The 113,831-nt window shown below is 66.1% G+C and carries 106 protein-coding genes and 1 tRNA gene (2 of these 107 only partly in view); 57 read left to right on the forward strand and 50 right to left on the reverse strand.

The genetic code is table 11. The annotated features are described in order from the left end of the window. Positions 1-2,100, forward strand: the 3' portion of a protein-coding gene (locus BN984_RS17785) for a dipeptide ABC transporter ATP-binding protein (protein ID WP_049968907.1). It extends 54 nt beyond the left edge of the window; only the last 2,100 of its 2,154 coding nucleotides appear in the window; its start codon lies off the left edge, out of view; its stop codon occupies positions 2,098-2,100. Positions 2,101-2,145: 45 nt separating this feature from the next. Here the strand turns inward: BN984_RS17785 and BN984_RS17790 are convergent, their stop codons facing one another. Next, positions 2,146-2,835: a DUF1028 domain-containing protein gene (locus tag BN984_RS17790; protein ID WP_049968908.1), complete on the reverse strand. Its 690-nt coding sequence runs from the start codon at positions 2,833-2,835 to the stop codon at positions 2,146-2,148. A 403-nt stretch (positions 2,836-3,238) separates the two neighbouring features. On the opposite strand from BN984_RS17790, the gene BN984_RS17795 reads away from it, so the two are divergent. Then, positions 3,239-3,433 (forward strand): hypothetical protein, encoded by a 195-nt coding sequence (locus tag BN984_RS17795; RefSeq protein ID WP_042664366.1) that lies wholly within the window; start codon positions 3,239-3,241, stop codon positions 3,431-3,433. Between the two features lie 32 nt (positions 3,434-3,465). Here the strand turns inward: BN984_RS17795 and BN984_RS17800 are convergent, their stop codons facing one another. The 4 genes from BN984_RS17800 to BN984_RS17815 all read right to left on the reverse strand — a co-directional run bounded on the left by BN984_RS17800 (position 3,466) and on the right by BN984_RS17815 (position 8,584). Beyond that, the gene (locus BN984_RS17800; protein ID WP_008094227.1) at positions 3,466-4,062 is read right to left on the reverse strand and encodes a SprT-like domain-containing protein; all 597 of its coding nucleotides are present in this window, start codon (positions 4,060-4,062) and stop codon (positions 3,466-3,468) included. A 92-nt stretch (positions 4,063-4,154) separates the two neighbouring features. Beyond that, a complete protein-coding gene (locus BN984_RS17805) occupies positions 4,155-5,489 on the reverse strand; it encodes a phosphohexomutase domain-containing protein (protein ID WP_081909263.1) in 1,335 nt (444 codons plus the stop codon). A gap of 28 nt (positions 5,490-5,517) precedes the next feature. Beyond that, positions 5,518-7,221: an ArnT family glycosyltransferase gene (locus BN984_RS17810; protein ID WP_049968909.1), complete on the reverse strand. Its 1,704-nt coding sequence runs from the start codon at positions 7,219-7,221 to the stop codon at positions 5,518-5,520. A gap of 10 nt (positions 7,222-7,231) precedes the next feature. Beyond that, entirely contained in the window at positions 7,232-8,584 is a 1,353-nt protein-coding gene (locus BN984_RS17815) for an aryl-sulfate sulfotransferase (protein WP_049968910.1), read from the reverse strand. A 139-nt stretch (positions 8,585-8,723) separates the two neighbouring features. On the opposite strand from BN984_RS17815, the gene BN984_RS17820 reads away from it, so the two are divergent. From BN984_RS17820 to BN984_RS20020, 5 genes are all read left to right on the forward strand, one after another. Continuing rightward, positions 8,724-10,193 carry a hypothetical protein gene (locus tag BN984_RS17820; protein WP_008094236.1) on the forward strand — a complete coding sequence of 490 codons (1,470 nt, stop codon included), beginning with the start codon at positions 8,724-8,726 and terminating at the stop codon, positions 10,191-10,193. 61 nt (positions 10,194-10,254) lie between these two features. After that, entirely contained in the window at positions 10,255-12,111 is a 1,857-nt protein-coding gene (locus BN984_RS17825) for an ABC transporter substrate-binding protein (RefSeq protein ID WP_244877487.1), read from the forward strand. Further along, positions 12,108-12,941, forward strand: coding sequence for a phosphatase PAP2 family protein (locus BN984_RS17830; protein WP_049968912.1), 834 nt, complete (start codon positions 12,108-12,110; stop codon positions 12,939-12,941). The genes BN984_RS17825 and BN984_RS17830 overlap by 4 nt, the downstream gene beginning before the upstream one ends. A 146-nt stretch (positions 12,942-13,087) precedes the next feature. Beyond that, positions 13,088-13,657 (forward strand): helix-turn-helix domain-containing protein, encoded by a 570-nt coding sequence (locus BN984_RS17835; RefSeq protein WP_004977928.1) that lies wholly within the window; start codon positions 13,088-13,090, stop codon positions 13,655-13,657. A gap of 373 nt (positions 13,658-14,030) precedes the next feature. After that, positions 14,031-14,510 carry a helix-turn-helix transcriptional regulator gene (locus BN984_RS20020; protein ID WP_233517303.1) on the forward strand — a complete coding sequence of 160 codons (480 nt, stop codon included), beginning with the start codon at positions 14,031-14,033 and terminating at the stop codon, positions 14,508-14,510. Between the two features lie 125 nt (positions 14,511-14,635). On the opposite strand, the gene BN984_RS19515 is transcribed toward BN984_RS20020, so the two are convergent. Next, entirely contained in the window at positions 14,636-14,797 is a 162-nt protein-coding gene (locus BN984_RS19515) for a hypothetical protein (protein ID WP_156037901.1), read from the reverse strand. Positions 14,798-15,065: 268 nt separating this feature from the next. After that, positions 15,066-15,674, reverse strand: coding sequence for a hypothetical protein (locus BN984_RS17845; protein ID WP_049968913.1), 609 nt, complete (start codon positions 15,672-15,674; stop codon positions 15,066-15,068). A 248-nt stretch (positions 15,675-15,922) separates the two neighbouring features. Here BN984_RS17845 and BN984_RS17850 point away from each other — a divergent pair, with 248 nt between their 5' ends. The 4 genes from BN984_RS17850 (at position 15,923) to BN984_RS17865 (ending at position 20,574) form a co-directional block, all read left to right on the forward strand. Beyond that, positions 15,923-17,065, forward strand: a complete 1,143-nt coding sequence (locus BN984_RS17850; RefSeq protein ID WP_049968914.1) for a DegT/DnrJ/EryC1/StrS family aminotransferase — start codon at positions 15,923-15,925, stop codon at positions 17,063-17,065. Further along, positions 17,058-18,047 carry a Gfo/Idh/MocA family protein gene (locus tag BN984_RS17855; RefSeq protein WP_008094247.1) on the forward strand — a complete coding sequence of 330 codons (990 nt, stop codon included), beginning with the start codon at positions 17,058-17,060 and terminating at the stop codon, positions 18,045-18,047. The genes BN984_RS17850 and BN984_RS17855 overlap by 8 nt, the downstream gene beginning before the upstream one ends. 262 nt (positions 18,048-18,309) lie before the next feature. Then, positions 18,310-18,912: a DUF7344 domain-containing protein gene (locus BN984_RS17860; protein ID WP_049905289.1), complete on the forward strand. Its 603-nt coding sequence runs from the start codon at positions 18,310-18,312 to the stop codon at positions 18,910-18,912. 324 nt (positions 18,913-19,236) lie between these two features. Then, positions 19,237-20,574 (forward strand): helix-turn-helix transcriptional regulator, encoded by a 1,338-nt coding sequence (locus BN984_RS17865; RefSeq protein WP_004977915.1) that lies wholly within the window; start codon positions 19,237-19,239, stop codon positions 20,572-20,574. A gap of 55 nt (positions 20,575-20,629) precedes the next feature. On the opposite strand, the gene BN984_RS17870 is transcribed toward BN984_RS17865, so the two are convergent. Continuing rightward, entirely contained in the window at positions 20,630-21,544 is a 915-nt protein-coding gene (locus BN984_RS17870) for a glycosyltransferase family 2 protein (protein ID WP_049913484.1), read from the reverse strand. Between the two features lie 115 nt (positions 21,545-21,659). On the opposite strand from BN984_RS17870, the gene BN984_RS17875 reads away from it, so the two are divergent. After that, a complete protein-coding gene (locus tag BN984_RS17875) occupies positions 21,660-22,628 on the forward strand; it encodes an AAA family ATPase (protein ID WP_008094252.1) in 969 nt (322 codons plus the stop codon). Here the strand turns inward: BN984_RS17875 and BN984_RS17880 are convergent. Genes BN984_RS17880 through BN984_RS17895 form a run of 4 tightly spaced genes read right to left on the reverse strand, consistent with a single transcriptional unit; the run spans position 22,606 to position 25,950 of the window. Next, positions 22,606-23,289 carry a DUF7519 family protein gene (locus BN984_RS17880; protein ID WP_049968915.1) on the reverse strand — a complete coding sequence of 228 codons (684 nt, stop codon included), beginning with the start codon at positions 23,287-23,289 and terminating at the stop codon, positions 22,606-22,608. The two genes, BN984_RS17875 and BN984_RS17880, sit on opposite strands and share 23 nt — an antisense overlap. After that, positions 23,286-24,548 (reverse strand): DUF58 domain-containing protein, encoded by a 1,263-nt coding sequence (locus BN984_RS17885; protein ID WP_049968916.1) that lies wholly within the window; start codon positions 24,546-24,548, stop codon positions 23,286-23,288. Before BN984_RS17885 ends, BN984_RS17880 begins: the two co-directional genes overlap by 4 nt. After that, on the reverse strand, positions 24,545-25,126 hold the full coding sequence (locus tag BN984_RS17890) for a DUF7269 family protein (RefSeq protein ID WP_049968917.1): 582 nt from the start codon (positions 25,124-25,126) through the stop codon (positions 24,545-24,547). The genes BN984_RS17885 and BN984_RS17890 overlap by 4 nt, the downstream gene beginning before the upstream one ends. Next, a complete protein-coding gene (locus BN984_RS17895) occupies positions 25,123-25,950 on the reverse strand; it encodes a DUF4129 domain-containing protein (RefSeq protein WP_008094260.1) in 828 nt (275 codons plus the stop codon). Before BN984_RS17895 ends, BN984_RS17890 begins: the two co-directional genes overlap by 4 nt. 141 nt (positions 25,951-26,091) lie before the next feature. On the opposite strand from BN984_RS17895, the gene BN984_RS17900 reads away from it, so the two are divergent. The 3 genes from BN984_RS17900 to BN984_RS17910 all read left to right on the forward strand — a co-directional run bounded on the left by BN984_RS17900 (position 26,092) and on the right by BN984_RS17910 (position 30,402). Beyond that, positions 26,092-27,120, forward strand: coding sequence for a hypothetical protein (locus BN984_RS17900; protein ID WP_008094262.1), 1,029 nt, complete (start codon positions 26,092-26,094; stop codon positions 27,118-27,120). Positions 27,121-27,250: 130 nt separating this feature from the next. Next, a complete protein-coding gene (locus tag BN984_RS17905) occupies positions 27,251-29,791 on the forward strand; it encodes an oligosaccharide flippase family protein (RefSeq protein ID WP_181950724.1) in 2,541 nt (846 codons plus the stop codon). Between the two features lie 149 nt (positions 29,792-29,940). Then, entirely contained in the window at positions 29,941-30,402 is a 462-nt protein-coding gene (locus BN984_RS17910; RefSeq protein ID WP_115828319.1) for a hypothetical protein, read from the forward strand. Between the two features lie 136 nt (positions 30,403-30,538). Here BN984_RS17910 and BN984_RS17915 read toward each other — a convergent pair whose 3' ends face one another. The 3 genes from BN984_RS17915 to BN984_RS17925 all read right to left on the reverse strand — a co-directional run bounded on the left by BN984_RS17915 (position 30,539) and on the right by BN984_RS17925 (position 34,588). After that, positions 30,539-31,759, reverse strand: coding sequence for a glycosyltransferase (locus BN984_RS17915; protein ID WP_049968919.1), 1,221 nt, complete (start codon positions 31,757-31,759; stop codon positions 30,539-30,541). A 60-nt stretch (positions 31,760-31,819) separates the two neighbouring features. Then, the gene (locus tag BN984_RS17920; protein WP_049968920.1) at positions 31,820-33,448 is read right to left on the reverse strand and encodes a right-handed parallel beta-helix repeat-containing protein; all 1,629 of its coding nucleotides are present in this window, start codon (positions 33,446-33,448) and stop codon (positions 31,820-31,822) included. A gap of 105 nt (positions 33,449-33,553) precedes the next feature. Beyond that, a complete protein-coding gene (locus BN984_RS17925) occupies positions 33,554-34,588 on the reverse strand; it encodes a glycosyltransferase family 2 protein (protein ID WP_049968921.1) in 1,035 nt (344 codons plus the stop codon). Positions 34,589-34,751: 163 nt separating this feature from the next. On the opposite strand from BN984_RS17925, the gene BN984_RS17930 reads away from it, so the two are divergent. Continuing rightward, the gene (locus tag BN984_RS17930) at positions 34,752-35,423 is read left to right on the forward strand and encodes a helix-turn-helix domain-containing protein (protein ID WP_008094272.1); all 672 of its coding nucleotides are present in this window, start codon (positions 34,752-34,754) and stop codon (positions 35,421-35,423) included. Between the two features lie 76 nt (positions 35,424-35,499). On the opposite strand, the gene BN984_RS17935 is transcribed toward BN984_RS17930, so the two are convergent. From BN984_RS17935 to BN984_RS17945, 3 genes are all read right to left on the reverse strand, one after another. Beyond that, positions 35,500-37,017, reverse strand: coding sequence for a twin-arginine translocation signal domain-containing protein (locus tag BN984_RS17935; protein ID WP_049968922.1), 1,518 nt, complete (start codon positions 37,015-37,017; stop codon positions 35,500-35,502). A 160-nt stretch (positions 37,018-37,177) separates the two neighbouring features. After that, a complete protein-coding gene (locus BN984_RS17940; protein WP_008094276.1) occupies positions 37,178-37,747 on the reverse strand; it encodes a metal-dependent hydrolase in 570 nt (189 codons plus the stop codon). Further along, positions 37,747-38,832: a DUF1616 domain-containing protein gene (locus BN984_RS17945; RefSeq protein ID WP_008094277.1), complete on the reverse strand. Its 1,086-nt coding sequence runs from the start codon at positions 38,830-38,832 to the stop codon at positions 37,747-37,749. The genes BN984_RS17940 and BN984_RS17945 overlap by 1 nt, the downstream gene beginning before the upstream one ends. A gap of 306 nt (positions 38,833-39,138) precedes the next feature. On the opposite strand from BN984_RS17945, the gene BN984_RS20095 reads away from it, so the two are divergent. From BN984_RS20095 to BN984_RS17980, 8 genes are all read left to right on the forward strand, one after another. Next, complete coding sequence (locus BN984_RS20095; protein ID WP_255409935.1) at positions 39,139-39,267, forward strand: hypothetical protein; 129 nt, start codon at positions 39,139-39,141, stop codon at positions 39,265-39,267. Continuing rightward, on the forward strand, positions 39,264-39,845 hold the full coding sequence (locus BN984_RS17950; RefSeq protein WP_008094279.1) for an acyltransferase: 582 nt from the start codon (positions 39,264-39,266) through the stop codon (positions 39,843-39,845). Before BN984_RS20095 ends, BN984_RS17950 begins: the two co-directional genes overlap by 4 nt. Then, positions 39,842-41,230 (forward strand): nucleotide sugar dehydrogenase, encoded by a 1,389-nt coding sequence (locus tag BN984_RS17955; protein WP_008094280.1) that lies wholly within the window; start codon positions 39,842-39,844, stop codon positions 41,228-41,230. Before BN984_RS17950 ends, BN984_RS17955 begins: the two co-directional genes overlap by 4 nt. After that, complete coding sequence (locus BN984_RS17960) at positions 41,223-42,509, forward strand: nucleotide sugar dehydrogenase (protein WP_008094281.1); 1,287 nt, start codon at positions 41,223-41,225, stop codon at positions 42,507-42,509. The genes BN984_RS17955 and BN984_RS17960 overlap by 8 nt, the downstream gene beginning before the upstream one ends. A 10-nt stretch (positions 42,510-42,519) precedes the next feature. Then, on the forward strand, positions 42,520-43,545 hold the full coding sequence (locus BN984_RS17965; RefSeq protein ID WP_049968923.1) for a DUF354 domain-containing protein: 1,026 nt from the start codon (positions 42,520-42,522) through the stop codon (positions 43,543-43,545). Between the two features lie 186 nt (positions 43,546-43,731). Further along, the gene (locus tag BN984_RS17970; protein WP_008094283.1) at positions 43,732-44,790 is read left to right on the forward strand and encodes an ATP-grasp domain-containing protein; all 1,059 of its coding nucleotides are present in this window, start codon (positions 43,732-43,734) and stop codon (positions 44,788-44,790) included. Between the two features lie 35 nt (positions 44,791-44,825). Continuing rightward, positions 44,826-46,793: a glycosyltransferase family protein gene (locus tag BN984_RS17975; protein ID WP_049968924.1), complete on the forward strand. Its 1,968-nt coding sequence runs from the start codon at positions 44,826-44,828 to the stop codon at positions 46,791-46,793. Between the two features lie 420 nt (positions 46,794-47,213). Further along, positions 47,214-47,492: a hypothetical protein gene (locus BN984_RS17980; RefSeq protein WP_008094285.1), complete on the forward strand. Its 279-nt coding sequence runs from the start codon at positions 47,214-47,216 to the stop codon at positions 47,490-47,492. 123 nt (positions 47,493-47,615) lie between these two features. Here the strand turns inward: BN984_RS17980 and BN984_RS17985 are convergent, their stop codons facing one another. Beyond that, entirely contained in the window at positions 47,616-48,614 is a 999-nt protein-coding gene (locus BN984_RS17985) for a DsbA family protein (protein ID WP_049968925.1), read from the reverse strand. Positions 48,615-48,980: 366 nt separating this feature from the next. On the opposite strand from BN984_RS17985, the gene glmS reads away from it, so the two are divergent. Further along, positions 48,981-50,789 carry a glutamine--fructose-6-phosphate transaminase (isomerizing) gene (gene glmS, locus BN984_RS17990; protein WP_049968926.1) on the forward strand — a complete coding sequence of 603 codons (1,809 nt, stop codon included), beginning with the start codon at positions 48,981-48,983 and terminating at the stop codon, positions 50,787-50,789. A gap of 24 nt (positions 50,790-50,813) precedes the next feature. Further along, positions 50,814-52,523, forward strand: a complete 1,710-nt coding sequence (locus BN984_RS17995; RefSeq protein ID WP_049968927.1) for an asparagine synthase-related protein — start codon at positions 50,814-50,816, stop codon at positions 52,521-52,523. A gap of 159 nt (positions 52,524-52,682) precedes the next feature. On the opposite strand, the gene glmU is transcribed toward BN984_RS17995, so the two are convergent. The 3 genes from glmU to glmM form a co-directional block, all read right to left on the reverse strand. After that, complete coding sequence (glmU, locus tag BN984_RS18000; protein WP_049968928.1) at positions 52,683-53,864, reverse strand: bifunctional sugar-1-phosphate nucleotidylyltransferase/acetyltransferase; 1,182 nt, start codon at positions 53,862-53,864, stop codon at positions 52,683-52,685. A gap of 100 nt (positions 53,865-53,964) precedes the next feature. Further along, a complete protein-coding gene (locus BN984_RS18005) occupies positions 53,965-55,332 on the reverse strand; it encodes a M14 family metallopeptidase (RefSeq protein WP_049968929.1) in 1,368 nt (455 codons plus the stop codon). Between the two features lie 246 nt (positions 55,333-55,578). After that, the gene (gene glmM / locus BN984_RS18010; RefSeq protein ID WP_049968991.1) at positions 55,579-56,904 is read right to left on the reverse strand and encodes a phosphoglucosamine mutase; all 1,326 of its coding nucleotides are present in this window, start codon (positions 56,902-56,904) and stop codon (positions 55,579-55,581) included. Between the two features lie 391 nt (positions 56,905-57,295). On the opposite strand from glmM, the gene BN984_RS18015 reads away from it, so the two are divergent. The 3 genes from BN984_RS18015 (at position 57,296) to BN984_RS18025 (ending at position 60,026) form a co-directional block, all read left to right on the forward strand. Next, positions 57,296-57,526, forward strand: a complete 231-nt coding sequence (locus BN984_RS18015; protein WP_008094296.1) for a helix-turn-helix transcriptional regulator — start codon at positions 57,296-57,298, stop codon at positions 57,524-57,526. Positions 57,527-57,643: 117 nt separating this feature from the next. After that, positions 57,644-58,669, forward strand: a complete 1,026-nt coding sequence (locus BN984_RS18020; protein ID WP_049968930.1) for a rhodanese-like domain-containing protein — start codon at positions 57,644-57,646, stop codon at positions 58,667-58,669. A 634-nt stretch (positions 58,670-59,303) separates the two neighbouring features. After that, positions 59,304-60,026: a hypothetical protein gene (locus BN984_RS18025; RefSeq protein WP_049968931.1), complete on the forward strand. Its 723-nt coding sequence runs from the start codon at positions 59,304-59,306 to the stop codon at positions 60,024-60,026. A gap of 172 nt (positions 60,027-60,198) precedes the next feature. Here the strand turns inward: BN984_RS18025 and BN984_RS18030 are convergent. Beyond that, positions 60,199-60,273 (reverse strand) — tRNA-Met (locus BN984_RS18030). A gap of 251 nt (positions 60,274-60,524) precedes the next feature. Here BN984_RS18030 and BN984_RS18035 point away from each other — a divergent pair. Beyond that, entirely contained in the window at positions 60,525-61,166 is a 642-nt protein-coding gene (locus tag BN984_RS18035; protein WP_008093821.1) for a hypothetical protein, read from the forward strand. Positions 61,167-61,206: 40 nt separating this feature from the next. On the opposite strand, the gene BN984_RS18040 is transcribed toward BN984_RS18035, so the two are convergent. Next, on the reverse strand, positions 61,207-61,428 hold the full coding sequence (locus BN984_RS18040) for a hypothetical protein (protein WP_008093823.1): 222 nt from the start codon (positions 61,426-61,428) through the stop codon (positions 61,207-61,209). A gap of 136 nt (positions 61,429-61,564) precedes the next feature. Here BN984_RS18040 and BN984_RS18045 point away from each other — a divergent pair, with 136 nt between their 5' ends. The 3 genes from BN984_RS18045 to BN984_RS18055 all read left to right on the forward strand — a co-directional run bounded on the left by BN984_RS18045 (position 61,565) and on the right by BN984_RS18055 (position 64,053). Further along, a complete protein-coding gene (locus BN984_RS18045) occupies positions 61,565-62,317 on the forward strand; it encodes a pirin family protein (RefSeq protein ID WP_049968932.1) in 753 nt (250 codons plus the stop codon). Positions 62,318-62,398: 81 nt separating this feature from the next. Further along, positions 62,399-63,361, forward strand: coding sequence for a ring-cleaving dioxygenase (locus BN984_RS18050; protein WP_008093826.1), 963 nt, complete (start codon positions 62,399-62,401; stop codon positions 63,359-63,361). Continuing rightward, positions 63,361-64,053: an alpha/beta hydrolase gene (locus BN984_RS18055; RefSeq protein WP_049968933.1), complete on the forward strand. Its 693-nt coding sequence runs from the start codon at positions 63,361-63,363 to the stop codon at positions 64,051-64,053. The genes BN984_RS18050 and BN984_RS18055 overlap by 1 nt, the downstream gene beginning before the upstream one ends. 87 nt (positions 64,054-64,140) lie before the next feature. On the opposite strand, the gene BN984_RS18060 is transcribed toward BN984_RS18055, so the two are convergent. The 3 genes from BN984_RS18060 to sod form a co-directional block, all read right to left on the reverse strand. Next, on the reverse strand, positions 64,141-64,725 hold the full coding sequence (locus BN984_RS18060; RefSeq protein WP_008093830.1) for an NAD(P)/FAD-dependent oxidoreductase: 585 nt from the start codon (positions 64,723-64,725) through the stop codon (positions 64,141-64,143). 81 nt (positions 64,726-64,806) lie between these two features. Continuing rightward, complete coding sequence (locus BN984_RS18065) at positions 64,807-64,995, reverse strand: hypothetical protein (RefSeq protein ID WP_049913461.1); 189 nt, start codon at positions 64,993-64,995, stop codon at positions 64,807-64,809. 222 nt (positions 64,996-65,217) lie between these two features. Further along, complete coding sequence (gene sod, locus BN984_RS18070) at positions 65,218-65,820, reverse strand: superoxide dismutase (protein ID WP_049968934.1); 603 nt, start codon at positions 65,818-65,820, stop codon at positions 65,218-65,220. 377 nt (positions 65,821-66,197) lie between these two features. Between sod and BN984_RS18075 the strand changes: the two genes are divergently transcribed. The 4 genes from BN984_RS18075 to BN984_RS18090 all read left to right on the forward strand — a co-directional run bounded on the left by BN984_RS18075 (position 66,198) and on the right by BN984_RS18090 (position 71,567). Then, complete coding sequence (locus tag BN984_RS18075; RefSeq protein ID WP_008093835.1) at positions 66,198-67,178, forward strand: ABC transporter ATP-binding protein; 981 nt, start codon at positions 66,198-66,200, stop codon at positions 67,176-67,178. Beyond that, positions 67,175-68,014: a hypothetical protein gene (locus tag BN984_RS18080; RefSeq protein WP_008093836.1), complete on the forward strand. Its 840-nt coding sequence runs from the start codon at positions 67,175-67,177 to the stop codon at positions 68,012-68,014. Before BN984_RS18075 ends, BN984_RS18080 begins: the two co-directional genes overlap by 4 nt. Positions 68,015-68,124: 110 nt before the next feature. Further along, on the forward strand, positions 68,125-68,304 hold the full coding sequence (locus BN984_RS18085; RefSeq protein WP_049968935.1) for a hypothetical protein: 180 nt from the start codon (positions 68,125-68,127) through the stop codon (positions 68,302-68,304). A 113-nt stretch (positions 68,305-68,417) separates the two neighbouring features. Continuing rightward, a complete protein-coding gene (locus BN984_RS18090) occupies positions 68,418-71,567 on the forward strand; it encodes a type 2 lanthipeptide synthetase LanM family protein (protein ID WP_049968936.1) in 3,150 nt (1,049 codons plus the stop codon). A gap of 33 nt (positions 71,568-71,600) precedes the next feature. Here BN984_RS18090 and BN984_RS18095 read toward each other — a convergent pair whose 3' ends face one another. After that, entirely contained in the window at positions 71,601-72,584 is a 984-nt protein-coding gene (locus tag BN984_RS18095; RefSeq protein ID WP_008093841.1) for a hypothetical protein, read from the reverse strand. Positions 72,585-72,769: 185 nt separating this feature from the next. Between BN984_RS18095 and BN984_RS18100 the strand changes: the two genes are divergently transcribed. From BN984_RS18100 to BN984_RS18120, 5 genes are all read left to right on the forward strand, one after another. Next, positions 72,770-73,963, forward strand: coding sequence for a substrate-binding domain-containing protein (locus BN984_RS18100; RefSeq protein ID WP_008093842.1), 1,194 nt, complete (start codon positions 72,770-72,772; stop codon positions 73,961-73,963). A 62-nt stretch (positions 73,964-74,025) separates the two neighbouring features. Further along, positions 74,026-75,159, forward strand: coding sequence for a phosphate ABC transporter permease subunit PstC (gene pstC, locus BN984_RS18105; protein WP_008093844.1), 1,134 nt, complete (start codon positions 74,026-74,028; stop codon positions 75,157-75,159). After that, positions 75,159-76,781 carry a phosphate ABC transporter permease PstA gene (pstA, locus tag BN984_RS18110; protein ID WP_049968937.1) on the forward strand — a complete coding sequence of 541 codons (1,623 nt, stop codon included), beginning with the start codon at positions 75,159-75,161 and terminating at the stop codon, positions 76,779-76,781. Before pstC ends, pstA begins: the two co-directional genes overlap by 1 nt. Positions 76,782-76,783: 2 nt before the next feature. Beyond that, complete coding sequence (gene pstB / locus BN984_RS18115; RefSeq protein WP_049968938.1) at positions 76,784-77,734, forward strand: phosphate ABC transporter ATP-binding protein PstB; 951 nt, start codon at positions 76,784-76,786, stop codon at positions 77,732-77,734. A 245-nt stretch (positions 77,735-77,979) separates the two neighbouring features. Beyond that, positions 77,980-79,068, forward strand: coding sequence for a phosphate uptake regulator PhoU (locus BN984_RS18120; protein ID WP_049968939.1), 1,089 nt, complete (start codon positions 77,980-77,982; stop codon positions 79,066-79,068). A 27-nt stretch (positions 79,069-79,095) separates the two neighbouring features. On the opposite strand, the gene BN984_RS18125 is transcribed toward BN984_RS18120, so the two are convergent. From BN984_RS18125 to BN984_RS18145, 5 genes are all read right to left on the reverse strand, one after another. Next, the gene (locus BN984_RS18125; protein ID WP_008093852.1) at positions 79,096-79,998 is read right to left on the reverse strand and encodes a pyridoxamine 5'-phosphate oxidase family protein; all 903 of its coding nucleotides are present in this window, start codon (positions 79,996-79,998) and stop codon (positions 79,096-79,098) included. A gap of 72 nt (positions 79,999-80,070) precedes the next feature. Further along, on the reverse strand, positions 80,071-81,744 hold the full coding sequence (locus tag BN984_RS18130; protein ID WP_049968940.1) for a hydroxysqualene dehydroxylase: 1,674 nt from the start codon (positions 81,742-81,744) through the stop codon (positions 80,071-80,073). 128 nt (positions 81,745-81,872) lie between these two features. Further along, a complete protein-coding gene (locus BN984_RS18135) occupies positions 81,873-82,367 on the reverse strand; it encodes a hypothetical protein (RefSeq protein WP_233517298.1) in 495 nt (164 codons plus the stop codon). Between the two features lie 37 nt (positions 82,368-82,404). After that, positions 82,405-82,989 (reverse strand): hypothetical protein, encoded by a 585-nt coding sequence (locus BN984_RS18140; protein ID WP_049968941.1) that lies wholly within the window; start codon positions 82,987-82,989, stop codon positions 82,405-82,407. 72 nt (positions 82,990-83,061) lie between these two features. Then, positions 83,062-84,108, reverse strand: coding sequence for a pyridoxal-phosphate-dependent aminotransferase family protein (locus tag BN984_RS18145; protein ID WP_049968942.1), 1,047 nt, complete (start codon positions 84,106-84,108; stop codon positions 83,062-83,064). 169 nt (positions 84,109-84,277) lie between these two features. Here BN984_RS18145 and BN984_RS18150 point away from each other — a divergent pair, with 169 nt between their 5' ends. From BN984_RS18150 to BN984_RS18160, 3 genes are all read left to right on the forward strand, one after another. Further along, on the forward strand, positions 84,278-85,285 hold the full coding sequence (locus BN984_RS18150) for an AIR synthase family protein (RefSeq protein WP_049968943.1): 1,008 nt from the start codon (positions 84,278-84,280) through the stop codon (positions 85,283-85,285). 158 nt (positions 85,286-85,443) lie between these two features. Continuing rightward, positions 85,444-86,772, forward strand: coding sequence for a cobyrinic acid a,c-diamide synthase (locus BN984_RS18155; protein ID WP_008093861.1), 1,329 nt, complete (start codon positions 85,444-85,446; stop codon positions 86,770-86,772). Positions 86,773-86,937: 165 nt separating this feature from the next. Then, positions 86,938-87,657 (forward strand): cob(I)yrinic acid a,c-diamide adenosyltransferase, encoded by a 720-nt coding sequence (locus tag BN984_RS18160; RefSeq protein ID WP_008093862.1) that lies wholly within the window; start codon positions 86,938-86,940, stop codon positions 87,655-87,657. A gap of 33 nt (positions 87,658-87,690) precedes the next feature. On the opposite strand, the gene BN984_RS18165 is transcribed toward BN984_RS18160, so the two are convergent. The 10 genes from BN984_RS18165 to BN984_RS18210 all read right to left on the reverse strand — a co-directional run bounded on the left by BN984_RS18165 (position 87,691) and on the right by BN984_RS18210 (position 98,540). Next, complete coding sequence (locus tag BN984_RS18165; RefSeq protein WP_049968944.1) at positions 87,691-88,779, reverse strand: LeuA family protein; 1,089 nt, start codon at positions 88,777-88,779, stop codon at positions 87,691-87,693. Beyond that, entirely contained in the window at positions 88,780-90,027 is a 1,248-nt protein-coding gene (locus BN984_RS18170) for a CaiB/BaiF CoA transferase family protein (protein WP_049968945.1), read from the reverse strand. Next, the gene (locus BN984_RS18175; protein WP_049968946.1) at positions 90,024-91,175 is read right to left on the reverse strand and encodes an ABC transporter ATP-binding protein; all 1,152 of its coding nucleotides are present in this window, start codon (positions 91,173-91,175) and stop codon (positions 90,024-90,026) included. The genes BN984_RS18170 and BN984_RS18175 overlap by 4 nt, the downstream gene beginning before the upstream one ends. Continuing rightward, positions 91,175-92,041, reverse strand: coding sequence for a carbohydrate ABC transporter permease (locus tag BN984_RS18180; protein ID WP_008093868.1), 867 nt, complete (start codon positions 92,039-92,041; stop codon positions 91,175-91,177). Before BN984_RS18180 ends, BN984_RS18175 begins: the two co-directional genes overlap by 1 nt. 1 nt (position 92,042) lies before the next feature. Further along, the gene (locus BN984_RS18185; RefSeq protein ID WP_004978357.1) at positions 92,043-92,972 is read right to left on the reverse strand and encodes a carbohydrate ABC transporter permease; all 930 of its coding nucleotides are present in this window, start codon (positions 92,970-92,972) and stop codon (positions 92,043-92,045) included. Continuing rightward, complete coding sequence (locus tag BN984_RS18190) at positions 92,969-94,207, reverse strand: ABC transporter substrate-binding protein (RefSeq protein ID WP_049913470.1); 1,239 nt, start codon at positions 94,205-94,207, stop codon at positions 92,969-92,971. Before BN984_RS18190 ends, BN984_RS18185 begins: the two co-directional genes overlap by 4 nt. Before the next feature lie 348 nt (positions 94,208-94,555). Continuing rightward, complete coding sequence (locus BN984_RS18195; RefSeq protein WP_049968947.1) at positions 94,556-95,599, reverse strand: outer membrane protein assembly factor BamB family protein; 1,044 nt, start codon at positions 95,597-95,599, stop codon at positions 94,556-94,558. Between the two features lie 315 nt (positions 95,600-95,914). After that, complete coding sequence (locus tag BN984_RS18200; RefSeq protein WP_049968948.1) at positions 95,915-96,736, reverse strand: IS5 family transposase; 822 nt, start codon at positions 96,734-96,736, stop codon at positions 95,915-95,917. A 130-nt stretch (positions 96,737-96,866) separates the two neighbouring features. Continuing rightward, positions 96,867-97,505: a helix-turn-helix domain-containing protein gene (locus BN984_RS18205; protein ID WP_004978354.1), complete on the reverse strand. Its 639-nt coding sequence runs from the start codon at positions 97,503-97,505 to the stop codon at positions 96,867-96,869. 162 nt (positions 97,506-97,667) lie between these two features. Further along, a complete protein-coding gene (locus BN984_RS18210) occupies positions 97,668-98,540 on the reverse strand; it encodes a universal stress protein (RefSeq protein ID WP_008093872.1) in 873 nt (290 codons plus the stop codon). Positions 98,541-98,667: 127 nt separating this feature from the next. On the opposite strand from BN984_RS18210, the gene BN984_RS18215 reads away from it, so the two are divergent. The 3 genes from BN984_RS18215 (at position 98,668) to BN984_RS18225 (ending at position 101,469) form a co-directional block, all read left to right on the forward strand. Then, positions 98,668-99,339, forward strand: a complete 672-nt coding sequence (locus BN984_RS18215) for a hypothetical protein (RefSeq protein WP_049968949.1) — start codon at positions 98,668-98,670, stop codon at positions 99,337-99,339. 124 nt (positions 99,340-99,463) lie between these two features. Next, positions 99,464-100,603, forward strand: a complete 1,140-nt coding sequence (locus BN984_RS18220) for a DUF7118 family protein (RefSeq protein ID WP_049968950.1) — start codon at positions 99,464-99,466, stop codon at positions 100,601-100,603. Between the two features lie 89 nt (positions 100,604-100,692). Further along, complete coding sequence (locus BN984_RS18225) at positions 100,693-101,469, forward strand: hypothetical protein (RefSeq protein WP_049968951.1); 777 nt, start codon at positions 100,693-100,695, stop codon at positions 101,467-101,469. 44 nt (positions 101,470-101,513) lie between these two features. Here the strand turns inward: BN984_RS18225 and BN984_RS18230 are convergent, their stop codons facing one another. After that, a complete protein-coding gene (locus BN984_RS18230) occupies positions 101,514-101,981 on the reverse strand; it encodes an FKBP-type peptidyl-prolyl cis-trans isomerase (RefSeq protein ID WP_008093880.1) in 468 nt (155 codons plus the stop codon). Between the two features lie 110 nt (positions 101,982-102,091). Here BN984_RS18230 and BN984_RS18235 point away from each other — a divergent pair, with 110 nt between their 5' ends. Next, a complete protein-coding gene (locus BN984_RS18235; protein ID WP_049968952.1) occupies positions 102,092-102,922 on the forward strand; it encodes an alpha/beta fold hydrolase in 831 nt (276 codons plus the stop codon). Here BN984_RS18235 and BN984_RS18240 read toward each other — a convergent pair. After that, positions 102,903-103,337: a rhodanese-like domain-containing protein gene (locus BN984_RS18240; RefSeq protein WP_049968953.1), complete on the reverse strand. Its 435-nt coding sequence runs from the start codon at positions 103,335-103,337 to the stop codon at positions 102,903-102,905. The two genes, BN984_RS18235 and BN984_RS18240, sit on opposite strands and share 20 nt — an antisense overlap. A 146-nt stretch (positions 103,338-103,483) precedes the next feature. On the opposite strand from BN984_RS18240, the gene BN984_RS18245 reads away from it, so the two are divergent. The 3 genes from BN984_RS18245 (at position 103,484) to BN984_RS18255 (ending at position 106,431) form a co-directional block, all read left to right on the forward strand. Continuing rightward, on the forward strand, positions 103,484-104,086 hold the full coding sequence (locus tag BN984_RS18245; RefSeq protein WP_049968954.1) for a class I SAM-dependent methyltransferase: 603 nt from the start codon (positions 103,484-103,486) through the stop codon (positions 104,084-104,086). A 798-nt stretch (positions 104,087-104,884) separates the two neighbouring features. Further along, positions 104,885-105,412, forward strand: coding sequence for a hypothetical protein (locus tag BN984_RS20025; RefSeq protein WP_244877488.1), 528 nt, complete (start codon positions 104,885-104,887; stop codon positions 105,410-105,412). A 143-nt stretch (positions 105,413-105,555) separates the two neighbouring features. Next, positions 105,556-106,431 carry an amidohydrolase family protein gene (locus tag BN984_RS18255; protein WP_049968955.1) on the forward strand — a complete coding sequence of 292 codons (876 nt, stop codon included), beginning with the start codon at positions 105,556-105,558 and terminating at the stop codon, positions 106,429-106,431. Between the two features lie 83 nt (positions 106,432-106,514). On the opposite strand, the gene BN984_RS18260 is transcribed toward BN984_RS18255, so the two are convergent. After that, entirely contained in the window at positions 106,515-107,279 is a 765-nt protein-coding gene (locus BN984_RS18260) for an enoyl-CoA hydratase/isomerase family protein (RefSeq protein ID WP_049968956.1), read from the reverse strand. 81 nt (positions 107,280-107,360) lie between these two features. After that, positions 107,361-107,999, reverse strand: coding sequence for a helix-turn-helix domain-containing protein (locus tag BN984_RS18265; protein WP_008093891.1), 639 nt, complete (start codon positions 107,997-107,999; stop codon positions 107,361-107,363). Positions 108,000-108,090: 91 nt separating this feature from the next. Between BN984_RS18265 and paaA the strand changes: the two genes are divergently transcribed. The 5 genes from paaA to paaE are packed head-to-tail and all read left to right on the forward strand — an operon-like array spanning position 108,091 to position 110,789. Then, entirely contained in the window at positions 108,091-109,035 is a 945-nt protein-coding gene (gene paaA / locus BN984_RS18270) for a 1,2-phenylacetyl-CoA epoxidase subunit PaaA (protein ID WP_008093892.1), read from the forward strand. Positions 109,036-109,040: 5 nt separating this feature from the next. After that, positions 109,041-109,361 carry a 1,2-phenylacetyl-CoA epoxidase subunit PaaB gene (paaB, locus tag BN984_RS18275; protein WP_004040859.1) on the forward strand — a complete coding sequence of 107 codons (321 nt, stop codon included), beginning with the start codon at positions 109,041-109,043 and terminating at the stop codon, positions 109,359-109,361. A 2-nt stretch (positions 109,362-109,363) separates the two neighbouring features. Then, positions 109,364-110,182, forward strand: coding sequence for a 1,2-phenylacetyl-CoA epoxidase subunit PaaC (gene paaC / locus BN984_RS18280; protein ID WP_049968957.1), 819 nt, complete (start codon positions 109,364-109,366; stop codon positions 110,180-110,182). Continuing rightward, on the forward strand, positions 110,175-110,618 hold the full coding sequence (gene paaD, locus BN984_RS18285; RefSeq protein WP_081909267.1) for a 1,2-phenylacetyl-CoA epoxidase subunit PaaD: 444 nt from the start codon (positions 110,175-110,177) through the stop codon (positions 110,616-110,618). The genes paaC and paaD overlap by 8 nt, the downstream gene beginning before the upstream one ends. Positions 110,619-110,621: 3 nt before the next feature. Beyond that, positions 110,622-110,789: a 1,2-phenylacetyl-CoA epoxidase subunit PaaE gene (gene paaE / locus BN984_RS19855; RefSeq protein WP_004978321.1), complete on the forward strand. Its 168-nt coding sequence runs from the start codon at positions 110,622-110,624 to the stop codon at positions 110,787-110,789. A 132-nt stretch (positions 110,790-110,921) separates the two neighbouring features. Here paaE and BN984_RS18290 read toward each other — a convergent pair whose 3' ends face one another. From BN984_RS18290 to BN984_RS18300, 3 genes are all read right to left on the reverse strand, one after another. After that, on the reverse strand, positions 110,922-112,373 hold the full coding sequence (locus BN984_RS18290) for an aldehyde dehydrogenase family protein (protein ID WP_049968959.1): 1,452 nt from the start codon (positions 112,371-112,373) through the stop codon (positions 110,922-110,924). A gap of 65 nt (positions 112,374-112,438) precedes the next feature. Further along, complete coding sequence (locus BN984_RS18295; RefSeq protein WP_004978316.1) at positions 112,439-112,822, reverse strand: PaaI family thioesterase; 384 nt, start codon at positions 112,820-112,822, stop codon at positions 112,439-112,441. 40 nt (positions 112,823-112,862) lie between these two features. After that, positions 112,863-113,831, reverse strand: partial view of an LLM class flavin-dependent oxidoreductase gene (locus BN984_RS18300; RefSeq protein WP_004978307.1) — the 3' portion only. 36 nt of this gene lie beyond the right edge of the window; the window shows 969 of its 1,005 coding nt (coding positions 37-1,005); its start codon lies beyond the right edge, outside the window; it ends in the stop codon at positions 112,863-112,865.

Below are 113,831 nucleotides of genomic sequence, written 5' to 3' on the forward strand. Positions count from 1 at the left end.
GACGTGCGCGGACTCAGAACCGAGTTCCGCACCGATAGCGGCCCCATCGTCGCCTCCAACGAGGTGTCGTTCTCGCTCGACCGCGGCGAGACCATGGGTCTCGTCGGCGAGTCGGGCGCGGGCAAGTCCGTGACGGCGCGGTCGCTCATGCGCCTCATCGACTCGCCCGGCGAAATCACCGGCGGGCAGGTCGTCTTCAACGGGGAAGACCTCCTGCAGAAGACGGAAGCCGAGATGCGCGACATCCGCGGCAACCGCATCGCGATGATTCCGCAGGACCCGATGTCGTCGCTCAACCCGGTGATGACCGTCGGCGAGCAGATCACGGAGACGATTCGCCGCCATCAGGACGTCTCCAAGTCAGAGGCACGCCAGCTCGCCATCGAATCGATGGACGACGTCGGCATCCCCGACGCGGAAGAACGCATCGACGACTACCCCCACGAGTTCTCCGGCGGGATGCGCCAGCGCGTCCTCGTCGCCATCGGCTTCTCCTGCGAGCCGGACCTCATCATCGCCGACGAGCCGACCACCGCGCTCGACGTGACGACGCAGGCGAAGATTCTCGACCTGCTCAACGAGATGCAGGAGCGCGAAGGAACGGCCGTGCTGATGATCACCCACAACCTCGGCGTCGTCGCCCAGACGTGCGACCACGTCGGCGTGATGTACGCGGGGAACCTCGTGGAGACGGCCGAACTCGGCGACCTGTTCGACCGCCCGCGACACCCCTACACCCGCGCGCTCATCGACTCCATCCCGGAGGTCGACACCGACTACGACGAACTGCCGACGCTCGACGGCGCGATGCCCGACCTCGGGAACCTCCCGAGCGGCTGTAACTTCGCGCCGCGGTGTCCGCACGCCACCGAGGCGTGCCGGACCGGTGGCGACCCGTCGCTCGACTCCGTCGGCGACGACTCGTCGCGCGCGGCGTGTCTCCACGCCGCCGACCTCGACCTCTCGGAGAGCACGGTCCCCGAATCCGGGGCCGGCCGCCGCGACGTCGACCGCAGCGGCGAACCGCTGTTCGAGGTGCGGAACCTGAAGAAGTACTTCAACGCCGGCGAGGGCGTCTTCGGCAACGTCCACCTCTCGTGGGAGGGCGGCGGCCTGCCGACCGTCGAACGGCGGCACGTCAAGGCCGTCGACGACGTGAGCTTCGACGTCTATCCCGGCGAGACCGTCGGGCTCGTCGGCGAGTCCGGCTGCGGGAAGTCCACGGTCGCTCGCACCGCGCTCCGGCTCCTCGACCCGACCGACGGCGAGGTGTACTTCGAGGGACAGCCGCTCCACGAGCTCGGCTCCTCGGAGATTCGGAGTCTGCGCCGCGAGATGCAGATGATATTCCAGGACCCCCAGAGCTCGCTCAACCCGCGGAAGACCGTCGGCCAAATCGTCGGGCGCGCGATGGAGAAACACGGCATCGCCACCGGCGAGGAAAAGCGCGAGCGAGTGGGCGACCTGCTCGAACGCGTCGGCCTGTCGCGGGCCGCCGCGAGCAAGTACCCCCACGAGTTCTCCGGGGGACAACAACAGCGCGTCGCCATCGCGCACGCGCTCGCGGTCGAACCGAAGCTCATCGTCTGCGACGAGCCCGTCTCGGCGCTCGACGTGAGCGTGCAGGCGCAGATTCTCAACCTCCTGAACGAGATTCAGGAAGACGAGAACATCTCGTTCCTGTTTATCTCGCACAACATCGGTGTCATCCGGCACATCTGCGACCGCGTGGCCGTGATGTACCTCGGCAAGATAGCGGAGTTCGGGAGCATCGAGCAGGTGTTCTCGCCGCCGTTCCACCCCTACACGGAGAGCCTCCTGTCGGCGGTCCCCCACGCGAACCCGGACCGCGAGACGGACCGCATCTTGCTTGAGGGGAGCGTTCCGAGTCCCATCAACCCACCGTCGGGCTGTCCGTTCCAGACGCGCTGTCCGAAGAAAATCGGCGACGTCTGCGAGCAGGAGCTCCCGGAGCTCGAATCGGTCGGGGGCGCGGACCACTACATCTCCTGTCACCTCTCGGAGGAGGAGATGAGCCAGCGTGACTCGTTCATCACGCCGTCGAAGCGCGCGGAGACCAGTCCGGCCGACTCGGACTGAATCCGCCCGCGCGGTCTCTTCTCAGTATTTAGCGCCGAAGCCGGTTCAGTACTTGACGCCGAAGTCGAGAATCTCGTCGGGGTAGTCGCCGAACTGCGCGTCCGTCTCGCGGCGAATCTGGTCTTTCGCGCGCCGCGCCTCCGCGAGCAGGTCGCGGAGGTCGGACACCGGTTCGTCGGAGAGGTCGACCCGGAGGTTGTGGTAGAACTCCGGCGTCGGCGCGTGGACGAGCACCGCGGCGCTCATCTCGCCGCGGCCGTCGCCGCCGGCCGCCTCGCCGGCTTCGAGCGCCGAGACGAGTCGGTCGGCCATGTCGCCGTCGGCGGACTCGTACGCTTCGGCGGTCGCCTCGACGACCGCCTCGCCGGCGAGCATGTTGCCCGCGACGGTGTAGTCGTCGCCGACGCGGTGGCCGGCCCACGAGACGCACTCGCCGCCGGTGAAGGCGAACTCGCCGGCCGCGCCGACGCCGTGGACCTGCCGGTAGGCGGCGTGGTCGTCGGCGTCGAGGAGGGTTTCGAAGGCGTCGTCGATGCGCTCGCCGGCTTCCGCGCGGGCGACCGCGTCGCGGCCGTGTTCGGTCTTCGTGTACGACTGCGTGACCGCCGCGCCGCCGGCGCTCACGTAGGGGCAGGTCGCGCCGACAGCGACCGTGCCGGTCGTTACCGCCGCGCCGAAAACGTTCGCGTCCGGGTCGCGCGCCGCTATCGAGAAGGTTCCTGGGACGTGTCGCATAGTACGGTACTGCGTTTCGGTCACGCTCGCACGGTAAATACTCTCCCTCTCGCGGAGCGGAACGGAGACGCGGGTAGTGTCCGAGCGCGACGTAACAGTTCGGACTCTGTGGAGTCCCGCACCGGATTCAGCGTCCTCCCCGTTCGCAACTACCGAGATAGTATTGTAAATGAGAGACATCATTGATGAGCACTATTTCTTATTTATCGTACTTTCCTATCCGGATGTTTTTGAATCAGTCGTGAATGATTGCATTATCACCCCAGCTTCTGATTGAGCGAAAAAGCTCATTCGGGAGACGCTCTACTGCGGTGCAGTATTTGTCTCGGAGAGCAATACCGACCGTCTCGCGGGCCGGCAGTCGAATCCAAGGCTTATGTTGTCGCGGTGGCAAGACGAACGTATGAGACTCGGCATCGGTCGAACCGGCGTGGTGATTCTCCTCGGACTGTTCGTCATCCTCGGTGCGGAGGACGTGTACGTCTGGGCCGTCGCCGGAACCGTTCCCGGCGTCGAGTTCTTCCTGGCGCTCGTGTTCGTCCTCGCCGTCGCGTTCGTGGCGATTCGGGAGGCGCGGGCGCACCCGCCGAGTCGGTAGTCGTTCGCCGCTCGGAACGTGGTTTTCGCCCGCTATTCTTCGCGCTCTCTGCAGTCGAGCGGCGCTTCGCAGCACGCCGAACGATAAGCCGACGACTCGCGGACCAGTTTGCACTCGCGGTAGCGGTAGGCGACGTCCGCGCCGCAGGCTTCGCAGGTGAGGGTGTACTTCGGCTCCGCGAACCGGCGGACGCGGACCGGCGCGTCGACCGCCTCGGCGCGGCGCTTGAACGCCGGACCGTGGTCGGTCGTGCCGAACGCCTGAAACTGCTCGACGTGGACGAGTTCGTGCCGGAGCGTCGCCGTCCACTCCCCGCGGTCGAACGACTCGAACGCCCGCCACGACAGCGACATGGTACACGTGGGCGCGGCGTCGAGTTCGGCCGATTGCGACGACGTGCCGGTCCACCGTCTCGGCTCACCGACCGTCGCGTCGTCGACGTTCGGGGTCTTCACGGCCGCCGCCCGCCGCTTCGCGCGGGTGGACACTTCCCACCGGACGCGGTGTAAGTCCACGGCGAAGTCGTATTGACCCGCCGCGTGGCGGCAGTACGTCCGCGACCAGCTCACCAGCTCGTCGCCGGTCTCGATAGCGTCGTACCCGCCGAGGCTCCCGTCTTCGTGTCCCACGATTTCGAGCCGTGGTTCGGAGCGCGCCGATATGTGTGTTGTGCCACCCGCGCGGTCGCCGTCGAGCGGTGTTGGTGCGGGTGTGGATGCGGTCAGGCTGTGAGCGTCGCTTTCTCGTCGGACACGAGCTCCCGAACCGCGTCGAACAGCCGCTTCGCGCTGTTCCGGGACGTCCCTTCGACGGTCACGCGAAGGACGCGCTCGGTTCGGCTCGCCCTGACGACGAACCACGCGTCGCCGCGCTCGACGAAGATGCCGTCGTCGGTCCGAACGTCGTCGAAGCGCGCCTGACACTCAGTCGCGAGCCGCGTCATCTCGCGGGCGCAGTTGTCGACCGCGAACGAGTCGAAAAACAGCGGGTACGCCGCCACTTCACCCGCCTGTTCGGAGAGCGCCGCCCCCTCGTCGACGAGCCGCGCGAGGCGAATCGCCGAGAGCGCCGCGTCCGGGCAGGGAGACTCGGCCGGCCACTGGTAGACGCCGCTCGGCTCGCCGCCGAAGACGACGTCCGCGTTCGCCGCCGGTCCGGACCCCGGAATCCCGTCCATCTCGACCCGGACGATGCTTCCCCCCGCGTCGGAGACGACCTCTCCGATGCGACGACTCGCCTCCAGCGGCACGGCGACGCAGGCGTCCCCGTCCGCATCGCGAACCGTCTCTCGCGCGAACAGCGCGAGGAGCGCGTCTCCGCCGACGACCTCACCGGTCTCGTCGACGGCCACGAGGCGGTCCGCGTCGGCGTCGTGAGCCAGACCGATATCGGCGTCCGAGGCCGCGACTGCTCGGCGGAGCGTCCCGCACGCGTCGTCGCCCGCGGCGACCCGACGGCGCGGAAACGAGTCGTCCGTGGTTCCGTCGAGGCGCTCGACGTCACAGCCGAGTCGGTCGAGCGCGTCGGCCATGATGTCGTCGTCCCGCTCGCCGACGGCGACCACGACGCGCGTGTCGGAAACCGAAGTTCGCCCCTCGCAGAGGTGGTCGAGGTGATGTGCCGTGGCGCCGTCCCAGCGACGCTCCTCGCCGATTTCGTCCCACGGGGCGACCTCGGCCGACGAGCCGTTGACCCGGCGGACGACCCTGCTCTGTCGCTCCCACGAGAGGCGCGAGCCGTCGTCGTCGAACAGTTTCAGCCCGGTGTCCTCGGCGGGGTCGCTGACGGTCGTCACCGCCACGCCGGCGTCGCCGCCGAGTCGCCGCACGCCGTGAGAGACGGTCGGACTCGCCACCGGCCCGAGTCGGTGGACGGTGCCGCCGCACTCGCAGACCCCGGTCGCGACCGCGTCAGCGAGGAGACGAGCGCTGTCGCTCGGGTCGTGGCCCACGACGATTTCGTCGCCCGTTCCGGCGAGGGCGCGACCGGCTTTGAGGGCGAGTTTCGCGGTCACCTGCGTCCCGTACGAACCGCGGATTCGTGATGGTGCGAACATACCCCACTGTCCGCCCGAGGTGTGTTTACTATCGGCCGGATAATCCCGGTCGGCGTCGCTTAGCGTCCGACAAAACGGCGGGTTCGGTCGCCGAGGCGTCGGTATCGTCCGACACGACCTCGTACACCACGACCCCGTCGTTTCCGTAGACTCGTCGATACCGGGGACTGTCCGCGAGCGAGGCGCGAAGCCGTTCGGTCCCGTCTTCTTCGAGCCCCCGGACGGTGTACGTCCCGCGGGGGACGTACAGGTAGTCGGGCGAGGCGTCGACGGAGGCCATCGATTCGGTGACGCAGGTCGCGTTCTCGCAGGTACTCGCCGTTTTGAACGCCGAAATCTGGTCGTAGTACCTGTCGGGGCTCTTCCATTCGACGCCCCACGGCCCCACGAGCATCGTCCGCTTCGCGTAGTGCGGGAACCACTCGGCCGCGTCTGACAGTACGACGAACGACGCGTTCGCGTCGGTGTCGTTTCTCGCCCATTCCATGGCCTCTCGGTCGTCGTCGTCCATGAACGAGGGGAGACTCGGGCTGCCGTGGTGCGCCGCGCCGAGGCCGCTCGCGGCGTAGAACCCGCCGAGACTCGTCCCGACGACGAGAACCACGACCAACGACGAGGCCATCAGCTGCCGGTTGTCGAGCGACCCGCGAGCCCTGTCGGTCAGCCGCGGCACGACGACGCCGAAAAGCACCGTCGAAATCATCATCGCGCCGGCGACGAACTGGAAGCGCTCCTTTCCGATGACGTACGCGCAGACGAAGAGCCACAGCGGCAGCGTGAATTTCCTCCGAGAGACGAGCACGCCCGCGGCGGCGAAATTCGCGAGGAAGAACACCGTGACGACGGTCGGGTCCAGCGGGTAGACGAACTGGTCGAGGAGCCGCCCGACGCCGCCGGCGATACCGCTGTGACTGCCCGCCGCACCCACGAAGGCCCCGACGCCGTGAGTGGTGACGACGTTGGCCCACCACGGCGCGGCGAGGACGAGTCCCCCGAGAGCCACCGCGGCACCGCTGACGAGCCCGGGCAGCGTTCGGTCGAGCATCGCGTAGAGGACGAGCCAACTGACCCCGAAAAACACGGTGTACGTCGGATGGGAGAGGACCGTCAGCCCGAAGCAGATGACGCCGGAGCCGACCCACAGCGGCCGCCGAGTGCCGCGGCGGAACAGTCTCGCTCCGACGTAGACTCCGCAGAGAGACAGGAAGAACGCGGACGCGCGGACGATGCCGCCGGCCGAGAGGTGCCACTGCAGGACCGGTGGAGCGACCGCGAGAATCGCCGTCGCGACTCCCGCCTGCCGCGGCGTCGGGAGGAGTTCGAGCGCGATTCCGTAGTACGGCACGAGGTAGAGCACCGTGACGACGGCCGGGAGGACGAGGCTGAGCGTCGTCCCCGAGACGCCGAGGTCGGTCAGGAACGCGACCACGTAGAACTGGAGCGGCGGGTACGCGAACGGAATCCCGTCGTCGTAGTACGGAATCGAAGCCGGGAGCGCGTAGCCGCCGGTCCGAATCTGCTCGGCGATTTCGAGGTACAGCCCGGACCCGTAGGCCGGGTAGTCGTGGGTCGCCACGTACGTCACCGAGACGACGAGTCCGGCGACGAGGGCGAGTGCGAACCACGCGTGGCTCTCGCGGCCGAGGCCGGGAACGCCGTCGGTGAACGCGTTCGCGCGGCCCGGTGCCGCGGGGTCGAGGCCGTTCGCCGTTTCGTCGGTCGTTGAATTCATGGAGTAACTCTCACTTGCGCTTTCGAAGCGAGACGGGGTTCGTGAGCGAGACGCGGTACGGGAGCCACCGCAGCTCGGCGATGGCCCACAGGACTCCGACAGCGAGCCCGAGACAGGACACCAACAGTTCGGCGACGCCCATCCACCGTGGGAGGACGTAGTAGACGGCGTTCACGACCGGTCCGGGGAGTACCGACGACTGAGACGGGCCGCCGTCTCCGACCGTCGAGCCGCCGGCCGCCTGATTCCGGAGACCGAGTTCGTGCGCGGGTGGTCCACCCGCGCTCTCGTCGCCGGTCCCGAGCCGTTCGGCCTCGTAGGGGAACGCGATAGGCACGCTCCAGACGACCTCGCCGGTCTCGTCCAGTTCGAAGACGCGGTTTCCGTTCGAGTCCGTCACGAGCGTATGGCCGTTCGGAAGCCTGTCGGCGTCTCGCGGCCACTGTAACTGCGCGTCCCGCCAGTGCCACGAGCGAACCCACCGACCGTCGTCGTCGCGGTATTCGACGAGGCGGTTGTTCTCAGAGTCGGCGACGAGGACGGCGTCGTCGCCGGTGGGATTCTCGATGTAATCGGGGTTGTGTTGCTCGTAGAGGACGCCGTGAGACCCGTTTCCGAGCGTTCGGTTCTCGACGAGGCCGGTCTCGCGGTCGAGATACACCACTCTGTCGTGGTTGCGGAGACTGACCTGAATGTGCCCGCTTTCGAGCACCTCCACGTCGTTGAGGTGGGTCCAATCGGAGGGATACGGCCCGCCGGTCGTCGCGGGGTCGAACGCCGCCTGCGCGTCCCACGACCACTCGACGATGCCCGTCGTCGTGTTCACGACGAACACGCGGTCCGCGGCGATGTCGGCGACGACGTACGTCGAATCGCTCAGCCGGTCGCCGTCGTGCCACCGCGTCGAGTGCTTCCCGGCGGTCACGCGGCTGTAAATCCCCTCGACGCTCCCGGTGGTGAGGTTCACGCGCTCGATGCCGTTTCGCGTGCACTCGCCCTCGCCGCCGCACTCTTCGGGTGTCAGATGGTCCGCGTAGAGGTACTCGACCGTCGCGTTCGTCCCCTCGACGGGGTCGACGTCCCAGTAGCGGGTGTGGGAATCGTCGTAGTATCGCCGCTCTCCGTCGGCACCGAACGCGACGAGTTCGGCGTTCGCTCGTGGGCCGTCGCTCTCTCGTCCGAGCCACGTGTTCGAGTCGGTCGCGATGACCGTCGTCCCGTTCGCGGGCGCGACCCGTGCACTCTCGCCGGTCGCGTCCGTCACCGCCGAGGTCGGTCGGCTCAGGTACGCGCCCCCGACGATACCCGCGCAGACGAGGAGGGCGACTGCCGCGGCGACTCGCAGATGCGTCCGCTTGACCATTTCGTAGTCGTCGATCGGTAGACGGTCTTACTATCCGGATGCTAAACTGCGGGTGCGTCCGTGCCCATCGACGTGGAACGTGCTCGACCGGACCTTACGCACGGAATAATTAGGGTCCCGAGGGCGGGTAGACGACACAATGGCGTCTCGTCTCGGGGCGGCCGAGAGCCTCGTCGTCCTCGGTCTCGTTCTCCTCTTGGTGGCGACAGCGGTGCCGACCGCGAGCGTCGTCGATTTCGGCGCGAACGGGGGCGCTTCGACGGCCGCGACGGTCGAGTCGGCACCGAACGGTCCGAAATCTGCCGACGACGTTCGGCTGGTCCCGGTCGGCGACCGGGGGGACAGGCTCTGGCCGTTCACCAGCCGAGACCGGTCGTTTGAAACGCTGACACTGCCGGTGAACGTCGTCGTCGAGGGGAACCCCGCGCGGGTCCGCTCGCTGCTCCTGTACTCGCGCGACGCGACGTGGGACGAGACGAACGAGTCGTGGCAACAGGCGTCCACCGAACAGCCCCCCGCCGCCGAGGCGGGCTCCCCGTGGGGGTCGGCCACGGGCGCGGACCGGTTTACCTTCGTCGACACCGCGGACTCGAGCGGGCTGTGGATTGCGGAGTCGATGCAGCTCCACGACGGGACGTACTTCGGGAGCCGTACTCACCTCCGACTGTACGGCGGCGGGACCCCGGACGACTCGTGGACGGCGATTCAGGCCCACCGAGACTACTGGGACTGGTTCCGGCTTCGACACACGGTGACGAGCCTTGCCGGCCCGCAACACGTCGTCGAACGCGACCTGATGCGCCGCCCGACCGTCGTCGACGTTCGTCGCGAGCGGTTCGCCAACGGCGGCATCATCGACGCGGACGGCTGGGTGTCGGTCGTCGAACTCGGGCCGCCGCAACTCTCGACGCTCCCGAGAGACGACGTGTCTCGCCCGACCACCGCCGGGTCGGCGACAACCAGGGACGAGGCCGCAGAGCGCGCCGGCTCCGAACGCGACGACACCTCTTCGGCACTCGATACGCCGCCGACGGGGCCGGAGAGCGTCGGAACCGTCCTGTCCGTGCTCGCCGTCGGCTTCGTCGGTGTCGGTGGACTCGCCGCGCTCGCCACTCGCCGAGACGAACTCGGCGCGCTCGTCGAGCGCCTCCGCTGGTCGCGCCTCGCCGACGACCGGTTCCAGCGCGTCGTCGCGCTCGCGGTCGCACTCGTCGCGCTCCCGGTTTTGGTCCGCTCGGCCGCCCTCGGGCTCGAACGCGTCGTTCCGAACCACCCGAAGGTCGTCGCCGGACTGCTCTTTCCGGTGTTCGCGTTCGCGCCGGCCGTTCTGGCCGCTCGCCTGCCGCGGGGGTACTCCTCGGAACTGTGGTTCGGCACCGCGTTCGTCGGCTACGGAGTGGGTCTCGTCGCCGACTTCGCGATGATAGGTGTCGCCGTCGTCCCGGTCGAAGTCGTCCTCCACCGGTTCGCCGTGCTCGTCGCGCTCGGCGTGCTCGCCGTCGCCGGCCACCGTCGCTTCGACTCGTCTGAGCCCCGGCGAGCGGCGCTTTCGGCGGCCGTCTGCCTGTGGCTGTTCCTGTTCGCGTGGCCGCTTTTCTTGGGTATCTAGGCGCTTAGCCCCCGGATAATAACGACACCGCGCTCCAAGACAGTTACCTGCCCTCCCGTACATGTCATCAACACGACTCTCTAGACGGTCGGTTTTGGCGCTCGCAGGCGCGGGCCTGACCAGCGGGTGCGTCCGGCAGCTCGAATCGACGGTCTCGCGCGACGAGCGGACGCCGTTTTCGCTCTCTATCAAGACCGTTCCCGCGGACACCGACGCGACGGCGACGAGGCTCGCCCGCTACCTCGCCACCCGCCTCCAGACGGTCGGCGTCGCGGCCACCGTGGTCCCGATGAGCCGGGAGGAGCTCCTCCGCGACGTGCTCTCGAACCACGACTTCGATATCTACGTCTCCCGGCTGCTGCTCCGGCGCGACCCGGACTTCCTCCGTCCCCTGCTCCACTCTCGCTACGGCCCGGGACGCGGCTGGCAAAACCCGTTCGGATACGGCGACCTGTCGTTGGACTCGCTTCTGGAGCGACAGCGGACCGAGACGGGTTCCGTCCGCGCCGCGACGCTCGCGGAGATTCAACGGCGCGTCGTGGAGGCCCAACCGTTCACGCCCGTCGCGGCCCCGCGCCCGGCTCAGGCGACTCGGCCGGTGCGGGTCGACTGGCCGGACGGCGTTGGAATCCACAGCCTCACGGGATATCTCGGTGCCAGGGCTGTCACCACCACGGCGACCGCCTCGCGAACCGAGTCGGCGGTCACGTCGTCGTCGACGCCCGCACCGACCTCGACGTCCGCGACGACGACCGACGAACCGGCCCCGGAAAACGAACTCCGCATGACGATCGGCGACTCGCGTCCGACGGAGAACCTCAACCCGCTTTCGACGCCGTTTCGGTCGGACGGGACGCTCCTCGACCTCGTCTACGACTCGTTGGGTCGTCCGGTCTACGACCGGATGCGGCCGTGGATGGCCGCGTCGTGGGTGTGGGCCGACGGGGACGAGACGACGCTTTCGGTCCGGCTCCGCGACGACCTCGCGTGGCACGACGGCGAGCCGATAACGGCGGCGGACGTGGCGTTCACCTTCCGGTTCATCTCCGACACGGCGCTCGGCTCGCTCGACCAGCCGGTCCCGTCGCCGCGATACCGCGGTCGCGCCTCGCTCGTCGAGTCGGTCGACGCCGCGTCCGACCGCGAGGTGACGATTCGATTCGGCGACGTGAGCGAACCGGCCGCGGCGCGGGCGCTGACGATTCCGGTGCTCCCTGCGCACGTCTGGGAACCGTTCGCCCGCCCGACGAGCGTCTCGTGGCTCGACGGGGGCACCGTCACCGAGGCGCTCGTCCGGAACAACCTCGAACCGGTCGGAAGCGGACCGCTTCGCGTGACGGGAACGACGGCCAGAGAGTCGGTTTCGATGGAACCGTTCGAGGACCACTTCCTCGCCGACGACGCGCTCGACGGCCGACTGTCCCGGTTCGACGGCGGCTTCTCGTTCGACTCGCTTCGGTTCGACGTCGTTCCCTCCGACGGCGCCGCCGTCGAACTGCTCGCGACCGACGCCGTCGACGCGACGGCGAACTCGCTGTCGGCCGATTCGAGGGCGGCCGCGGCGGACGAACCCGGAATCTCCGTTCGCACCAGCCGGCCCGAGTGGTGCTATCACGTCGGCTACAACCACCGACGGCCGCCGTTCATGAACCCCCGGTTCCGACGGGCGGTCGCCCGGCTCGTCGACCGCGAGTTCCTCGTGGATTCGGTGTTCGACGGCGAGACCGAACCGGCGTCGTCACCGCTGGTCGCGACGACGTACGTCCCAGCGGGTGATGCGTGGGACGAGGCCGTGTCCGAACTCGAGTTCGTCGGCGACTCGGGGACCGGCACGCTCGACGCGGAGCGAGCGCGGTCGGTGTTCGAAGACGCGGGATACGCCTACTCGGGCGACGGCGACCTCCTCATTCAAGAATGATTTCCGCTCAATCCTCGATAGGCTTCTCACCGCTCGTCGCGGTTCTCGCTCGCGTGCTCGGCGGTGCAGCTGTCGCGTTGGCGCTCGCAACGCTCGCTATCGTCGGACCGTCGCGTCTCGCGGCGGCGTACGGGTCGGGGAGCGACCGCTTGCGCGAGGCCGCGCCGTACCTCGGCCTGCTGGCGGTCGTTCTCCTCGTGAACAAGGTCGCCCGCGGCGTCGGCCCGGAAGTGTCGTGGGCGTTGGGATGGAACGCCACCGGCGTCATCTATGCTATCGAGGGGAACTTCGTCCAGCACGTTCAGTCGCTCGCGACGCCGGCGCTCACCGCCGTCCTCTCGACCGTGTACCTCTCGGGATACGTCTTCCTTCTCATGTTCCCGTTCGTCGCGTACTTCGTGGCGGCCGACGAGCGACCGCTGAAACTCACCGCGGTCACGTACGCGGCGAACTACGCCATCGGACTGACATGCTACGTCCTGTTTATCTCCTACGGTCCCCGTAACCTCCTGCCGGGACAGGTCGAGTCGCTTCTGTACAGCACCTACCCGCAGACGCAGATACTCACCGGCGAGGTGAACGTGAACACGAACGTGTTCCCGTCGCTTCACACGTCGCTTTCGGTCTCGGCGGCGGCGATTGCGATTCGGACGCGGGAGACGTACCCCGCGTGGGCCGTCGTCGCGTCGGTGCTCGCCGCCGCGGTCGCGTTCTCGACGATGTACCTCGGGATTCACTGGGGGACCGACGTCGTCGCCGGCGTCGTCCTCGGAGTCGGAAGCGTCGCGTTCGGCGATTGGCTCGTCGGCCGCCAGTCCGCCGACGCGTAACCCTTACCGCCCGGATAATAAGGTCCGGCCGGTTCCTGTGGTCGGTCGTGAGCGCCATCATTACACTTCGAATCCCGGCGTCAGCGTTCGTTCTCGATGATGTCCTCTCACGCAGTTCCATCACCGAGGCGCGTCTGGTTCGCTCCGTGCAACTCGATGGGCCCACGCTCTCGCCGCTGCTGTGGGTCCGGAGTGACGACCCAGCGCAGATTGCGTCGTCGCTTCGAGACGACCCGAGCGTCGGGTCGGTCGCACCGTTCGCCCCGTCGTCCCACGGCGGCGTCTACCGTCTGAGCCTCAGGCCGCTCGCAGACGAGTTCATGCAACTGTTCGTCGACGGCGGCCTCAGCGTTCTCGACGCCCACGGCCGAGACGGTGAGTGGGTGGTCCGCGTCTTCGCCCACGACCGCGATTCGATCGGGTCGCTTGGCGACGGATGGCGACGCACCGGAACGGAGTTCGACGTCGAACGGCTTCGGTCGCCCGAGAACCTCGAGGACCCGACGCGGTTCGGGCTGACCGACCGGCAGTACCGCACCCTCGTCACCGCGTTCCGACAGGGGTACTACAGCGTCCCCCGCGATTCGGGTATAAGGGAGCTCTCGAACGCGTTCGGTGTCACCCACCAGGCGACCTCGCAGCGACTCCGACGCGGTCACGAGAGGTTGATTCGGAGGGCGCTCGTCGAGCGGCCGCCACCGAGCCTCCCTTATTAGGCGCTTGCACTTGCAACCGATAAGACGAGGGGTCTAGCCGAGATAGCAACTGTTGGAACGAGTACTCGGTGCGAACGACAGAGCCGGACGCTGTGACCCCTCGCTGCGCAGTCGGTCCCTCGGTCCGACCGCGCCGCTGTTCTGTCGGTTCCGGGACCCTGCACGTCCCATCGGTTGCGTCCCCCGTCCCGGCGCTTCCACCGCCGTCGAACGCTCGGTACGACGGATACTCGTTCCCGCCCTCGACATCGACGAGCCGCCGGCTATCCGGCGACCGAACCATCCGGGTACCGTTACCGCAATCTATGACACAGAACGCATCCCTAACCACGTTGGTAACACGTACAAAAAGATGAGGCACAGATAGTGAGCTATGGCGGACCGCAGTAACGATGACACCTACTTGGCCGGGACCGCGGCGGGCACCGCCGGAGCGGGAGGTGGTGCGCTCGGGTATCGACGAGCCATCGCCTCGCGTTTCGCGGCCTGCTGGCACGCGTTCGTCCGTCTCGTTGTGTCCCTCTCGACCCGCTCCGGCCGCAGAAACGGTGGGCAACCGACCACTGATTCGGTGGACGCGTCCCCGTATTCAGAGAGACACGCGTCGTCCGACTCCGAGGCGAATCACGGGCTTCTCGGCGTCGACCCCGAACTGCTCAACTCCGAGCGCCGAATCCTTCAACTGCTCATCGTCGCGGGTGGGCGACTGCCGCAGTCGCAGCTGGTCGAGCGGACGCGGTGGTCCGACTCGACTATCAGCCGAACGCTGTGTCGGATGGAGACGCAGGGGCGAATCGAGCGCTTCCAACTCGGGTCGGGGAAGTGCGTCGTCCTCCCGCAGGACGACGAGTAGCCGATTCGACCGCTCGGTCGACTCGCCGTGGAGCGTGCCGTGAGGACACGTCCCCGCGCACAGACGCGACGAGGACGCCGACGTGAGACTCGATGGCGGACCGGGCGAAGTCCCACCGTCGCGATTCACAGCGCGAGCGTGACCGTCCCGAACAGCATGAACAGGAACACGAGCTGGCGCGCTCGGGCGTACGACGGTCCGACGCGGTTCACGTGCCCCAGACCCGACGTGACGACCGCGAGGCCGACGAACAGTGCGCTCACCGCGGCGAACTCTCCCGTGAGCATCGGCTACCGGACCTCCTCTGGGGTCGCGGTTGGCGTCTCTGTCCCGCTTGTTACGTGTCCACGAGGCATGGTCGTGGATTGTGCGCATCGGCATATCCTTATTCAGGCTGTAACTGACACGGAAAAGACCGCAAACTCATAATATTTTGTTGTCATTTACTCGGGTTTTCTGCGGTCGACTCGGCGTCGGCCGGCGTTACAGCCCCGGTAAACCGAGCGAAATAGTGCCGCGAGACGAACCGTTCGACTTCCCAAGGATTCGCTGGCGTCACTCTTCGGTGAGGGTGCGGTAGCCGAAGAAGAGGACGACGAACACGGCGGGGACGAGGGCGAAAGACGTGTCTAGTGGGCTCACGCTCGATGCGGTGACGGCGACGCCGGCGACGCCAACCAAGATGACACCGAAGTTCACTAACCGTTTTCGCGAGACCGTCACTCGGTCGCCAGTCGACTCGGGCGCGACCGAACCTCGGTCCGTGCCTCCTGCGTTATCGAGAGTCGAACCCGGGTCTATCCCGGTCGATGTGCGAATCGCGTGGGCCGCCTCGTGGGTCGGCGCGAAGACGCGCCCGGTCTCGCGGTGGAAGACGAGACGACCGTCGGCGTCGAGTCGCGGCAGGTCGAAGTCGAAGAGCACGCTGTGTATCTCCTCGTCCGTCGGGACCATCCCGTCCGTCTCGTCTTGGAACCACTCCGAGAGCGCGACGGTCAGCTCGCCGACGGTGTACGGCGTCTCGGAACGCTCGTTCACGAGCGAAACGATGGTGTCCCGTCGTCGAGATTCGGCGACACCGCCGAGGCCGGGTCTGTCGTCGAGTGATGGTCCCGGTTGCTCTCCTGTGTCGTCGGGACCTCCCGGTGCCCACGATGGTGCCATTGACGTGCTCGACTATGTAATCTATAAAAATAAAACTACGTGTCCCGTCCCACTGAATCGCTGGAATCGACGCTTCAGTGGCGCTGTGGGCTTATCTAAACCATAATAATGGGTTCCTGGTGTCTGGCACTCGACAGCGGTCGCAGGACCGCAGGACATGCTATGAGACGCACACACCCAAGCGACTATCGACGCGACTGTTCGGCGCTTCACGGCGCGGCGGCTCCGACGAGCGGAGGACGACGCCGATGACTGGAGACATCAGTATCGCCTCCCCGGTTCTCGGTGACGAAGAACTCGACCGCATCGAGTCCGTCGTCGAGTCGGGGATGATCGCGGACGGTCCCGAGGTACGGACGTTCGAGTCCGAGTTCGCGAACTACTGCGACGCCGACCACGGCGTGGCCACGTCGAACGGGACTACCGCGCTCCACACGGCGCTCGAAGCGGTCGGCGTCGGCCCCGGCGACCGCGTCCTGACGACGCCCTTTTCGTTCGTCGCGACGGCGAACGCGATTCGATTCGCCGGTGCCGAGCCGGTGTTCGCGGACATCGACCCCGAGACGTTCAACCTCGACCCCGAGCGGGTCGAAGCGACCCTCGAATCGCTCGACTCGGACGTGCAGGCGATGGTCGTCGTCCACCTCTACGGCCTCCCAGCGCCGATGGACGAACTCCGTGACATCGCGGACGACTACGACGTGGCTCTCGTCGAAGACGCGGCGCAGGCCCACGGTGCCGAGTACTTCGGCACGCCGGTCGGGTCGCTCGGCGACGCCGCGAGCTTCTCGTTTTATCCGACGAAGAACATGACCACCGGCGAAGGTGGGATGGTCGTCACCGACGACGAGACCGTCGCACAGAACGCCGCGAGCTTCGTCAATCACGGCCGGGAGACCGACGGGTACCGTCACGTCTCGCTCGGTCACAACTTCCGGATGACGAGCGTCGCGGCCGCGATGGGTCGCGCCCAACTCGAACGCCTCCCCGGTTTCATCGAGAACCGTCGCTCGAACGCGGCGCGACTCGACGAGCTGTTGGCCGACACGGACGCGGCGACGCCGACGGTCCCCGACGGGTTCGACCACTCGTACCACCAGTACACGATTCGGGTCGGCAACCGCGACTCGGTCGTCGAACAGCTGGACGAACGCGGCATCGGGTGCGGGATTTACTACCCGCGGTGCATCCACGACCAGCCCGCCTACGACTTCCTCGACGTGCGTGCGCCCGTCGCCGAGCGGGTCGCAGAGCAGGCCCTCTCCATCCCGGTACACCCAAGCCTCACCGAAGCGGAGGTCGAGCGAGTTGGGACCGTCCTCCGAGACGAGGTCACCATCGTCCCTCCGGCCGGCGCTCGCGCGTCCGCCGTGGAGGCGTCCGATGACTGACGACACCGTCGCGGCCGGCGTCATCGGCGTCGGGAGCATGGGACAGAACCACGCCCGGGTGTACGACGAACTGGGCGACACGGCGCTCGTCGGCGTCTTCGACGTCGACGGCGACCGGGCCGAGTCCGTCGCGAACGACTACGGGACGACCGCGCGGTCGATGGACGACCTCCTCGACGCGGCGGACATCGTCTCCGTCGTCGTGCCGACGCAGTTCCACTACGAGAACGCGAAGCGCGCCCTCGAATCGGACGTTCACGTCCTCGTCGAGAAACCGTTCGTCGAAGACCCCGAGAACGGACAGGAACTCGTCGACATCGCCGACGAGCGGGACCTCGTGTTGCAGGTCGGTCACATCGAGCGGTTCAACCCGGCGGTTCGCGCCCTCCGCGACCTCGTCGACGACCTCGACATCCACGCGGTCTCGACCGAGCGACTCGGGCCGCCCGTCGACCGCGCCATCGACGACACGGTCGTGATGGACCTGATGATTCACGACCTCGACATCGTCCTCGACATCGTCGACGGCGCGGTCGACTCGTACGACGCCGTGGGAACGCCGGACTGCAGCCACGCGAACGCGAACCTCGCGTTCGACTCCGGAGTGACGGCGTCGCTCACGACGAGCCGCGTCACCCAAGAGAAAGTCCGCGGCCTCACCATCTCGGCGGCCGACTGCCGCGTGAAGATCGACTACATCGAACAGAACATCGAGATTCACCGCTCGTCGGTCCCCTCGTACATCGACGACGAGTCGCTCGTCCGCCACCGCCACGAGAACTTCGTGGAGACGCTCGCGGTCGAACAGGTCGAGCCCCTACAGAGCGAACTGCGGTCGTTCGCGAACGCCGCCTCGACCGGTACGGAGCCCGTCGTGGACGGCGAGCAGGGGCTTCGGGTGTTGAAGCTGACGAAGGAACTCGACGAGGCTGCACGAGAAACCCTCGACGGCGGGGCCCGACTGACCTCCACGGTCGACTGAAACACGAGCTTTATCGGGCTTATCACGTGCCTTTGCTGGATCAACAATCGGGTTTTCGCTGAATTGCTATCGGGCGCTTCTCGACTGTTGTCAAATAGGCAACAAAGCCGCTGTCTTGCGATTATACGCCGGTGAAACGGTCTGAAACAGTCACTAAACTGCTGCAATATGCCTTGATTCCGGTCGGGTTTTCACAACAGTTCGGAAAATCCGGGACGGTGTTGACGCTTTATTTGGGGCCACAGTAACGGTTGGAGCGAGCATGACCACTCAAGTGAACGGTACCGAAAGCGCGCTCATCGACCAGCATACGAATGCGGCCGAGCAGAACACGGAACTTGGGAAAGACGAGATATACCACCTGCTCCAGAACGAGCGCCGTCGGAAGGTTCTCGAATACCTGCGCGACCGCGAAGGACCGGTTCAGATGCGGGACATCGCGGAGCAGGTCGCCGCGTGGGAGCACGATACGACCGTTCAGGCGTTGATGTCCGACCAGCGCCAGCGCGTCTATATCGCCCTCTACCAAGCGCACCTCCCGAAACTCGACGAAGAGGGCGTCATCGACTACAATCAGAGCAGGGGTATCGTCGAGAAGACGCCCCTCGCAAACGAGCTCGCGGCGCACCTCGAACTCCCCGACGATGACGACGACGAGACGGACGTCGAGTCCGAGCGACCGTGGGGGGCGTACTATCTCTCCGTCTCGGGGCTGAGTACGCTCTTTATCGGTGCATCCGGACTCGGACTCTTCGGGTTCGGCTCCATCCCTCACCTCCTCGTCGCGCTCGCGGTCATGAGCGTCTACACGGCGCTCACGTTCTGGCAGGTTCTCGACAATTTTGAGACGGGCGACGAGGAATAACGCTCTTCGAGTTCTATCGCGCAACGTACGCCGTTCGTCTGGTTCCGACCTAAGTACCCGCTATATCGAGGGTGATTTACCGGTCTCTCGACTCGAACTATCCAGATAGGTAGCTACTGCCCAGCTGTCATAACAGGCCGTGAGATTCATATTGTTGAACTAGAATCATCGATACAGCGCAAAATTGGCCCCAATGATTTCAGACGTGCGCCCTCTTCGTTCGCGAGCACTCGGTGGAGTCTCTCAATGGTCTCCCGCGAGCCGAGCGAACGTCACGTCGCCCCCGAGCCGACGCGCCCGAATCGAGGTGACTCTCCGATAACCATGTCGTATGCCCGCGTGGTGTTCGTTCTGGTCGCGCTCGTTCTCACGGGCGCGGTCCTTCCCGCACCGGTGATGGCGATGGACGAAGAGACGACCGCACCGGTGATGGCAATGGACGAAGAGACGACCAACGAAACGTCCATCGAAGGGGCGTTCACGAACACGGTTCCGGTCGACCGGTCGCGGGAGTCGACGTTCCTCTGGGCGTCCGAAAGCAACACGCTATCGGTCGAGTTCGACGCCCCGAACGAGTCGAACATCTACGAGGTGTGTGTGAGAAACGAGAGCGGCTACCGGGTCGACTGCACCGATAAGGGCATCTCGTCCGGCACGCAGACCGTCGAGTTCTCGTACGAATCCCTCTCGGAGTTCGAGGGCTCGAGCAACGTCTCCGTCGTCCTCTGGAACAGTTTCCCGGGGCAGTCAGAGCAGATTGCCAGCGACACGGTCAATATCACGATACTCCAGAAAGATGGCGACGTCGACGGCGACAAACTCAGCAACGCGAACGAACTGTCCAACAACACCTCGATGTTCCTTATGGACACGGATAAGGACAGCCTCCAAGACGGGGCCGAGGTGAAAAATTACGGGACGTCCCCGACGGACCCGGACACGGACGGCGACGGACTGAACGACGCGGCCGAACTGTCGAACTCGCTGGACCCGACGGACCCCGACACGGACGGTGACGGCATCCCCGACGGCGTCGAGATGCGACTCGGGACGCCGCCGAACGACAGCACCGCCGACACGGACGGCGACGGACTGGACGACGGGTACGAGTACGAACACGGGACCGACCCCGTCGACCCCGACACGGACGGCGACGGGCTGAACGACGGGCTAGAGCGGAAGCTCGGAACGGAGCCCACCGACGGCAGCACGACTCCGATGCTCGTGTTCACCGGCGGGACGCTGCTCGGAGTCGTCGCCGTCGGCGGCCGCTGGTTCCTCGCCTCGTCGAAGTACCAGCTCGAAGCACCGGTGTCCGCGCCGCAACTGTTCGAGCCGGCCGGGGCCGAAACGGACGACGGAGACGACGAATCGGACTCGCCATCGACGCCGCCGGAGTTCGACCGAGACGAACTCCAGCAGTCGTCACAGCCCGTCTTGACCGACGAGGACAAAGTCATTCAACTGCTCCGCGACAACGGCGGCTGGGTCTACCAGAGTAAAATCGTCGAGCAGACGGGCTGGTCGAAATCGAAGGTCAGCCGACTGCTTTCGAGCATGGACGAGTTCGGAACGGTGGAGAAGATCTCTGTCGGCCGACAGAACATCGTCGCCGAAGAGGGGTCGATGCCCGAGGGTGCGGGGTCGCCGTTCGACGAGTGACCCCTCGCGGTCGTCTCGTCGTTTCGACTCGGTTTTCCCCGGCTTCCACCCCGCGTTACGCGCTCACTCTGTTCTGAACGCCTCTGACGACGCTGTAGACGAGACCGGGGAGCTGCGCCGGCCCGGGTGTCGAGCCCGCGCGCAGGTACGCCAGTCCCGCGTCGAACCGTCCCTCGCGGAGGTACTGCGCGGCGAGCGCGTACTGGTGGGTGCCGGTGACGTCGTAGCCGCGGGTCTCTAACTCGACGACCTCCTCGGCGAACGTCTTGAGGAAGTGCGCGTTGGCCCGCCGGACGGCGTCCGCGCTCGGTCCGCCGGAGGGGTACCGCCGCAACAGGGGTTCGTCGACGTAGGCGAGTTTTCCCTCCTTCAGGACGCGGATGAGGAACTCCGTGTCCTGGTAGCGGTCGAACGACTCGTCGAACCCGCCGATTCGCTCGACCACCTCGGACTCGACGACGAGCGTCGAGCCCGCGCTGGTGTGGAGGTTCTCCATGAGAATCTCCTTGATGAGTTCCTCGCCGCCTTCCGCCCCTTCTCGGGAGTCGTGTGTTCCGAGGACGGACTTGACGCGCTCCACGAGCGGGTTGGCGTCCGCGTCGTCGAGAATCACCGTCCCGCAGTAGGCGGCGACCCACTCGTCGGACCGTCGTTCGAGCGTCTCGACCTGCCGTTCGAGCTTCGTCTGCGCCCACTCGTCGTCGGAGTCGAGGAGCGCGACGTAGTCGCCGGTCGCGACCTCGATTCCGGTGTTCCGGGCGGCGCTTCCCCCCTGATTCGTCTCGTGGACGAGGTAGTTCACTCTCGGGTCGTCGTAGGCGGTGACGACCGACGCTGTGTCGTCCGTGGAGGCGTCGTCGACGACGATGACCTCAACGTCCGACAGCGTCTGGTCGAGCGCGCTGTCGATGGCGCGCGGGATATCGTCCGCGCGGTTGTACGTGGGAATGATGACGCTCACTGTCGGCATCGGGTATCGCCTCTTACTCTCCGTCGGGGGCGCATTATTATCGAGCAGGTAACGCGCGGGTCGGTGGCGCGCTTACCTATCGCATAATAATGCCCGGCTGGGCTGACTCCGGAATATGGACGTCCGCGAACTCCACGACCACAGCACGCGTGTTCTCGACGAGATAGCTCGGTCAGTCGTCGTGGACCGAGCCGTCCTCCGGCGCATCCTCACCGGAGCGCTCTCGCAGGGACACGTTCTGCTCGAAGACGTTCCCGGCACGGGAAAGACGCTGACCGCGCAGAGCTTCGCCACGGCGCTCGGCCTCTCGTTTAGCCGAATCCAGTTCACGCCGGACCTCCTCCCCGCCGACGTGACCGGGACGTACGTGTTCGACGAGCGAGACCGGTCGTTCGAGTTCAGCGAGGGCCCGCTGTTCGCGAACGTCGTCCTCGCCGACGAGATTAACCGCGCCTCGCCGAAGACGCAGGCCGCGCTCCTCGAAGCGATGGCCGAGGGGCAGGTGACCGTCGACGGCGAGACGCACCCGCTCCCGGACCCGTTTTTCGTCATCGCCACGCAGAACCCGGTCGAACAGGGAGAGGGAACGTTCCCCCTGCCCGAAGCGCAGAAAGACCGGTTTCTCGTCAAAGACAGCCTCGGCTACCCGGACGAGGAGGGCGAACTGGAACTGCTCGACCGCCGCGACGCGCGCGACGAGCCCACGCCGACGGTCTCTTCGGTCCTCTCGACGGACCGCGTCCGCGAGATGCAGCGCGTTCCGGAGACGGTCCGCGTCGACGGCGAAATAAAACAGTACATCGTCGACATCGTTCGCGCGACCCGGGAGAACCCCCGCGTCGCGGTCGGCGTCTCGCCGCGCGGCTGTCAGCGGCTGTTCGAGGTCGTCCGCGCGACGGCCGCGGTCCACGGCCGGAGCTTCGTCATTCCGGACGACGTGAAAGCCGTCGTCCACGCGACGGTCGCCCACCGAATCGTTCCGACCGCCGAGGCGACGGTCGACAACGTCGAGCGGAGCCAACTCGTCGACGACGTGCTCGCCGAAGTCTCCGTCCCGACGGTCAGTCGTGCAGAGCGAGCGTGAGGAAGACCAAGGCGACGAGCATGAACGCGACCGCGTGAAGCGGCAGACCGGGTGTCCCGAGGTCGCGAACGACGAGCCCGGTACCGACCGCGACGCCCCCGACGAGCGCCGTCCCGCCGAAGTGCGCCATCTCGACGGTCCACGTCTTCGCCTCCCGTCCGAGTTGCTCGCCCACCGTTATCGAGTTCTCCGCGGCGTCCCACGAGACGACGAGCGCCGCACATGCGACGAGCAGGGCCACGGCGTCGGCCGTCTGGAACAGCCCGCCGGCGACGACAGCCAAGAGGACCGACGCGCAGCCGAGTTTACTCAGTCCGCGCGACCCGGCTCCGCGAAGGGGAAGCACGCCGAGACCGAGACAGAGCAGGCCGAAGAGTCCGAGCCCGGACTCGATGAGCTGTGACTGACCGGTGGCGCTCGATACGGCGAGGCCCGCACCGCCCGTCGCGACGAGGACGCCGACGAGTAGCCCGGCAGCCCCGAGCAGTCGCTGTCCCGTTCGGAACCGGTGTGCGCTCTCGATAGCGAGGACGAGGCCGACCACGGCGACGAACGTCCCGGTCGACGCGCCGGTGTTCACGAGCGAGACGGACAGCGCGACGGCGAACAACGACAGCGCCGCGCTGAACCGCGCCGGCCGTCTGGTTATCTCTCCGTTCACGTCCGAACCCCCCGCTGTGCGTCGATTGCGAGCGCGAGCGGGTCGTCGAGCGACCAATCGATGACGGGGATACCGACCTGCCGGAGCGCCCGCAACCGATTCCGGCGCTCTGCGGCCGCCAAGCGCTCGCCGGGCGTCTCGTTCGCCGTCGCGTCCGGGGAGACGACCGTGACCGCGTGGCCGTGCCCGTCGAACCGGCGCGCAACTTCGACGGCGGCGTCGTCGCAGAGCGGCGAGACGAAGAGAAGCTGCGTCTGTTCGCCGAGCCGACCGAGGTACGATTCGACCTGTTCGTCGACGGGGTCGTCCGTGTCCGTCGGACTCGCGGTGAACGCCGAGTACCTCGAAAGCAGTTTCCGCAACCGGAGCCGGTGTTCCCGCCCCGCACCCGGCGCTCGGAAGCAGTCTTCGGCCGAGAGCGCGGCGAGGCCGACGTGGTTCCGGCCGTTCAGCAGGGCAGTCGTCAACTGGGTCGCGGCGGACGCCCCGGCGTCGACGGCGTGCGTCTCCCCGGGCGGGCCCCTGTAGGCGACCGCCCGCGCGTCGACGAGGACGAGGATTGACGCCGCTTGCTCTTCCCTGAAGTCGACGGTCGTCAACTCACCCGAAGCGGCGTACCGCTTCCAGTCGATTTGGCTGACCGGGTCGCCGCGGCGGTACGACCGCGTCTGTTGAAACTCGATGCCCGACCCCGTCCCGTTCGCGGCGACGCTGCCGACGGTGTCGAGCGTCTGTGACCGACGCGGCGGCTTCGTAATCTCGGTCGTGCAGTCGAGTTCCGTCTCGTCCGCGGCGCGCACGTCGAGTTCGACCTCCCTGTCGCCGCTGGGGTCGCGGACGATGGCGGTCGCGTCGTCGAACGCGTGCCGCCCGCGCTCGGCTTCGACGGCGTACGAGAACGTCCGCGTCTCACCGGGTCGGAGCACCATCCCGCGCCTCGCCGGGCCGTCCGTGACGGAGAGCGCCGGGGGGACGCCGTCGACGACCCGGCAGTCGTACAGCGTCTCGTCGCCCTCGTTCGTCACCGCGACTTCGATTTCGACCTCGTCGCCGCTCGCCGGTGAGGCGGTGTCGACCCGGCGGTCGAGGGACAGATTCGGCGTCGGCATCGGGACGGTCCGGTGGTACGCCGCGAAGACGACGCCGACCGTCGAGAGCAAGAGGAGTTCCTGTCGCTTCGCCAGTAGCCCGGCGGCCGCGACGACGAGCGCGACGGCGACGACGCCGCGCCAGCGGTTCGTCTGTTGTGGCGTCGTCACCGTCCCGTCCCCCCATCGACCGCGTAGACGGCCTCGGCGGTCCGCCGGGCGCGGAACTCAGCGGGCGTCTGTCGTCGCCGAAGCGCGGCGACCGCGGTGGCGAGCGTCGACCGTTTCGGACTCCCGAGGAACGACGCCGCCTCGGCGTCGTCGGTCCACTCGCCGCGTCGAACGAGCTGACGCGCGCGGCTTCGACCGCAGTTCCGCTCGCGCATCACCGCCTCGACGGCCGCTGTTCGGAGTCGCGTTTTCACTCGCTGTCGGGCGCTGTCGCCGAGAACGGGCGTCCGATAGTCCCATCCCCGAACCGTCTCGTCGAACTCGCGCCCCGCGGGCGGGACCCGAGCGGGGACCTCCGGGTCCGGCGTGTCGGCCTGCTGCAGTTCGCTCTCCCGGCCGGAGGCGATGACCGGCAGCGACGCGAGCAGCGCGACTCCCGAGAGCGCGGCCACGAGGACGTAGTCGCCGCCCGCCTCGGAGACGAGTGCCGTCACCGGGAGGGCCGTCCCGCGTGCGACCGTTCCGACGGCGAGACAGCCGAGTCCGAGGAGGCCGAACAGTATCTTTCGGCGGTTCACGACTGGTCTCGCCCCCCGGATGGTCCGAGCCGTTCGAGACACTCCCTCGCGCGCCGGCGTCGGTCTTCGGTCACGGGCGCGCCGCCGTACCTGACTTCTTCGAACAGCTCCGTGAGCGACCACACCGAGTTCGCGTCGGCCCCGTTCTCGCGGGCGATTGCCGCCCGCTCTCGCGGCGTGAGCAACTGACGGTCGTCGAGCCGGAGGCGCTCGACCATCTCGTACCACGCTTCGGTGACCTCGTTCTGCGGTTCGGGCGGCGCGTCGAACCCGCCTTCGGCGCGTTCTTCCGCCGGAGACTCGCCCCCGCGGAAGCGGGCGACCATCGGCGACAGTCGCGCCGCGATGCGGTCTCGATACCGAGCGACGAGCGCGAGGGCGACCACCGCGACGACTCCGACGACCAGTTCGACGAGGCGCGAGAGGAGCGCGAGCAGGGCGTCGATGAGCGCCTCTAGCCTGTCTCGCTCGCCTGGCGTCTCTTTCGACCCCTCAGATTGGTCGTGCTGGGCGTCCGAACTGTCTGTCGAACTGTCGGACGTGGAGTCGTCGTTCCCGTCGTCCGGACCGCTCGCGCTAGACTGTCCCGACTGTGACGACTGTTCGCCGCCGTGTTCCTGCTGGCTCGGGTTGTCCGTCAGCGTCTGGTATTCGCGCTTGATGTCGTTGGCGTCGCCCTTGTCGAGCGGCAGCGAGGAGTAGTCGAGGTCAATCGCCTCGCTCGGCGAAGAGTCGACCGCCGATTCGAGGGACCCGGCCGCCGACCCGACGGCGAACAGACACACGAGAGCCAGTCCGAGCGTGACGAGCGCGTCACTGTCCATCCGACCGACCTCCGCGGGTGTCGAGGCGTATCACGATGGGTGTAGACCCGCCCCCGCTCATACTAATTATCCGCCCGATAAGCCGCCGCTACGTAGTCGATAATAACGGTGGGTGGCTGTGATGTCTCGTTCGAGTTCGAGATGGAAATCCCATCCAATACACTGAAACGTGCGAGTATCGCCCTCCTCGTCGCGCTCTTGATGACGACAGCGGGTTGTTCGTCATTCGCGGGCGGCGACGCGGGAGACACGACCGCGGCGAACGAAACCGCCGAAACGACGGAGACGACGGCGTCCGACGTCGAGGGCACCGCGAACGACACGGCGTCTTCGAACGACGCGACGGCCGCGGAGACGACGGCCGCGGACGCGACGAACGAGTCGTCGGATTCCGACTCCGACAACCACTCACACAGCCACGACTCGGCGGCGAACACCAGTAACGAGTCGTCGGTCGACGCGGCGTACACCGGGCAGATGGCCGTCGTGGTCGCCGGCGAGCGCGTGAGTCTCACGGAGGACCTCGATGAGGACGCGCCGGTTCACATGACCGACGTCGATTCGTGGCACACCAACGAGAGCACGACGCTCGCGGAGGCGCTCGAGGCGGCCGACGTCAACGCCACCGAGTCGTCGCTGACCTACGACGGCGAGACCTACGAGGAGTCGAACAACGGCACGAAACTCATCTACCGCGTCGACAGCCACGAGGTCGACCCCGAATCGTACACGCTCGAATCGGACGATAAGGTGTGGGTGCTGGTCGTGAGCGACGACTCGAACGTCACCACTCCCGGCGAGTACATCCCGCCGGAACAGCTCCACGTCCACGGGACCATCGACTTCACCGTCGACGGTGAACGGCTCGACTTCAGCCGCGACAAGTACCAACAGGCGGGTCACAACGACCACTTCCACTTCGAGGGCGGTCACGCGAACCCGTGGCACGCGCACTCGGCGCACGTCACGCTCGCCTACGGCATGTCCACGCTCGACGGCATCAACATGACCGACGAGGGCGTCACCTACAACGGAACGACCTACGCGTACGACGGTGACGGTGACAACGCGACTGCGAACGTCACCGTCAACGGCGAGTCCGTCGACCCGACCGACTACTACCTCAAGAACGGCGACTCGGTCTCTATCGAGATAGCGTCTTCCGACTAATCTCCCGCGTTCGTTTATTTATGTACACGAATCACCGAACAGCAGGCGGTCTACGACCGATACGCCGTTGGTCCCCGCGCGTCGCGCTGGCGAGGAAGCCCGGCGAGAGCGACGCCGACGGGTGGTGTGAATGAAGCGGAACATGGTCACCGCGTTCCTCTCTATCTTCGGGGGGCGCATCTTCATCGTGCTGTCCTCGGTGGTGCTCACGCCGCTTCTCATCACGACGCTCGGGTTCGAACTGTACGGTCGCTACGGCACGCTCACCGCGGTCTTCGGCATCTCGACTATCTTGATGAGTTCCGGCATCAACAGCGGTGCCCGGAAGTTCCTCGCCGAAGACCGCTCGATTTCGGACTGGCAGACCCACGTCTTCGGCTACTACTTCCGCCTCGGGACGGTCCTCGCGGTGCTGACCGCGCTCGCCTTCGCCGCCGCCGCGCGGTTCGGTATCGTCACCCGGTTCCTCGGCCCCGAGTACGTCGTCGGCTTCTACGGCCTCGCCGGACTCACCATCGCGACGCAGTTCCGCGAGTACGCCCGCCGGTCCCTGATGGGGCTCAAACAGGAGCACCTCTCGGAGCCGCTTCGGGTGTTCAACAAGGTCGGAACCCGGCTCGCGCTCATCGGCATCGCCTACCTCGGGTACGAAATCGGGGGGCTGATGGTCGGCCTCATCGTCGTCAACAGCCTCGTCGCGCTCCTCGCGTTGTGGTGGGTCCGCAAGAACGTCTCGCTTCGCGGCATCTTCAGCACGACGCCGCGCGGCTTTCCGACGAAGGAGCTGTTCAGTTTCAACCACCTCTCGGTGGTCTACATGCTGTTTCTCACGTCGATGTACCACGTCGACGTGCTGATGCTGGCGTCCCACGTCACGGAGACGCGCGTCGGTTACTACAAGTCCGCGCTGGTCATCAGCCAGTTCCTCTGGGTCATCCCCCGCTCGATTCAGTCGATGCTCGTGCAGTCCGTCTCGGACCTGTGGGCGGACGAACGAATCGACCAGATAAACGAAATCGCCTCCCGCGTCACCCGATACGGGATGCTCGTCATCGTCCTCCTGTCGCTCGGGCTGGCGGCGCTCGCGAAGGACTTCGTCCCGCTGTACCTCGGTTCGGGGTCGATGCCCGTCGTCACGCCGCTTCTCATCCTGCTCCCGGGGACTATCGGCTTCGCGGTCGTTCGGCCCATCCTCGCAATCAGCCACGCGAAGGCTGATATGAAGCCGCTCATCGCGGCGACCGGTGCCGCGGCGGTTCTGAACATCGTCTTGAACGTGATTCTCATCCCGCGTCACGGCATTCTCGGGGCCGCCGTGGCGACGACCATCGGGTACTCCTCGCTTCCGGTGTTCAATCTCGCCAGCGCGCGCTACCTCGGGTTCAAGCCGTTTTCCGACGCCCGACTCGTGCGAGTGCTCGCGACGGGGTTCATCTCCGGGGTGCCCATCTTCTTGCTCTCGATGACCATCGAGAGCAGTCTCCTCGCGCTGGTCGTCGTCCCGATTATCGGCCTCCTTGTCTTCGTGACGGTGGCGTTCGTGGTCGGAGCCGTGGACGCCGACGAGGCGCTGGACCTGCTGAGTTCGCTCCCCGACCCGGTCGGTTCCCGCGCCACCGCGATACGCGCCCGTCGCGGCGGTAGCAGCGGCAACGCCGGGAGTCCGGCGTGGGGCGACGAGTCCTGGACCGACCGACACAAAAACACGCTGCAACGCGTTCTTCTCGTCGCCGGTATCCTGCTTTCGCTCTCCGGCGTCGCGCTCGCCGTCGGCGTCCCGAGCGTCGGCATCGCTCCCTCGGTCGACGGCGACTCGCCGGTGCCGCAGGTGAACAACACCACGCCGGTCACCGACACGCCGATGCCGACGACCGACACGCCGGTGACGACGACGGCGACCGAGACGGTCACGCAGACGACCGAGACGGCGACGACGACGAACACGACCAGTCCGCCGTCGAACACGACGACGACCGAGTCGGACGACGGCGGCGGCTGGCTCTGGGGCGGTGACGACGACGCTGACGACGACGGCGATGATAGCGACGACCAGACGACGACCGCGTCGCCGACAGCGACGGAGACGCCGACGAACAACACGACGACAGCGACAGAGACACCGTCGAACAACACGACGACCACCTCGACGGCACCCACCACTTCGACGACCACCTCATCGCCGACGACTACCTCGACATCGACAGCGACGGAGACGCCGTCGGACAACACGACGACGACGACGGCGACGACTACCTCGTCACCGACGACGACGGACACGACGACCACGACAACGTCTGAGACGACAACCACGACCGATACGGTCACGACAACGACCACAGACACGACGACGACGGCGGCGAACACAACCACGACCGAGACAACGAGCACGGATACGACGACCACAACGACGAATACGACCACGACCACAGACACCGCGACAACCTCCACGGACACGACCACGACGGACACGTCCACGACCACGACGGACACGACCACGACCGAGACGACGACATCGAATACGACCGACAGCGGGTCGATGCTTCTGATGGCGCAACCGCTTTCGGCGGTCGAGTGGCTCGATTTGCAGTCGCCTCCGCTCGGCGGGTCGCCGTGGTTCCACTCGGTTCTGTTCGTCGGAATCGTGGCGCTCGCCGGTCGAAGCGCGCGCTAACGGGCTGTCTCGTCTCCCGGTCGATGACTTCTGTTGGCGGCCGCAGTCGCCGGCCACTTTTCGAGAACCGTGCCGAACTCGGCGCGTCCCCCGGCCGGCGCGATTCGGGAATCGGAATGATAATATACTAACAGGTTGGTTCCCTTAGCGTGAACCGACGGTCATTACTCGCGACGCTGGGTCTCGGTTCCATCTCTGCGTTAAGTGGCTGTCTCAATCTCGAAGGCGTCGATGGCGGCGTCCTCACGGTGATGCACGTGTCGTCGTCCGAGTTCCCAGACGTCGTTCCGTCCTCCGACGAGCGACTCTCCGACGAACCGTTGCTCCAGCGAGCGCTCGACCGCGTGACGCAAGACGAGGCTCGCGGCGTGATGGACTTCCGATTGGATAGAAGCGAGTACCGGTCCGTCGCAGACGCGCTGGAGACGCTCCCGTACTACGACCGAACGGAGGGTGAGCTATCGATTCCGTCCGGTTTCTACGTTCGTCACGACGGCTTCGTCTACCGCCTCGCGTACAGACCGATGTGTTCGGAGACTCCGCTCGTCTCGTCCGAAAACCCCCGACACCGATGCTGGACGTCGGTCCCCGAAGGGACGACCACGCTGTAGGAACGTTCGACTCCGTGGATTCGACAGCGCGCGTCGCCGAATCGAGACAGCGTACTGCGTTCGTTACTGTGTTAGTCGCCGGCGGCCGAGACCAAAGAAAGGAATGACTGGCCGTTCTCCGCCGTTTCTCCGGTGCTTACCGCGCGGCTGCGACGGTCTGTGTTTCGTTTTCGTCGAGGACCTCGACGTAGAGGTCGGCGATGTCCTCGCAGACGTTCTCCCACGTGCACTCGTTCGCGTACGCCTGAATGGCGTCCGCGTCCCACCGCTTGTGGAGGGCATCGACGACGGCGTCGGCGAGTTCGTCGTGCGACTCCGGTCCCTCGACGAGGGTGCCGTAGTCGTCGCTCGTGACGACTTCTTCGCTCCCGCCGTTTTTCGTGGCGACGACGGGCGTCCCGCAGGCCATCGCCTCCAGTTGGACGACGCCGAAGCTCTCGCTGTAGCTCGGGAGGACGAACACGTCGGCCGCGTTCATCCAGTCGTTGAGCGTCTCCGAGTCGACGTAGCCGAGCAGGTCGGTCCGGTCGTCGATACCGAGTTCGCCCGCGAGGGATTCGAGTTCGTCGCGCATGCCGCCCTGCCCGCCGATGACGAGCCGCGCCTCCGGTTCGGACGCGTGAACCCGCGTCATCGCTCGCATCAGGTGTTGGAAGCCCTTCCGTGGTTTCAGCGTCCCGAGCGCGAACACGACGGGCGTGTCGTCGTCGACGCCGAGTCGTTCGCGGGCCGCGGCGGCGGAGACGCGCTCGAACGCGTCGGTGTCGTAGCCGTTCGGAATGTGGACCACGTCGTCGTTGTAGGCGTCCAGTTTCGAGCGGTCGCGTCGGTTGACGCGAACGAGCCGGTCGGCATCGGTCCACGCCCGCTTCAGCCGGGCGTTGTCGGAGGTGAGCTGCGTTTCGAACCAGTCTCTGTTGGCGTGGACGGTGAGGACGTACGGGATACCGAGTTCCTCCTTCAGGCGCGCGCCCACGTACCCCGAGGTCCACGTCATGTGGCAGTGAATCAGGTCGAACGAGACGGGGTGGTCCGCCAGTTTCTTGCGGACTTTCCGGGCGTGTTGCTGTCCGAGGAGGTGCTCGCGCTGCGCGTCGACCGGGAGGTACAAAAGCGGGGTCTCGATGACGTGCACGTTGTCCGGCACGTTCGTCGTGGCGATTTTGGCGTCTTTTCCGAACCCTTCACCGCCGCTCACGGGGAGGCGAGACGCTACGTCGGCGAACCAGTTGTACCTGACGCAGACGGTGACGGAGTCGAAGTACTCCGCGAGCACGTCGACTTGCGACTTGACGAAGTGTTTGTAGCCGTGTGAGACGACGAGGAGGTCCTTGTCGGCCAGTCGGTCGTGGTCCATGCGTTACCCGCAGTTGCGTACCGACCCCCATGATTATCGGGTCGGTAAGGTCCGCTCGTCTCAGACGGGTGGCAGTTCGGTGTTGTCGACGACGAACCCCTCCGCGCCGCCGTCGATGTAGCCGCCGTAGAGCACCGAGTCCATGACGACCACGTCGGTCCCCTGCGAGTACAGCTTCATGGCTTGCCGTCCGCCGAGGGACCGCGCGGTGATGCCGTCGAAGCGCGTCCGGTTGCCCTTGTTGATGAAGGGGTGGTGCGTCGCCTCGTAGGTCCCGCCGACGAACAGGGCGTCGTCCGCGAGAATCTCGGCGCAGCGACGGTAGCTCTCGCCGGGTTGGTGGACGGTCAGGTTCTCGAACCGGGCGTTCGCGCGCTCGACGCGAATCGCCTCACGCTGGCCGTCGCCGGGTGCCGAGCCGGTGATGGTGACGTTCTTGACGAGCACCATCGGGTCCTCCGGGGCGTTTTCGCCCTGGAGGTAGATGGCGAAGTTCGACCCGTGGATGTCGATGGTCGTGTCGAGGACTTCGAGGCGACCCGCGCCAGGGGTCACCTGAATGCCGCGCGCACAGCCCTCGTCGTCGTTGAGGACGATGCTGCAGTTCTCGATGACCGAGGTCTGTGCGTCGTCGAGGACGCGAATGGCGTTCTCCGCGGAGCCCGTGACCTCGATGGTGGTGTCTTCGATGCGGAGGTCGGCCCCGTCGTCGAGGCGGATACCGCGCTGGCTGATGCCGGGGACGAGTTCGTCGATGACGACCGTCGCGCCGCGGATACTGCTGCCGTACCCTTTGAGTCGAATCGACGAGACGGTGCTGTTCTTGTACGTCCCGCCCTCCACGTGGACGACGCCTTTCGACCCCGAGACGTACAGCCCGTTGTCCGGGAACCGACCGAGTTCGCAGTCGACGAAGCGGAGCGTCCCCGCGCTGTTCGGGTCGATGAGTATCCCGGTTGGGCCGAGGTTGATGTCGCCGATGGTGTCTTCGGTGAACGCCGCGCCGTCGGGCGCGCTGAACCGCTCGACGGTCCCGGTCCCGTTGGCGGTGGTCACGCTGAACAGCGCCGGACCGAGGGTCCCGGTGTCGTGTTCGCCCGCGATAGTGATGTCGCGGACTTCGAGCCCGTCCGTGACGTAGGCCTCGACGGCCCGAATCCCGGTCTGCGGGGCGGTGAAATCGAACGTGAACCCCTCGAAGAGGAGGTCCTTGCCGGGGGCGTAGATGACGCCGAGCCGGAAGAATCGGGCCGCACCGGTAAACTCGCCTTCGGTGACGACGTTGCTGTCGATGGCGTCGATTCGGCCGTGCGTGAGCGTCGCGTTCGGCCCGTAGAACCCGAGGTTCTCGAACCCGGTCTTTCGGAGTTGCCTGTGCATCAGGTATCGCCCCTCCGGGAAGACAAGGAGCGTGTCGTCCGCGACGTGCCGCGAGAGCACGTCGTCGATGGGTTCGATGCCCTTCGGGTCGGCCCCCGCATCGACGACGTTGACGACGTTCGAGAACCGGTCGAGGTACGCCTGCGGAACGTCGACGCTCATCGCGTTCGCCTCGACGCTGTTGACGGGGTGCGACAGGTAGCTTCCGACCGCGAGGGTGCCGACGGCTCCGAGGAGATACGAGCGCCGCGTGAGCTTCGGGTCGCGGGAGTCATTGGCGTCGGTGTCGTCAGATTGCGTGAATCTCATACAACCGAGAACGTCGTATACTCACGAACGTTCCCGGCTTCACATGTTCAGTCTTTAAGTATGCCTGCGAGTTTCGGCGGCCTACGGCCCCCGATTCGACTCGGGTTACTCGCTCGGAACCTCGGTCTCGTAGGTGTCGTCGTCGACCCGAATCTCGAGCGCTTCGTTGTCGTCGTGGTCGAGGACCGTGCCGAAAAGCAGGAACGTGATACCGAAGAGGAGACCGATCGCCCAACTGCCGAGGCCGCGTGAGTCGTCGTCGCCGTCACCGCCACCCGTCAGTCCCGAGCCGATGAGGCCGATGGCCGCGACGCCCGCGATGACGGTTCCGAGGTAGTAGAACGCCGCGAGCGGGTGGAAGTCCCGGAGCATGTACTTGTTTTTCAGCCGCCAGAAGTAGTTCCGGAGCAGCATGCCCGAGACGCGGGGGACGTACTCGCTGTAGTTGATATGGCTCTTCCAGTCGTCGTCGTACAGGTACTCCGCGGAGCAGGCGATGTCCGCGACGCGGAGGTTCTCGGCGTTGAGTTTGACGAGCAGGTCGTTGCAGTAGCCGTAGTACTCGTACATGTTCTCGATGTCGGCCTGCCGAAGCGCCTCGTGGGAAATCGCGGTGTAGCCGTTCTGCGGGTCCATCGTCTTCCAGTAGCCGCTGGCGAACTTCGTCAGGTACGAGAGGATGGAGTTGCCGACGAGTCGATACCCCGGCATGGCGTCGAGGTCCGACTGCTCCATGAACCGGTTGCCCTTCGCGTAGTCGGCGTCGCCCTCCGCGATGGGGTCGAGGTACTTCGCCAGCTCGTTGGGGTTCATCTGCCCGTCGCCGCCGAGGACGGCCGTGATGTCGACTTCGTCTTCCAGCGCGTGGAGGTAGCCCGTCTTGAGCGCGCCGCCGACCCCGCGGTTCTCCTCGTGTTGAATCGGGACGACCACGTCGTCGTACGCCGTCGCTTCGGGGGTGTGATCCTCGTTGAACGCGTCGGCGTGCGTCACGATTTCGTCCCACGTCCCGTCTGTCGACCCGTCGTCGACGACGTAGGCTAGGTCGACGAACGAGGGGAGGGTGTCGATGACTTCCCCGACGTAGCCCGCTTCGTTGTAGGCCGGCACGACGACGGCGATTGAGTTGTCTTTGTACATTGTAGTCGGAGTCCTACCGAACTGTGGACGTTTCGGTGTCGTTATTATGGGCATCGTAGTTGCTCACAACCCGCCGACAGGTACGGGAGCGAACCCGCGGAGACGCGGTCACAGACGCTTATCATCCGCATAATAACCCGCACCGATTATCGAACAACAGGCGATGCACGAGGACCGAAGGGGCGACGACGCTCGACCGATATACTTGGAGATAACGCTCGAGGACCCGAGGCTGATTCTCTCGTCGTTCGTCACGGGACACCGGGGGCCGGTCGAACTCGAATTCCAACCGACCGAGGGCTTCGGCTGGGACTGCGCGTTCGTCGTCGTCGAACGGGGGCCCGTCGATTCGGTCGCGGCGTCGCTCGTCGTCGACCCGACCGTGATAGAGGCGGACTTCCTCGGTTCCGTCGGCTCCGACCACCGGTTTCGCGTCCTCTTCGGGAGCGGCGTTCGCCTGATTCCCCCGTCCTCGACGGAGATGGGCGTTCGGGTCATCTCCGTTCGACACGAGGACGGCAGGTGGTCCATCCAGATGCACCTCCCCGCTCACTCGACGCTGCACCGCGTCCAAGAACACTACCACGACAATGACATCTCCTTCCGGGTAAAGCGCCTCCACGTCGCCCGCGACACCGACGTGGGCTCCGAGACGGCGCTCCTCCCGGGACAGCGCGAGGCGCTTCTCGTCGCCCACGAACACGGCTATTTCGAGGTTCCGCGGCGGTCCTCGCAGGGCGAACTCGCAGCCATCCTCGGCATCTCCAAGTCGGGGGTCTCACAGCGGATTCGTCGGGCCATCTCGCGACTCATCGAGGCGACGCTGTCGCCGTGACTCCGTCCGGGCGAGCGGTGAGAAGGTAGCCGCGCCCGCCGCGACGCAGAGTCGACTCGGGACCGACCGTCGCGGCTCAGAACCAGTTTCCGTCGTACGCGACGTCGACGTCCCCGTACTCCCAGACGCCGTTGTGAATCACCGACTCGATGACTTCGACGCCGCTCGACCCGTCGATGACCTTCATCCCTTCGTAGTCGTCGTGCGATTCGGAGGTGATGCCGCGGAACGTCGTCCCGTCGGCGTCGTTGACCAGCGGGATGTGGCCCGTGTCGTAGTCACCCCAGATGAACGTGCTACCGTCGCCGAGTACCTTGACCGCGCGCCGATAGTCGCCGCCGGTCTGCTCGACGTCGAAGCGGTCGAGCGTGCAGTTCCCCCGTTCGAGCCGGACCGCGTGCCGACCGCTCGACCCGTCGCCGGAGCCGCCGACGCTCGACTTGAGAACGTAGACCGGGTCCGCGTCGGCGCTGCTCGGTCCCCCCACGACGAGCGCCTGGCCGCTGGTGTTGAACTCGATGTCGGTGTTGATGATATCGATTCTCCCGGCCCTCGGCGAGACGGTGACCGCTTTCGTCGGCACGTCTCCGTTGACGATGACGCTCGAGTTCTGAATCCGCGCCCACTCGACGTCGTTCTGGACGCTGATGGCGCGCCCGTTCGGCTCGTCGATTCGAACGACGGTGTCGTCTATCCAGTTGTACGCGCCGCCGTCGAGTCGGATGCCCCGCTGGTTCGTGTCGTCGGTGCGGCGGTCGTCCACGATGACGGTCGCGCCGTGAATCGAGCTGTAATCGCCCGAGAGCCGGATGTTGGCGATGTTGCTGTTCTTGAACACGCCCCCGTCGACGACGACGCGACCGCCCTCGGTCGAACAGTAGAGGCCGTTGTCGGGCCAGGCGCCGACCTCGCAGTCGCGCACCCAGAGCTTACCGTCGTGGTACGGCGACACGATGATGCCCGTGGGCCCCACGTCGATGTCGCCCGGCGTGTTGTCCGAGAACTCGCCGCCGTCGGGAATCCTGATATTCTGGACGGTGCCGATACCCGACGCGTCGGTGACGTCGAACGCGAACGGGCCGTACTTCCCGCTGTCGTGCTGGCCGACGACGGAGAGGTCCCGCGCGAGGAGGTCGTCTCTGACCTGCGCTTGGACGACGCGAAGCCCCGTGTCGTCGGCGGTGAAGTCGAACTCGAAGCCCTCGACGACGAGGTCCTCTCCCGGTTGCTCGAACGTCCCCAACTTGAACAGCCACCTGCCGTCGTAGTCGGCGGCCGGGACGATAGTCGCGTTATCCCCCCGCAGTTCGAACCCCCGAAAATCGACGTGACGGAACGCGTCGTCCATGAGATACTCGCCGTCCGGGAAATACAGAACCGTGCCGTCGTCGCACTGAATGTCGTCTAAGACCGGGTTGATGGACTCCCCGCCGGTCGGGTCGGCCCCCTCGTCGACGACGTTGTACCAGTCGTCGTCGCCGTCGGCTGATGCCGTCCCGGCGAACGAAACGGCAGCGGCCGCCCCACCGATGCCCTTCAGTACCTGTCTCCGAGAGACTGTCCTCCTGCGCTCTTCTGCGCGTTGATTCCGCATCGAGAGAACGTCTCTGCCTCTGTGTAATGAGTATTTTTAGCGTTTATCGTATTATTCAAACAGAATGTCCATTTCCGGCGTTGATTAGGGATGCAACTGTCTCTCAGGGTTGCTTTTGTCAAATTATATTCTCGTCACCCGTTACAAGACGGGCCGCGAATCAGCGGCGCAGGTCGGCGGCGCGGCGGGCCCACCGAAGCCCCGGCGTTCCGTCGAGCACCCACAGCAGGACGACCGCCCCGAAGACGGCCGCGTAACCGACGACGAGCCCCGTGTTCTCGGGGCGCAGCAGCTGATAGAGGAACGTCTGAAAGTACTCCGCGAACCGCTGGACGAAGCCGAGGTCGTTCGAGTACGGCTCCCGCGGCGCGAGCGGCCAGAGCACCCGCCCGACGTTCGGCCCGTTCGCCCGGAGCGCGAGCACGTCGCCGACGAGGTGCGACCCGTACCCGGCGACCGCGGCGACCGCGAGCTTCGCCCTGTTCCGCGTCCAGAGCGCCCCCGCGAGGAGTCCGACGAGCGGTGCGCCGACGAGGAGCGAGTGCGCCGGGCCGTACCCCGTCGCGACCACGCCGAGCGTCCACGAGAGCGGCTTGTCCACGAGGTCGGGAACCTGCGTCATCAGCGCGAGGGTGACGCCGGCCGCGTCACCGATAGGCGGGCCCCACGCGGCGCGGTTCGCGAGGGAGTACAGCACGTAGCCGAAGACGAGATGCTCCCACGGCCACATCAGGCCGCGGCCCCCCTAATCGAATCCGGCCGACCGAGTTGCGCGGCGTCGCCGCCGCCGTCGCCGACCGAAACGACCAGTTGGACGGTCCGATACGAGTTCTCGCGGTTCGCATCCTCGGGAGCGTCACCTTTGTAGACGTGATAGACGAGTCGGAGCGACTCGCCGGACATCGTCGGTCGAACGTCCTGTTGGACGTAGGCGGTCTCGTTGTCCCCGACCGACGCTCGCGTTCGGTCGAGTTCGCGTTCTTCGACCACTCGCGTCCCGTTCGGCGTCCTGTCGAGCCGCTGCAGCTCCGTGACGACCGTGTACGTCGTCGACTCGTGTTCGTGGTTCTCCAGCGCCAGCGTCACCGGGACCGGCTCCCCCCGACTGAGCTGCTGGGGGTAGCCGCTGGCCTCGTAGTCCGACCCGTTTTGGGTCACGAGGTACGCTTCGGTGAAGTCCGACTCGGGAGCCTGCGTCTCGACCATCGCGAACCCGACGCTGCTGAGGAACGCGACGACGCTCACGACCACGAGGAGGTTGACGGCGAGCGAGACGGGCGAACTCCGCGATTCGGAGGACAGCGGGGACGTGACCGCTCCGGCGGTCGACGCCACGCTCCCGAGGACGGTACTGAGCGGCGGGGCTCCGGCCCGCGCGTCCGGGGGCAGCAGCATGCGCCGGGCGACGGCGACCGCGGTGAACAATATCGTCACGCCGAACACGCCGAGCGCGACGATGCTCGCGTCGAACCCCTGTCCGACGAGGTTGGTGACGAGCGCGACCCCGGCGACGAGCGCGAGGCTCAACGCCGCCGAGAGGACCAGTCGAACGGAGTAGAGCAGTCCGGCGGTGTGACGCGTCGGTCGCGTCAGCGCCGACTCGTCGCTCATGGTGTCGGACTCGACGTCCGACCGCCGTTCCGGGAACACCGCGGCGAGGAGCGCGTATCCCGGGTACAGGACGATGAGCGGCACGACGAACAGGCTCCGGACGACGGACCCGGAGAGACCGAGCATGACCACCGCGAGCGCGGCGATAGACCCCGCGACGACGAGGAGTACGTCGAGTGTCCAGCGACGGGTAGACGACTTCATCACTCGCGCCTTGACAGTCCGTGTTGAAAAATGGCTGCGACCGTTCACGCTCGAAATCGGGCGAAAGAGCGTCTTAGCGGTCTGATAAGGGGGAATGGTTGACTGCGTCGACGGCGGCGCTCCGGGGGTAACGCTCCGAAAAATCGAGGAATTCCGACGCCGGTTGGTGAGCGTTCGCACGGCCGGAACGACTCGTTTCCCGCCGTCTCGGGGCGTCTGCGGGCTTATCGTCCCGATAATAATGGCCGCTTCGCGTGACCTCCGTTTCGAATCGCGGGCCACGACGGTCCGCGGCGTGACCAACACATGCGCACCAAAACCAAACTCCTCGCGGCGCTCGTCGCACTGTTCGTGCTCGCAACCACCCTCCGGTCGGACGGCGACGGGTCGCCTTCCGGCGATGACGAGACGACCGCCGATTCGGCTCAGACATGAACCTGTACGTCACGGGTTCCAACTGCGAGATAGACGACGACGTCACCCTCGGGTACCCGGCCGGCGACGACTCACAGCAGACGATCGTCGGCGACGACGCCCGAATCCGCTCGGGAACCATCGTCTACAGCGACGTGACCATCGGCGACGGCTTTGTCACCGGTCACGACGCGCTCGTCCGCGAAGACACCCGAATCGGTGACAACGTCGTCGTCGGGACCAACACCGTCATCGACGGCACCACGACCATCGGGTCGAACGTGAGCCTCCAGACCCGCGTCTACGTTCCGACCCACACGCACATCGGCGACGACGTGTTCGTCGGGCCGGGCGCGGTGCTCACGAACGACCCGTATCCGGTCCGGCAGGACGTCGAGATGACCGGCCCCACGCTCGAAGACGGCGTCTCGGTCGGCGGGAACGCGACCATCCTCCCCGACGTGACCGTCGGCGAGAACGCGTTCGTCGCCGCCGGCGCGACCGTCACCGAGGACGTTCCGCCGGAGACGCTCGCGGTCGGAACGCCCGCCGAACACCGCCCACTCCCGGCGAAGCTCCAGGGAGCGAACACCATATGAGCACGCAATCTTCAGTCACGACCATCTACGGCTCCGAACGCTCCGAAGACGAACAGATAGCCGCGCTCACGTCCGGCGACGTGCCGGTCGGCGTCTACGGCCTCGGCAAGATGGGGCTGCCGCTCGCTTCCGTCTACGCCGAGACCACCGGCAACGTCACCGGCGCGGACATCGACACCGACGTCGTCCGCGAGATAAACGCCGGACGAAACCACATCGTCGGCGAACCCGGACTCGACGAACTCGTCGAGGAACTCGTCGAAGACGGCGCGCTCGTCGCCAACACGGAACCGCGCGAGGTCGCCGACGAGGCGAGTATCCACGTGGTCATCGTTCCGACGCTCGTCGACGAGGCGGGCCGGCCGGACCTCTCGGTCATCGAGGCGGTCGCCAGAGACATCGGGAAGGGCCTCGACGAGGGCGACCTCGTCGTCTTCGAATCGACGCTCCCGCCGCGCTCCTGTCGCGACGCGCTCCTCCCGCTTCTCGAATCCGAGAGCGGTCTCTCGCTCGGCGAGTTCGGCCTCGCGTTCTGCCCCGAGCGGACCTCTTCCGGGCGCGCGCTGAAGGACATCCGCGGGGCGTACCCGAAAGTCGTCGGCGGCGCCGACGACGAGAGCGCCCGCGCCGCGTCGCTCGTCTACGACCAGATATCCTCGAACGAGGTCATCACCGTCTCGGACACGACGACCGCGGAGGCGGTCAAGGTGTTCGAGGGCGTCTACCGCGACGTAAACATCGCGCTCGCGAACGAACTCGCGACCCACGCCGACGAGTTCGAAATCGACGTGACCGAGGCCATCGACGTGGCTAACACCCAACCGTTCTGCGAGATTCACACGCCCGGCGCGGGCGTCGGCGGCCATTGTATCCCGTACTACCCGCAGTTCCTCATCACGCAGTTTGAGACGGGGTCGCCGCTCATGGAGACCGCTCGCGCCGTCAACGACGAGATGCCGCACGTCACCGCGCAGACGGCGCTCGACCGACTGGCGGCGCAGGACGTCGCCCCCGAGGACGCGACCGTTCTCGTCCTCGGTCTCACCTACCGCGCGGGCGTCGAGGAGATTCGCAAGACGCCGGCGCTCCCGGTCGTCGAACACCTCGACGAAGCGGGCGCGGACGTGGTCGCCACCGACCCCATCCTCGACGACACCGCCGTCTTCGAGGACGCCGGCGCGACGGTCATGCGCGGCGTGACGGGCGACGACCTGTCCCCGGACGCCGTCGTCCTCGTGACGGCCCACGAGTCGTTCGACCACCTCGACGTTCCCGCCTTCGCCGACGACGACCGCCCGGTCGTCTTCGTCGACGGCCGGCAAGCCGCGACGGAGTACCGCGACCACGAACGAGTCGACTACGAGGGAATCGGTCTCCATGACTGACACTGTCTGCGTCGTCGGCCTCGGCTACGTCGGCCTGCCGCTGGCCATCGAGTTCGACCGCGCCGGGAAGTCGGTCATCGGCTACGACGTCGACCCCGACAAGGTGTCGACGCTCTCGGCGGGGACGGACCCCACCGGAGACGTGACCGACGAGGGCGTCGCGGCCTCCGACGTGCTGTTCACGACGGACGCGACGCACATCTCGGACGCGGACTTCGTCATCGTGACGGTCCCGACCCCGGTCGACAGCATGGAGAATCCCGACCTCCAGTTCGTCGAGTCCGCGGCCGAGACCATCGGCCAGCACGTCTCGCCGGGGACGACCGTCGTCCTCGAGTCCACCGTTTACCCCGGCGCGACCGAGTCCGTGCTCGTGCCCGCGCTCGAATCCGAGTCCGGATTCGTCGTGGGTGAGGACGTGTTCGTCGGCTACTCGCCGGAGCGCGCGTCGCCCGGCGACACCGGGCGGAGCGTCAAGGACGTGGTCAAAGTGGTCGGTGCCAACTCCGAGGCGGTCCGCGAGCGCCTCGCCGACCTCTACGGGAGCATCGTCGACGCCGGCATCCACCGCGCGCCCGACATCGAGACGGCGGAGGCGTCGAAGGTCATCGAGAACGTCCAGCGCGACATGAACATCGCGCTCGTCAACGAACTGGCCGTCGCGTGCGACCACATGGGTCTGACGACCAAGGACGTACTGGAGGCCGCGGGGACGAAGTGGAACTTCCACGACGGCTACTCCCCCGGCTTCGTCGGCGGCCACTGCATCCCCGTCGACCCGTTCTACCTCACCTACCGCTCCAAGCGAGAGGGCTTCTCGCCGAAGCTCGTGTTACAGGCGCGCGAAATCAACGAGTACGTCCCGGTTCACGCCGCCCGCAAGGCGGTCAAGACCATCAACGAGTCGGGGCGCGTCCTCCAAGACACGCGGCTGCTCGTCCTCGGACTCGCCTACAAGCCGGGGGTCGGCGACATCCGGAGTTCGGACGTGAGCACGATGATAGAGAAACTCGACGAGTTCCACGTCGACTGCGTCGGCTACGACCCCCACGCCGACCCCGACGAGTCGCGGGAGGTCTTCGACATCGACGTGGTCGAGTCGGTCGACTTCGAGGCGTACGACGGCGTCGTCGTGGCGACCGGCCACGAGGAGTTCGCCGACTACGACCTCGACCAGATGGCCGCCGCGCTCGGGTCCGACCCGGTCATGATAGACGTGGCCGACGTGTTCGACGCCGACGAGGCCGACGAGCGCGGCTTCCACTACGCGCAGCTCTGAGACACCGCCGATGGACATCCTCATCACGATTCAGCACCCCGCGCACGTTCACTTCTTCAAACACGCCATCGACGAGTTCGAGGCCCTCGGCCACGAGGTCCACGTTCGCGCCCTCGACAAGGACGTCGCCTTAGACCTCCTCGACGAGTACGAAATCGACTACGAGGTCGTCGGCTCCCGCGGCGATTCGCTGGCCGGCGTCGCACTCTCGACGCTCGGTATCGAGTACCGACTCTTCCGCGCCGCGCGGGATATCGACCCGGACGTCGTCGCCTCCATTGGCGGGTTCGAGGCCGCCCACGTCGCGAAACTCGTCGGGGCCGCGTGCGTCGTCTTCACCGACACGGAGCACGCGACGCTCTCGAACGCGCTGACGTTCCCCTTCGCCGACGAGGTCGCCACCCCGAAGTGCTACCGCGACGACGCCGGGGGGAATCACTTCCGATACCCGAGTTACCACGAACTCGCGTACCTCCACCCCGACCGGTTCGACCCCGACCCGTCGGCGCTCGACGGCCTGCCGGTCGACGCCGACGACACGTACGCAGTCGTCCGGTTGGTCGGTTGGGGCGCGGCGCACGACATCGGCGACGAGGGTCTCGACGGCCTCACCGACCTCGTCGGTCGCCTCGAAGACGCGGGCGCGACGGTACTCATCTCTGCAGAGGACGACGCGCTCCCGCCCGAAATCGAAGGGTACGGCATCAGTATCGACCCGCACCTCATCCACCACGTGCTCGCGTACGCCGACCTCTTCGTCGGCGAGAGCGGGACGATGGCCTCCGAGAGCGCCGTGCTCGGGACGCCGACCGTCTACGTCCACAGCGCGAACCCCGGGCTCATGCGCGACCTCGCCTCGTTCGACCTGCTGTTCGGATACCACGGTGAGCACCGGAACGAACGCGCCACGGACCGGGCGGTCGACATCCTGCGGTCGACCGACGCCGACTGGAAGGCGCGTCGGCAGCGGCTCCTCGAAGAGAACGTGGACGCGACGGACGTCATCGTCGAACGGGTTCTCGCGGCTGCCGAGTAGCGGCCGTCGACTAGCCTCTCGAACGCGCGTTTCGCCGCTCGTTCTCGGACCGTGAATGACGCCCCGAAACAGCCGATTTTCGACGGTTCACGTCTTTTATCTGCTATATAATAAGGGGCTGTTGGTGTCTGTCTCGTCTCGATGACACTGCTGGATACAGTCCGACCGTCGAGCCGGGACGGCGATGTGACCGTGCTGGTGACCGGTGCCGGTACCTTCGGCGCTTCGGGTATCATCAAGGCGATTCGCCGGGCCGACGCGTTCGACGCCCACATCGTCGGCGTCGATACGGACCCGGACGCCTACGGCTTCAGCCTCGTCGACACGGCGGAGACGGTCCCCGCCGGCGACGCCGACGCGTTCGTCTCCGAGCTGCTTTCGGTCGCGCGCCGCGAGAACGCCGACGTGATTTTCCCCCTCAACGCGGCGGAAGTCGAGGCCCTCTCCGAGGCGAAGCGCGCCTTCGAGCGCGAGGGTATCGAAGTGATGGCCACCTCGTCCCAGTCGCTCTCGATTGCCAGAGATAAAGGGCGGCTGTACGACGAACTCGTCAAGCAGGCCCACCCGATGGCACCCGAGTTCTACCGCGTCTCCTCGTTCGACGAGTTTCTCGACGCGGTCCACGCGCTCGGATATCCCGACCGCCGCGTCTGCTTCAAGCCCCCCGTCAGCAACGACAGGCGCTGCTTTCGCGTCCTCGACCCGGATATGGACCGGTTCAACGCGCTGTTGAACCAGAAACCGAACAGCACCGTCACGACGCTCGACGACGTGCTCCCCGTCCTCCGGGAGACGGCCCAGTTCCCCGAACTCATCGTGATGGAGTACCTCCCCGGAGAGGAGTGCACCGTGGACGCCCTCGTCCGCGACGACGAGATGCCGGTTCTCGTCTCACGGTCGCACGCTGCGACCTGCGACGACACCTCGTTCGTTGGCACCGTCGAAAAGAACCCGGAGCTCCTCCGGGACACGCACGAGCTCTGCTCGCTCTTCGGGTTGGAGTACAACGCCACGTTCCGGTTCAAATACACCGCCGACGGGACGCCGAAACTCGTCGACGTCCACCCGCGAATCTCTCGGTCGGTCACCGCTTCGGTCGGTGCGGGAGCCAACATCCCCGCGCTCAGCGTGCAGTACGCGATGGACCGTGAGCTTCCCGAACTCGACATCGAGTGGGGAACCCACGTGACCCGCGACTGGCAGGACGTGTTTTACGGCCCCGATACGGACCCGACCACAATCTGACGGACCCCCTTCGAACCACAACTCTCAGCTCATACATGACGATCCTCTCATCGATATCCGACCGATTGCGACGAGCCGAACTCGACGTCCTCGCGGCGGGCCTCGGGGTCGTGCTCGCGCTCGCGTTGTTCCCGCTGCGGTTCCTCTCGTCGCAGATTTTCATCGTGACGCTCCCGATACTCCTCGGCGTCGGCAGTCTCCTCTATCTCGCGGCCGCCCGCGGGAGGGGGACCACGGACGGTCTCCCGACGCTCGCGCCGTCGCTCGTGCGACTCATCTCGGCCGGCGTCTTCTTCGGCCTCGCCGTCATGGTCGTTCTCGCGGCCGTTCAGGGCGAACGAAGCATCCTGTTCATGGACGTCGGCGGCGTCGTCGGCGCGCTCCTCCTCGGGCAGATACTGCTCGCCCCCGACGACGAACTGCGGCCGAGCGTCTTCCTCGCGGAGATTCTCGTGTACTCGTTCGTCGTCCGATTCGCCGCGCTCTACACCGCGCCGGGTTACATCGGAATCGACATCTGGTCGCACACGACGTTCGTCCAGATGATTCTCCAGGCGGACTCGCTATCCGCCATCAACGACATCAAGTACTACGCGTCGCCGCTGTTCCACCTTCTCACGGCGGCGTCGACGCACCTCCTCGACCTGTCGCTTCGGAACGCGCTGTACCTCTCGCTCGGCGTTGCGATGCCGCTCGTCCCGATTTTAGTCTACGGGACGGCGCGACTGCTCGTCCCGCTCCGGTGGGCGCTCGCCGCCGGCGCGCTGTACGCGATGGGCGACCAGGTCGTCCGCTGGGGCATCCACCTCATCCCGACGAGCCTCGGACTGCTGTTTTTCCTCGCGTGTCTGTACTGCCTCGTGCGGATAACCCACGCCAGCGAGCGGTGGCGCGACTTCGGCCTGCTCGTCCTGTTCAGCACCGCGGTCATCCTCACCCACCAGGTGTCGTCGTTCATCATGTTGGTGCTCCTCTTCGCGGGGTTCGTCGCGCAGGTGTTGCTCCGGTTCGACTTCTTCACCGAGGACCCGGACCCGCTTTCGTTCTCGGGCGGCGGCTCCACTCCGGTGAACCTCGCGGGACTCGTCGGGTTCAACCTCGGACTCATCGTTTTCACGTGGTCGCTGACGCCGTATCAGGGCGACACCTTCCTCGAAACGGTCATCAACTACCTCGTGTTGAACCTGTTCAACGCCGGGTTCCTCCAGGGCGTGGGCGGTAGCGGCGGGTCTGCCGGCGCGTCCGGTGCGGCCGGTTCGGCCGGTCAGACGTTCCTCTCGCAGCTCTCGACGTACGTCACCGAAGCCGGGTTCCTCATGCTCGTCTTCGCGGGTCTCCTCGGGTGTCTCACGGTGCTCAACCGATCGCGGGCGACGCAGACGACGTACACGTTCGTCGGCGCTATCGTGGCGATGCTGTTCGTCGTGCTCGGACTGCCGCTCGTCGGTATCGAGAGCTTCGTCCCCGGTCGCTGGTTCGCGTACCTCTACGCCCTCCTCGCCATCATCGGCGTCCTCGGGTTCCGTCACCTCGCGAACCGAACCTCGCTCAAGGTGGTCGGCGTCATCCTGCTCCTGTTCGTCCTCGTCTACCCGAACGTGATGATCATGTCGAACGACGGCGCGATGGACAGCCCCGCGTTCCCGGACCAGCACGAACGGCTCTCGTACACCGAACAGGAACTCGCCGCCATCGACACGTACGAGTCGGCCCGCTCGTCGCAGCGGGGCGGCGAACTCTACACCGACCTGCCGTACGGGACGGTCTGGGAGCGGACGAACGCGTATCCGGCCGAACCGTTACCGGCCGAAGAGGGCAGGCCGGTCCCGCAGGGGATAACGGCCTATCGGGAGTACCAATCGCAGAGCGCCTCGTACTTCCCGAACGAACAGGACGTGGCCACGAACCTCGACCCGTCGAAGACCGAGGTCTGCCCGCCGACGACCAACTACGTCTACGCGAACGGTGAGGTAACCATCTGTTCGCTCCCCGGCGCTAACTGATTTTTCGGCTCGCAGTCGTTCTTTTTTGTCGTGGTGCTCTCGTCGGGTGTTCTCGTTGTGACGCGGGTGGTGAAGCGGTACGTCTCGGGCTTTCGTGAAGAGCTGTTTTAGAGGCCTTGAAAAGGCTGCATAGGTCAGTTGAACTCCTTCAGTGGATGTTCTTGTCCTGTGTCGTCACGCGATTCGAGAGCACACAAAGCATACGGCGGAACGAGTAACATACCTATCAGAATGCGACGATTGTCCCCCCAGACGCTCGTGGTCGTGTGCCTCGTCGTCTTTGCCGGGTGTGCAACGACTGGGCAGACAACGACTACTGCATCACCAACAGCTACGACACAGGCAGCGACAGCGACAACCACGGCAACCACGACAGCTCCGGCTACCACACAACCGACAACTGTCCCGCGAGCCGAACGCGTGCCATTCGTCCTTGAGAACGAAGCTCATTCGAGCAAGAGCGTCCACCTCGTAATCAGCAACGAGTCGACCGTAGTCTACAACGACACGGTCGCTCTCGATGCGGGGGCAAAGCGCCACGTGGCTACGCTGACCGGTCAGGAGAACACCTACGACGTCACGGCCGCGATGAACGGGAATTCCTTCGAGAGACACGTTACTCTCAACGCCGGACTCCTCCAGAGCGGAATCACAATCAACGAATCCGAGGAGTTCGAATACAGTTACGTAATCAACTGATTCTCGCGGAAATCACTGGTGGTGGGCGTGCATCTCCGTCAACGAGCTATCTGCATCTCACAGCGACCGGTCGTCTCTGATGCAGTCACACGAAAAATCAGACCGCGGCAGCGCCGCGAAGACCTAGAACGCGTCGTCGTCCGACTCGGTCGTCTCGTTGCTTCCGAACGTCGTCGAACTGTTGTTCGCCGTTCCAGTCTCGTTTCCGCCGGACGACGACCCGAAGGCGGTGTCGTTTTCGGTCGAATTCCCGCCGAACGTGGAGTTGCTCTCGGTCGTCGTTCCGCCGAACGTCGACCCGCCGTTTGCGACCCGTTCGAGTTGTTCCCTCGTCGCTTCGGGGTCGACCGTCGGTGCCGTCACCTCGTCGTTGGAGGCGATTCGGGGGACGGTCGTGATGTCGAGTTCGGCCGCGCTGTCGGCGGACAGTTGAACGCTCTGGGCGTACGCGCGCGACCGAACCGCCCGCCGAATCTGGTCGATGCCGTCCGCGTCCGCTTCCTCGGCGAATCGGACGAGGTTCTCGGTCGTCGCCCAGTCGCGACGCTCCTGCGGCTGGTTCGCGAAGACGTAGGAGAAGTACGTCCAGAACGACTCGGGGTCGATGTTCCAGACCGCGAGCCCGGCTTCGCTCGCCCGGGGCGCGTCCGGCCCGAGATACGGCTCGCCGTCCATGTACGCCACGTTCCGGAACTCGATGGAGAGGTCTCCGGTCGCGACGAAGTCCTCGACCAACCCGCCGAACTGCCGTCGCACGAACTCCTGGGTGTACGGGCACTTCCAGCTTCCGTAAACGGTCACCGTCGTGTCGGCCGTGCCGATGGTCGGATACCGAGCGTCGGTCTGCAGCGCCTGGAGGGAACCCGTCTGGAGTTCGAACGACGGGTCGGAGACCGTCTTCGGACGCATCTCGACGGACGCGTTCGCGTCGGTCTCGTTGCCCGCGGCCGTCCGCGTCTCGGGCTGCGCGGTCGTCGTCTGCTGTTCCGGCTGCCCCGTCGGCGTGTCCGCTCCGCCGGTGTTCGCCTGCTTGGCGAAGCTCGCACAGCCGCTCAGCGATGCGATGGCCGCGACGCCGGATAGTTTGAGAATACTCCGTCTGTCTGTCTCTCGGTCAACCATACTCCACACCTGGGCGTGAGCGGCATTATTATCGGCCGTGTAAGGCGTTCCAGCGCGCGCTTTGCGGCCTGTTCGGTGCCTAATTCGCCGTTCGCCCCGTCGATGCCACGTTTCCGAAAAACCGCACGACGGCGACGCGTTTGTATCGGTTGTGGAGTCGGAACCGTCGCTTAGCGCGTCTATAGTAATGGCCGCTTCCCCGTATCGTGGTTTCACGGACAGCTCACCCGCTGACCCCACAAACCATGACACATCAGAAACAACTCCTGGGGGAGTCGAACATCTCCGCCCCGTCCGCTCTGAACCGCCCGCAGCCAACGACGACCGGTGCCGTGCGCGTCTCTCGACCCTCGGAGGGACGCTAACATGTGCGGCATCATCGCTCACGTCGGTGAGAAGCGGGCTCTCAGCCCGCTCGTGACCGGACTCGAGAAACTGGAGTATCGCGGCTACGACTCCGCCGGTATCGCGGTGAAAAACGGCTCGGGACTCGACGTATGGAAGTGCTCGGGTCAGGTTTCCGACCTCAAAGACACCATCGACGGGGTCGAATCGAGCGCGACACTCGGTATCGGACACACCCGCTGGAGCACCCACGGGCCGCCGACCGACGAGAACGCGCACCCGCATACGAACCAGACGAATCAGGTCGCCGCGGTCCACAACGGCATCATCGAGAACTACACGACGCTCAAAGAGTCCCTCGAAGCGGAGGGGTACGAGTTCACGAGCGACACCGACACCGAGGTCATTCCGAACCTCGTCAGCCACTACCTCGACCGCGGAAACGAGCCGCTGGCGGCGTTCCAACACGCGGTCGACGCGCTCGAAGGGAGCTACGCCATCGCGGTCGTCGTCGACGGCAACGACTCCATCTACGCCGCCAGACAGGGGTCACCGCTCGTCCTCGGCGTCGACGAGAACAGCTACTACCTCGCCAGCGACGTGCCCGCCTTCCTCGACCACACGCGAAACGTCGTCTACCTCGAAGACGGCGACACCGTCGAGGTCCGCGCCGACGGCGTCGACATCACCGACGAGAACGACGAGACGGTGCGGCGCGACGTCGAGACGGTCGACTGGAACCCCGACGAGACCGGAAAGGGGCAGTTCGACCACTTCATGCTCAAGGAGATTCACACGCAACCGACTTCGCTCCAGAAGACGCTCGAAGGGCGTCTCGACCAGGAGGCTGGCGACATCGACCTCGACATCGAGACCGACCTCTCGGACATCGACTCCGTCCAACTCGTCGGGTGTGGCACTTCGTACCACGCAGCGCTGTTCGGGGCGAGCCTCCTGAACCGCTGTGACGTTCCGGCGCGCGCGATTCGCGCGAGCGAGTACGACCTGACGACGGGGTCGCTGACGGACAACACGCTGTTCATCGCGGTCACCCAGAGCGGAGAGACAGCGGACACGCTCAGCGCACTTCGGCAGGTCAACGACGAGGGCGTCGAGACGCTCGCGGTGACGAACGTCGTGCAGTCGACCGCCGCCCGCGAGGCCGACGAACCGATTTACATCCGCGCCGGCCCCGAAATCGGCGTGGCCGCCACGAAGACGTTCTCGTCGCAGGCGGCGGTGCTCACACTCCTCAGCCAGTACCTCTCCGACATCGTCGAATCCGGCGTCCCCGCCGACAACCTCGACCGACTCGTCTCCGATATGGCCGAACTCCCCGACGCCGTCGAACGGGTGCTCCAGACGAGCGACGCCAAGCGACTCGCCCGCGAGTACCTCGACATGAACGCGTACTTCTTCATCGGCCGCGGACTCGGCTGTTCGGTGGCCAAGGAGGGCGCGCTCAAGTTCAAGGAGATCACCTACGAGCACGCGGAAGGGTTCGCCTCCGGCGAGCTCAAGCACGGCCCGCTGGCGCTCGTCACCGACCGGACCCCCGTCTTCGCGGTCTGTACCGACGGCAGCGACAAGACGGTGACCAACGCCGAGGAGGCGAAGACCCGCGGCGCACCCATCGTCGCCCTCGGGCCGTCGGACCACCAGATAATGGACTCCGCGGACGAACACCTCTACGTCCCCGACAGACACCCCGTCTGTGCGAATCTCCTCGCGAACGTCCAGCTGCAGCTCCTGTCGTACTACTGCGCGACCGAGTTGGACCGCGAGATAGACAAGCCGCGAAACCTCGCCAAGAGTGTCACGGTCGAATAACCTCACGGAGACCAGTCACCCACAATGAACAAAGAACTGTTTGGCGTCCTCGACGACGGCGGAGTCTTCGACGACCTCGCGTCTCGTTCGAGCTTCGACTGGGTCGCCGACGGCGAGCGCGCGACCGTCGCTATCCGCGACCCCGCGCTCGGGTTCCCGGGGCGCTCGTCGACGTATCGAGACGAGCGAGGGAGCTGTATCGTCTGGGGCGAGGCGTTCTCCCCCGACGGCGTTTCGACCCCGACCGCGGAGTACGCCTTCGAGCGGTACGCCGCGGTCGGAGCCGACGCGTTCGGTGAGCTCAACGGGTCGTTTCTCGTGTTCGTCGAACTCGACGGCGACGCGGTAGTCGCCTCGGACCCCGCCCGCACGTGGCAGTGTTTCTACACCGACACGCCCGACGGGCGGGTGTTCGGCACGAACCCACAGCGCGTCCTCTCGGCGGCAACCGGGCTGGAAGTCGACACCCGCGGCCTCCTCGAGTACATCCACATGGGGGTCGTCGTCGACGAGCGGACGGTCTACAGCCGACTCAGCTGTATCCCGTTCGATGGCTACTTCACCGCCGACGAGTCGGGGACGCTCTCCCGCTTCGTCTACGACCCCGCCGACCCCGACGAGTTCGACTACGTCGACGAGCTCGCGGCGCGCCTCGAACGGGCGATAGCCCGCCGGGCGAATTTCCCCGGGAAACAGGGCGTGCTCCTGAGCGGCGGCTACGACTCGCGGGCAATCATCGCCCAGCACCCCGGCATCGACGTCTGCTACACGCTCGGCACGCCCGACCATCCCGAGGTCGAAGTCGCCCGGAACATCGCGAATCAGTACGGTGCCGACCACGAGACGCTCGTCCCCGACGACGACTACATCAACGTCGAGGAGGACGTCATCGAGTACTCGCTCGGCACGCGCGAGTCGGTCCACGTCCACCACGCGGGCTGTGACGAACAGATGGACGCCGACACCGTCTTTCACGGACTGCTCTTCGATACGTTCCTCCGCGGACATTTCCTCCCCCAGAACGTCGTCGAAGTGTTCGGTAATCGGTTCCCGTTGCAGGGTCTGGACCCTGACCCGGACCCTGCCGAGGTGCTGTCGTCGAAGTTCGGCTACCACCCGGCGTGCGACCACGTCTTCCCCGAGTGTTACGACGAGTTCGACACGAGCATGGAGTTCATCGACGACGTCGTCGACGAGCAACTCGACAAGTGGTCGGACCGATACGACAACGTCTACGACAGTATCGAACTCATCGGAATCCAAAACCAGCCGTCGGTCCCGTTCCACTTCGAGCTATCGGACAACTACATCGAGTCGTTCGTCGCCGCCGACGCCGAACTCATCGACTGGCACCTGAAGACCCCGCCGGAAAAGCGCAACACGAACACGATGATGGCGGCGATGCGGAAACTCAACCCGGATATCTTCCGCCACCGGCCGCCGGACAGACCGCACGACTCGTTCAGGAAGAACCAAATCGAGAAGTTCGTCCGCCGGAAAGTCCCCGGCATCGAGCCGTTCAGTTCGCCGTGGCCCGACATGGAGGCGCAGTACGACCGGAACGAACTCGACCGCAAACTGTTCCCCGGCTACCCGAGCATCCACGAGCTTCCGGTCAGGGTCAAGCTCCGAATCAACGACATCACCACGTGGATGAACGCCGCAGACGACGACAGCGTCCTCACCCCCAACGACGTGCTGTGTCCGCCGGTGCGGATGCTCACCGACTCCTGAACTCCGCAGCTCTTCTTCCCGTCTGTCTCGACGACGCACTCGCCGGGTCCTCGGTCGCCCCATCCAGACATCGACACCTGCGGGTGTCGGTGTCGGTGTCGGCATCGACAGCGCTTGACGAACGGGAGTGAAGGAGGGGAAAAAGAGCGACCCGTCGCGTTATCGGTCGGTCGCCACGGTCTCGCCGGGCATGGTACGAGCGCCTTCGGAGAGCTTCACCCCGGCGTTGAGCGCCGTGTTGATGCCGGTCTTCGCGTCGTCGCCGACGACCGCGCCGAACTTTCGGCGGCCGGTCGAGACGCGGTCGCCTTTGACCGTCACGGAGACGGCCTCGCCGTCGTGGCGGAGGTTGGCGACGTTCGTCCCCGCACCGAGGTTGACGCGGCGGCCGACGACGCTATCGCCGACGTACGAGAGGTGGCCGACGCTCGTCTCCGCGAGGAGGACGCTGTTTTTGATTTCGACGGCGTGGCCGACGTGGACGCCGGGTCCGACGAACGTGCACCCGCGAACGTACGCGTTCGGTCCGACCGTCGCGCCCGCCGAGATGTAGGCGGGCCCCTCGACGACGGAGCCGTCTTTGACGGTCGCTCCTTCCTCGACGACCACGTCGCCTTGGACCGTGGCGTCGTCGCTCACGTCGCCGTCGACGCGGCGGTCGAACGTTCCGAGCTTCCACTCGTTGGCTTCGAGGAGTTCCCACGGGCGTCCAACGTCCATCCAGCGGTCGAGCGTCACCGGAGAGACGTTGAACCGGTCGATGACCCGGTCGAGAACGTCGGTGAGTTCGCGCTCGCCGCGCTCGCTCAGCGGCACGTCGAGCATGTCGCGGGCCTCTGCGGGAAACACGTACGCGCCGGCGTTGACGAGGTCGTTCTGCGGCGCGTCGGGTTTCTCGACGATTTCCGCCACCGCACCGTCGCTGACGTTCAACACGCCGTAGTTGGAGGGGTTCGGGACGCGGACCGACGCGATGCTCGGTGCCGCGTCGAACAGGGCGTCGATTCCGGCGGGGTCGTAGAGGTTGTCGCCGTAGAGGACGGCGAACGCGCCGTCGATGTGCTCCTTGGCGGCGCGAACCGCGTCTGCGGTCCCCTGCTGTTCGTCCTGTTCGACGTACGAGACCGGGACGCCGCGGTAGGACGAGCCGAAGTGCTCGCGCACCGTCTCTTGGCCGTAACCGACGACCATGACGAGTTCGTCGGCACCGGCTTCGACCGCCGCCGCGGCGGTGTGGCCGACGATTGGCCGCCCGGCCACGGTCAGCATCGGTTTCGGAACCTCGTTCGACAGCGGGCGCATTCGCGTGCCGCGTCCGGCCGCCAGTAGAATCGCTTGCATACCCCGCCGTAGTCGAACGACGGGCGTTATTATACGCGAGATAAGTGTTCGTTGTCGGCGGTTTTCGGTGAGTTCGCGGCGTTAGGTGCGTCGTAGTGGTTCAGCCGTGGTAGACGCCGTGTTGCCAGAGCAGGTCGCGAGCGACGGCGACTGCCCACGTCACGGCGTCTTCGAGGGTCGTCCCCTTGCGGGTCGTCTCGACGATATAGCCGGGGAGGTGCAGGTCGCCGTACACCTTGTGGATGAAGAGCGGACGAGAGCCGTCGAGGGAGTTCCCGCAGTCGAAGTCGTAGTACGACGGGTACTCCGAGGGGTCGATGTACTGCTCGTTGACGTAGTCGCACGCGCTTGCAGCGTTCATCGGGGTCGCGCGAGTCGGGAAGACCGCCTGGCCGACTTTTCCGTCGTGCTTGTAGATGCCGCTGGAGCTGTGAAGGTCGACGACGACGTCGGGGTCGTGCGAGACGAGTTCGTCCCAGAGCGCCCGCGCGAGTCGAGAGGTGGGTTCCGCCCCGGTGGGGAACTGTCGGTTCAGGTCGCCGTCTTCGGTGTACCGCGCCCCGATACTGATTGCGGGCGCGTTCGCGTAGGGGACGACGACGAGCTTGCCGCCGGTCGGGCGGAGATGCCTGAGTTGGTCCGCCGCGCGGTAGCCCTGCGGCTCCTCGCCGTGGACGCCGCCGACGACGAACGCCGTCGAGCCGGGCTTTCCGGAGTCGATGACGTAGACGGGCGTCTCGTAGTTCGTTCCCGGAAGGAGCGAGTGGGTGCGTACCGACCCCGCGTTGACCCGGTTGAGACGGGTCCGAACCCAGCCGAGGATGTCGCCGTAGTTGCCGTCCTTGTGGTCTCGAAGCAGGCGAACTCGCGGCACGCCCGAGATGCCGTAGCGGACGGCCTCGTCGGTCGCCGAGCGGACGAGGCTGTCGTAGCGGTCCTCGTAGGCGCGGTTGGCGATTTTGGTGATGTTGCGGACGCCCGCGAGGTCCATGTAGGACTCCAACCGAGCGTGGGTGTACGTCTTGGTCGTGAAGTTCCAGTACATGAACTCGAAGAACCGCCAGAAGTTCTCCGGTTCGACGTCCCAGACGCCGTGAGCGGCGCGGGCGGCGCGGGCTTCGCCCTCGTCGTCGCCGACGAGGTAGGTGTCGATGGCGTCGGGCTTGTACGAGAGGAATCGGACTTCGAGGTTGAGGTCGCCCGTCAGGACGTACTCGCGGACGATGTCTTCGAGGTTGTGCTGAACGAAGTACTGCGAGGAGCCCGACAGGAAGTTCACGTAGACGACGAGCGTCGGGTTCGAACCGTCGGTGCCCATCGTCGGGTAGAGTCGGTCACTGAGGTACGGTGCGGTCCCGACGACGCCCGGCGAAAACCCCGCGGCGGCGTTCCGAGTTCCGACAGTTCCGAGCAGCGCGAGTCCGCCGGCGGCGGTGAGGAAGGTGCGACGAGTAAATTCCGAGTTCATTTGTATCCGATTTACTGAACGTCATAAAACGGAGAAACACCGTGCCTTCACATATCCAGTCTTTTTATATCTGTGCGTACAGTTAACGCACTAAACCCCGACTATTTGTGGGTGTGTCACACTCTCTGGCAGTCCAATTTAGATATTCGCCGATTCCACGCGGGGGCGAGTTCCTTTCCGGCCGTGTCGGTGGTGAACCTCGCGGAACGCTCGAATCTCCGCTGCTTCACGAGGGTTGTCCTCGATTCAGGTTCGGACGGGGCCGGTGCGAGACTCGACGAGCGCCAGCGCCTCGTCGAACAGTCGGTCGGTCGCCGCTTCCGTCCGACCCTCGGCGGTGACCCGCACGAGCGGTTGCGTTCCGCTCGCCCGGACGAGGAACCACCCGTCGTCGGTCTCGACGCGGAGTCCGTCGCGGTCGTCGATGTCGTCGTACTCCTCGCGCACCGTCGCTTCGACGCGTTCGAGGACGCCCGCTTTGTCGCTCGTCTCGACGCTTTCGCGGCGAAGCGGGTAGGCGTCGATATCGTCCACGAGGTCGGCTAACGGGCCGCGCCGCGAGACGAACTCGACGAGTTTGCACGCCGCGAGCGGGCCGTCGGGACAGGGCGTCTCGTCGGGCCAAATCCACGCCCCGGAGGGCTCGCCGCCGAAGACGACGCCCGGCTCGGCGCACCTCTCGGCGACGAACACGTCGCCCACGCGCGTCCGGACCACGTCCGCGCCGACGGTCGCGACCGCGTCGTCGACGGCGAGGCTCGTGTTCACGGGAACGGCGATTCGGTCGCCCTCGGACGCGGCCTCGCGCCCGAACAGGGCGAGGAGCGCGTCGCCGTCGACGAAGTTCCCGTCGCCGTCGACGGCCATCATCCGGTCTGCGTCCCCGTCGTGGGCGATGCCGAGGTCCGCGTCGGTCGCGGCGACGTGAGCTTGGAGCCCTCGAAGCGTCTCGTCGGTCGGTTCGCTCGGGCGGGCGGGGAACCGACCGTCGCGCTGGCCGTTGAGTGTCGACACCGTACAGCCGAGGTCCGAGAGCGCGTCCGCCGTGAGCCGCCCCGTTCCGTTGCCGATGTCGACGACGACCGAACAGGGGTCTTCGAAGTCGACGCTCGATTTGAGCGCGTCGCGGTGGCGGCTTTCGATGCTTCGGTGTCGCTCGGTTCCGACGCCGTCCCACGCGGCGAGTTCGTAGTCCTCGTCTTCGATACGGCGCTCGATGGCGGCGCGCTGGGCCGAATCGAACGCCCGGCCGGACGCGGTCCAGAGCTTCACGCCGTTGTCGGTCGGCGGGTTGTGCGAGGCGGTGATGACGGCACCGGCGTCGGCGTCGAACCACTCGACGGCGCGGGCGATAGACGGCGTCGGCCGGGTCCCGAGTCGGAGTACGTCGATTCCGCACTCCAGAAGCCCGGCGACGAGTGCGTGTTCGAGCATCGTTCCGCTTTCGCGCGCGTCGCGACCGACGACGACGCGCCCGGAGACCTCGCTACCGAGCGCCCTTCCGATACAGAGCGCTACTTCCGCCGTCACGTCTTCGCCGACGGCACCGCGAACGCCGCTCGTTCCAAACATACTCCGCACGTGGGCGGCGGGGTTCCTTACTATGGGATGAGTAAGGAACCGCTGGGTCGGGGCGTTCGCTCCCGAGAGGGCGCAGTTGCCGGGCCGGCCATCGCCCGGCGTCCGCTGGTCGGCAGTCGCGGAACGATGGCGCGTTCGTCCGGGTCTGCGTGGGTCCGTGCGTTCGAGCGGTCGGAGCGACCCCGATTTATGATGTGTCTATTCGCTCAGTCACTGTCGGTTATGAGAGCGAACTCCGAGAAACGACCGTTTCACCCGTTCTAGGGGTTCTTTAGAACCACAACTATCTCCGAAGTTCATGTATGGTGCGCCCGTGGCATCCCCTATGTGCGTACACGAATTAACCGCGATTCAACGCGATTTGCTGTTCGTTGTGCGAGGAATGAGCGACTCCTCGGGACAGACGATTAAGACCGAACTCGAAAAGACGCAGGGGCGCGACCTGCTCACGGGCCGCGTGTACACGAACCTGAACGAACTCGTCGACAAAGACCTCGTCCACAAAGGGAGCAAGAACGGACGGACCAACGAGTACTCGCTGACCGACGAGGGTTGCGAAGCGGTCGAGACGCGCCGCCGCTGGGAGAAGCGGTATCTCAAGCAGACCGCGTGAACGGCGGTTTAGCGGCACGATACGCCCGTCACTCGTAGCCCGCCTTTCCACGCGAGTAAGGGTGCACAGAGCTTACTCTGTATATAATAAACCACCACTGGTCAGTACGGATGGGTGATGACAGAACGACAGTCGAGCCGCAGACGGTTCCTTCAGTTGACCGGTGCAGCGACGATTGCCGGGCTCGCGGGCTGTTCGAGCGGGTCCCCCGAATCGACGCCGTCCACGTCGACCCAGACGACCACCGCGAACGCGACGCAGACGACGACGCAAACGACGACGGCCGCGCCCGAAAACCAGATGCGAGGACCCCGCGAGGGCGACGACCTACCGGAAGACCCCAAACCTTCGGACGGCTACCCGCCAGAGTTCGACGCCGTACCGGAAGAGCGGTCTATCGACACGAGTTCCTACGATACGCTCACGCGAGAGGTGCACGACGTGACCGTCGAAGTTCCGCTCGTTCCCATCGAGGACGCGTACTACTGGTACGCGCGCGGCGAGGCGCGCTTCGTCGACGCCCGCAGCGAGACCGGATACGAGGTCTCCCACGTCTTCGGGTCCGTGCTCAGCCCCGCACCTGACGGGCGGACGCTCGACCCCACGGACGACTGGAACGAGGCGGACCGCGTGGTGACCTACTGCCACTGCCCGCACCACCTGTCGTCGCTCCGGGCGGCGATGCTGCTCGCGACCGGCTTCGAGAACGTGTACGCCATCGACGAGGGATACCAGGCATGGCTCGACCGCAACTACCCGCTTGCGGGGTCCGACACGAGCCGGGATTACACGGTTCGGACTATCGAAGGCGAGACGAGCCGCCTCGACGCCGGTGAGACGGCGTGGGCGTTCCACCCGCAGACCGACCAGGTCGAAGCGACCGAAATCGAATCCGACGGCTCGTACGCGCTCGAACTGAAGTTCGTACAGGTCGACGCCCAAAGCACGATTCAGGTCGAGACGCCGAGCTACGCTATCCAGGCCCCGCTGGACGAACTGACGAGCGGAACTGTCACGGCAGACACGGGTACGCCGGCCGAGCAGACGAAGGCCACTTCGAACTCCACGAACGGGACGACCAACGGTACTGCCGCGAACGATACCGCGACGAACGACTCGTTCTCGTTGAACTGGCGAATCTGACCGGTCAGCTACCGGGAGAAGACCGAACACCGATCCCTCGCTGATTCTGTGAGCTCAGATTTCGAGTGAGAGACGAGATATATCTGAAAATTGTCTATATTTGTTGCGTCGTTGTCGGTCGCAGACAACGAGGATTAGCAATTTATCGGTCATTCTCTGAGATTAGGGAATAAACCATATCTCGCGATACAAAATTTACTATCCCCGGCTCGCCTCGGTCGCGTATTGACTCTCGTTCTCGGTGAGCCGCTGAATGCGCGAAAACAGCCTAACTCCGACACATCGCCGTCGTCGGCGCGACCCTCGTACACGAATAGAGGGGGTCTCTGACGAGTCGGATCACCCCCGGTCTCGGTGTCCCCCCGCGTGTATTTCACCAACTGATGAACTACGATTGTCTGTTGTCGGCTCCCCCAGCAGACTACGCGACGTGTTCCCCTGCGGCCCGAAGGGCGGCACGCGGCGAGCGGGATGCCAGAGCGCACACCCAAGACTATCCCTCTCGTGGTGGAAAGAACCACTCATGCAACCGTATCCATCGACGCCTCATCTCGGAAATGCCGCCGACGAGTTGCTGTCGAGCGGTCACTTGTGGCTCCGTGAGTACGTCGCTGGTCCCCGGTTGCGGTTTCAGATGAAACCGTCGGGGCGTCTACTGTTCGGCGGCCGAGACCGGGTCTTCGACGACGTGCCTCCGCCGTACGAATACGCCGTTCGACACGTTCGAGAGCGGTTCGACCGCGACGCGTTCCACGACGCGGTCGACGAGCCAGAAGCGTACGTCTTCTTCGGCGTGGCACCGTGCAATGTCGGTATCGACTACGACTGGGAGCGAATCCCGGCATTTCTCGGCTGGACCATCTGGAACGGGACCAAAGAGCGACTGTTCCCCATCGACAAAGCCGAGCAGGTGTTCGAGCGCTTGGGTCTGACGCCGCTGAACACCTTCCAGAAGGAACTGAACGTCCGGGATTTCCACCCGGAACGACTCGACATCCCCGAATCCGCGTGGTACGCCGGACCCGCCGCAGGTGTCGTCATCGAGAATCGACGCGGTGGACGCGCACTCGTCCGAGAGAGCGCCGTCGACGAGATAAGCGACCACGAGCCGATACGAGGTGAGCCAGCGGAACTCGCCGACGAACTCGTCACCGACGCGCGAGTCGGCCGCGCCGTCGAAGCCATCGAAACGTCCCAAAAACCGCCCACGACCGCCGAGGTTCACGCACGCGTGTTCGAGAGTATCGTCCGTGAGGAGTACGTTCGACTCGACAAAGGCCGCGTCGATTGGGAGACGTTGCGGTCCGCAGTCGGGTCGGTCGTCGCCGAGAAACGCGGTAAGTTGGCCGACAACTGAGTCGCCAGTTTCCTCGTTCCGAACCAGTCTTCTCTCGATGGTCGGGGAAAGCGGGCCTCACTCGCAACGTGAAGCGTTGCTCACTGGTTCAACTCTACTGAGCTATGAGGCTGACCTCGTGGGTCGCGCCGAGCCGAGACTCGGCGCTCAGGAGTTGAGGTCAGCAAAACCATAGCGGGAGGTAGATTTGAACTACCGATCTCCGGGTTATGAGCCCGGCGGAATCTCCTGGCTATCCCATCCCGCTACTACATCGAACTCGGTTGCTAGTGGTAAGGCTTCTGTTTCGGACGCAGAGTATCAATATATTATCATTTAGGGGCCGGTACCTGCGGGAGGCCTCGGTACTCGCATTCTTTTTCTCTTTGCGCCCGGACCAGAGGCGCGGCGGTCGCACCGCAACTCGTTGAAAGAGAGCTATATATCGGCCGATTTTGAAGTACACTAACGGTGACACATCCAGACGAGAACGAGTCCGTCGCAGCGTGGACCGCGGGGATGGCTGGCCTTCGAGAACTCCCGTGGCGTGTCGCGTTCAACGGCGTCGATTTCGGTCGCGTGTCGTGGTGGGGCGTGTTCGCCGTCGCCCCCGCTGCCCTGCTGACTTTCGGCGCGCTCGCCGGTGACCGCGCCCCGTTCGTGTACAGTATGTACTGCGCGGTGATACTGACGGCAGTCCTCCAGAGCTCGGAACGGTTCATCGGTATGAGCGTCGCGCTCGACGATGACGCCGGCGAGCTCGAAAGCACCTACCACATGGGTGACCCCTCGCTGTTTCGGAGCGACGAGGACGTGACGACCTCACTCGCGGACGTTGAAACTGCCCGGTTCGTGACCATCGGGGACCGGACTGTAGTCCGATTGTACTACGAACAGTCGTTCGTCAACAAGCCCTCGATGTTTCTCGTTCCGGACGAGTTCGAACCTCGGTTCCGGGAGACGCTCCGTCAGTACAACGTGTCGATTCGAGTGGACTCGACGCTGAAGTCGGCCGACCGGGTGTGGGGGCGGTTCGCCGTGACCGCTCTCTTTCTGGGTGCGATTCCGCTCGGCACCGTCTTCGTCTGGCCCGCCGGTTCGGTGCCGTTTCTGCTCGCCGTGTTCGGACACGCCGCGTTCGTACTGCGGCAGGGTTGGTGACGCCGTGGGTCGCTCACAGTCGGTCGACCCGGGGACGAACTCACGGCAGAAGCGACAGCGCGTCAAGGAGCGCCTGTTTCACTCGTTCGTTCGACACCGCGTGGCCGACCGCGAACATGAGACTGACCACGACTCCGACCGCGACCGACGCGATGACGCTCGAGTCGGAGGGGCCGAACACGGAGACCACTCCCGCCGCGACGATACCACTCAGCACGACGAACAGCCAGTTTCGCCGCGGCGTCCACCGACTCGTCTCCATTCGCCCGCTCTGTCGGTTGTCAGGAACAAAACGTTTGTCATCGGAGCGGTCGTCCGCTCCCGGTGACACCGACGTCACCTGCTTTCGGTCACGTCGCCGAGAAGGTATATAGATTCGATGCGTAGGTGCGTGCGTAATGAAAGTCGGCTCCGAGACGAAGCTCTACAAGGCGGAGCGAACCGACGTCTCCCAGAACCAGGGGAAGTTCCGGACCCACTTCAACTTCCCCGGTCGCGCCCTCCCGGACCACGGGGACCACGGCTACGGCCCGCTCGCGACCATCGTCGAGTCGTTCATGGACCCCGACACCCACATCGCGATGCACCCCCACCGCGACGAGGAAATCATCTCGTGGGTGCCCGCCGGCGTGATGCGTCACGGCGACCAAGACGGCAACGACCTCGTCACCGACGCCGACCACCTGATGGTGATGAACGCGGGCGAGACGTTCTGGCACGAGGAGTTCACCCGCGCGGACGACCCGCCGCTGCGGATGCTTCAGATGTTCGTCCGGCCCCACAGCCTCGGACTGGAGCCGAACATCCAACACGAACCCATCGACGCCCCCGTCGAGGGCGAGTGGCGGCACCTGTTCGGGCCCGAGGGCTCCCACGCGCCGCTTTTCGTCCGCAACGAGGTCGACCTCTTCGACCTCCGTCTCGACGCCGGGTCGAGCGCTGACCTCCCCGCTACCGAGGGACGAGACGCGTACTTCTACGTGTTCGACGGCGCGGTCGAGGCCGCGGACACGCGCTTCGGGAAAACCGAAAGCGGCCTGCTCGTCGATGACGCCCGTCTGACGCTCACCGCCGACGAGGACGCCACCGTCGTCGCGTTCCTGATCGACCCCGACGCTCCCGTCACCCGACAGGGAACCATCGGTCGCTGACGCGGTATCGCCGCCGACACGTCTCCGCCGCCGCACCGTCGCCGCCACACTACCACTCTCCAACACACCCCGCCCAACTCGATGCTCACAGACACCGCCGGAATCCACCACGTCACAGGAATCGTCCGCGACGCGCAGGCGAACGTCGACTTCTACGCGACGACGCTCGGTCTGCGCCTCGTCAAGCAGACGGTGAACTTCAACGAGAAGTTCACGCGCCACCTGTTCTACGGTGACGAGACCGGCTCGCCCGGAACGGCCTTGACTTTCTTCCCGTACCCGGCGGAGGAGCCGGGACGCCCCGGCACGCCCCAGATTCGAACCGCGTCGCTGGTGATCCCCCCCGACGCCGTCGACTACTGGATCGACCGCCTCGCCGACCGCGGCGTCGAAGTCGACGGCCCGTTCGAGCGGTTCGACGAGACTGCCCTCCGGTTTTCGGACCCCGACGGGACCGACCTCGAACTCGTCACCGGTGAGTCGTCGGTCGAACCGTGGTTCGGCGGTCCGGTCCCCGCCGAGCGCGCGATTCGCGGCATCCACGGCGTCACGCTCCACTCGACGAACCCCTTCGTGACCGCCAGCGTGCTCGATACGCTCGGGTTCGACCTCGTCGAACAAGAGGGCGATCGCGTTCGCTACCGAGCGCCGGGCGACCGGGCGACCGTCGTGGACCTCCTCGATAGGGACGGCGAGTTCGGCCGCGAGGGCGCGGGGAGCATCCACCACGTCGCGGTCCGCGTCGAGGACGAAGCCCAACTGTACGAGTGGCACGACCTGTTCCGCGAGCGCGGCTACGACGTGTCGCGGGTGAAAGACAGACACGTGTTCCACTCGCTGTACGTCCGCGAACCGGGCGGTATCCTGTTCGAACTCGCGACCGACGGCCCCGGCCTCACGTTCGACGCCGACCCGGAGACGCTCGGTCAGTCGCTGTACCTCCCGCCGTGGCTGGAGGAGGACCGCGAGATGATAGAAAGCCAACTGCGCCCGCTCGACCTTCCGGTTGGCGTCGGACCTAGCAGCGACGACGGACTGAACTGATGGCCCGCCGCCCAACAGCGCCCCGGTCCGCGACCGACCCCCACGAGGGGCAGGAGATTGCGACGGGCGGAGCGCCCCCGCAGGTCGCCGACGCGGCAGTCGTCATGCTCCACGGCCGCGGCTCGAAGGCGCGGCACGTCCTCACCCTCGTCGACGAGTTCCTCCACCGGGGCGTGATGTACCTCGCGCCGCAGGCCGCCGGGAGCTCGTGGTATCCGGCACCGGCCACCAGTTCCATCGAGCGAAACGAACCGTGGCTCTCCTCGGCGCTCAGTCGGGTGTCGGCCGCGCTCGACATCGCCGGCGACGCCGGGATTCCGCCCGGGCGAGTCGTCCTCTTCGGGTTCTCACAGGGCGCGTGTCTCGCCGCCGAGTTCGCGGTTCGAAACCCACGTCGGTACGGCGGTCTCGTCGCGCTCTCGGGGAGTCTCCTCGGACCCGACCTTGGGAGTCGGACCCACGACGGCGACCACGATGGGCACGTCAGCGACGACAACCTCGACGGCACGCCGGTCTTCTTCGGGAGCGGCCGCGACGACTCTCGCGTCGACCCCGAGCGAGTCGAGGCGTCGGCCCGAGTCTTCGCGGCACTCGGGGCCGACGCGACGAGTCGGTTGTACGAGGGATTGGGACACGCCATCAATGACGACGAGATTCGGGTTATCAACTCGTTCATCGAGCGACTCGGCTAACGAGACAGGCGAGTCTCCGGAGTCTCGGCGAAGGAAAAAAACGAGAACGCGACGTCGGAGTCGGAAGGTACGACCGCGGGGTTGCGGCTAGACTTCGTCGATGAGGGAGCCGTAGACGGACTCGGCGTCGGCGGGCACGTCGAAGTCGTGGTAGTGTTCGCCCTTCTCTTTCGAGAGGATGTTGAGGGCGGCGGCCGCGCCGTCGCCGGCGGAGATGACGGCCTGCCACTCCTCGGCGCGGACCATCGCGCCCGTGGCGTAGGCGTCCTCGACGCTCGTCTCCATCGTCACGTCCACGTCGACGATTTCGTCGTCGAACGCGCAGCCGAGCGACTCCGCGAGGTCGCGGTTCGCGCCCGTGGCGAGCACGACGTAGTCGGCCTCGTACTCGTCGTCGCCGGTCGTGACCACGAAGCCGTCGTCGCTCTCGCTCACGTCGGTGACTTCCTCGCCCTGGTGGCGCTCCGCGTCGAAGTGGTCGACCTGCGTGCGGAGCGTCTCCATGTAGTCCGAGCCGTCGATGGAGCCGATTCCGGGGTAGTTGAACAGATGCGCCTTGTGCATCCACGTCTTGTCGGTGTCGAAGACCGTCGTGGAGAGCCCGTTCTTCGCGGCGAAGAGGGAGGTTGTCAGACCAGCGGGACCGCCGCCGATGACGATTACGTCTGCCATGTTCCATGCACTAGCGTACTCGATAAAGAACCCCAGCAAAGCGGATATTTTGTAGTACGCTCGATTACGCGCTATCGCGGTTCATTCGTCGAACTGCGACTCGGCGAACGAGACGGCGAACTGGTCGCGCATCTCGCGGCGGAGCATCTCGCTCATCACCTCGTAGACGACCGGTTGCGGGTATTTCTCCAGCAACGTGGCGAGTTCGACGGCGCAGTCGGACTTCAGGGCGGCAAATTCGGCAGTCCACGGTGGATTACTATTACTCATTAACCGCACATTCTTCCACGCGTAGTTATGAATTTTGCTTGAAACAAACGAGAACGGTCGACGACGGTCGCACCGCTCGCCGGAACACGTGCGGACGGTCGGTAGAAGGGTGCCGGTCTGGCGGGACGAACTCGCCCCGCCGGATGCCCTGTGTTGGGCACCCTTTCACGGTAACCTGTGGTGGTCGCGCGGGAAACGGTGGGTTCGTTCTGTTACGCGACGTTACTCGAAGAGTTCGACGGCCTGGTCGTAGCGGGCGGCGGGTTCGTCCCAGTCGACGACCTCGAAGAACGCGGAGACGAAGTCGCCGCGGGCCGGGCCGTAGTCGTGGTAGTAGGAGTGTTCCCAGACGTCGAGCGCGAGGATAGGGTGGGAGCCCCAGAGCGCACCCTGGTCGTGCTTGTCGACGACGACGTTCCGAAGCTGGTTCGAGAACGAGTCGTAGACGAGAAGCGCCCAGCCGCCGGCTGCGCCGGCCGCCGCTTCGAATTCACCCTTCCAGGCTTCGTAGGAGCCGAAGTCCTCGGCGATGCGCTCTGCGAGCGCACCCTCGGGCTCGTCGCCGCCTTCCGGCGACATGTTCTGCCAGAACAGGTCGTGCAGAATGTGTCCCGAGCCGTTGTGGGTGACGTTACGAAGCGCGCCGGCAGACGAGCCGAACTCGCCTGCTTCGCGGTTGTCGGCGAGGGTCTCCTCGGCCGCGTTCCAGCCGTTGACGTAGCCCTGATGGTGGGTGTCGTGATGCCACGTCAGCACCTGCTCGGAGATGTGGGGCTCAAGCGCGTCGTACTCGTACGGGAGGGGGTCAAGTTCGTAGTCTGACATTGGTGTTCGCAGTTAGACCGAGGGACCGAACACACATGTACTTTCGCTGAACGCGATTTACGTAGTGGATGTGATAGTTTACGCTCGCACCTCGACCCACGATTTACTAGCTCTTGGGGAGTGCCTGCGGGCCGAGCAGTAGGACGCCTTTCAAATAGACGAATCCGAGTCGTTCGCCTGGTTCGAGATCTGGGGAGATGCACTCTGCGGGCGGGATAAAGCCCTGGCTTCGCGGAGTTGCCGTTCGTGTTTAGTAGCCAACAATTTATTATAGTAGACCGCCGTCACGAACTGACGTGCTCGAAGAGTTCAACGATTCGTCATTACAAACTGATGGAGCGGTTCCTCCCTCTGAACCGGACCCTATCGCACTCTCGGTGTCAGACCTCCACAAGCAGTACGAGGGTAGCGACGGTCGGGTCACGGCAGTCGAGCAAGTGGACTTCGACATCGAGCGGGGCACCGCCGTCGGGTTGCTCGGACCCAATGGTGCCGGGAAGACGACCACGATTAAATCGTTGCTCGGCCTCATCGTTCCCACGAACGGAACGGTCCAGATTCACGGGACTGACGTACATGACGAACCGGAGCGCGCGTACCAACACATCGGGGCGATGCTGGAGGGCGCTCGGAACGTCTACTGGCGGTTGACGGTTCGGGAGAATATGCGGTTTTTCGCGGCACTCGCCGGAGAGTCGACGGGGCAAACAGAGCGACGTCAACAGGAACTGCTCGATAAATTTGGGCTCACAGACAAAGCTGACTCGACCGTCAGAGAACTCTCGCGGGGCGAAAAGCAGAAAGTCTCGCTCGCCTGCACGCTCGCGAGGGACGCCGACGTCGTTCTGCTGGACGAGCCGACGCTCGGACTCGACGTCGAGAGTTCGCTCGAGCTGCGCAAGGAACTTCGTCGTCTCGTCACGGACCAAGGAACGACGCTTCTCCTGTCGAGCCACGACATGGACGTCATCGAGGACATCTGCGACCGAGTTGTGGTGATGAATGACGGTGAGGTCGTCACCGACCAGAGCGTCTCGGACCTCCTCGACGTGTTCGACATACAGTCGTATCGTATCGTAGTCGATGGGACGCTCTCACAGCGGGACCGTCAGCACCTCTCGGCTCAGTTCGACGCGGACTCGTTCGAGACGAGAGGTGATTCGACCCAGTTTTCGGTCCGCGTCGGCGGCGACGAGTTCTACCGACTCGTCGACGGACTGCGCGAGGTCGGGTGCGAAGTCGAGTCGTTCACTTCGGTCGAACCAGATCTCGAGGAGATATTCATCCAACTGACAAACGAGTCTTCGGAGGGCTCACTCGGATCTGACCGCCCACCACAGATGGACACGCAGACATGAGTTCGGAGCCAGCGCACTCGACTAGCCTCGGTGGGACGACGACACTCGTCGGCCTCGGTCGCCTCCTCTGGGAGGTCATCAGAAAACAGTTCACCGTGATGCTCCGGTACCGCGTGAACTTCGCCATCAACGTGGCGACGATGTACGTGTTCTTCGCCATCGTCTTCTTCGGCGGGCAAGCGGTGGTGGGCGGAATCGGTGGGTCGCCACAATCGCTCGACTCGACGCTCAACGGCGTCATCGTCGGTTGGTTCCTCTGGACGATGGCGCAAGGCGCGTACTCCGGTCTCTCGGGGAACATCACACAGGAGTCCCAGTGGGGAACCCTCGAACAGCTATACATGTCTCCGTTCGGATTCGGCCGCGTCATGCTCCTGAAAGCGGCCTCGAACGTGATTCAGAGCATGGCCATCGGCGGAGTTATCCTCATTCTCATGCTGGTGACCACGGGACGGACGCTCTCGGTCGACCTGCTCACTATCGTCCCCGTGGTAACCGCTTCGCTACTTTCGGTCGTCGGAATCGGGTTCGTGTTCGCGGGTCTCGCGCTCATCTACAAGCGAATCGGTGCGGTTTCGAACCTCATGCAGTTCGCGATGGTCGGTCTCGTGGGTGCCCCAACGGCAGACGTACCGCTCCTTCGACTACTGCCGCTCGTTCAGGGGTCCGCGCTCCTCCAGCAATCGATGCGCCACGGGATTCGACTGTGGGAGTTCTCGGCCGAGGAACTGTCCGTCCTCCTCGGGGTCGGCGTCGGTTACCTCGTCTGCGGATACGTCGTCTTCAAGTACTGCTCGCGGGTCGCTCGTCGCCGCGGCGTCATGGGACACTACTGAGCGAATATCCACCGTTCGGGTGCCGTCCCACTCTCCCCAGCGGCGACGCGAGCTGAGTTTATAACCAATTGCCATTAGATTTATAACATGTCGTCCAGACATACAGTTTGATGTCAGTCGCATTGGACATCGGTATTGCACGTACTGTTGACAAATCACACTACGACGGCCTCTTCGGGTCGATCATCTCCGACAAGTTCGAGATGTCTCACGACAGCACCGGGACGGCGTCGTGTTATCTCCCGTGCCACACGGCCTCGAAGCTCCCCTGCTGCGACACCACCAACTGAGGTGTTTCCGAGCCTTCTCCGCGTCGCTCGACCGCGGAGAAGTACATCAGTTTTTTCTGGCGGCTCGCAGGCGCTCTCCAATTCACCCCACAGCGTACCGATTCACACCTACTATGGCTACATCGACATCTGACGAGACGGTATTCACACAACAACAACGTCGCGAAATCGCCGGTCGTGCCCGGACGCTCCACGAGCGTCTCGAAGGGCCTTCGAACGACCCCGGCCCCGACCCCGAGATATCCCCGACGACGATTCTGGACGAGTGGGAAGGGCTTTTCGCCGACGAAGAACAGTTCTCCGAGCGGCTGTCAGCCGATGGAATCCGGCGGGGAGACATCGAATCGGAGTCGGCGGCCACGAAGTGGCCGAGCGACGTGCCGCTCCCGGCGTGGCTCGAGACAATCGAGGAACTAATCGAGTACCTCCGGTCTTCCGACCCGACGCGCTACTCGAGCACGCCGGATGACGTCCCGTTCCGGGAGCTTTTGACCGGATTCAGCGAGTTCGCGCGGAGTCGGCTCGGGACGCTCTCCGTTCCGGACGAGTCGGTGGAGCCGTTGGTCGAGGGGCTAACCAGACGGTTCCACGCGCTCTGCGTCCGGCCGCTATACGTCGAATTCAAGAGCTTCGTAGAACACTTCGACCCCGAACTAGCTGCGGCCGACCCTGACGAGTTTGACGACCCGCCGACCGAGTACTACGAGGAGTTCATCGACGCGATGTTCGCACATGGGATGTCCAACCTCTGCGTCGAGTACCCCGTTCTCGCCCGGCAAATCGCCGTCATCATCGACAACTGGGTCGATGCGGTCTCCGAACTCTGCCGGCGGATTCGAGACGACACCCCCGCGCTCAAAGCGCGGTTCGACATCGACGGTTCGGTGACCTCGCTCGAACCGCTCTCGACGGACGCGCACGCGAAGGGCCGAATTCCCGTCCGCGTCTCGTTCGGTTCGAGGGACGTTATCTACAAACCGAGAGGTATCGACGGGGGCGTGGCCCTGTACGAAGTGCTCGAACGCGTGAGCGAACGCACGTCGGTCGCGACCTTTCAGTCCCCGGAGTACCTCCCCAGAGACGGCTACGGGTGGATGGAGCCAATAGCGTACGACGACTTAGCCGATACCGACGCAGTGCGGCGGTACTACGAGCAAGCGGGTCTCCTCACTTGCGTCGCGTACGCGCTCAACATGACCGACTGCCAGTACGAGAACCTGCTCGTAGACGGGGAGAGCCCGATGGTCGTCGACGGCGAGACGGCTTTCCACCCCTCCCTTGACCCGGCGGCCATGCCGACGCCGACGGAAGTGTCCACGGTCGCCCACAGTACGATACTCTCTACGCTCTTGGCACCGTGGTCGGTTGGTGACCCGCGCACCCCGAGCGACGACGATGCAGGCGTTCCCCACGCCGGCTTCGGTAGTTCGAGTGAGCGAGCGTTCAAAGACGTCTCCAAACCCGGTATCGAAGCGGCGAACACGGACGTCATGACAGTAGAGGAAGTCCGGCCAGAGGTCAACCTGACCACGAACACCGCGAGTACCGCGGATGGCGACCACCCGCCGGTTTCGTACACCGAGGCGCTCGTCGAGGGGTTCACCGAAGCGTACGACACCATCCGGTCGCTACACGAAGACGGCGCGTTCTTCAGCGACGTGTTGCCGTCCACCCTCGTCGATGGTATCGAAAATCGGTTGGTGTACCGGGCGACGGCCCGATACGGCTCGATTCTCCGGTCGGCGGCCGCACGCGACCCGCTTCGAGACGGGGCCCGCCTCTCGGTCGAGTACGAAAAGCTCGCGGTCCCCTTCTTCGACGGCCGAATCGACGCCGACGGATACTGGCCGTTGTACGCCGCCGAGCGGAGGGCGCTTCGCCGCCGCGATTTCCCTCGGTTCGCGTCGTCGCCGACGAGTAGTACAGTCACTCACGATAGAAACGAGTTGCCCGTCGATGTCGACACGCCGGGATTCGACCGCTGCCGTCAGCGCGTCGCCTCGATGAGCGACGACGACCGCGACCGACAAGCGTGGCTACTACAGTACGCGTTCGGCCCGCAAGTGCCGGGCCCCGCACCCGAACCTGACGTCTCTGCCGAGGTGTTCGGTGCGACCGCGAAGACCCTGTTCGAGGAGGTTCTGGACGCCGGTATCGAGACGCCAGACGGCGACGCCTGGGTGTCTATCTCACCGACGAAGACGGGTATCGACCTCTATCCGACTGACTTCTCGCTGTACCACGGACGCGGTGGTATCGCGCTGGCGGCCGCGGCACTCTTCGAGACCACGGGCGAGACGCGCTATCGAACCGTGGCGGAAGAGGTCTTATCGCCCGTGCTCGACGCCATCGAAGACGGTGGCCCGCCGCCGAACTTGGGTGGGATGCTGGGCGTCGGGTCGGTCGTCTACACGCTTACGGTCATCTCGGAGCTTCTCGACGCCGACGAATACCGCCGCGCCGCGCGGTCCGCCGCGGACGTCGTCACGGAGTCCCACGTAACGAACGACGAAACGTTCGACGTACTGGAGGGGGCCGCCGGGACCATGCTTGGCCTCCTCGCGTACTACGACCGGCACGGCGACGAGTCCGTTCTCGACCGGGCAGTCGCGTGCGGAGAGCGCCTCCTTGATGGCCGCGTGCTGGAAGACGGCTACCGAGTGTGGCGAACTGCCGAGGATGAACCGCCGCTCACGGGGTTCTCACACGGTGCGTGCGGAATCGGCTACGCGCTCGCCCGCCTCGCCGAGGCGACGGGGGACGAACGGTTCTTGGACGCAACGCGCGAGGCACTCGCCTTCGAATCGGCGCTGTACGACCCGAACCAGAACAACTGGGCGAAATCGCACGAGGACCCGAGCTATGATGATAAGTGGTGTCACGGGCGGTCGGGAATGGCACTCGCTCGGCTCGGCATCGCGGACGCGCTCGACGACAGCGACCTCCACAACGCCGCGATTGACGCGCTCTCGGAGACCGCGCGAGCCGAACCGTCGAACATGGACCACGTCTGCTGCGGGAACTTCGGGCGGGTCGAAGCGCTTCTCGTCGGCGCGCGCCGCGGCCCCCTCGACGGCTCACACGCAATCGAACTGGCCCGCCGGTGTCTCACTCGGAGAGACGCCCACGGCGAGTTTTCGATGACCGGACACACGGCGACCTTTCCGAACCCGATGTTCTTCCACGGCCTCTCCGGCGTCGTCTACTCGCTGTTACGACTGGAGAACCCCGACCGACTTCCCTCCGTCCTCCTCTTGGAGTAAGTGGGGCCTTCACTCTCTACCACTCTCCTCCACTCACTCGTCGTCGCCGACCCGGGCGTCGTCGAGTTCGGCCTGCACCGCGCCCCACGACACCGGCGGTTCGAACGCGGCGAGCGTCGCCTCGAACGACTCGATTCGCGCCCCGTACTCGTCGCCCCACGACGGTCGGACGAGCTCGTCGAGTCGCCCGCGGAGCCGTTCAACGCGGGCGTCGAGTTCGTCGAGGTCGGCGGCGGCGTCGCCGAGACCGTCGCTCTCAGCGGCCGACTCGGGAGCCAGTTCCCGCAGGTCGGCGAGTTCGGCCCGCACGTCCTCGACCAGCAGGTCGGAGACGCGGGCGCGGAGCGCGGCGTTGTACCACTCGGTCGCGCGGTCGTCGCCTCCCGCCTCGGGCGTGTCGGCATCGTTCGCGTCGGCGACGAACGCCACTCGGTCGGCAAGCCCGTCGAGCGACTGTTCGAGCGCCGTCACGTCGCCGTCGAGCCCGCGCACGCGAACGTCGTGGTTCGACAGCCAGCGCTCGAACTCCTCGATGTCGAGTTGTACGTTGTCCGCGTGCGCGGTGAGCGCCTGCGACTCGGACGCGACCTCCCGGAGTCCGAGCACAGTATCGTAGACGGACCGGGGGTCGTCGCGCCACCCGGAGAGCCCCTGTAACTTCTCGCCGAGCGATTCGACCCGCTCGGCCGCGTTCGCGACCTTCGACTCGAACACGTCGAGACGGGACCGAACGGCACCGACGGCCGCGTCGTCGCCGGCGGCCTCACCGGCGTCGTCGAGGTCGATGGACGCGAGTTCGACGCGCGTCTCCGCGGTCGAGAGAATCATCGACGTGTCCGTGACCGCCGAGTCGACGCCGTCGGCCGTCACGATGCCGTCTTCGGTCACGTGGTCGAGCACCGCGCGAACGGTGTCGGGGTCTCGGGACTCGTCGGCGTCCACGACGCGCTCGACCGCCGCGGATTTCGACAGACCGACGATACGTTCTGAGCCGGTGGTTCCGTCCTGCTGGGCCATCGTGCGTACGTATCCCGGGGCCCGTTATATTTTCTGTCGTCTCGATTACGTTCGAGTATATAGGTCTCGGTACCGATGTGTGCGCTAATATCGAACTATTTCGACTCTTAGTGTTACGTTGAACTCTGATAGAACTAAAGTGGTATTATAAACGCATTTTATTTAAAACCGGGTCTGACCACGTGATGGCGCAAGATTCCAAGAAGTTGGCAGGCAGCGTATCACGTCGGCAGTTCCTCGTCGCATCGAGCGCGGCGGGCGTCGCGGGGCTCGCCGGTTGTTCGGGGCAGTCGAACCCCGAGACCGACGCGCCGGCGACCGAAGAAGAAGAGACGGACGCTCCGGAGACCACGACCTCGACCCCCGAGGAGACGACCGAATCGAGCGCGCCGCAGATGCTCACCGCCGAGGGCTCCTCGACGGTGTATCCCATCGCGAACAAGGGGAGTTCCTACTGGAACTCCAACGCGCCGCCGAGCGACGGCGAGTACTGGGGTTCGAACGACGAATCTACCGTCCCCGGCTGGGACGAACTCGGCGCACCGGACATGCGTCTGGCCGACTACTTCGCATCCCTCTACGGCTTCGAGCCGACCGAGACGCAGGCGAACCCCGCGTTCGCAACGTCCATCGGCCTGAGCCACTCCGGGACGGGCTGTAAGTCCGTCCGTGACGGCCTCGTGGACATCGGTAACTCCTCTGGCCCCATCACGGCAGAACTCGGCATCAGCGAAGAAGAGCGCGACGCGAACTACGTGGACCACGTCCTCGGCCGCGACGGCCAGCCCGTCGTCGTCTCGAAGGACGTCTACGACGCAGGCGTGACGGAACTCACCGGCGAAGAAGTTCGCAAAATCTACCAGGACGAAATCACCAACTGGAGCGAAGTCGGCGGCCACGACCAGGAAATCTACGTGGTCGGCCGCGCGGAAGGCTCCGGGACGGACACCTCGTTCCGCCTCAACATGCTCGGCAGCGCCGACGCCTCGATGGAGGGCGTCGACACCCGGAAGGGCCAGAACCAGCAGGTTGCGACCGTCGTCCAGCAGAACGACGGTGCCATCGCGTACATGGCACTCGCGTTCACCGGCCCGCAGGTCCAGCCCATCGGTATCGAATTCGAGGGCACGCTCTACGCGCCGGACAAGAGCGCGGAGCACACCATCTTCGACAGCGACTACCCACTCAACCGCGACCTCCACCAGTACACGACCATCACGGAGGACACCCCGAGCGGGACGGACATGCGCGAAGCCGCGTTCATGAACATGTTCCTGACCACGTTCGGTCAGAAGGTGTTCGTCGAGGACAACAACTACATCCCACTGCCTGACAAGGACCTTCAGTCCGAGAAGGACAAGCTTCCGAGCCAAGCGTAACGCGACTCGGACGCGGTAGCGGTTCCTGAACCTCGTTCTTTCCATTCATCGACGCTCCAATCATGAACGTACTTCCAAACTCCGACGGTGCCGGCCTCCGAGCGGCGGCTCGGCGAGGGCTCCGGCGCGGTCGCGACTTCGTCGACGAGACGCCGCCTGACGCGCTCGTCACGGTCACGGTCGCGGCGGTGTCGCTTCTCGCGGCGTTCGCGGGCTTTCTGGCCGTCTCCTCGCTGACGGCTATCCCGTTCGCGGTGTTCCTCGTCGCGACGGGCTACGGCTGGCTCAGACACCAAGAATTGACAGCGCGCGTGCTCACGCTGACGACGACGGTCTCGACCATCCTCGTCCTCGGGCTCATTCTCGTCTTCATCTTCGCGGAGGCGTGGCCGACCGTGCAGTACGCGACCGTGAACGTCTTCGGCGTGCCGATTCCCGGCCTGCGACTCTTCATCGAGACGCGCTGGAGTCCGGTGACGCCGCCGATTCAGTACTCGCTCGTCCCGATGATTCACGGGACGGTGCTCGTCACCATCATCGCGACGGCGGTCGCCGCCCCGCTGGGCGTGGCCGCGGCGCTCTTCCTCAGCGAAATCGCCCCGCGGACCGTCCGCGAACTCGTCAAACCGGGGGTCGAGATTCTGGCGGGCATCCCTTCCATCGTCTACGGTTTCATCGGCTTTACCATCCTCAGCCCGTGGGCGGCCGACCAGTTCGACATCGTCGGGCAGGGCACGTACCTGTTCGTCGGCATCGTCGTCGGCCTGATGGCGCTCCCGACGGTCGTCTCGGTCGCCGAAGACGCGCTCAACAGCGTCCCCGAGTCGATGAAAAGCGGGTCGCTCGCTCTCGGCACGACCGACTGGCAGACGATGACCTCCATCACGTTGCCGGCGGCGTTCTCGGGCGTCTCGGCCGCGGTCCTCCTCGGCGTGGGCCGCGCCATCGGCGAGACGATGGCGGCCACCGTGATGCTCCGCGGCAGTCCGGGCCTCACGAAGCCGCTGTACAACGTCTTCTACGGTAACGACACGCTCACGTCGCTCATCGCGGCGAACTACGGCGACGCCGACGGTCTCCAGCTCTCGGCGCTGTTCGTCGCGGGCGTCATCCTGTTCGTCACGGTGCTGTTCCTCAGCATCGGCTCGCAGTACATCGAGGCGCGCATGCGCCGGAAGCTCGGAGGTGCCGAATAATGGCGGGCGCGACCGACACCGCGCTCGTCAGCGAGGACACCTCCGAAACAGAAGCGGTCGCCGCCGGCGCGGTGGGACTGGCGGCGGTGCTGTTCGCCCTCTCGCTCGCGTCGGTGTTCGAACTCGTGACCATCACCGACCCCGTCGCGGGCGTGCCGATGGTCGCGCTCCTCGGCGGACTGTTGGTCGTTCTCGGCTTCGCCGTCGTCACCTTCGGCGTCGGCTCCCGACTCGGCTACGTCGCCACCGACCCCAGACCGACCGCCGGGCTTCTCGCCTCCGGGACGTTCGGCCTCATCTGGTTCGTCGTCGGCGGACTGGTCGCCTCGCAGACGCTCGGGCTCGGGACGGCCGGGTGGGTCGTCGCGTCGCTCGTCACCGGCGGGGCCGCGTTCGCGGTGAGCGCGCTCCCCCGCGAGGACATCGGCTCGACGCTCCCCGCCGGCGCGCTGGCCGTCTTCGCCGGCGTCGTCTTCCTCACCGGCGTCATCGGCCCATCGTGGCTCTGGGACCTCGGGTGGGAACAGCAGGCGTCGTTCAACGCCGAGTTCACGATTCCGGTCCTGACGGCGTTCTGTTCCCTGCTCGTCGGCTGGGCCGCCGCGAAGGCCTACGGCGGGTTCGGCGCGCGCGGCCGCCACATCGGCGCGTACGTCCTCGTCTACCTGAACGCCATCTCCATCATCGCGCTGCTGTTCCTCCTCGTCGCGTTTACGGTCCTGAAGGGCCTGCCGGGGCTGTTCAAGGGCCTCGCGTTCGGCGCGGGTGCGGGTCCCGAAGTGACGCTCGTCGGCGTGACGTTCTCGCTTCCCGTCTCGTGGCCGTTCGTGATGAACGGCGTTGCGCTCCTCAACGACGTGAACGGCGTCCTTCCGGCCATCGTGGGCACGATTTGGCTCGTCGTCGGCGCGGTGCTGTTCGCCGTTCCGCTCGGTATCGGTGCGGCAGTCTTCATCACCGAGTACGCCGACCGCGGGCGCTTCACGCAGGTCGTCGAAATCGCAACTAACGGTCTGTGGAGCACGCCCAGCATCGTCTTCGGGCTGTTCGGACTGGCGTTCCTCGTTCCGCGGCTCGGCAACCAGAAGTCGCTGCTGGCGGGGATGCTCACGCTCGGCTTCATGCTCCTCCCGCTCGTCGTCATCACGAGTCGGGAGTCGATGCTGGCGGTCCCCGACGAGTACCGCGACGCGAGCGCAGCCCTCGGCGTCACGAAGTGGCAGACCGTTCGGAGCATCGTCCTCCCGGCAGCGCTTCCGGGCATCGTCACGGGTATCATCCTCGGGGTCGGCCGCATCGCCGGCGAGAACGCGCCGATTCTCCTGACCATGTCGGGGAGCGTCGCCCCGCCGGGCAGCCAGACGGTCGACGTGCTCGGCGGCTTCCAGCTCCAGTACGCGCCGCCGTTCGTCACCAACCCCGAACTGATGCAGGCGACCTCGGCGCTTCCGTATCAGCTCTACTCGCTTATCACCGCGGGCGTCGGGCAGTCGTCGAACATCAGCGCCATCGACGAGTTCCGGTGGGCGACGGCGCTCATCCTGCTCGTGGTCGTCTTGGGCTTCTACGCGATCGGCATCGCGACGCGATACTACTTCCGGAGTAAACTTCAGCACGACTAACCATGAGTGAAACCAGACAGACGACGGACGACGCACAGGCGACGGCGGACAGCGAACTCGCCGGCGGCGCGAGCCCCGGCACCGACCAGCCGCTCGAAGTCACGAGCGGCGAGACGCGCGAGCGGACCCGCGAGGAGTGGGTCGAACACGAGTTCGAGGGCGAGGCGAAGCTCTCGGTCTCCGACCTCGACGTGTACTACGGCGACGACCACGCGCTGAAGAGCGTCTCGATGGAGATTCCCGAAAACAGCGTCACGGCGCTCATCGGCCCCTCCGGCTGCGGGAAGTCGACGTTCCTCCGGTGTCTCAACCGAATGAACGACCGCATCAAGGCCGCGAGCATCGACGGCTCGGTCCGACTCGAAGGCGAGGAACTCTACCAGGACGGCGTCAACCTCGTCGAACTTCGCAAGCGCGTCGGTATGGTGTTTCAGTCGCCGAACCCGTTCCCGAAGAGCATCGCGGACAACATCTCCTACGGCCCGCGGAAGCACGGCGACCTCGACACCGGTCTGCTCGCCAACCTGCTCGGCCGGAGCGACGACGACGCGGTCGACGAACTCGTCGAGCGCTCCCTCCGACAGGCGGCGCTGTGGGACGAGGTGAACGACCGCCTCGACGACAACGCGCTCGGGCTCTCGGGCGGTCAGCAACAGCGGCTCTGCATCGCCCGCGCGCTGGCGACCGACCCCGAAGTGCTGCTCATGGACGAACCCGCCTCGGCGCTCGACCCCATCGCGACCTCGAAAATCGAGGACCTCGTCCACGACCTCGCCGAGGAGTACACGGTCGTCATCGTCACCCACAACATGCAGCAGGCGGCGCGCATCTCGGACCAGACGGCGGTGTTCCTCACCGGCGGCGAACTCGTCGAGTACGGCGACACCGACCAGGTGTTCGAAGACCCCCAGAGCCAGCGCGTCGAGGACTACATCAGCGGGAAGTTCGGGTAGTCGACGCCAGACCCACACCCGCCGTCTCGACCCGGACAGACCGCCAACCCGCCCGCCCGTCCCCGCGGCCGGTATCCCGACTTCGACTTCCCGACGCGACGACGGGGTTCGACGACTTGCCGCCGTCGGAGTCGGCCCATCAGTCGGCGGCGCTCGCTTCTCGCCAGTCGAGCCACCCGCCGAGGCGGGGTCGGCGTCACCGCGGAACTGGCATTCAGACAACACGAACTCAGACAGCCAACACAATGGAGACACGCAAGATTCAGCAGGTCAGCAACGGGACGTTCACCGTCTCGCTCCCCCGAGAGTGGGCGGACGGTGAGGGCATCACCGCCGGAACCGTCGTCAACCTCCACACGCACCTCGACGGGATGTTAGTCGTGCAGGCTCCCGAGCGCGAGGACGATTCGTCGATGCAGTTCACGGTGACTGTCGGTGGGAGCGACGCGGACGGCAGAGTCGACTCCGCAGGCGGCGACTTCCTCGAACAGACGCTCCGGGCGGCCTACGCCGCCGGGTCGAAACAGGTCGTCATCGAGGCCGACGGGACGTTCGACGCCGAACAGCGACAGGCCGTCAGGCGGGTCGCACGGAACCTCGTCGGCGTGACCATCACGGAGGAGTCGGACACCGCCGTCACGGTGCGGAACGTCCTCGACGCGAACGAGGTCTCTATCCGCCAGTCGGTTCGACAACTCCAGTTCGTCGCCGTCTCGATGCACCGCGACGCGACCGCCGCACTCACCGGTGCCGCCCCCCTCGACGGCTTCGCGGAGCGCGACGACCGCGCCGACCGCCTGTTCGCCATGGTCGACCGGCACTTCACCCGCGGGCTCGACCGCCTCGACGAGGTGGACGCCCTCGGAGAGACGCGCCCGGAGCTGTTCCGACTCCACACCGCGGCCCGCGAGTTAGAGCGCGTTGCCGACCAGGCCGAGCGAATCGCCGCCGTCGCGTCGGCGGTCGCCGACCCGCTTCCTCCCGCAGTCGCCGACGAGGTGTCCGAACTCGCCGAGTTGGTCCCGGAGTCGCTCGAATCAGCGGTACAGGTCGCCCTCGAAGGCGACGACCCCGACGCGGCGCGGGAGGCGCTGGCGGCGCGCGACCGGGTCTGCGAGGGCGTCGCCGACGTGGAGCGACGGCTGTTCGAGGAGGTCGACGCTGACGCAAACTACCGATTCGCGCACGCACTTCACGCGCTCGAACGAACTGCCGAACACGCCGGTAACGTCGCCGAAGTCGGGCTCAGGACGGCGGTCCGGACCCGAAACATGGACGAAAAGCCCGCCCGCGAGGGCGGCACCGAGTCCGCGGAACACACCCAGCGCGCGTAGGGCGTCCGTTCGGCGGTCGTACGATTTTCACCACTCGAGGAGCGTCCGAAGGCGAGGAACCGGTCTGTACGTCCGTCCGCGGTCGTCGAAGTAGGCCCGCGTCCGACGCTTGCCGTCGACGATGAACCGAAGGCGGTCCCGCGGCGTTCGGTTCCGCAGGTGGAACGAACTCGCGGGGTCGAACACCAGTCCGCGCGCGTCCTTCCGACACCGACCGCGGATGAGTCGCTGTTCGAGCTTCGCGAGGTCCGCGTCGTGCCAGTGGACGAGGACGCACGCGGGCTGGCCGTCGACCGGCCTCACGTCGTCCGGCGGCGTCAGCCGGAGCCGACCGTCGCGGACGGTCGCGGACGAAACCGGCCAACTTCGGGGATACCCCGCGTCGTCGGTGACGGTCGCGACCACCCGGTCGTACGTCTCCGCCTCTCCGCTGTCGACGCCGGCCGCGTTCCACGTCGGGACCGTCGTCGTGCCATCGGACGGGCGGGAGTCGACTGCAGTCGGCCGAATTTCGATGAGAATCCGAAGCCCGTACCAGTCCAGAAGGAGCAGCCCGAGCCGCGTTCCGAGGAAGTCTGCCGCCTCGACCATCGCCTCCCGTTTCGGCGACGGCGGCTCGTCGCGGATGAGTCGCTCGACGACGGCGGTGTTCGCTTCCAAGTCGTCGTCTCGAACCGTTGCGCGTCCAGTGAGGTGCAATCGACCCTCACCTTCGTGGAGCAGGAGCGACACCCGCGGGTTGGCCGCCGCTCGCTCGGCTTTCCCCGCGAACGCCGGCGCGGCCGTTACCACGACGACCTCCCGTTCGCGGTCGAAAAAGGGCGTGACCGGCACCACCGCCGGGCGGTCGTCGCGGGTCGTCGCGAACTCGGCCGTCAGCGAGTCGTACACGGCGTCTCGAATCCGGTCGGTCGCGGTGGACGCCGTCACAGACGACTCCGGGGGCGCGGCAATCGATCCGTTTCCGGAGCTTCGATGCGAACCCAGCGCCGAGGACAAGGGTCAGTCATCGAATCCCCAGCCGCTCGTGCGCAGCCCTCGGAACGTCGACCGCAGTCCGCGCTCGGCCTCGCCGGGGTGTGGGAGTCCCAGCCGAAACGCGACCTCGTCCTGCCGCTTCGGCGGGTCGAACAGTTGTGGCTCAGACAGCCCCCAGACAGTCGGGGGCGGCGCTCCGGCCCCCGTGCGCTCGACGATGCCACCGACGGCTCGGCGGGCCGCCTCGTTCGCGCTCTCCATCGTCGCCAAGTCAGTGTCCGTGCGGACGTAGTCGGCCGCCAACACGAGGTTCGGTGCGTCGGTCACCGCAGGGGGCCGGTCTCGGAGCGAGCCGACCGTGTTGATTAGGAGCGGTTCGTGATTCTCCATGCCGTCGCCGGTCTCGACGATTGCGGGGTCGAGAACCCAGTCGTACAGGTACTCGGTCGAGAGCCGCTCCGCATCCCGGTTGAGGTGAGCCGTCAGTTGGTGCCAGACCTCGGTTTTGATCTCCTCGCGGCTACACTCGCGGGCCGGCTTGTCGTACACCGATCCGGGGGTCTCCCAGTCCGAGATAATGGCGGAGAGGACCCCTCGAATCGAGCCGTCGGCACACGTCTCGATGTCGAACGGGCCGTCGTCCCAGAACTGGCGCTGCGAGATCGCGGTCAGCGCCCACGGGGAGTCTGTGTACGCTTGATGGCCGCGCGCGAGTGGCAGGTCCTCGGTGAGGTAGAACTGAATCCCGTTCATCCAAGCGGTGTCGAGTCGCCCGATGGTTCCGAGCGACGGGGCCGCCAGCCGGAGTTCCGGCGTCACCAACGACGCCATTACCTCGACCGGAAGCGCCGCCACGTAGTAGTCCGCGGTCACTCGTTCCCCGCCGGCGAGTTCGACGCCGGTGACGCGACGGCCGTCGGAGTCGATTTTCGTGACCGGCGATTCCGTGCGGACGGACACGCCCAACGATTCCAGATAGGACTCCCACGGCGTCATCCAGACCTCGCTCGTCGGGCCGTTGAGCACCGCCTCGGTCGGCCGGTTGGGGTCAATCTGATCGAGCATCAACTGCGCGTAGATCTGTCCGATGGTACGGGCGCTCCCGCGCTGGGGCTTCAGCGCGACGAGTGCCTGCGTGCTCTCGGCGAGGTGCTTGCGGTAGGCCGGTGACTGCGCCTCCGCGTCGACGAACTCCCACCACGACACGCGGTCGAGTTCCCGTTCGCGGCGCGCTCGACAACTCGTCAGCAGCACCAGCAGGCGTCGTAAGAAGTAGTTCGTCTCGGCGGGGCTGATTTCGCCGCCGCCGATTGTCGGTTTGAGCGCGGCGACCCACTCGGCAATCGTGTTCGGCGTCCGCGTCTCGGACCGCATCTCTTCGCCCGTCGTCGTCGCGATGAGCGTTTCGTCCGTCTCGACGAGGTTGTCCGCGACCGTGCCCCCGGCCGCCCGCGGAATTCGGCCGAGCGTGTCGCGGAGATTCCGATAAAACCCCGGGAAGAACCGAAACCCGTGTTCTGCCGGCAGCGAGTGACCGTCGTCACCGGAGGGGACCGAGAAGCTCCGAGCTTTCCCGCCCAGTCGCGATTTGGCCTCGTACACGGTCACGTCGAAGCCGCGTTCCCCGAGTTCGTGCGCCGCGCTCAGCCCGCCGACCCCTCCCCCGAGAACGGCGACTCGAAAACTGCCTGCTGACATACGCTACTCGTGGTGCGAGACGGAATAATTATTTGCAATATCGAAGCATCTGCCGTCTCAGCGGGCGAGAACCGCGCCACACCCGCCCCGTAGCAGAGAACGGGTCGACGGAGACGACGAGAGCGTCGCTACAACGTGGTTGCGTCTTCGGGAACTTCGGGAACTGACGTCCAACACCGGTTCCGAGAGTCGTCAGCGGAGACGAGCGGGGTATCAGAACAGAGGGGTGTGTGCGCGAGTCGATAGACGAACTCGCCGTGGCTCACGTAGTACCCCGATGGAATCGACGCTTCGTGCTCCGAGCGGTCGTAGTACGGAAGGTCCTCCAGTGCGGCCGCGACAGCCGCGTACTCGTCTCTGGCCAGACGAAAGTCCATCACGCTGTAGGGGTCTCGTTGGGTCACTCGGTCGAGCGCTCGCAGTATCAACTCCGCTCCGTCGAGTCGTTCGTCCGAGGCGGAAACGATCTCCGCGGCCTCCGGTGACGGGATGTGCATCACCGTGAGTACGCCCCCGTTGACTCCTTCGACGGTGAGACAGCCGCTCAGCGCGGCGACCGAACCGAGCCCGATGTTGCAAGTAGCGACCGCCGATTCACGACGCTGTAACTCCGACGGAGTCACATCACCGTTCCGGTGCCCGGCGCGTTCTGGCCGGGGCTCACGCGACTTCGGGAACGAGATTCGTCAGGGCGCGGTCGCCGAACAGGACGACGAGCGCCGCGCCGACGAGGTTAAAGACGAGGTCGAGGGCGGTGTCGGCCCGGCCGTAGGAGACGAGCACGGGTTCGATACCGAGCGCGTCGGCCCCGCGGTGGATGGCGTACTCGGCGAGTTCCCAGAGCACGCCGGCGCAGACCACGACCGCGAGGACGCGCGTCGAGGGGTCGCGGCCGCGGCGGCGCGAGAGGACGTAGACGACCCCGCCGAGAATCGTCGCCGAGTGGGCGTGGGTGAGGTGGTCCCACCACCACACGTCGTCGTAGGGGCCGAGCATCCCGACCGAGTGGGTCAGCATCGCCGATTCGACGTAGAGGCGCTGCCACGGACGGAACTCGACGCCGGCCAGTCGCTCGACTGCGACGGGGAGGAACGTGCCCGCGAGGGCGAACACGGCGTTCACCATCGCGGCCGGGTTGCGGCGGCGGAGCCCCGTCAGGAACACGGCGACGATGGCAGCCCTGATTCCGTCGTCTGGTCGCCGCCGTCCCGCTGAATCACTCGTCTCGGTCACGGTTGTTCTCACCGAGACTGTCGTCGGCTTCGGGTAAAAACGTTGACAGCCGGACGGCGGTCGGTTCCGGACGAACGGCCGCCCTCAGACGACGGTCGCGAGCGCGTCCATCACGCGGTCGACCTTCTCCACGTCGGCGTTGTAACCCATGTGGCCGACGCGGAGGATGTCGTCGGCGAGGTCGGCGAGGCCGGTCGCGAGGACGATGTCGTGTTCGGCTTCGAGTTCGTTCCGGACGCGTTTCGCCTCGTCGGGAAGGTAAAACGCCGTCACCGTCGGAGCGCTCCGCTCGGCGTCGGGGTAGACGTCGAGTCCGAGGTCGGCCCCGCGCTCGCGGCAGTGCGCGGCGGCCTCCTCGTGGCGCTCGTAGACGGCGTCGAGGCCCGCTTCGAGGAGCATCGACAGCGACTCGTCGAGGGCGGCGACGTTCGCGCCGAGGTGGGTGTACGGGAAGCCCCCGCTCGTGTCGCGCCACGGCAGGAGGTTCGTGTAGAGGGAGTCGGGGTCGCGCTCCTCGATGACCTCCCACGCGCGGTCGCTGACGGCGACCGTGGTGAGGCCCGGGGGCGAGCTGAACGCCTTCTGGGACGCGCCGAGGTTGATGTCGATGTGCTCGCTCGGGACGGGGGTGCCGCCGAGCGAGGAGACGGCGTCGACGATGGTCAACACGCCGTGGTCGGACAGAAGTTCGAGGACCGGCGCGATGTCGTTGAGCGTCCCCGTCGGCGTCTCGCAGTGGACCATCGTGGCGACCTCGAACTCGCCCTCGTGGAGCGCGGCTTCGACGCCCGTCACGTCGAGCGGGTCGGTGTAGTCGGCACCGACGACGGTCGGTTCGCCGCCGTAGCTCTCGACGAAGTCGGCGAAGCCGTCGCCGTAGAGGCCGTTCGAGACGCAGAGCACGTCGTCGCCGGGGGCGACCGTGGAGGCGATGGCGGCTTCGAGACCGAGGATACCCTCGCCGCCCATGACGACCACGTCGTCGTCGGTGTCGTAGACGCGCCGGAGCTTCTCGCAGACGCCGTCGTAGGTGTCGAAGAAGGACTGCTCGATATCGGGATTCGGCATCGGCTCGCTCAGTCGGTCGCGGACCCGCGGCGGCACGGCCGTGGGACCGGGTGTCATCAGCATGGATTCCCGTTACGAACAGAGCGTCTTAGCAGTACGGCATCCGCGGCGGGTGCCCGACCACGGCCTGCTCGGCGGGGGTGGTGGGCGGCGGACGCGGCCGGCGAGCGCGACCGCCAGCGCCGGCGGCGGACGGGAAGGCACAAAAGCGCCCTCGCCGTCACCCACGTGTATGGGCAAACTCTCACCTGCGGACCTCGACCGTTACGTCTTCTCGCGGACGGGGGCCCCCAACGACGACCTGCTCGTCGGGGCCGGCTACGGCGAGGACGCCGCCGCCGTCGCCACCGGCGAGGGGACGATGGTCGTCAGCACCGACCCCATCTCGCTCGCCGCCGAGCGCATCGGCACCCTCGGCGTCGCTATCGCCAGCAACGACGTGGCCGCCTGCGGGGGCGTGCCCGAGTGGCTCGTGAGCACCGTCCTCCTCCCCGAACCCGACGTGGACCTGCTCGACGACATCACCGCCCAACTCGACGCGGAGGCCAACAGACTCGGCATCAGTATCGTCGGCGGCCACACCGAGACGGTCGCCGGTCTCTCCCGGCCGCTCCTGTCGCTCACCTGTATGGGTCCGACCGACCGGTACGTCCCGACCGGCGGCGCGGAACCCGGCGACGCGGTGATTCTCACCAAGGGTGCCGGCGTCGAGGGCACCGCCGTCCTCGCCACCGACTTCCGCGCCGACCTCGATGCCGCCGGCGTCGACGCCGAGACGGTCGAGCGCGCCGCGGGCTTCTTCGACGACATCAGCGTCCTCCCCGAATCCGCCGTGCTCGCGTCCGACGCGACCGCGATGCACGACCCGACCGAGGGCGGCGTCCTCAACGGACTGGTCGAACTCGCCTGCGCTTCCGGCGTCCGAATCGAGGTCGACGGCGACGACGTGCCCGTCCGCCCCGAGACGCGGGCGCTCTGCGACGCGATGGGCGTCGACCCGATGCGGATTCTCGGCTCCGGCGCGCTCCTCGCGGCGGTCCCCGGCGACGAGGCCGACGAGGTGCTCGCCGCGCTCGACGACGAGCGAATCGAGGCGACGGTCGTCGGAACCGTCGAGGCGGCGGACGACGGCACGAGCGCGGCCGCGGACACTGACGTTGATTCGGACGTGGGCGTCGTCTACGGCGGGACCGACTACGCCGACGGCGTCGAAGACGACATGTACGACCTCTGGGACTGAACAGAACGCGAGTCGCCGACCGACGCCGCCCCCGGCGACCGACCCAACACAACTTTGACTACTGAAATTCCACTTGTTGATATGACTGCTGAACGTCCGTCTCGACTCGCGAGCGACCCGCCGGGAGCGCCGTCCGCGACCCGGGCCGCGGTGACCAGATGAGAGGCGTCGTCGTCGCCGGCACGGCCTCCGGCGTCGGGAAGACGGTCACGACGCTCGCGGTGTGCCGTGCGCTCGAACGCGAGGGCTACGCGGTCCAGCCGGCCAAGGCCGGCCCCGACTTCATCGACCCCTCACACCACGCCGCCGTCGTCGGCAAACCGTCGCTGACGCTCGACCCGTGGCTCGAAGGCGAAGACGGCATGCGCCGGACCTACGCCCGCGGCGAGGGCGACATCTGCGTCGTCGAAGGCATGATGGGCCTCTACGACGGCGACACCTCGACGGCTCGGGTCGCCGCCCTCCTCGACCTCCCCGTGGTCCTCGTCGCGGACGCGAGAGCCGGGATGCAGAGCGTCGCGGCGACGGCCTACGGCTTCCGGACCTACGCGGACCGCATGGGCATCGAGGCCGACGTGGCCGGCGTCATCGCCTCCCGCGCCCACGGCGGCCGACACGCCGAAGGCATCCGCGACGCCCTCCCCGAGGAACTGCCGTATCTCGGTCGAATCCCGCCGAGCGACGACCTCGAAATCCCCGAGCGCCACCTCGGACTCCACCTCGGCGACGAGGCCCCGCTGTCCGACGAGGCGCTCGACGCCGCGGCCGACGGGATTCGCGCCGACGCGCTCGCCGAGGTGGCGCGAAAACCCGAGTGGAACACCGAGGAGTTCGAAGCGGGCATTCGAGCCGAGTCGTCCCAAGCTACGGATTCCGACGGTCCGACGGTCGCCGTCGCCCGCGACGAGGCGTTCTGTTTCGTCTACCCGTCGACCCTCGACAGACTGGAATCGCTCGGAACCGCCTCGTACTTCTCGCCGGTCGCCGGCGACGACCTCCCCGACTGCGACGGCGTCTATCTGCCCGGCGGCTACCCCGAGCGGTTCGCCGCGGAACTCGCGTCGTCGACGACGCTCCCGGCGCTCGCCGACCGGGCCGCCGACGGCCTGCCGGTGTTCGGCGAGTGCGGCGGCCTGATGGCGCTCACCGAGTCGCTGACGACGACCGACGGCGACACCCACGAGATGGCCGGTATCCTCCCCGCCGACGTGACGATGCGGGAGCGCTATCAGGCGCTCGACCACGTGGAACTCCGCGCGACTGACGGGACGCTGACCGCCGACGCGGGCGAGACGCTCCGCGGCCACGAGTTCCACTACTCGTCGGCCGACCCCGCGACCGACGCCCGGTTCGCCTTCGACGTGGAGCGCGGCACCGGTATCGACGGCCGCGAGGGACTCACGGAGTACCGAACCCTCGGCACCTACGCCCACGTCCACCCCGAGAGCGGGGCCTTCGACCGCTTCGTCTCGCGGCTGGCGGACTGACCGCGGCGAGAGCGCGAGGGCGTGAGAGCGCGGGAGCGAGGGCGGCGAACCCCTATATACGAAGCCGCGACAAGCACCGACCGACGACCGACCCACGCGGGGCGGGACGGGCCTGACCGATCCGCACCGATCCGACCCCGACGCGACACCGATTCACACTCAACGATGACCGACGCATCCGACGGAAATCCCGAGACAGACGACGAGACCACCCCCGACTCGGTTCGAGCGAACACCCCTGGCCGCGGCGTCCGCCCCGAAGCGGCCGCCATCGAACCCGCCGCGCCCGACGACTTCGGCCTCGTGCAGGTGTGGTGGGGCGACGGCAAGGGCAAGACCACGGCCGCGATGGGCATGGGCTTCCGCGCCGCCGGCCACGGCTACCGCGTCCACATGCTCCAGTTCCTGAAGGGCGGCGCGGACTCCGTCGAGGCCGTCCGCGGGGAGTACAACGCTATCGCGGCGATGCCCGGCTTCTCCTTCGAGAACCTCGGCCACTACGGCTGGGCCGGCATGGCCGACGGGAGCGACGACGCCGACCACGAGGCGCAGGTCGCCGCCGGTCTCGACCGGGCGCGCGAACTCGTCGACGCCGCGGCCGACGCCGACCTCACCGAACCGCTCGCCCTCGACGGCCCGCCGGAGGACGGCGTCCATCTCCTCATCATCGACGAACTCCTCTACGCCGTCGCGATGGGACTGCTCGACGAGGAAGACGTGCTCGACCTCGTGGAGCGAAAGCCCGAGCATCTCGAACTCGTGTTGACCGGGAGCCACGAGGAACCGACCTACGTCTCCGACGCCGCGGACCTCGTAACCAACGTTCGAAAGGAGAAACACCCCATCGACGCCGGCCAGCGCGCGAGAAAAGGAACTGAATACTGAGCGCGTCGGCCAGTCCGACGGAGCGCCGACGGCTCAGAGCCGTCGGGCGATGTCCAGCGCCTCGTCGGTCGGCACCGGCTCGTCGAGCGACCGGAGCGTCTCGACGAGCGCCGCGACCCGCGTTTCGTCGGGGTCGTCGCCGACCCGCTCCAAGAGCCGCCGGGCCGCGCCGGTCCCGCTCTGCGGGCCGAAGTAGAGCGTCCGCGACCCGCCGAACGCGGCCGGGTCGAACGGCTCGAACGTCGCCGGGTCGTCGAGCATCGCCGCGGTGTGGAGCCCGGATTCGTGGGAGAACACGTCCGACCCGAGCACCGATTTCTCCGCCGGCACCGACTCGCCGAGCGCCGTCAACACGTCGTTCGCCCGGGGGATGAGCGTCGAGGGGGCGAGCGCCGGGCGGTTCACGGCGCGGCTCGTCTCGGCCGCGACGACGAACTCCTCGACGGGGACGTTGCCGGCGCGCTCGCCGATACCGCCGACCGACACGTCCACTTTCTGCACGTCGTGGGCGACCGCGGTGAGCGCGTTGGCCGTGGCGACGCCGAGGTCGTCGTGGAAGTGGACGCCGAGGCGGGTCGGGTCGGTGTCGAGGTCGTGGAGGAACGACGAGACCTCGAACGGCGTCTTCGAGCCCACGGTGTCCGCGATAGTGAGGTACGTCGCGTCTATCGAGTCGAACAGGCCGTCGAGGAACGCGGGGTCGGTCCGGAAGCCGTCCATCGCGGTGAAGTGGACCTCCAGCCCGGTCTCGGTCGCGGAATCGACCGTCTCGCCGACGAGCGAGCGCAGTTCGTCCGCGTCCTTCCCGAGCAGTTCGGTCCGCTGTCGCTCGCTGGTCGGCGCGAACACGTCGATAACGTCGACGCCGGCGTCGACCGCGGCCTCGACGTCTTTCGAGACGGCTCGGGCGATGCCCGTCAGTTTCGTCTCGACGTCGACGGCGTCGCAGACCGCTCCGGTCTGTGCGCCCGCAATCGGGAAGCCGACCTGCACGTAGTCGACGCCGAGGTCGGACAGCGCGCGCACGGCCGCGACCTTCTGCTCCGTCGTGTAGGACGCGCCGGGTCGCTGTTCGCCCTCGCGGCAGGTCACGTCGAGGAGGACCGGCTCCGCGGCGGCCATTCAGACCCCTCCCGCGCGCCGGAGCGCGTCGATGTCGGCGTCGTCGTAGCCGAGCGACGAGAGAATCGCCTCGGTGTGCTCGCCGAGCTTCGGCGGGTCGGTCGATTCGGGACGGTCGAAGCCGCTGGCGACGACGGGGAACCGCGGGACGCTGACCGACCGCGACGTTCCCTCGGCGGTCTCGACCTCGGTGAAGAAGTCGGTCGCCCGCAGGTGCGGGTCCTCGGCGACCTCGTCCATCGAGTTCACCTTGGCGACGGGGACGCCGACCTCGCGCAGGCCGGCGACGAGGTCGGCCGCGTCGTGGGTCTCGCACTCGGCGCGGAGCAGGTCCATGAGTTCGTCGAGGTTCTCCCGGCGGCCCGGGAGCGTGTCGAACCGGTCGTCCTCGTGGAGGTCGAGGCCGAGCGCCTCGCAGAGCGCCGCCCACTGACGCTCACCCGAAGGACCGATGAACACCCACTCGTCGTCGGCCGTCTCGAACACGTCGTAGGGTGCCCAGTTGGGGTGCGACGCGCCCATCGGCCCCGGCACGTCGTCGTAGGCCTCGGTGTACGCGAGCCAGTAGCCCATCATCGAGACGGTGGACTCGAACAGCGGTGCGGTCACCTTCGACCCCTCTCCGGTCCGGTCGCGGCGGTAGAGCGCCCCAAGGACCGCTATCGCGCCGTAGAACGACGCGGCCATGTCGGCGATGCTCGTGCCCGACCGGACCGGGGGCATCCCCTCGTGGCCGGTGACGCTCATCAGCCCCGACAGCGCCTCCGCGATGGGGTCGAGCGCGGGGTACGACTCGTAGGGGCCGGGATTGAACCCCTTGATGGAGCAGTAGACGAGGCCCGGATGCGTCTCTTTCAACTGCTCGTAGCCGATGCCGAGCCGTTCGGCGGTTCCCGGCGCGTAGTTCTCGACGACCACGTCGGTCTCGTCGAGCAGGTCGAAGAACGCGTCGAGTGCCGCGTCGGACTTGAGGTCGAGCGTGAGGCTCCGCTTGTCCCGGTTGACGTAGTTGAACGAGCTGTTTCCGACCGGCGACGACCCGCGGATGAGGTCGCCGCCCTCCGGGTGTTCGACCTTGATGACGTCCGCACCGAGGTCGGCGAGGAGCATCGAACAGAACGGCCCGGCGATGATATGGCCGAGTTCGAGCACGCGCACGCCGTCGAGCGGGAGTCCTCGCGTCGCCGACGCGGTCGCGCCCGCGGCAGTCTCGGTACTCTCGGCGCGCTCGGCGCTGTCGCCGCTCATGGAGTGACGCCCCCCGTCCCCGCGGGCGACGACGAGCGCTCGCCGGCGCGTTCAGACCCGAAGAGTATCGTCTCGCCGTCCTCGCCGAAGACGAACGCGTCGGCGAGGTCGAACGACACGTCAAGGCGGTCGCCCGCGACCGCGTCGTCGACGGCGTCGCTGACCACGTCGAAGGGGGTGCCGTCTTCGAGGCGGCCGTGGACCACGGACTCGGTGCCGAGCGTCTCGACGACCTCCACGTCGACCGAGAGCCGACACGCCCCGGTGGAGCCGACATCGAGGTACTGCGGCCTGATGCCGAGTCTGACGCGGCCGGCAGTCGGGGCGTCGACGCCGGCCGGGAGCGAAAGCTCGAACCCGGGACCGACGAGCACGGTCTCGCCGTCGCGGTGCTCGACCGCGCAGTCGACGACGTTGGTCGAGGGCATGCCGATGAACTGCGCGACGTACTCCGAGTTCGGGTAGTCGAACAGCTGTTTCGGCGGGTCGACCTGCGCGAGTTCGCCGTCGCGCAGGAGGACCACCTGGTCGCTCATCGTCATCGCCTCGGTCTGGTCGTGAGTGACGTAGACGACGGTCGTGTCGAGTTCCTGATGCAGTCGCTGAATCTCGACGCGGAGGTCGGATTTGAGCTTCGCATCGAGGTCGGACATCGGCTCGTCCAACAGCAACACGTCGGGGTCCTGCACGAACGCGCCGCCGAGGGCGACGCGCTGTTGTTGGCCGCCGGAGAGCTCGGCGGGCATCTTCTCCAACTGCGCTTCGATTTGGAGGACCTCGGCGGCCTCGTCGATGCGCTCGTCGCGCTCGGCCTTCGGGACGCCGTGAATCTTCAGGCCGTAGCCGATGTTCTCGCGGACGGACATGTGCGGGTAGAGCGCGATGGACTGGAACACCATCGAGACGTTGCGCTCCTGCGGCGGGAGGTCGGTCACGTCCTCGTCGCCGAACGAGACGGTGCCCGAGGTGGGCGTCTCCAGCCCGGCCAGCATGCGCAGGGTCGTCGTCTTCCCGCAGCCCGAAGGGCCGACGAAGGTCGTAAACGAGCCTTCGGGGATGTCGAGGCTGAGGTCGTCGACGGCGACGTGCGTGTTTCCGAGGGTGCGAAACTCCTTTCTGACGGTGTCGAGGTGGATGCTGGTTGCCATTATTCGAGGCCTCCAACGCTGAAGCCCTGGAGGAGGTATCGTTGCAGGAACAGTGCGATGAGGAACGGCGGAATCGAGATGAGAAGCGAGACGGCCATCGTCTCGCCCCAGCCGATGCTGACGCGGTCCAAGAACAGCGACGCGCCGACGGTGATGGTGTACATCTCGTCGCGGCTCATCACGACGCGCGCCATGGTGAAGTCGTTCCACGCGACGGCGAACGCGAAGATGGCCGCGGAGATGTAGCCGGGGCGGGCGACCGGCAGGACCACGTCTCTAACCGTGCGCCAGCGGCTCGCGCCGCGGACCCACGCGGACTCTTCGAGCGCGATGGGGACGGTCTGGAAGTACTGCCACATCAGCCAGATGCAGAACGGCGCGGAGATGGCCGTCAGCGCGAGGGTGAGCGCGAAGTGGCTGTTGAGCAGGCCGAGCGTCGAGAAGACGACGTACAGCGGGATGGCGAGGACGATGGGGCTGAACATGTACGAGAACAGCACCGCCCGCGCCGCCAGCGACTTCCCGGTGAAGTCGAAGCGCGTCAGGCCGTAGCCCGCCGCGACCGCGATAGTCGTCGAGAGGACGGTCGAACCGAGCGTGACCACGAGACTGTTGACGAAGTACCGGACCGTGTCGGTCGACCCGAGGAGGACGAGGAAGTTCCGGAGCGACGGCTGGGTGGGCAACAGGTTCACCCGCCCGCCGGCGAACGTCGTCGCCGGCGACTGGATGGCGATGACCACCATCACGTACACCGGGATGATGGTGAACACCGAGATGAGAAGCGCCGTCAGGTAGACGGCGATTCGCTGGAGGCGTTTCTGGGTGTCGTGGGAGACGAGGCTGCGACCGGTCGATGTCGCCATCTCACGCCACCTCCTTTTCGGGGGCGAACGCCCGGAAGTAGACCACCGCGACGCCGGCGAGGAGGAAGAACATGACGCCGGCGAGCGCCGTCGCCATGCCGAAGTTCACCTCGCTGAACGCGAGTTGGTAGACGCGAATCGGGAGCGTCGTCGTCTGCTGGAGCGGGCCGCCGCGGGTCGAGAGGTAGATGATGTCGAACTTGTTGAACATCCAGATACCCCTGACGAGGAGAATGATGAGGATCGCCCCGCGGAGGTGCGGGAAGGTGATGTCGCGGAACGCCTGCCACGTCGTCGCGCCCTCGACCCGCGCCCGCTCGTAGAGGTCGGGGTCGATTGCCTGCAGGCGCGCGAGCAGAATGAAGAAGGCGAAGCTGGCGAACTTCCAGACGCTCGTGACGACGACCGCCGGCATGGCGAACTCCAGGGTCGAAAAGAACGCTATCGGCTTGTCGATGAGCCCGGCGTCGACGAGGAACTGGTTCAGAATCCCGATGTTGGGGTCGAGGATGAACTTCCACATGAAGATGACGACGAGCGTCGGCAGGAGGTAGGGGAAAATCATCAGCGTCCGCAGGGCGTCGCCGCCGCGGATGCGCTGGTTGATGACGAGCGCGAGCCCCAGCCCGATGACGAGGCTCAGCCCCGTCGTCGCCACCGCGTAGACGACGCTGTTCCAGAGGAAGCCCCAGAACGCGCCGTTTCCGAGGAGTTCCGCGTAGTTGCCGAGGCCGACGAACTCGGGGTTCCGCACCGGCGACGCGAACAGGCTCATCCCGAGCGCGTAGACGATGGGGATGACCCAGACCACGACGAAGAACGCGAGCATCGGGACGAAACACGCCGCCAACAGGAGCGTCGTGCCGTCCACGTCACGCTCTCGGAGGGCCGACCCGGCGGCCGCCAACCGCGATTTGAGGGCCGTACTCATTGCAACCCGCGGAGCTCTTCGGCCAACCAGTCGACCGTTTCGTCGGGTGTGAGCCCGCCGACGAGAAGCTGGTCAGCCGCCTGTCCGAAGAGCTGTTCGCTGTAGGCGTCGGCCGCGACGATGTTCGGCGCGCCGTCGTCGCCCGTCGCGAGGACGCTCGTGAAGGCGTCCCAGTTGTCGCGGACGAGATTCATCACGTCGGGGTGCTGCTGGATGACCTCGTTTTCGGCCACCTCGGGCGCGTCGAGTTGCTCCCGCGTCGGCGGGAACTGGAACAGCGGCGCGGAGAGCACGAAGTCGAAGAAGCGCGACGAACTCGTGAAGAAGTCGACGAACGCCTGCGCGCCCTCGGTGTTCTGGCCGTCGTTGCGGACGAGGTGACCCTCCATGTACGCCCACCACCTGTCCTGTGCGGCCCCGCTCGGCACGGGGAAGGGCATCGGGCTGAGATTCTCGACGAGGTCGGGTCGGTTGGCCTGAATCGTGAGAATGGGGAGGCCGCCGACGCTGGCGATGGCCGCGGCGTTCTCCTGTTGGAGCGCGCCGATGGCGTCGCCCCACGCCCACCCCGAGCCGTTCGGCGAGTGTTCGGCCATCGACTGGACCCACTCGAACGTCTCGACGGCCGCCTGTCGGTTGTCGTCGTTGTCGAGTCTGACCTCGATGCCGTCGGAGGGGCCGCCGTAAATCTCCACGTCGTTCTGCCAGAGGTACTGCGTCATCTGGGTGTCGGCGTTGTTCGTCTGGCCCGACTGGATGACGTAGCCCTCCATCGACTCGTTGGCCGACACCTCGCCGGCCGCCTCGACCCACTCGCTCCACGACGCGGGCATCTCCGAGTACACGTCGTTTCGGTACCAGCCCATGAGTGGTTCGACCATCGCGGCCGCGAAGTACGACTCGCCGCCGACGCTGACCGGGTCGGGCAGGTCGTTGTCCTGAACCGCCCCCGTGACGGGCGCGAGGACGCCGTCGCGCTGGAGCCGATACGCGTCTGTCGAGGTGTCGAAAAGCAGGTCCGGCGGGTTGCCAGCGGCGACCATCTTCTGCATCTCGGCGTCCGAGGAGGTCCCCTTCGCCGTGTAAATCATCTCGACCGTGTGGTCTGTCTCCTCCTCGAACTCGGCGATGATTTCGTCCATCACGTCCTTCGAGTCGCCCCGGTCCGAGAGGTATCGAATCGGCTCGTTGGAGCCGCCGCCACCGCCGCCGCCCAGACAGCCCGCCGTCGTCACCGCCGCCGCGCTCCCGACCGCCGCGAGGAACGTCCGGCGCGACGACCCGCGCGTTTTCCGCCCGTCACCACCACGAGAGTGATTCCCATTCATCATGGTAATTGCAAACAATACGTACACCGCTAGAGGTCACGGGAGTAGTGCCTACACCTGTTGGCTCTTTATATTGGTTTTCGAAGATATGGTGACGTGGCTCTGTTGAAATCCTATCGTTCCAACATTTGTCTCGCTGGAATAGCCGTTAGGTAGGTGTGCGAACCGATTACCGTTCGCTCTGCCAAAGAATCTATACTTTCTCATCCGTGCGCATTGCGAACACCATATCTCTCAGTCATCCTACCGGAATCGCTATTGGGCTTGCCCGAACGCGTAGAGGCCGTCGGCCGCATTTGCGTAGACGGCACCATCGACGACAGCCGGTTGTCCCTCTAACCCTGACGTGACATAATCCGCAATCGTGACCTCAGGGAAGTGAGAGCGCCAGCGTTCACTTCCATCCGACCGGGAGAGCGCGAGGAAGTCGGCCGGAATCCCGCCAGTCCCGAGATAGATCGTTTCACTGCCCACTCCGGTCGATGGCACGGAGACATGCTGCTCATCTCCTATCGACACCGACCATCGTTCAGTCCCACTGTTCGAATCCCAGACTCGTAGCCTTCCGCTATCGTAGAGGTATGCCGATTCGTCGCTCGCAGCGATCCCGACGATGTTCGATGTCTTAGCCCCGTAGTGCCAGCGCTGGTCACCACTCGTCGTGTCAAGCGCGAAGACACCCTCATCGTCAGGTGCGACGTACACCGTATCACCACTCACGACCGGTCCCTCCGGAATGCCATTATCGTCGAACTCGACAGCCCACAGCTCGCTTCCGTCGGCGAGATCGCGGGCCGTTAGTACCGTGCCGACCTGGAATTCGGCAGAGAGGGAGAAGATGGTGTCGTCCGATGCGGCCACAGTCGCCTGCCACTTCGGCGAGGAGCGTTTCCAGCGTCGTGTGCCATCGGCGACCTGATACGCGCGGACATCGGCCTTCCGGTTGTTCTGGCGGAGTATCTGCGTCGAAACAATCACCGTTCCGTCTATTACCGTCGATGCTCGTGCGGTACGAGTATCGAATTCGTGGCGCCACTGTTCTACACCATCGCTGGTTCGAAACGCGACGATGCCGCTCCGTCCGGCAGCCACAACGAACCCATCGGCGACGACGGGCGTACCACCTGCCTCCATCGGTTGTGTCCACGTGACGTCGCCGTCAGAGGCGTCACGACAGACAAGTCGAGGGGTTTCTTCGGAATCTCCCACAGGATACTCGTAGTGGAAGACGTTGCCGCCAGCGACAACGGGGTCGCCGGTGCGCTTGTTGGAGACGTACCAGTCGACCTCACCGTCCATCGGTACACCCCTCGCCGTCGTGACGCCACTGTGTCCGGGATTCGATCCCTTCTGTGGCCAATCGGTCTCATCCTGGCTCTCTGGACCCTGGCCTCGGGAGTCACTGGTGTCTGTTGGTTCACCGTAGTTATTCCCCAGACACCCCGCAACCCCGGCCGTTAGTACCGTCCCGCTTCTGGAGAGAAATCGCCGTCGAGAGGTTCGATAAGACATGATCTGATTTCTGCTCGGTATTCTGATAAGCCTTGGGCAGACTCAAATTCCGATTTCATCAGCAGGGGGCACACTGTTGAACGCGGTATCTATATCTAACGTTCAGAGTGCCTTGTCGATGTTGTGAGTGAGACAGCCGACAACGAGTTCACGGAACTGTTTCCACCAGCGCCGTGAGCGGACAAATGCCCCGTACTTGCGTTTGAGGCGAGAATTTACGGTCTCGTTCTGACTGCGCTGACCGTAGAGATCGGCGTCCAGTCGAGCGTTCCACGCCTTGTGAAGCGACGAAAATTTTCGATGCTTGATGACCGGACGAACACCAGTTTCACAGGCTAACGCCCGAATCTTCTGGTCGTCGTATCCCTTATCGCCAAGAAGAACCGCTACTTCTCCGGTGTTTCGCTTGGTGAGCGACGGCGCAATCTGTGAATCGTGTTTTCGCGTGGTCGTCACGTGTAAGTCGATGATTGCGTTCACTTTCGTGTCTACGAGAAGCGTGACTTTCAACTGCTGAATCGTCAACTTCGTTCGCTTCGTGTAGTGCTTTGAGGCGTGACTCCGGTCGAAGCCGGAGGCGTCGATACCAACGACACCGTTGGTCGGGAGGAGTGTGACCGAAAGGTTGAGTAGGACACGCCAAACCGCCATATCAAGCCGATTGAACGCCTTACACAGCGTCGAGGGAGACGGAAGTTCCTCAAGGTCGATGGCGCTCCGAATCCGGGACATCTCGATGAGTTCGTCGAGAAGCGTTCGGTACGTCGTATTCTTCCGAACCTTGAGACACAGCAGAACGATGTGTTGGTGGAGTGTGTACCGGCGTTTCGAGAACTTCGAGGAGTACCGAGCGACAGCTCGCCGAGCCAAGTGATACGCCTGCTCAACAAACCGGAGTAACCGCGACTTCGGGAGGGCCTGCATTCGGTCAAACTACCGGGCGAACCTGTAACCCTCTGAGGATTTCAACAGAGCCGGTGACGTGTTTCAGGTGTACTAGGTGCTCAAAATTCGGGGTGCAGCGTGCGCCGGAGGCAGTCGGACTCGGCTGAGGTCAGGTGCTGTCGGGGTTCGCGGGCGTCGTCGCATCGGCGAGCGCGTCGCTGAGAAGTTTCTTTTCCGCCCGCCGGAGGTGTTCCAACACGGTCGGTCGGCTCACCTCGAACGCCGCCGCGATTTCCTCGACCGTGACGCCCCGCGGCCAGTCGTAGTAGCCACGTTCGAGCGCGTAGCCGACGACCTCGGCCTGCCGCTTCGAGAGCCGCGTGGAAGGGCCGACGAAGGGCTTCAGCCGGCGGAGTTCGACGGTCCCGAGCGACCGGAGCCCCGAGATGATGGCCTTGAGGTCGGCCCGCCGGAACACGACCACGTCGAAGACGCGCGAGCGACCGTAGAACTGGCTCATCCGCTGGAGCATCCCGTGGTTCTCGCGGATGACGGGGAGCGCCCCGGACGACCGCTTCGTGATGAGCAGTTGGTCGTCGCCGACGAGTTCGAGGTCGCGGACGACCTCGCTGGCGGCGAGCCGTTCGGCCATCTCGTCGCGGTGCTCCCCGGCGTCGACGACGAATCGGATGTCCGTCTCGCCGAGCACCTCGCAGTTCGTCACGACGACCGGCCCGTCGACGAGGTCGCTCACGTGCGACAGCACGTAGTCCTCGTTCAGTTCGAGGAGGATGGTCGCGCGAAGCATCGCTACCGGGACCTCCGGCTGTCGGGGCTGGGCGGGCGTCCGGGACGGTCCTGTTCGACCACGTTACTACGCCGATACGTCGCCCGCGGGTAATAGCTGTATCCCGATCCGGGCGGCCTACCCGCTCGCGTTGGGCGGTCCGCCGCCTCCAATTCGTCCCGGCTACTCCTCGCCGGGCGACACCGTGATGACGGGGACGGGCGCGCTCCGAACCGTCTGCTCGGCGACGCTCCCGAGGAGGATTCGGTCCACGCCGCTCCGCCCGGTGGCCCCCATGACGACGGCGTGGATGTCGTTACCTTCGACGTACTCCCGAATCGCCTCGCTCGGCGAGCCGTGTTCGATGGTTTCGGCGAGCTTCGTGACGCCGCGTTCGTTCGCCTCCTCGACGACCTTCGAAATCGCCTCGTTTGCGCCGCGCTCGCTCTCTTCGCCGGAGAGCATCGACCGAACGTCGAAGCCGAGCGCGGAGTCGTCCACGACCGACAGGACGTGAACCGTCGCGTCGAGTTCGGCTGCGAGTGCGAGGCCATGGCTCGTCGCTCGTTTCGCGGAGCGGCTTCCGTCGGTCGGGATGAGGATACGCTCGTAGGGGAACGTCAGCTCCTCGTCGGGCTTCATGCGGGCGGTGAGCACCGGCCGGTCCGACAGGCGGACGACCTTCTCCGTGACGCTCCCGCGGAGCTGTCGAGAGATGCCTTTGCGCCCGCGGGTCGGCATCACGACGAGGTCGTAGTCGTACTCCTCGGCGTACTCGACGATGGTGGGCGCGGGGTTGCCCTGCACCACGTCCGTCGAGTAATCGACGCCGAGGTTTTGGAGCGTCTCCGCCGCCTCATCGACGACGCTCTCGCCCTCGCGTTCGAGCGCGTCGACCACGTCGTTCCCGACCACGGTGACGCTGTCGCGGGTCGTGTCGGCGACGAAGAGCAGTCGTATCTCCGCGTCGTCCCAGTGGGCGAGTTCGCTGGCGTGGTGGAGAACCGCGCTCGACGACGTGCTCTCGTCGACGGGCAGGAGGATGCGCTCGTACATAGCCTGTCATACACCCGGTCGCCGGTAAGTCCTTTCGCCGGACGGCGACCGCGAACCGGCCATCGTCGGGGGCGCTAGCTCCAACCGCACCACACAGTTATCACTCGACAGTCACAATCGGACGGTCATGGCACCGACAGACGAGTCTCCGCACGGCGGCGCGCGGACGCGACGCCACCGCCGACAGGGCGGCGACGACGACGAAACCGGCGTCGACGCGTGGCTCGACGCGACGATTTACTTCGGGCTCGGACAGCACCTACTCCTCGCGCTCCCGATGCTCTGGGTCGCCTTCATGACCGTTTCGACGCCCGTGGCGGTCACGACCGCGGCCGTCGTCTCGCTGGCGGTCGCCTGCCTCGCCATCGGCGCGCTCCGCATGAACGCCGTCTCCGTCGGCGCGCCGTGGCACCGCATCGAGGACAACGAAATCGGCCTCGGCCCCGACGCGGGGTACGGCTTTCTCGCCCGCCGGGCGGCCTATCTGAACGCGACGCTCGGCTTCGGGACGTTCCTCGGCGCGCGCGCCGACCTCGCCGGAGCGGGGCTCCCCGGTTCGGTCGTCGTCGCCGGCTGCGTCGCGCTCTGTGCGATGCTCGCGCTCCCTCGACTGCGCGCCGCGCCGGCCCGTACGTCGGCCGCGGTGGCCGGCGTCTACTACGCCGTTTCGCTCCTCGTCGTCGCCACGTTCCCCGGGATGGTCGACCTGTTCTCCCTGTCGCCGTCGGTCGCGCTGTGCGTGCTCGCGGTCGCGCTCGCCGCCGCGTTCGACGTGGCGACCGGCCGAGACCGGCGCTGACTCGGCTTCCTCGACCCACTGCCGTCCTGTCTTCCTCGGTCACCAAGTTTTCAACCCTCGCGCACCGACTCGTCGGGCATGACACCGATTCCGCGCACGGGCCGCCCTCCCGAGGTGCCGCGGCGTGACTGACGCCGCGCTCGCCGACGACCCCGTAGCGGCGCTCCGAACGGCGGCCGACACCCTCCGCGGCCGACGCGAGACGGTCGACGAAATCGGCCGCGAGGAGCTTCGGACGCTCTCGTCAGCCGTCAGCGACGTGACGGGGATTCTCGACCGGTTCGAAGAGCGGGCGACCGACGACCTCGAAGGCTACGTCGCGTTCCGCGAGACGCTGTCGAACCGGCTGGAGGAGGTTCCCGCCGACGTGCGCCACAGCGACGCCTTCATCGCCGCCAACGAGTCGCTCACCACCGGCATCACGTCGTCGCTGTCGGCGTCGGACTTCGAGCAGGCGAGACGCGAGTTGGGCCCCGCCCGCGAGGAGGCGGCGCTCCTCGACGAACTGGACGAGGCGAAAGACGACTACCGGAGCGCCCGTCGCCGAGTGCAGGAGCGCGCGGACGAACTCGACGCGCGAATCGAGCGCCTCGAACGCGTAGAGCGGCTCGGCGAGGTCGACATCGACGCGCCGGTGGACGAACTCCGCGACCCCATCGAGCGGTACGACGACGCCGTGGCCGAGGCGTTCGACCGGTTCCGCGCCGAGTCGCCCGCCCGCGAGGTGCTCGCGTGGCTGGCGGCCGCGGAGTCCTATCCGCTCGTCGAGACGCCCAGTCCCCCTGAGCGACTGCGCGAGTACCTCGAAACCGCCGCCATCGGCGACGAGCCGATTCCAACGCTCGTCGAGTACGCCGGCTACTCGCGGTCGAAACTCGACCACTACGTGGACGACCCCAAGCGGTTCTCCGCGACCGTCGGGACGAACAAGCGGTTTCTGGAGACGCTCGACGCCGACCCGCTGACCGTGTCGTGGCCGCCGGAGCCCGCCTCGGAACTCCGCTGGCGGACGAAGGAACTCGTCGCCGTGGTGAATCGGTTCGCCGGCGACGAGACGGTCGCGCGGGTCCGCGAGGTCCACGAACTGACGTACGAGGAGTCCTACGACCGCCTCCGCGACGCCGCGGTCGCCCGCGCCGAACTCACCGACGACCAGCGCGACCGCCTCCGGCGGGGCGTCGTGGCCGACGAGTTGGCTTCGGCCCGCGAGGAGCGCGAGCGGGTTCGGGACTGCCTCGACGCGCACTCGCGACTGGACGACTGAGCGTCGCCCGGCGACCGCGGCGATGGGACCGTGAGGCGAGCGAGACGGCGACAAAAAAACACTTACCGCGCTCGGCGGAACTTCCGACGATGCGTCTCCGGAAACTCGCCCTCATCCTCGCGGTGGTCGGCCTCGTCTGTCTCCCCGCGCCGGTGTACCTGCCCGCGCTCGCGGGGGCGACGTCGCCGCCGCCGCAAACCTCGCAGTCGTACCGAGCCGAGACCGTGTCGCTCGCGAACCAATCGGACGTCGAGACTATCGTGAGTCGCCACGGGCGGACGGTCTCGATTTCGGTGCACCAAGTCAGCCACCGGTACTCGGCCGGCGGGTACCGCGCGCCGAACGAGACCCGCGAGACGCTGGCGGCGGCGATGCGGAACGGCACCGCCCGGACCGCGGCGGCGGGCGCGAGAGCCGACCTCCAAGCCATAGCGCGGAACAACACGTACGTCCACGACGCCTACGGCGAGCGCCAGCAGTACTACCGGTTCAGCGTGGAAGAAAACGGCTCGGTCGTCACCGCGCGAAACGCCACACTCCAGCGCGTCGCAAACGCCACCGTCGAGCGAGGGGCGTATCGCTACGAGAACCTCTCGCCGGAGGCGAGAGAGACGGTCGATAGAATCCTTCGGAACTCCTCTGACGAGGACTTCGGCTACCGACCGCGGGTGAACGACGCCTTCGTGGACCGCCTCCCGGCGCTCGTCGAGAAGGATGGAACGCTCCACAGCATCACCGTCTACGGGCACGTCGACGACTTCGGCTTCGGGGCCGCGCTCGTCGTCGGACTCGGCGTTGCCGGCGTCGGCGCGGTCTTGATTCTCGTCGGCGGAGTGCTGTACGCCGTCGCATGGTGGCGCGAGTAGCGGGAGAAGAACGGTCGAACCGCGAGACCGCGGTTCAGTTCAGTTCAGTTGGCGTCGACGATTTCGACGTCGAAGACGAGCGTCTCGCCGGCGAGCTCGTGGTTGAAGTCGATGCGGACCACGTCGTCGTCGGCGTGGACGATTTCGCCGAGGCCGCCCTGCTGGGTCTGGACGTACAGTCCCTCCTCGGGCTCGTCGCCGAGTACCTCGCGGAGCTGTTCGGTCTCGTGCTCGCGAATGAGGTCTTCGTCGTGCTCGCCGTAGGCCTTCTCCGGCGGAATCTCGATACTCTCTTCGTCGCCGACGGACATGCCGACGAGCGCCTCGTCGAGGCCCTCGATGACGGTTCCCGCGCCGACTTCGACCACGAGCGGCTCGTAGTCGCGGTCGCCCTGCGCCTCGGAGAGTCCTTCGGCGTCGGCCACGTCCTGACGCGACGTGTCGAAGACCGTGCCGTCGGGGAGCTTTCCAACGTATTCGAGCGAAACGGAGTCGCCGGTTTCTATCGTCATACCGCCTACTCTCTGCCGGAGACGGATAAGTGACCGTACTGCCGACGAGAGTATAATCTATCTGTTACATCGAGGCGCGCGCTCATGCTCTCCGCGCGCCACTAGATAGCATGGCGTTCGCTCGAACAAATGGCATCGACACCTACTACGAACGGCGGGGTGAGGGACCGCCGGTGGTCTTCGTTCACGGGGCGATTCTCGACCACGGCCAGTGGGACCGCCAGACTGAGGCGCTGTGCGACGACTACACTACGGTCTCGTACGACGTCCGGGGACACGGCCGGACCGGCGGCTCGGAGCCAGCGACGTACTCGATGGAACTGTTCGCCGACGACCTCGCGGCGCTCGTCTCGGAGTTGGGCCTCGACCGGCCCGTCGTCTGCGGACTCTCGACCGGCGGCTGTGTCGCGCAGGCATACGCGATGCGGTATCCCGACGGGCTCTCGGGGCTCGTTCTCGCGGACACGTTCTCCCCGGTCGTCTTCGACCGTCTCGAACAGTTCCAGCGACTCGTCGTCCCCCGGTTGACGATTCCGTTCGTTCGACTCGTCGGCTACGAGCGCGTCGAGAAGGTCATGGTCTGGTTCCAAGAGCGGCTGTCGGGAACGCCCGCGGGCGGCGACTACGGAAACGTCGAGCGTCTTCGGGAGCGCGGCCCGCCGATGGCGACCGACGAGTTCGCGAAGGTGATTCGGGCGGTCAGTCGGTTCACCGACTCGTCGGTCGTCCTCGGCGACATCGACGTCCCGACGTTGGTCCTGTACGGCGAGAACGAACTCCCGTTCGTGCGCAGGCACGCCGCGGCGTTCGGCGACGGGATTCCGACCGTCACGGTCCGCGCGGTTCCCGACGCGGGCCACGCGTCGAACCTCGACAACCCCGCGTTCTTCGAGGACGCCCTTCGGGAGTTCCTCGACGGCCTCAGAACAGTCGCCAGATGAGCGACCGAAGTTTGTAGCTCAGTGACCCGCGCTGGTAGCCGTTCCACCCGCTCATGCCGCCGGCGAGCGTCGCCGCGTCGTACCCCTCCTCGCGGAGGAGCTCCGTCGCCCGCTTCGCGACGATGCCCATCTTACAGACGACGACCACGTCTCGGTCCCGCGGAATCTCGTCCAGCCGACCTCGAAGCGAGGCGTCGTCGCCCGACCGGAGGTCGTCGTAGACGGGGACGTTGCGGCTCCTGTCCGGTCCGTTCGCTCCATTCACTTCCCCGACGTAGTCACGTTCGCTGACGCTCACGCGACTCCCGTCGATTGCGCCGCGCTGGTAGTTCGACTCCGGGCGGATGTCGAGGATGAAGGGGTCGTCGCCGTCGGCGAGGCGGGCGTCGAGTTCGTCGGGGCGAATCGTGGTCACGGCTCTCTCCACGTCGCTGACGCGGAAAGCGCTGGTGCTTCCGGCGTCCCGGCGCTCCGCCGGTGGTTCCGCGTGAGCGTTCGACGCCGTCCCGTCCGCCGGGAACGACGCCGTAGCTTGAACACGGCGGTCCGCGTAGCGCCCTCATGAAGTGGGACGAGCGCTACCGGACCGGAACGTACCCGACCGACCCCGAGCCGTCGCCGGTGTTACGGTCGTACCTCGACGAACTGCCCGAGGGTCGCGCCCTCGACGTGGCGGCCGGGAACGGCCGCAACACGCTCTTTCTCGCGGAAAACGGCTATCGCGTCGACGCGCTCGACCAGTCGGGCGAGGGGCTCAGTATCGTCGAAGAGCGCGCTCGGTCCCGCGGGTTCGCCGACCGCGTGGAGACGATTCAGGCGGACGCGACGACCTACGACTTCTCCGAGTCGACGTACGACCTCGTCACCATCAGCTACTTCCGGACGCTGGACCGCCTCGCGGACATCAAAGCGTCGCTGAAACCCGGCGGCGTCCTGTTCTACCAGCACCACCTGCGGGCCGACCCGCCGGCGACGGTCGGGCCGAGCACCGACAGATACCGCTTCGATTCGAACGAACTGCTCCGGGCCTGTCTCGACCTCACCGTGCTCTACTACGATGAATCGACCGAACTCCGCGACGACCGACGCTCCGCGACAGCGACAATTATCGCGCGGAACACGAGGGGTGGCGCGCAGTCGTATCCGGAGAAAGGAATGGAATAATAACAAAACCAACACACTAAATCGGAAGTAACATAGGATGTCAGATAAGCGCCATGGCGACCGAAATGAAATAAATTAAAGTGAGTTTCCAAAATACTCGTCTTTTCCTGTCCGAGTTGAATTGCGTCCACATCCGATAGAAGCCCGCTTTTTCAGAATGACGACAGTAGCGTTAGAAACACAATATATATTTGAAATGTAGATTATCTAAATATTTGTTACGATACTGCCTGGTGACGCGCTGTCTTCTTTTGAGAAAATGTTCGAATGATATTATTTTCAACGCTCCCCCGGACCAGCCGGTCGGCGAGAGCAAATAGGGTTCGAACGATGTCCCGGACACGAAGTCGGACTACCGGCTCGTCCGGATTTAATTCTCTAATCTGAGAAACACATATGTTCTTTCGGGTTCGAACCGATAGTATGTCAACGGACTGGTTAACTGAATCGGGTTCGACGGGAGAGGTGACCGTCGAAAAGCGCGACGATGCGTGGTTTCTACAATCAGCCGAGTCCGACTCTGACGTGAAATGTATTTTTGAGGACGACAGCTCGCTCTCGGCTTCGTCGGGTCCCCAACGAGTCAATATCACCGTCTCGAATTACATGAGAGGGCGCGGCAACGAGGTGAACTACCTTTTCGCCTCGATCGGAGACGACCCATCGAGCCCAAGTTCCAAGGCCACGGAATCGTTGGCGAATCGAGAAGGAGTAGCGGCCTCGAACACAGATTCAGGCGACACCGGGACTCGGAACCCAACTCGAACGCTCTCGGAACTCACCGGGAGTGGGGCGTACGTGACGGTGGAGGCAACCGTCAACGAGGTCGCGTGGGTCAACAAGAACGACCACGAGACGCCGGACATCCTCGGCTACCTCACCGACGAGAGCGCACCCGAAGGCGTCGTGTTCGTCGTCCCTGACGGCGTGAGCCACCCGTACCTCGGCGAGGGCGCGCGGTTCGAGTTCGCCGGTGCGAAGGACCACCACTACCGCGCGAAAGACCAAGTACAGCTGATGATAACGGACGCGACGCAGTTCACTCAGCTCGCGTCGTCGGATGAAGAGGTCCACGGGTCGGGACGCGGCGGCGGGCGGGCCCGGAGTCGGTCACCGGGCGACCGCGAGAAGCCCGGAAGTCTTCGAGACATCGCAGAGAGCGCCATCGGCGACGAGACGTTCGTCGAGACGCAATCGGGCGACGACTCGCTGGTCGGGGCGGCGAAGCGTCGGGCTCGAAAGCAGCAGCGCGACCCCGCCATCGACCCGCGAACGCGCGCCCTCGCCGAGGACGAAGGGGAGGGTTCGAACCGAGACGACGACTGAGCGGCGAGCCTAACCGGATTGGCCGGTGACTGATTGGGCTGCGCGTCGAATCGCCTCCCGTGGCGGTACGCCAACGCCGCCGCGCCATCATTCGGTCGGATTCGTCCGTTCGATTTTTATCGCTCCGCGACGGTCATACACGAATGACCGTGTTGGATTGGCTCGACGAGCCGCGCATCATCGACACGCACGCCCACCAACCGACCGCGGAGTTCCTCGAAGACGCCGGCGGCGAGATGATGCGGGACGCGGCGAACAGGTTCGGCGCGGAGATGGAGACGTGGAGCTACGAGGAGATGATAGCCGAGTACCGCGAGCACAACATCGGGCGGGCGGTACTCCTCGGGTGGGACGCCGAGACGAACACCGGGAACCCGCCGGTTCCGAACGACTACGTGGCCGAAGTAAGAGACGAGTACCCCGACTTCTTCGTCGGCTTCGGGAGCGTGGACCCGCTGAAAGACGACTGCGTCGAGGAGGCGGTTCGGTGTGTCGAAGACCTCGGTCTCTCGGGGTTCAAGTTCCAGCAAATCGCGCAGGGGTTCGACCCGAGCGACGACGAGCACGCGGAGTTGTTCGACACTATCGAGGACCTCGGCGTCCCGGTCGTCTTCCACGGCGGGAACTCCACCCTCGGCGCGTGCTCGCCCGGCGGTCGCGGCCTGAAAATCAAGTACGGCAACCCGATGCTCATCGACGACGTGGCCGCCGAACACCCGGACCTCCAGATTCTCATCGCCCACCCGGCGTACCCGTGGGAGAGAGAACAGCTCGCCATCTGTCAGCAGAAGGGCAACGTCTACATGGACCTCTCGGGCTGGCTCCCGAAGTACATCGACGAGCAGGTGCTCCACTACGCCAAGACCGTCCTGCAGGACAAGGTGATGTTCGGCACCGACTACCCGATGATTCGGCCGGGCCGGTGGTTCGAGTCGTTCGAGGAGCACTTCGACGCCTCCGAGGAGGTGAAGCGAAAGCTCCTCTGGGAGAACGCGGAGCAGTTCCTCGGCCTCGACTGAGGCAGGGCAGAACGGACGAGTGAGACGGGACGGGACAGAACGGAACGGGCGAGACAAGACGAAACAGGACGGGGCCGGCGTCCTCAGTCGAACTGCGGCCGCCGCTTTTCCAAGAACGCGGAAACGCCCTCCTCGTGGGCGTCGGTGTCGTAGGCGAGTGTCTGTGCGTGCGCCTCGCGTTCGAGGCCGTCGGCCCACGACCGGCCGAGGTTCGCGTGTATCGCTTCCTTCGCCAGCGCGAGCGTCTCCGTCGGCTGTGCGGCGAGCGTCTCTACCGTCTCGTCTACGGTGGCGTCGAGGTCGGCGGCGGCGACCGCCTCGTTCACGAGGTCGAGTTCGGCGGCGCGCTCGGCCGAGATGAGTTTCCCGGTGAAGGCGAGTTCCTTCGCGGCCCGGAGGCCGACCAACCGGGGGAGCGTCACCGTCGCGCCCGCGTCGGGGACGAGACCGACGTTGACGAAGGACGCGCCGAAGCGAGCGTCGCGGGTGGCGTAGGCGAAGTCGCAGGCGGCGACGACGGAGGTCCCCGCGCCCACGGCGTCGCCGTTGACGCGGGCGACGACCGGCACCGGAGCGGTGAGAATCGCCTCGGCGACGCGGCCGAGGGTGCCGCGGACGCGCTCGTAGGCCTCGCGGGCGGTCTCGTCGCGCTCTGCCATCGCCTGAATGTCGCCGCCGGCGCTGAAGGCGTCGCCGTCGCCGGTTATCACCGCGGCGTCGAACGCCTCGGGCGTCAGTTCTTCGAGCGCCGCCGAGAGCTCTCGAGCCACGTCGGCGGTGAACGCGTTTTTCGCCTCGGGTCTGTCGAACGTCACGGTCCGGACGCCGTCGGCGTCGTCGACTCGCATACCCGCGCTACGGGGACGCGGGGTAAATAGCCTCGCCGGCGGACCGCCGGGCGAGTCGAGCGGGTCGACGACGCCCCCGGCTCACTCAAGCAGCGCTCCGAACGCCGACTGTTGCGCCCGGCGGAGCCGTTCGAGGAACGCCGACTTGCTGATTCCGAGTTCGTCCGCCACGTCCCGAGCCGTGATGCTCCGGGGGAGGTCGAAGTACCCCATCTCGACGGCCGTTCGGAGGGCGGCCTCCTGCGCGGGCGTGAGGTCCCACGCCCGACCGATGGGCGATTCCTCGTCCGCCCGGAGGGGGTAGACGCGCTGGAGTTGGATACCGACGGTGCCGCCGGCCTTCTCCATTACGCCGCGGAGCACGTCGTAGCCGACGACCGCCCCGCGCATCGTCGCGCCGCCGGCGTCGTACCGCATCGACTCGACGAGGAAGCCGGCGTCGACGAGTTCGTGAACGACGCAGGGGTGTTTCGAGAGACAGCGGAAGGTGTACGTGTCGTCGCCGCGGGTGACGTGGAGGTAGCGGATGGCGTCGTCGTCGTCGAGGGCCTCGGGGAGCCGGTCGTCCGCGGGGGCCGAAAAGTGAAGCAGGACGTTGCCGTCGGCGCGGAGTTGCGGCGCGTTCGCGTCGACCGCGACGGGGACCACGTCGGTCGCCCGCGCCAACGGGCAGTCGTCGCCGTCGATGCGAAACTCGGCCACGAGGCACTCCGCTATCATCGGCGTGTGCGTACGCGGCACGGGTATAAAAATGCAGGCCATGGACGGGTCAATTCGTAAGTAGTTATAGATTATAGTTCCTGATAGACCAATGGACCTCGAAACCGTCAAAGAACGGGCGGGCCCGCGGCAGTTCGCTCCGAAAGACGACATGCCCGAGGAGTACCGCAAGGCCGCGACGCGGATGATTCAGTTCCACGCGAACAGCGAGGTGATGGGCGGATACCTCGAAAAGCCGTTCATCCGGCAAGCGCCGAGTATCGACCGAAAGCTGGCGTTCTCAGCGAAGGTGCAGGACGAAATCGGCCACGCGCAACTGCTCTACCGCGCGGCCGAGTCCCTCGGCGTCAAGACGCGAGACGAGATGCTGGACGAGCTCGCCCGCGGCGACGGCAAGTTCCTCAACTGCTTCCACTACCCGATGGAGTCGTGGCACGAGGTGCCGATGATAGCGTTCTTCGTCGACGGCGCGGCCATGCACCGGCAGGCGACGCTCAAGAACACGTCGTGGACGCCGTACGCCCACGCGATGGACAAGGTGTGCTTCGAGGAGGGCTTCCACGTCAAACACGGCGAGTCCATCCTCTCCGAGTTGATGAACGGGTCGAAGGCGACCCAAGAGAAGACGCAGGCCGCCTTCGAGACGTGGTGGCCGCGTATCATCCAGTTCTTCGGCCCGACCAACGACAAGTCCGTCCACAACGACTTCGCGCAGGAAGTCGGCCTGAAGACGAAGTCCAACGACGAACTGCGCGACACCTTCCTCGACACGTACGTCCCGAAGGCCGAAAAGTACGGCCTCGTCGTCCCCGAGTACCCGCGCATCGAGTACGACGGGGAACTCGACACCTACCACGTCAACGAGGACGACCTGAACTGGGACGAGTTCTGGACTATCGCCAAGAACGCCTCCGAGGGGAGCCACGAGCAGATCAACTCCCGCGCACAGGCACAGGAGGCGGTCGAGTGGGTGCGCGAATCGATGCACGATTGGGAGGGCGCGTCGGGGGCCGGAACCCCGCAGGCGGCGGACTGAGAACCATGATTTGGGAAGTGTTCAGACAGGACAAACCGGGAGCGTACCACAAACACTGCGGCAACGTCCACGCGCCGGACCGCGAGCTGGCGCTCCAGTTCGCGGCCGTCCAGCACGGCCGGCGGATGAAGACCCACAGCCTGTGGGTCGTCCCGCACGACGAAATCGGCGAAATCGACGCCGACGAGACGAGCTTCGGCGGAACGACCGACAAGACCTACCGCTGGGCCACCTCGTACACGGACATCGAACCGGCCGCGCCGGAAGTCGCCGAAAGCGAGGCCGAGCAGGCCGACGTGGAGAAATCGCTCGAGGCGGACAGCTAACCATGACCGACGCACTCAACCCCGAAGACCTCGACGCCGAGCAGCGCGCCGCGCTCGAAGAGCTGCTGTTCCGCCTCGCGGACGACGAGTACGTCCACGGCGAGCGCCTCATCGAGTGGCAGATTTACGCGCCGACGCTGGAGTCCGACCTCGCGTTGGCGAACGTCGCACAGGACGAGTTCGGCCACGCTCGGCTGTGGTACGACCTGCTCGAAGAACTCGGTCACACCGAAGCGGAACTCATCTGGGAGCGCCCCGCCGGCGAGTTCAGGCACGCCACGCTGGTCGAACTCCCGTTCGCGGAGGGCGATTGGGCCGACGTCGTCCTGCGGAGCTACCTCTACGACGCCGCCGAGCGCCTGCGCCTCGACGCGCTCGTCGACACCAGCTACGCGCCGCTCGCCGACCGCGTCGGCAAGGTGCTGAGCGAGGAGCGCTACCACCTCGAAAACGCCCAGAGCTGGCTCGACCGCCTCGCCGAGGGCGACAGCCGCGACCGCGTGCAGGACGCGCTCGACCGGCTGTTCCCCCACGCGCTCTCGCTCTTCGCCGAGCCCGAACACGAGGAGGCCATCGTCGACAACGGCTTCCGGACGATGTCCACCGCCGACCTCCGCATCGAGTGGCTGGAGACGGTCATCCCGTACCTCGAATCGCTCGGACTCGACGTGCCCGAACCCGACGAGGTCGAGCGCCCGAGCGCCCGCGGCCGCGACGGCACCCACACCGACCACTGGGACGAACTGGCCGCAGAGTTCCGGCGGACCTACGAGGAGCTCGAAGCGCCCGAGCCGGCGAGAATCGGCAGGGAGCGTGTCTGACGTGAGCACCGACGACGCGCCCGAGGCGACCGCCTGCGGCTACACAGAGTACGCCGGCGGCGAGGTCCCCGAGGGCTTCCCGAAGACGGGCGTCGGAGCCGCGGGCGTCGAAGCCGACATCTGGGACGCCCTCTACGAAATCGAGGACCCAGAGATGCCGGTGAGCATCGTCGACCTCGGCCTCATCTACGACGTTCGCGTCGTCGAGCGGGAGGGCGAAGACGGCGAGGCGAAGACGCTCGGCATCGTCGAGATGACGCTGACCTACACCGGCTGTCCGGCGCGCGACTACCTCGAAAACGACGTGCAGTGCGCGATTCTGGCGGCCGGCGTCGACGAGGCGTCCGTGCGACTCCGGTTCACGCCGGAGTGGACCGTCGACATGGTGACCGAAGCGGGCCGCGAGGCCCTCCGCGAGTTCGGACTGGGGGTGTGAGCGATGCGCCGCTTCGACCCCAGCACCGAGACGACGGGCGAAACGTCGGGCGCGGAGTGCCCGTACTGCGACGGCACGAACACCGTCCGCGAGCATCCGAAGGGGCCGGGACTGTGCCGGTCGATGCACTTCTGTAACGACTGTCAGGAGCCGTTCCAGCGGTTCGAATAGCGTCGGCGGAGAGACTGGAGAAGAACGATTTTTTCGGGACCGACCTCCACGGAGAGCCGAGGCGGTCGGTCCGGGGGCGGCAAGTTGAGGGCCGGAGCGTTCGGCGGATTACGGGCCGGATTCGGGGCCGAGTCAGCCGATGTTGAGGTTCACGTTCTTCGCCTGCGTGAACTCGCGGACGGCCTCCGCGCCCTGCTCGCGGCCGTGGCCGCTCTGTTTTGTGCCGCCGAAGGGCGTCTGCGGGAACGTCACCGGGTACTCGTTGACGCTGACCATTCCGTAGTCGAGCGCGTCGGCGACGCGGTGGGCGCGAGAGAGCCCCTCGGTCCAGACGCCGGCGAGAAGCCCGTACGGCGAGTCGTTGGCGAGTTCGATCGCCTCCGTTTGGTCCGAGAACTCGGTGACGACGAGGACCGGGCCGAATATCTCCTCGCGGGCCACGGTCATGTCGTTCGTCACGTCGGTGAGGACCGTTGGCTCCACGAAGTAGCCGGTGTCCTTGTCCTCGGGGATGCCCCCACCGCAGGCGACGGTCGCGCCCTCCTCGACGCCGAGAGAGATGTACTCCAACACGTCCTCGCGGTGGGACTCGCTGACGACCGGCCCCATCCGGCCGTCGTCGTCGATGCCGGAACCGAGCGGGGTCGACTCGGCGCGCGCGACGATTCGCTCGACGAGGTCGTCGGCCACGCCCTCGTGGACGAGCAGGCGCGACCCAGCCCAGCACATCTGGCCGGCGTTCATGAAGATGCCGTAGTGGACGCCCTTGGCGGCGGCGTCGAGGTCGGCGTCGGGGAAGACGACGTTGGGGCCCTTCCCGCCGAGTTCGAGCGTGACGCCGGTCACGTTGGCCGCGGCGTCGGCCATGACGCCTTTACCGACTTCGGTGCTGCCGGTGAAGGTGACGTGCGCCACGTCGGGGTGCGAGGCGAGCGCCGACCCCGCCTCGGACCCGCTTCCGGGAACCACGTTCACCACGCCGTCGGGGAGGCCGGCTTCCTCGGCCGCGAGGCCGTAGTAGAGCGCCGAAAGTGGCGTCTGGCTGGAGGGCTTTACCACCGCCGTGTTGCCGCAGGCGAGCGCCGGCGCGAGACTCCGCCCAGCGAGTTGGAAGGGGTAGTTCCATGGGACGATGTGTCCGGTGACGCCGAGCGGTTCGCGGGTCGTGTAGTTGACGCGCCGGCCGGGGACGGGGTTGTACTCGCCGGTCACCTTGTCGGTCCACCCGGCGTAGTAGCGGAAGGTGTCGACGACCATCTGGACCTCCATGCCGGCCTCGAACGGCGTCTTGCCGTTGTCGTGGGACTCGACGAGCGTTATCGCGTCTTTCCGCTCCTCGATGGCGTCGGCCATCGCGCGCAGTTTCTCGCCGCGCTCGGCCGCGCTCGTGGTCTCCCACTCGCCGCCGCGAGCGCCCGCCGATTTCGCCGCCCGTACCGCGGCGTCGACGTCCGCCTCGCCCGCGCTGGCGACCTCGGCGTACGGCGCTTCGGTCGCCGGGTCGCGCGTCTCGATGGTCTCGTCCGATGCCGCGGCTACCCAGTCCCCGTCAATGTAGAGACTGGTGGGGCCACTGTATTCCATTACGAAATATCCTTCTCGCGCATAATATTAACTATTGTTGGTTACTAACTCCGCGGCGGGAGAACTCAGCCGGTCTTGTAGACCCCCCTCGCGGTCGCCACGTGATTTCCGTCCGTCGCGTACACGTCCACGTCCACGGTTCCCACGTCGCCGCCGAGCCGGACCACGTCGGCCTCGGCGCGGAGGTCCCCTGTCCCCGCGTTGAGATAGTCGATTCGCATGTCGATGGTCGGGACGGGCTGGTCGACCTCGCTGACGAGCGCCGCGCCGCCGACCGTGTCCGCGAGGGTGAACGTCACGCCGCCGTGGGCCATCACCCGGTCGGCGTTCCACGACAGTTCCTCGCGCATCTCGATGCGGCCCTCCGCGTGCCCGTCTGCGGCCTCGGTGACTTCGACGCCCAAGAGCCGCGCGAACGGCATGCTCTCGAAGAACTCCTCGATGTCCATGCCACCAGTTCGCACAGGTGCGTTAAGTTCGTTTCGTCGGTCAGACGAGTCGCGGGCGGACCTCGTCGCCGAGTCGGCGAACGCACTCGACCATCCGGTCGGTACCGATGCCGGGGTGGTAGGTTCGGAAGATGAAGTGGATGTCGTCGCCGAGGGCGTCGCGGTAGCGGGCGAGTTCCGCGACCACGTCGTCGGGCGTACCGAAGACGGCCTGTGCTTTGAGTTCCGCCCGGCGCTCGTCGGACAGTTCGTGGACCTCGTCGCCGGAGAATATCTCGGCGTACCGGCGCTGGAGGTAGAGGTAGCCGTCTCTCATCGCGTCCCACGCCTCGGCCTTCGAGTCGCCGACGAAGCCGTGTTGGAGGACGTATATCGTGAACTCCCCGTCGAGGCCCTCGGCTTCCCGAACGCTCCGGATGTCCTCGACGCGCTTGCGCAGGCCGCCGAGGGAGAGCGACGACGGCGCACACCACGCGTCCGCCGTCCGGGCCGCCCGGCGAACCGCGGGCTTGGCCGCGCCGCCGAGCATGAGGGGCACGTCGTGTGCCGGTTTGGGCGTCACGTCGACGCCGGTCGCACCCTCGTGAAACGGCGACTCGTGCGCTATCGGACCGTCTGACCACGCGTCGCGGAGGAGGGAGACCGTGTCGGCGAGGCGGTCGACGCGCTCGTCTCGCGGAACGCCGAAGGCGTCGAACTCGCGGGGGTTAGAACCGATCGCGAGGCCGAGCGTCGTTCGGCCGCCCGAGATAAGGTCGACCGTCGCCGCGTCCTCCGCGAGCCGAATCGGGTCGTACAGCGGCGCGAGCGCGATACACGTGCCGAGTTCGACCGACTCGGTCGCCGCCGCGAGCGCCCCGAGCGCGGGCATCGTCCCCGAGAGGTAGCCGTCCGGCATGAAGTGGTGTTCGGACACCCACGCGCTGTCGAGGCCCGCGTCGTCTATCGCGCGCCCGAGCGTCAGCATCTCGTCGTACAGGTCGGCCATCGGCCGGTCGTCGTCCGGCCG

The sequence above is a fragment of the Haloferax prahovense genome (assembly GCF_000723845.1).
In the GTDB taxonomy this organism is placed as follows: Archaea; Halobacteriota; Halobacteria; order Halobacteriales; family Haloferacaceae; genus Haloferax; species Haloferax prahovense.

Bases quoted from the DNA above. Each gene is read 5' to 3' on its own strand.
- BN984_RS17955 (WP_008094280.1), top strand. From the start codon at position 39,842: ATGAGCACGCAATCTTCAGTCACGACCATCTACGGCTCCGAACGCTCC.
- BN984_RS18210 (WP_008093872.1), bottom strand. From the start codon at position 98,540: ATGTACGAGCGCATCCTCCTGCCCGTCGACGAGAGCACGTCGTCGAGC.
- paaE (WP_004978321.1), top strand. From the start codon at position 110,622: ATGCGCCGCTTCGACCCCAGCACCGAGACGACGGGCGAAACGTCGGGC.
- BN984_RS18035 (WP_008093821.1), top strand. From the start codon at position 60,525: ATGGCTGGCCTTCGAGAACTCCCGTGGCGTGTCGCGTTCAACGGCGTC.
- BN984_RS18150 (WP_049968943.1), top strand. From the start codon at position 84,278: ATGGGCAAACTCTCACCTGCGGACCTCGACCGTTACGTCTTCTCGCGG.
- BN984_RS18245 (WP_049968954.1), top strand. From the start codon at position 103,484: ATGAAGTGGGACGAGCGCTACCGGACCGGAACGTACCCGACCGACCCC.
- BN984_RS17805 (WP_081909263.1), bottom strand. From the start codon at position 5,489: ATGTTCGCACCATCACGAATCCGCGGTTCGTACGGGACGCAGGTGACC.
- BN984_RS17815 (WP_049968910.1), bottom strand. From the start codon at position 8,584: ATGGTCAAGCGGACGCATCTGCGAGTCGCCGCGGCAGTCGCCCTCCTC.
- BN984_RS18185 (WP_004978357.1), bottom strand. From the start codon at position 92,972: ATGAGTACGGCCCTCAAATCGCGGTTGGCGGCCGCCGGGTCGGCCCTC.
- BN984_RS18055 (WP_049968933.1), top strand. From the start codon at position 63,361: ATGGCCCGCCGCCCAACAGCGCCCCGGTCCGCGACCGACCCCCACGAG.
- BN984_RS18085 (WP_049968935.1), top strand. From the start codon at position 68,125: ATGTCAGTCGCATTGGACATCGGTATTGCACGTACTGTTGACAAATCA.
- BN984_RS18095 (WP_008093841.1), bottom strand. From the start codon at position 72,584: ATGGCCCAGCAGGACGGAACCACCGGCTCAGAACGTATCGTCGGTCTG.
- BN984_RS17870 (WP_049913484.1), bottom strand. From the start codon at position 21,544: ATGCCGACAGTGAGCGTCATCATTCCCACGTACAACCGCGCGGACGAT.
- BN984_RS20095 (WP_255409935.1), top strand. From the start codon at position 39,139: ATGCGCACCAAAACCAAACTCCTCGCGGCGCTCGTCGCACTGTTCGTG.
- BN984_RS18130 (WP_049968940.1), bottom strand. From the start codon at position 81,744: ATGTCAGCAGGCAGTTTTCGAGTCGCCGTTCTCGGGGGAGGGGTCGGC.
- BN984_RS18020 (WP_049968930.1), top strand. From the start codon at position 57,644: ATGACAGAACGACAGTCGAGCCGCAGACGGTTCCTTCAGTTGACCGGT.
- BN984_RS17915 (WP_049968919.1), bottom strand. From the start codon at position 31,759: ATGGACCACGACCGACTGGCCGACAAGGACCTCCTCGTCGTCTCACAC.
- glmU (WP_049968928.1), bottom strand. From the start codon at position 53,864: ATGCAAGCGATTCTACTGGCGGCCGGACGCGGCACGCGAATGCGCCCG.
- BN984_RS17945 (WP_008094277.1), bottom strand. From the start codon at position 38,832: ATGAAGTCGTCTACCCGTCGCTGGACACTCGACGTACTCCTCGTCGTC.
- BN984_RS18005 (WP_049968929.1), bottom strand. From the start codon at position 55,332: ATGAACTCGGAATTTACTCGTCGCACCTTCCTCACCGCCGCCGGCGGA.
- BN984_RS18205 (WP_004978354.1), bottom strand. From the start codon at position 97,505: ATGCTTCGCGCGACCATCCTCCTCGAACTGAACGAGGACTACGTGCTG.
- BN984_RS18225 (WP_049968951.1), top strand. From the start codon at position 100,693: ATGCGTCTCCGGAAACTCGCCCTCATCCTCGCGGTGGTCGGCCTCGTC.
- BN984_RS17860 (WP_049905289.1), top strand. From the start codon at position 18,310: ATGACCACTCAAGTGAACGGTACCGAAAGCGCGCTCATCGACCAGCAT.
- BN984_RS18290 (WP_049968959.1), bottom strand. From the start codon at position 112,373: ATGGAATACAGTGGCCCCACCAGTCTCTACATTGACGGGGACTGGGTA.
- BN984_RS18295 (WP_004978316.1), bottom strand. From the start codon at position 112,822: ATGGACATCGAGGAGTTCTTCGAGAGCATGCCGTTCGCGCGGCTCTTG.
- BN984_RS18040 (WP_008093823.1), bottom strand. From the start codon at position 61,428: ATGGAGACGAGTCGGTGGACGCCGCGGCGAAACTGGCTGTTCGTCGTG.
- BN984_RS18265 (WP_008093891.1), bottom strand. From the start codon at position 107,999: ATGATAGCGGAGTGCCTCGTGGCCGAGTTTCGCATCGACGGCGACGAC.
- BN984_RS17790 (WP_049968908.1), bottom strand. From the start codon at position 2,835: ATGCGACACGTCCCAGGAACCTTCTCGATAGCGGCGCGCGACCCGGAC.
- paaB (WP_004040859.1), top strand. From the start codon at position 109,041: ATGATTTGGGAAGTGTTCAGACAGGACAAACCGGGAGCGTACCACAAA.
- BN984_RS17965 (WP_049968923.1), top strand. From the start codon at position 42,520: ATGGACATCCTCATCACGATTCAGCACCCCGCGCACGTTCACTTCTTC.
- BN984_RS17925 (WP_049968921.1), bottom strand. From the start codon at position 34,588: ATGTACAAAGACAACTCAATCGCCGTCGTCGTGCCGGCCTACAACGAA.
- BN984_RS17830 (WP_049968912.1), top strand. From the start codon at position 12,108: ATGATTTCCGCTCAATCCTCGATAGGCTTCTCACCGCTCGTCGCGGTT.
- BN984_RS18255 (WP_049968955.1), top strand. From the start codon at position 105,556: ATGACCGTGTTGGATTGGCTCGACGAGCCGCGCATCATCGACACGCAC.
- BN984_RS18080 (WP_008093836.1), top strand. From the start codon at position 67,175: ATGAGTTCGGAGCCAGCGCACTCGACTAGCCTCGGTGGGACGACGACA.
- glmS (WP_049968926.1), top strand. From the start codon at position 48,981: ATGTGCGGCATCATCGCTCACGTCGGTGAGAAGCGGGCTCTCAGCCCG.
- BN984_RS17950 (WP_008094279.1), top strand. From the start codon at position 39,264: ATGAACCTGTACGTCACGGGTTCCAACTGCGAGATAGACGACGACGTC.
- pstA (WP_049968937.1), top strand. From the start codon at position 75,159: ATGGCGGGCGCGACCGACACCGCGCTCGTCAGCGAGGACACCTCCGAA.
- BN984_RS18160 (WP_008093862.1), top strand. From the start codon at position 86,938: ATGACCGACGCATCCGACGGAAATCCCGAGACAGACGACGAGACCACC.
- BN984_RS17935 (WP_049968922.1), bottom strand. From the start codon at position 37,017: ATGCGGAATCAACGCGCAGAAGAGCGCAGGAGGACAGTCTCTCGGAGA.
- BN984_RS18175 (WP_049968946.1), bottom strand. From the start codon at position 91,175: ATGGCAACCAGCATCCACCTCGACACCGTCAGAAAGGAGTTTCGCACC.
- BN984_RS17930 (WP_008094272.1), top strand. From the start codon at position 34,752: ATGCACGAGGACCGAAGGGGCGACGACGCTCGACCGATATACTTGGAG.
- BN984_RS18215 (WP_049968949.1), top strand. From the start codon at position 98,668: ATGGCACCGACAGACGAGTCTCCGCACGGCGGCGCGCGGACGCGACGC.
- BN984_RS17820 (WP_008094236.1), top strand. From the start codon at position 8,724: ATGGCGTCTCGTCTCGGGGCGGCCGAGAGCCTCGTCGTCCTCGGTCTC.
- BN984_RS17960 (WP_008094281.1), top strand. From the start codon at position 41,223: ATGACTGACACTGTCTGCGTCGTCGGCCTCGGCTACGTCGGCCTGCCG.
- pstC (WP_008093844.1), top strand. From the start codon at position 74,026: ATGAACGTACTTCCAAACTCCGACGGTGCCGGCCTCCGAGCGGCGGCT.
- BN984_RS18090 (WP_049968936.1), top strand. From the start codon at position 68,418: ATGGCTACATCGACATCTGACGAGACGGTATTCACACAACAACAACGT.
- BN984_RS17900 (WP_008094262.1), top strand. From the start codon at position 26,092: ATGGAAATCCCATCCAATACACTGAAACGTGCGAGTATCGCCCTCCTC.
- BN984_RS18260 (WP_049968956.1), bottom strand. From the start codon at position 107,279: ATGCGAGTCGACGACGCCGACGGCGTCCGGACCGTGACGTTCGACAGA.
- BN984_RS18235 (WP_049968952.1), top strand. From the start codon at position 102,092: ATGGCGTTCGCTCGAACAAATGGCATCGACACCTACTACGAACGGCGG.
- BN984_RS18170 (WP_049968945.1), bottom strand. From the start codon at position 90,027: ATGAGCGGCGACAGCGCCGAGCGCGCCGAGAGTACCGAGACTGCCGCG.
- BN984_RS17865 (WP_004977915.1), top strand. From the start codon at position 19,237: ATGTCGTATGCCCGCGTGGTGTTCGTTCTGGTCGCGCTCGTTCTCACG.
- BN984_RS17795 (WP_042664366.1), top strand. From the start codon at position 3,239: ATGAGACTCGGCATCGGTCGAACCGGCGTGGTGATTCTCCTCGGACTG.
- BN984_RS17895 (WP_008094260.1), bottom strand. From the start codon at position 25,950: ATGGACAGTGACGCGCTCGTCACGCTCGGACTGGCTCTCGTGTGTCTG.
- BN984_RS18200 (WP_049968948.1), bottom strand. From the start codon at position 96,736: ATGCAGGCCCTCCCGAAGTCGCGGTTACTCCGGTTTGTTGAGCAGGCG.
- BN984_RS20020 (WP_233517303.1), top strand. From the start codon at position 14,031: ATGGCGGACCGCAGTAACGATGACACCTACTTGGCCGGGACCGCGGCG.
- BN984_RS17810 (WP_049968909.1), bottom strand. From the start codon at position 7,221: ATGAATTCAACGACCGACGAAACGGCGAACGGCCTCGACCCCGCGGCA.
- BN984_RS18180 (WP_008093868.1), bottom strand. From the start codon at position 92,041: ATGGCGACATCGACCGGTCGCAGCCTCGTCTCCCACGACACCCAGAAA.
- BN984_RS18060 (WP_008093830.1), bottom strand. From the start codon at position 64,725: ATGGCAGACGTAATCGTCATCGGCGGCGGTCCCGCTGGTCTGACAACC.
- BN984_RS17875 (WP_008094252.1), top strand. From the start codon at position 21,660: ATGGACGTCCGCGAACTCCACGACCACAGCACGCGTGTTCTCGACGAG.
- BN984_RS17940 (WP_008094276.1), bottom strand. From the start codon at position 37,747: ATGTGGCCGTGGGAGCATCTCGTCTTCGGCTACGTGCTGTACTCCCTC.
- sod (WP_049968934.1), bottom strand. From the start codon at position 65,820: ATGTCAGACTACGAACTTGACCCCCTCCCGTACGAGTACGACGCGCTT.
- BN984_RS17995 (WP_049968927.1), top strand. From the start codon at position 50,814: ATGAACAAAGAACTGTTTGGCGTCCTCGACGACGGCGGAGTCTTCGAC.
- BN984_RS18195 (WP_049968947.1), bottom strand. From the start codon at position 95,599: ATGGACGGTGAGGTCGACTGGTACGTCTCCAACAAGCGCACCGGCGAC.
- paaA (WP_008093892.1), top strand. From the start codon at position 108,091: ATGGACCTCGAAACCGTCAAAGAACGGGCGGGCCCGCGGCAGTTCGCT.
- BN984_RS17975 (WP_049968924.1), top strand. From the start codon at position 44,826: ATGACGATCCTCTCATCGATATCCGACCGATTGCGACGAGCCGAACTC.
- BN984_RS17920 (WP_049968920.1), bottom strand. From the start codon at position 33,448: ATGAGATTCACGCAATCTGACGACACCGACGCCAATGACTCCCGCGAC.
- BN984_RS18015 (WP_008094296.1), top strand. From the start codon at position 57,296: ATGAGCGACTCCTCGGGACAGACGATTAAGACCGAACTCGAAAAGACG.
- BN984_RS18025 (WP_049968931.1), top strand. From the start codon at position 59,304: ATGAAACCGTCGGGGCGTCTACTGTTCGGCGGCCGAGACCGGGTCTTC.
- BN984_RS18120 (WP_049968939.1), top strand. From the start codon at position 77,980: ATGGAGACACGCAAGATTCAGCAGGTCAGCAACGGGACGTTCACCGTC.
- BN984_RS18065 (WP_049913461.1), bottom strand. From the start codon at position 64,995: ATGAGTAATAGTAATCCACCGTGGACTGCCGAATTTGCCGCCCTGAAG.
- BN984_RS18050 (WP_008093826.1), top strand. From the start codon at position 62,399: ATGCTCACAGACACCGCCGGAATCCACCACGTCACAGGAATCGTCCGC.
- BN984_RS17855 (WP_008094247.1), top strand. From the start codon at position 17,058: ATGACTGACGACACCGTCGCGGCCGGCGTCATCGGCGTCGGGAGCATG.
- BN984_RS18100 (WP_008093842.1), top strand. From the start codon at position 72,770: ATGGCGCAAGATTCCAAGAAGTTGGCAGGCAGCGTATCACGTCGGCAG.
- BN984_RS18230 (WP_008093880.1), bottom strand. From the start codon at position 101,981: ATGACGATAGAAACCGGCGACTCCGTTTCGCTCGAATACGTTGGAAAG.
- BN984_RS18045 (WP_049968932.1), top strand. From the start codon at position 61,565: ATGAAAGTCGGCTCCGAGACGAAGCTCTACAAGGCGGAGCGAACCGAC.
- BN984_RS17825 (WP_244877487.1), top strand. From the start codon at position 10,255: ATGTCATCAACACGACTCTCTAGACGGTCGGTTTTGGCGCTCGCAGGC.
- BN984_RS17850 (WP_049968914.1), top strand. From the start codon at position 15,923: ATGACTGGAGACATCAGTATCGCCTCCCCGGTTCTCGGTGACGAAGAA.
- glmM (WP_049968991.1), bottom strand. From the start codon at position 56,904: ATGTTTGGAACGAGCGGCGTTCGCGGTGCCGTCGGCGAAGACGTGACG.
- BN984_RS18165 (WP_049968944.1), bottom strand. From the start codon at position 88,779: ATGGCCGCCGCGGAGCCGGTCCTCCTCGACGTGACCTGCCGCGAGGGC.
- BN984_RS17845 (WP_049968913.1), bottom strand. From the start codon at position 15,674: ATGGCACCATCGTGGGCACCGGGAGGTCCCGACGACACAGGAGAGCAA.
- BN984_RS19515 (WP_156037901.1), bottom strand. From the start codon at position 14,797: ATGCTCACGGGAGAGTTCGCCGCGGTGAGCGCACTGTTCGTCGGCCTC.
- paaC (WP_049968957.1), top strand. From the start codon at position 109,364: ATGACCGACGCACTCAACCCCGAAGACCTCGACGCCGAGCAGCGCGCC.
- pstB (WP_049968938.1), top strand. From the start codon at position 76,784: ATGAGTGAAACCAGACAGACGACGGACGACGCACAGGCGACGGCGGAC.
- BN984_RS17985 (WP_049968925.1), bottom strand. From the start codon at position 48,614: ATGGTTGACCGAGAGACAGACAGACGGAGTATTCTCAAACTATCCGGC.
- BN984_RS17905 (WP_181950724.1), top strand. From the start codon at position 27,251: ATGAAGCGGAACATGGTCACCGCGTTCCTCTCTATCTTCGGGGGGCGC.
- BN984_RS18145 (WP_049968942.1), bottom strand. From the start codon at position 84,108: ATGCTGATGACACCCGGTCCCACGGCCGTGCCGCCGCGGGTCCGCGAC.
- BN984_RS18155 (WP_008093861.1), top strand. From the start codon at position 85,444: ATGAGAGGCGTCGTCGTCGCCGGCACGGCCTCCGGCGTCGGGAAGACG.